The organism is Devosia sp. T2-14, assembly GCF_055397495.1.
The window spans coordinates 2792642-2898367 of sequence record NZ_AP027921.1 but is presented as its reverse complement, the minus strand read 5'-3'; the positions used below and the strand labels follow the sequence as shown (position 1 = coordinate 2898367).

Annotated in this window: 135 protein-coding genes, 4 tRNA genes and 1 pseudogene (2 of these 140 only partly in view); 55 read left to right on the top strand and 85 right to left on the bottom strand. The window is 60.8% G+C overall.

Annotated features, from left to right (window positions below):
- A protein-coding gene (locus ACZ5WT_RS14265; RefSeq protein WP_464284448.1) for a tyrosine-type recombinase/integrase crosses the window boundary here: on the bottom strand, window positions 1-1059 show its 5' portion. 378 nt of this gene lie to the left of the window's left edge; the window shows 1059 of its 1437 coding nt (coding positions 1-1059); it begins with the start codon at window positions 1057-1059; the stop codon falls past the left edge of the window.
- Between the two features lie 260 nt (window positions 1060-1319).
- Between ACZ5WT_RS14265 and ACZ5WT_RS14260 the strand changes: the two genes are divergently transcribed.
- The gene (locus ACZ5WT_RS14260) at window positions 1320-2213 is read left to right on the top strand and encodes an SDR family oxidoreductase (RefSeq protein WP_464284447.1); all 894 of its coding nucleotides are present in this window, start codon (window positions 1320-1322) and stop codon (window positions 2211-2213) included.
- A 42-nt stretch (window positions 2214-2255) separates the two neighbouring features.
- Here ACZ5WT_RS14260 and ACZ5WT_RS14255 read toward each other — a convergent pair whose 3' ends face one another.
- On the bottom strand, window positions 2256-2744 hold the full coding sequence (locus ACZ5WT_RS14255; RefSeq protein WP_464287214.1) for a YciE/YciF ferroxidase family protein: 489 nt from the start codon (window positions 2742-2744) through the stop codon (window positions 2256-2258).
- 197 nt (window positions 2745-2941) lie between these two features.
- Here ACZ5WT_RS14255 and ACZ5WT_RS14250 point away from each other — a divergent pair, with 197 nt between their 5' ends.
- From ACZ5WT_RS14250 to ACZ5WT_RS14235, 4 genes are all read left to right on the top strand, one after another.
- Window positions 2942-3145, top strand: coding sequence for a CsbD family protein (locus ACZ5WT_RS14250; RefSeq protein ID WP_464284446.1), 204 nt, complete (start codon window positions 2942-2944; stop codon window positions 3143-3145).
- Between the two features lie 108 nt (window positions 3146-3253).
- Window positions 3254-4210: a PAS domain S-box protein gene (locus tag ACZ5WT_RS14245; RefSeq protein ID WP_464284445.1), complete on the top strand. Its 957-nt coding sequence runs from the start codon at window positions 3254-3256 to the stop codon at window positions 4208-4210.
- A 293-nt stretch (window positions 4211-4503) separates the two neighbouring features.
- Entirely contained in the window at window positions 4504-5388 is an 885-nt protein-coding gene (locus tag ACZ5WT_RS14240) for a hypothetical protein (RefSeq protein ID WP_464284444.1), read from the top strand.
- A 1298-nt stretch (window positions 5389-6686) separates the two neighbouring features.
- Complete coding sequence (locus tag ACZ5WT_RS14235; RefSeq protein WP_464284443.1) at window positions 6687-7145, top strand: hypothetical protein; 459 nt, start codon at window positions 6687-6689, stop codon at window positions 7143-7145.
- A gap of 377 nt (window positions 7146-7522) precedes the next feature.
- Here ACZ5WT_RS14235 and ACZ5WT_RS14230 read toward each other — a convergent pair.
- A pseudogene (locus ACZ5WT_RS14230) lies at window positions 7523-8154 on the bottom strand (pyridoxamine 5'-phosphate oxidase family protein).
- A 355-nt stretch (window positions 8155-8509) separates the two neighbouring features.
- Between ACZ5WT_RS14230 and ACZ5WT_RS14225 the strand changes: the two are divergent.
- From ACZ5WT_RS14225 to ACZ5WT_RS14210, 4 genes are all read left to right on the top strand, one after another.
- Window positions 8510-9472 (top strand): AraC family transcriptional regulator, encoded by a 963-nt coding sequence (locus ACZ5WT_RS14225; RefSeq protein WP_464284442.1) that lies wholly within the window; start codon window positions 8510-8512, stop codon window positions 9470-9472.
- 151 nt (window positions 9473-9623) lie between these two features.
- A complete protein-coding gene (locus tag ACZ5WT_RS14220) occupies window positions 9624-11798 on the top strand; it encodes an autotransporter domain-containing protein (RefSeq protein WP_464284441.1) in 2175 nt (724 codons plus the stop codon).
- Window positions 11799-11807: 9 nt separating this feature from the next.
- Window positions 11808-12278 carry a hypothetical protein gene (locus ACZ5WT_RS14215; RefSeq protein ID WP_464284440.1) on the top strand — a complete coding sequence of 157 codons (471 nt, stop codon included), beginning with the start codon at window positions 11808-11810 and terminating at the stop codon, window positions 12276-12278.
- A gap of 414 nt (window positions 12279-12692) precedes the next feature.
- Complete coding sequence (locus ACZ5WT_RS14210) at window positions 12693-13004, top strand: hypothetical protein (RefSeq protein WP_464284439.1); 312 nt, start codon at window positions 12693-12695, stop codon at window positions 13002-13004.
- A gap of 125 nt (window positions 13005-13129) precedes the next feature.
- On the opposite strand, the gene ACZ5WT_RS14205 is transcribed toward ACZ5WT_RS14210, so the two are convergent.
- The 3 genes from ACZ5WT_RS14205 to ACZ5WT_RS14195 all read right to left on the bottom strand — a co-directional run bounded on the left by ACZ5WT_RS14205 (window position 13130) and on the right by ACZ5WT_RS14195 (window position 14427).
- Entirely contained in the window at window positions 13130-13315 is a 186-nt protein-coding gene (locus tag ACZ5WT_RS14205; protein WP_464284438.1) for a DUF3008 family protein, read from the bottom strand.
- A gap of 258 nt (window positions 13316-13573) precedes the next feature.
- On the bottom strand, window positions 13574-13822 hold the full coding sequence (locus ACZ5WT_RS14200) for a hypothetical protein (protein ID WP_464284437.1): 249 nt from the start codon (window positions 13820-13822) through the stop codon (window positions 13574-13576).
- Between the two features lie 113 nt (window positions 13823-13935).
- Window positions 13936-14427, bottom strand: a complete 492-nt coding sequence (locus ACZ5WT_RS14195) for a hypothetical protein (RefSeq protein ID WP_464284436.1) — start codon at window positions 14425-14427, stop codon at window positions 13936-13938.
- Between the two features lie 140 nt (window positions 14428-14567).
- Here ACZ5WT_RS14195 and ACZ5WT_RS14190 point away from each other — a divergent pair, with 140 nt between their 5' ends.
- Window positions 14568-14768: a hypothetical protein gene (locus tag ACZ5WT_RS14190; RefSeq protein ID WP_464284435.1), complete on the top strand. Its 201-nt coding sequence runs from the start codon at window positions 14568-14570 to the stop codon at window positions 14766-14768.
- Between the two features lie 360 nt (window positions 14769-15128).
- On the opposite strand, the gene ACZ5WT_RS14185 is transcribed toward ACZ5WT_RS14190, so the two are convergent.
- From ACZ5WT_RS14185 to ACZ5WT_RS14175, 3 genes are all read right to left on the bottom strand, one after another.
- Window positions 15129-15341 carry a hypothetical protein gene (locus tag ACZ5WT_RS14185; RefSeq protein WP_464284434.1) on the bottom strand — a complete coding sequence of 71 codons (213 nt, stop codon included), beginning with the start codon at window positions 15339-15341 and terminating at the stop codon, window positions 15129-15131.
- 62 nt (window positions 15342-15403) lie between these two features.
- A complete protein-coding gene (locus ACZ5WT_RS14180) occupies window positions 15404-15775 on the bottom strand; it encodes a hypothetical protein (RefSeq protein ID WP_464284433.1) in 372 nt (123 codons plus the stop codon).
- 12 nt (window positions 15776-15787) lie between these two features.
- Window positions 15788-16525 (bottom strand): glycoside hydrolase family 19 protein, encoded by a 738-nt coding sequence (locus ACZ5WT_RS14175; RefSeq protein ID WP_464284432.1) that lies wholly within the window; start codon window positions 16523-16525, stop codon window positions 15788-15790.
- 218 nt (window positions 16526-16743) lie between these two features.
- Here ACZ5WT_RS14175 and ACZ5WT_RS14170 point away from each other — a divergent pair, with 218 nt between their 5' ends.
- A complete protein-coding gene (locus ACZ5WT_RS14170; RefSeq protein ID WP_464284431.1) occupies window positions 16744-17013 on the top strand; it encodes a hypothetical protein in 270 nt (89 codons plus the stop codon).
- A gap of 339 nt (window positions 17014-17352) precedes the next feature.
- On the top strand, window positions 17353-17532 hold the full coding sequence (locus ACZ5WT_RS14165; protein WP_464283844.1) for a hypothetical protein: 180 nt from the start codon (window positions 17353-17355) through the stop codon (window positions 17530-17532).
- Here the strand turns inward: ACZ5WT_RS14165 and ACZ5WT_RS14160 are convergent.
- From ACZ5WT_RS14160 to ACZ5WT_RS14125, 8 genes are all read right to left on the bottom strand, one after another.
- Window positions 17529-18068, bottom strand: coding sequence for a hypothetical protein (locus ACZ5WT_RS14160; protein WP_464283843.1), 540 nt, complete (start codon window positions 18066-18068; stop codon window positions 17529-17531). The two genes, ACZ5WT_RS14165 and ACZ5WT_RS14160, sit on opposite strands and share 4 nt — an antisense overlap.
- Window positions 18065-19774: a hypothetical protein gene (locus ACZ5WT_RS14155; RefSeq protein ID WP_464283842.1), complete on the bottom strand. Its 1710-nt coding sequence runs from the start codon at window positions 19772-19774 to the stop codon at window positions 18065-18067. The genes ACZ5WT_RS14160 and ACZ5WT_RS14155 overlap by 4 nt, the downstream gene beginning before the upstream one ends.
- A gap of 10 nt (window positions 19775-19784) precedes the next feature.
- Window positions 19785-20444: a hypothetical protein gene (locus tag ACZ5WT_RS14150; protein WP_464284430.1), complete on the bottom strand. Its 660-nt coding sequence runs from the start codon at window positions 20442-20444 to the stop codon at window positions 19785-19787.
- An 83-nt stretch (window positions 20445-20527) separates the two neighbouring features.
- Window positions 20528-21337: a hypothetical protein gene (locus ACZ5WT_RS14145; RefSeq protein ID WP_464284429.1), complete on the bottom strand. Its 810-nt coding sequence runs from the start codon at window positions 21335-21337 to the stop codon at window positions 20528-20530.
- 13 nt (window positions 21338-21350) lie between these two features.
- Window positions 21351-23756: a hypothetical protein gene (locus ACZ5WT_RS14140; protein WP_464284428.1), complete on the bottom strand. Its 2406-nt coding sequence runs from the start codon at window positions 23754-23756 to the stop codon at window positions 21351-21353.
- A 3-nt stretch (window positions 23757-23759) separates the two neighbouring features.
- On the bottom strand, window positions 23760-24371 hold the full coding sequence (locus ACZ5WT_RS14135; protein ID WP_464284427.1) for a hypothetical protein: 612 nt from the start codon (window positions 24369-24371) through the stop codon (window positions 23760-23762).
- A gap of 18 nt (window positions 24372-24389) precedes the next feature.
- Window positions 24390-25040 (bottom strand): hypothetical protein, encoded by a 651-nt coding sequence (locus ACZ5WT_RS14130; RefSeq protein ID WP_464284426.1) that lies wholly within the window; start codon window positions 25038-25040, stop codon window positions 24390-24392.
- Window positions 25040-27391, bottom strand: a complete 2352-nt coding sequence (locus ACZ5WT_RS14125) for a phage tail length tape measure family protein (RefSeq protein ID WP_464284425.1) — start codon at window positions 27389-27391, stop codon at window positions 25040-25042. Before ACZ5WT_RS14125 ends, ACZ5WT_RS14130 begins: the two co-directional genes overlap by 1 nt.
- 92 nt (window positions 27392-27483) lie before the next feature.
- Between ACZ5WT_RS14125 and ACZ5WT_RS14120 the strand changes: the two genes are divergently transcribed.
- Window positions 27484-27765, top strand: coding sequence for a hypothetical protein (locus tag ACZ5WT_RS14120; protein WP_464284424.1), 282 nt, complete (start codon window positions 27484-27486; stop codon window positions 27763-27765).
- Between the two features lie 98 nt (window positions 27766-27863).
- Window positions 27864-28775, top strand: a complete 912-nt coding sequence (locus ACZ5WT_RS14115; RefSeq protein ID WP_464284423.1) for a DUF4236 domain-containing protein — start codon at window positions 27864-27866, stop codon at window positions 28773-28775.
- Window positions 28776-28804: 29 nt separating this feature from the next.
- On the opposite strand, the gene ACZ5WT_RS14110 is transcribed toward ACZ5WT_RS14115, so the two are convergent.
- From ACZ5WT_RS14110 to ACZ5WT_RS14080, 7 genes are all read right to left on the bottom strand, one after another.
- A complete protein-coding gene (locus ACZ5WT_RS14110; protein ID WP_464284422.1) occupies window positions 28805-29074 on the bottom strand; it encodes a phage tail assembly chaperone in 270 nt (89 codons plus the stop codon).
- 59 nt (window positions 29075-29133) lie between these two features.
- Window positions 29134-29556, bottom strand: coding sequence for a hypothetical protein (locus ACZ5WT_RS14105; RefSeq protein ID WP_464284421.1), 423 nt, complete (start codon window positions 29554-29556; stop codon window positions 29134-29136).
- A gap of 90 nt (window positions 29557-29646) precedes the next feature.
- Window positions 29647-30360 (bottom strand): hypothetical protein, encoded by a 714-nt coding sequence (locus tag ACZ5WT_RS14100; RefSeq protein WP_464284420.1) that lies wholly within the window; start codon window positions 30358-30360, stop codon window positions 29647-29649.
- 83 nt (window positions 30361-30443) lie between these two features.
- Window positions 30444-30632, bottom strand: a complete 189-nt coding sequence (locus ACZ5WT_RS14095; RefSeq protein WP_464284419.1) for a hypothetical protein — start codon at window positions 30630-30632, stop codon at window positions 30444-30446.
- Window positions 30633-30724: 92 nt separating this feature from the next.
- Entirely contained in the window at window positions 30725-31081 is a 357-nt protein-coding gene (locus ACZ5WT_RS14090) for a phage tail terminator-like protein (RefSeq protein ID WP_464284418.1), read from the bottom strand.
- Window positions 31082-31083: 2 nt separating this feature from the next.
- Entirely contained in the window at window positions 31084-31485 is a 402-nt protein-coding gene (locus ACZ5WT_RS14085) for an HK97 gp10 family phage protein (RefSeq protein ID WP_464284417.1), read from the bottom strand.
- A 46-nt stretch (window positions 31486-31531) separates the two neighbouring features.
- On the bottom strand, window positions 31532-32596 hold the full coding sequence (locus ACZ5WT_RS14080; protein WP_464284416.1) for a head morphogenesis protein: 1065 nt from the start codon (window positions 32594-32596) through the stop codon (window positions 31532-31534).
- Between the two features lie 114 nt (window positions 32597-32710).
- Between ACZ5WT_RS14080 and ACZ5WT_RS14075 the strand changes: the two genes are divergently transcribed.
- The gene (locus tag ACZ5WT_RS14075) at window positions 32711-33268 is read left to right on the top strand and encodes an OmpA family protein (RefSeq protein ID WP_464284415.1); all 558 of its coding nucleotides are present in this window, start codon (window positions 32711-32713) and stop codon (window positions 33266-33268) included.
- A 30-nt stretch (window positions 33269-33298) separates the two neighbouring features.
- Here ACZ5WT_RS14075 and ACZ5WT_RS14070 read toward each other — a convergent pair whose 3' ends face one another.
- The 5 genes from ACZ5WT_RS14070 to ACZ5WT_RS14050 form a co-directional block, all read right to left on the bottom strand.
- Entirely contained in the window at window positions 33299-33721 is a 423-nt protein-coding gene (locus ACZ5WT_RS14070) for a hypothetical protein (RefSeq protein WP_464284414.1), read from the bottom strand.
- A complete protein-coding gene (locus ACZ5WT_RS14065; RefSeq protein WP_464284413.1) occupies window positions 33721-34236 on the bottom strand; it encodes a DnaT-like ssDNA-binding protein in 516 nt (171 codons plus the stop codon). The genes ACZ5WT_RS14070 and ACZ5WT_RS14065 overlap by 1 nt, the downstream gene beginning before the upstream one ends.
- Entirely contained in the window at window positions 34229-34735 is a 507-nt protein-coding gene (locus ACZ5WT_RS14060) for a hypothetical protein (protein WP_464284412.1), read from the bottom strand. Before ACZ5WT_RS14060 ends, ACZ5WT_RS14065 begins: the two co-directional genes overlap by 8 nt.
- A gap of 53 nt (window positions 34736-34788) precedes the next feature.
- Window positions 34789-35769, bottom strand: coding sequence for a major capsid protein (locus tag ACZ5WT_RS14055; RefSeq protein WP_464284411.1), 981 nt, complete (start codon window positions 35767-35769; stop codon window positions 34789-34791).
- A gap of 106 nt (window positions 35770-35875) precedes the next feature.
- A complete protein-coding gene (locus ACZ5WT_RS14050; RefSeq protein WP_464284410.1) occupies window positions 35876-36655 on the bottom strand; it encodes a hypothetical protein in 780 nt (259 codons plus the stop codon).
- Window positions 36656-36810: 155 nt separating this feature from the next.
- Between ACZ5WT_RS14050 and ACZ5WT_RS14045 the strand changes: the two genes are divergently transcribed.
- Window positions 36811-36966 (top strand): hypothetical protein, encoded by a 156-nt coding sequence (locus ACZ5WT_RS14045; protein ID WP_464284409.1) that lies wholly within the window; start codon window positions 36811-36813, stop codon window positions 36964-36966.
- A 41-nt stretch (window positions 36967-37007) separates the two neighbouring features.
- On the opposite strand, the gene ACZ5WT_RS14040 is transcribed toward ACZ5WT_RS14045, so the two are convergent.
- Genes ACZ5WT_RS14040 through ACZ5WT_RS14030 form a run of 3 tightly spaced genes read right to left on the bottom strand, consistent with a single transcriptional unit; the run spans window position 37008 to window position 40301 of the window.
- On the bottom strand, window positions 37008-38444 hold the full coding sequence (locus ACZ5WT_RS14040) for a DUF4055 domain-containing protein (protein WP_464284408.1): 1437 nt from the start codon (window positions 38442-38444) through the stop codon (window positions 37008-37010).
- Entirely contained in the window at window positions 38444-39850 is a 1407-nt protein-coding gene (terL, locus tag ACZ5WT_RS14035; protein ID WP_464284407.1) for a phage terminase large subunit, read from the bottom strand. Before terL ends, ACZ5WT_RS14040 begins: the two co-directional genes overlap by 1 nt.
- Window positions 39837-40301 (bottom strand): DUF2280 domain-containing protein, encoded by a 465-nt coding sequence (locus ACZ5WT_RS14030; protein ID WP_464284406.1) that lies wholly within the window; start codon window positions 40299-40301, stop codon window positions 39837-39839. Before ACZ5WT_RS14030 ends, terL begins: the two co-directional genes overlap by 14 nt.
- Before the next feature lie 142 nt (window positions 40302-40443).
- Here ACZ5WT_RS14030 and ACZ5WT_RS14025 point away from each other — a divergent pair, with 142 nt between their 5' ends.
- Entirely contained in the window at window positions 40444-40893 is a 450-nt protein-coding gene (locus tag ACZ5WT_RS14025) for a BA14K family protein (protein ID WP_464284405.1), read from the top strand.
- Between the two features lie 73 nt (window positions 40894-40966).
- Here ACZ5WT_RS14025 and ACZ5WT_RS14020 read toward each other — a convergent pair whose 3' ends face one another.
- Window positions 40967-41173 (bottom strand): hypothetical protein, encoded by a 207-nt coding sequence (locus tag ACZ5WT_RS14020; protein WP_464284404.1) that lies wholly within the window; start codon window positions 41171-41173, stop codon window positions 40967-40969.
- Between the two features lie 45 nt (window positions 41174-41218).
- On the opposite strand from ACZ5WT_RS14020, the gene ACZ5WT_RS14015 reads away from it, so the two are divergent.
- The 3 genes from ACZ5WT_RS14015 (at window position 41219) to ACZ5WT_RS14005 (ending at window position 43394) form a co-directional block, all read left to right on the top strand.
- Window positions 41219-41893, top strand: a complete 675-nt coding sequence (locus ACZ5WT_RS14015; RefSeq protein ID WP_464284403.1) for a hypothetical protein — start codon at window positions 41219-41221, stop codon at window positions 41891-41893.
- Window positions 41894-42087: 194 nt separating this feature from the next.
- Window positions 42088-42825, top strand: a complete 738-nt coding sequence (locus ACZ5WT_RS14010) for a hypothetical protein (protein WP_464284402.1) — start codon at window positions 42088-42090, stop codon at window positions 42823-42825.
- A 239-nt stretch (window positions 42826-43064) separates the two neighbouring features.
- A complete protein-coding gene (locus ACZ5WT_RS14005) occupies window positions 43065-43394 on the top strand; it encodes a hypothetical protein (RefSeq protein ID WP_464284401.1) in 330 nt (109 codons plus the stop codon).
- A 53-nt stretch (window positions 43395-43447) separates the two neighbouring features.
- On the opposite strand, the gene ACZ5WT_RS14000 is transcribed toward ACZ5WT_RS14005, so the two are convergent.
- On the bottom strand, window positions 43448-43894 hold the full coding sequence (locus tag ACZ5WT_RS14000; RefSeq protein WP_464284400.1) for an XF1762 family protein: 447 nt from the start codon (window positions 43892-43894) through the stop codon (window positions 43448-43450).
- Between the two features lie 478 nt (window positions 43895-44372).
- Here ACZ5WT_RS14000 and ACZ5WT_RS13995 point away from each other — a divergent pair, with 478 nt between their 5' ends.
- Window positions 44373-44852 (top strand): hypothetical protein, encoded by a 480-nt coding sequence (locus ACZ5WT_RS13995; protein WP_464284399.1) that lies wholly within the window; start codon window positions 44373-44375, stop codon window positions 44850-44852.
- A gap of 76 nt (window positions 44853-44928) precedes the next feature.
- Here the strand turns inward: ACZ5WT_RS13995 and ACZ5WT_RS13990 are convergent, their stop codons facing one another.
- The 15 genes from ACZ5WT_RS13990 to ACZ5WT_RS13920 all read right to left on the bottom strand — a co-directional run bounded on the left by ACZ5WT_RS13990 (window position 44929) and on the right by ACZ5WT_RS13920 (window position 50766).
- Window positions 44929-45240 carry a hypothetical protein gene (locus ACZ5WT_RS13990; RefSeq protein WP_464284398.1) on the bottom strand — a complete coding sequence of 104 codons (312 nt, stop codon included), beginning with the start codon at window positions 45238-45240 and terminating at the stop codon, window positions 44929-44931.
- Window positions 45241-45431: 191 nt separating this feature from the next.
- Window positions 45432-46037 (bottom strand): transcription termination/antitermination NusG family protein, encoded by a 606-nt coding sequence (locus tag ACZ5WT_RS13985; protein ID WP_464284397.1) that lies wholly within the window; start codon window positions 46035-46037, stop codon window positions 45432-45434.
- A gap of 41 nt (window positions 46038-46078) precedes the next feature.
- A complete protein-coding gene (locus ACZ5WT_RS13980; protein WP_464284396.1) occupies window positions 46079-46438 on the bottom strand; it encodes a hypothetical protein in 360 nt (119 codons plus the stop codon).
- A 9-nt stretch (window positions 46439-46447) separates the two neighbouring features.
- A complete protein-coding gene (locus tag ACZ5WT_RS13975; RefSeq protein ID WP_464284395.1) occupies window positions 46448-46681 on the bottom strand; it encodes a hypothetical protein in 234 nt (77 codons plus the stop codon).
- Entirely contained in the window at window positions 46678-46869 is a 192-nt protein-coding gene (locus tag ACZ5WT_RS13970) for a hypothetical protein (protein WP_464284394.1), read from the bottom strand. The genes ACZ5WT_RS13975 and ACZ5WT_RS13970 overlap by 4 nt, the downstream gene beginning before the upstream one ends.
- Entirely contained in the window at window positions 46866-47060 is a 195-nt protein-coding gene (locus ACZ5WT_RS13965; RefSeq protein ID WP_464284393.1) for a hypothetical protein, read from the bottom strand. Before ACZ5WT_RS13965 ends, ACZ5WT_RS13970 begins: the two co-directional genes overlap by 4 nt.
- The gene (locus tag ACZ5WT_RS13960) at window positions 47057-47887 is read right to left on the bottom strand and encodes a YdaU family protein (RefSeq protein ID WP_464284392.1); all 831 of its coding nucleotides are present in this window, start codon (window positions 47885-47887) and stop codon (window positions 47057-47059) included. The genes ACZ5WT_RS13965 and ACZ5WT_RS13960 overlap by 4 nt, the downstream gene beginning before the upstream one ends.
- Window positions 47884-48183 (bottom strand): hypothetical protein, encoded by a 300-nt coding sequence (locus tag ACZ5WT_RS13955; RefSeq protein WP_464284391.1) that lies wholly within the window; start codon window positions 48181-48183, stop codon window positions 47884-47886. The genes ACZ5WT_RS13960 and ACZ5WT_RS13955 overlap by 4 nt, the downstream gene beginning before the upstream one ends.
- Entirely contained in the window at window positions 48180-48371 is a 192-nt protein-coding gene (locus ACZ5WT_RS13950) for a hypothetical protein (protein WP_464284390.1), read from the bottom strand. Before ACZ5WT_RS13950 ends, ACZ5WT_RS13955 begins: the two co-directional genes overlap by 4 nt.
- Window positions 48368-49048, bottom strand: coding sequence for a hypothetical protein (locus ACZ5WT_RS13945; RefSeq protein WP_464284389.1), 681 nt, complete (start codon window positions 49046-49048; stop codon window positions 48368-48370). The genes ACZ5WT_RS13950 and ACZ5WT_RS13945 overlap by 4 nt, the downstream gene beginning before the upstream one ends.
- Window positions 49045-49194 (bottom strand): hypothetical protein, encoded by a 150-nt coding sequence (locus ACZ5WT_RS13940; RefSeq protein WP_464284388.1) that lies wholly within the window; start codon window positions 49192-49194, stop codon window positions 49045-49047. The genes ACZ5WT_RS13945 and ACZ5WT_RS13940 overlap by 4 nt, the downstream gene beginning before the upstream one ends.
- 30 nt (window positions 49195-49224) lie before the next feature.
- A complete protein-coding gene (locus ACZ5WT_RS13935) occupies window positions 49225-49599 on the bottom strand; it encodes a hypothetical protein (protein WP_464284387.1) in 375 nt (124 codons plus the stop codon).
- Window positions 49592-50092 carry a hypothetical protein gene (locus ACZ5WT_RS13930; RefSeq protein WP_464284386.1) on the bottom strand — a complete coding sequence of 167 codons (501 nt, stop codon included), beginning with the start codon at window positions 50090-50092 and terminating at the stop codon, window positions 49592-49594. The genes ACZ5WT_RS13935 and ACZ5WT_RS13930 overlap by 8 nt, the downstream gene beginning before the upstream one ends.
- A gap of 195 nt (window positions 50093-50287) precedes the next feature.
- Complete coding sequence (locus ACZ5WT_RS13925; protein WP_464284385.1) at window positions 50288-50569, bottom strand: DUF2312 domain-containing protein; 282 nt, start codon at window positions 50567-50569, stop codon at window positions 50288-50290.
- Window positions 50566-50766 (bottom strand): helix-turn-helix domain-containing protein, encoded by a 201-nt coding sequence (locus tag ACZ5WT_RS13920; RefSeq protein WP_464284384.1) that lies wholly within the window; start codon window positions 50764-50766, stop codon window positions 50566-50568. The genes ACZ5WT_RS13925 and ACZ5WT_RS13920 overlap by 4 nt, the downstream gene beginning before the upstream one ends.
- 94 nt (window positions 50767-50860) lie before the next feature.
- Here ACZ5WT_RS13920 and ACZ5WT_RS13915 point away from each other — a divergent pair, with 94 nt between their 5' ends.
- From ACZ5WT_RS13915 to ACZ5WT_RS13895, 5 genes are all read left to right on the top strand, one after another.
- On the top strand, window positions 50861-51586 hold the full coding sequence (locus ACZ5WT_RS13915; protein ID WP_464284383.1) for a LexA family protein: 726 nt from the start codon (window positions 50861-50863) through the stop codon (window positions 51584-51586).
- A gap of 48 nt (window positions 51587-51634) precedes the next feature.
- Complete coding sequence (locus ACZ5WT_RS13910; protein WP_464284382.1) at window positions 51635-51952, top strand: hypothetical protein; 318 nt, start codon at window positions 51635-51637, stop codon at window positions 51950-51952.
- 215 nt (window positions 51953-52167) lie between these two features.
- Entirely contained in the window at window positions 52168-52605 is a 438-nt protein-coding gene (locus ACZ5WT_RS13905) for a hypothetical protein (protein WP_464284381.1), read from the top strand.
- Window positions 52595-53005 (top strand): helix-turn-helix domain-containing protein, encoded by a 411-nt coding sequence (locus ACZ5WT_RS13900; RefSeq protein ID WP_464284380.1) that lies wholly within the window; start codon window positions 52595-52597, stop codon window positions 53003-53005. The genes ACZ5WT_RS13905 and ACZ5WT_RS13900 overlap by 11 nt, the downstream gene beginning before the upstream one ends.
- Window positions 52998-53384: a DUF6941 family protein gene (locus ACZ5WT_RS13895; protein ID WP_464284379.1), complete on the top strand. Its 387-nt coding sequence runs from the start codon at window positions 52998-53000 to the stop codon at window positions 53382-53384. The genes ACZ5WT_RS13900 and ACZ5WT_RS13895 overlap by 8 nt, the downstream gene beginning before the upstream one ends.
- Window positions 53385-53877: 493 nt before the next feature.
- Here the strand turns inward: ACZ5WT_RS13895 and ACZ5WT_RS13890 are convergent, their stop codons facing one another.
- From ACZ5WT_RS13890 to ACZ5WT_RS13880, 3 genes are read right to left on the bottom strand one after another with little or no spacing between them, the layout of a single operon-like run.
- Window positions 53878-54141, bottom strand: a complete 264-nt coding sequence (locus ACZ5WT_RS13890; RefSeq protein ID WP_464284378.1) for a hypothetical protein — start codon at window positions 54139-54141, stop codon at window positions 53878-53880.
- Window positions 54142-54151: 10 nt separating this feature from the next.
- Window positions 54152-54457, bottom strand: coding sequence for a hypothetical protein (locus tag ACZ5WT_RS13885; RefSeq protein WP_464284377.1), 306 nt, complete (start codon window positions 54455-54457; stop codon window positions 54152-54154).
- On the bottom strand, window positions 54447-54617 hold the full coding sequence (locus ACZ5WT_RS13880) for a hypothetical protein (RefSeq protein ID WP_464284376.1): 171 nt from the start codon (window positions 54615-54617) through the stop codon (window positions 54447-54449). Before ACZ5WT_RS13880 ends, ACZ5WT_RS13885 begins: the two co-directional genes overlap by 11 nt.
- 245 nt (window positions 54618-54862) lie before the next feature.
- Here ACZ5WT_RS13880 and ACZ5WT_RS13875 point away from each other — a divergent pair, with 245 nt between their 5' ends.
- From ACZ5WT_RS13875 to ACZ5WT_RS13825, 11 genes are all read left to right on the top strand, one after another.
- Window positions 54863-55150, top strand: coding sequence for a DUF6874 family protein (locus tag ACZ5WT_RS13875; RefSeq protein ID WP_464284375.1), 288 nt, complete (start codon window positions 54863-54865; stop codon window positions 55148-55150).
- Between the two features lie 60 nt (window positions 55151-55210).
- On the top strand, window positions 55211-55534 hold the full coding sequence (locus tag ACZ5WT_RS13870; protein ID WP_464284374.1) for a hypothetical protein: 324 nt from the start codon (window positions 55211-55213) through the stop codon (window positions 55532-55534).
- Between the two features lie 6 nt (window positions 55535-55540).
- Window positions 55541-55723 (top strand): hypothetical protein, encoded by a 183-nt coding sequence (locus ACZ5WT_RS13865; RefSeq protein WP_464284373.1) that lies wholly within the window; start codon window positions 55541-55543, stop codon window positions 55721-55723.
- A 391-nt stretch (window positions 55724-56114) separates the two neighbouring features.
- Window positions 56115-56492, top strand: a complete 378-nt coding sequence (locus ACZ5WT_RS13860) for a hypothetical protein (RefSeq protein ID WP_464284372.1) — start codon at window positions 56115-56117, stop codon at window positions 56490-56492.
- 122 nt (window positions 56493-56614) lie between these two features.
- Entirely contained in the window at window positions 56615-57448 is an 834-nt protein-coding gene (locus ACZ5WT_RS13855) for an ERF family protein (RefSeq protein WP_464284371.1), read from the top strand.
- Window positions 57441-58076, top strand: a complete 636-nt coding sequence (locus tag ACZ5WT_RS13850; RefSeq protein ID WP_464284370.1) for a lambda exonuclease family protein — start codon at window positions 57441-57443, stop codon at window positions 58074-58076. Before ACZ5WT_RS13855 ends, ACZ5WT_RS13850 begins: the two co-directional genes overlap by 8 nt.
- Window positions 58077-58129: 53 nt before the next feature.
- Window positions 58130-58522, top strand: coding sequence for a recombination protein NinB (locus tag ACZ5WT_RS13845; protein ID WP_464284369.1), 393 nt, complete (start codon window positions 58130-58132; stop codon window positions 58520-58522).
- A complete protein-coding gene (locus ACZ5WT_RS13840; RefSeq protein WP_464284368.1) occupies window positions 58519-58899 on the top strand; it encodes an HNH endonuclease in 381 nt (126 codons plus the stop codon). Before ACZ5WT_RS13845 ends, ACZ5WT_RS13840 begins: the two co-directional genes overlap by 4 nt.
- Window positions 58896-59735: a hypothetical protein gene (locus tag ACZ5WT_RS13835; RefSeq protein WP_464284367.1), complete on the top strand. Its 840-nt coding sequence runs from the start codon at window positions 58896-58898 to the stop codon at window positions 59733-59735. The genes ACZ5WT_RS13840 and ACZ5WT_RS13835 overlap by 4 nt, the downstream gene beginning before the upstream one ends.
- Window positions 59732-60028 (top strand): hypothetical protein, encoded by a 297-nt coding sequence (locus ACZ5WT_RS13830; RefSeq protein ID WP_464284366.1) that lies wholly within the window; start codon window positions 59732-59734, stop codon window positions 60026-60028. The genes ACZ5WT_RS13835 and ACZ5WT_RS13830 overlap by 4 nt, the downstream gene beginning before the upstream one ends.
- A gap of 129 nt (window positions 60029-60157) precedes the next feature.
- Entirely contained in the window at window positions 60158-60427 is a 270-nt protein-coding gene (locus ACZ5WT_RS13825) for a hypothetical protein (protein WP_464284365.1), read from the top strand.
- A 28-nt stretch (window positions 60428-60455) separates the two neighbouring features.
- On the opposite strand, the gene ACZ5WT_RS13820 is transcribed toward ACZ5WT_RS13825, so the two are convergent.
- The gene (locus ACZ5WT_RS13820; RefSeq protein ID WP_464284364.1) at window positions 60456-60689 is read right to left on the bottom strand and encodes a hypothetical protein; all 234 of its coding nucleotides are present in this window, start codon (window positions 60687-60689) and stop codon (window positions 60456-60458) included.
- Between the two features lie 50 nt (window positions 60690-60739).
- Between ACZ5WT_RS13820 and ACZ5WT_RS13815 the strand changes: the two genes are divergently transcribed.
- From ACZ5WT_RS13815 to ACZ5WT_RS13805, 3 genes are all read left to right on the top strand, one after another.
- Window positions 60740-60913, top strand: a complete 174-nt coding sequence (locus ACZ5WT_RS13815; RefSeq protein WP_464284363.1) for a hypothetical protein — start codon at window positions 60740-60742, stop codon at window positions 60911-60913.
- Window positions 60913-61947 carry a tyrosine-type recombinase/integrase gene (locus tag ACZ5WT_RS13810; RefSeq protein WP_464284362.1) on the top strand — a complete coding sequence of 345 codons (1035 nt, stop codon included), beginning with the start codon at window positions 60913-60915 and terminating at the stop codon, window positions 61945-61947. The genes ACZ5WT_RS13815 and ACZ5WT_RS13810 overlap by 1 nt, the downstream gene beginning before the upstream one ends.
- Window positions 61948-62127: 180 nt before the next feature.
- Entirely contained in the window at window positions 62128-62493 is a 366-nt protein-coding gene (locus ACZ5WT_RS13805; RefSeq protein ID WP_464284361.1) for a hypothetical protein, read from the top strand.
- 20 nt (window positions 62494-62513) lie between these two features.
- Here the strand turns inward: ACZ5WT_RS13805 and ACZ5WT_RS13800 are convergent, their stop codons facing one another.
- The gene (locus ACZ5WT_RS13800) at window positions 62514-62996 is read right to left on the bottom strand and encodes an ArsR/SmtB family transcription factor (protein WP_464284360.1); all 483 of its coding nucleotides are present in this window, start codon (window positions 62994-62996) and stop codon (window positions 62514-62516) included.
- A 179-nt stretch (window positions 62997-63175) separates the two neighbouring features.
- Between ACZ5WT_RS13800 and trhA the strand changes: the two genes are divergently transcribed.
- The gene (trhA, locus tag ACZ5WT_RS13795) at window positions 63176-63859 is read left to right on the top strand and encodes a PAQR family membrane homeostasis protein TrhA (RefSeq protein ID WP_464284359.1); all 684 of its coding nucleotides are present in this window, start codon (window positions 63176-63178) and stop codon (window positions 63857-63859) included.
- Between the two features lie 3 nt (window positions 63860-63862).
- Here trhA and ACZ5WT_RS13790 read toward each other — a convergent pair whose 3' ends face one another.
- Both ACZ5WT_RS13790 and ACZ5WT_RS13785 read right to left on the bottom strand, forming a co-directional pair.
- A complete protein-coding gene (locus ACZ5WT_RS13790) occupies window positions 63863-64348 on the bottom strand; it encodes a DUF192 domain-containing protein (protein WP_464284358.1) in 486 nt (161 codons plus the stop codon).
- A 9-nt stretch (window positions 64349-64357) separates the two neighbouring features.
- Window positions 64358-64981 (bottom strand): cold-shock protein, encoded by a 624-nt coding sequence (locus tag ACZ5WT_RS13785; RefSeq protein WP_464284357.1) that lies wholly within the window; start codon window positions 64979-64981, stop codon window positions 64358-64360.
- Between the two features lie 175 nt (window positions 64982-65156).
- Here ACZ5WT_RS13785 and ACZ5WT_RS13780 point away from each other — a divergent pair, with 175 nt between their 5' ends.
- From ACZ5WT_RS13780 to ACZ5WT_RS13755, 6 genes are all read left to right on the top strand, one after another.
- Window positions 65157-65570 carry a VOC family protein gene (locus ACZ5WT_RS13780; RefSeq protein WP_464284356.1) on the top strand — a complete coding sequence of 138 codons (414 nt, stop codon included), beginning with the start codon at window positions 65157-65159 and terminating at the stop codon, window positions 65568-65570.
- Between the two features lie 127 nt (window positions 65571-65697).
- Window positions 65698-66174, top strand: coding sequence for a YcbK family protein (locus ACZ5WT_RS13775; RefSeq protein ID WP_464284355.1), 477 nt, complete (start codon window positions 65698-65700; stop codon window positions 66172-66174).
- Window positions 66175-66246: 72 nt separating this feature from the next.
- Window positions 66247-66321, top strand: a tRNA-Glu gene (locus tag ACZ5WT_RS13770).
- Between the two features lie 47 nt (window positions 66322-66368).
- Window positions 66369-66443: transfer RNA gene (locus ACZ5WT_RS13765), tRNA-Glu, on the top strand.
- 48 nt (window positions 66444-66491) lie between these two features.
- A tRNA-Glu gene (locus ACZ5WT_RS13760) sits at window positions 66492-66566 on the top strand.
- 197 nt (window positions 66567-66763) lie between these two features.
- Window positions 66764-67534, top strand: a complete 771-nt coding sequence (locus ACZ5WT_RS13755) for an SDR family NAD(P)-dependent oxidoreductase (protein ID WP_464284354.1) — start codon at window positions 66764-66766, stop codon at window positions 67532-67534.
- A gap of 9 nt (window positions 67535-67543) precedes the next feature.
- On the opposite strand, the gene ACZ5WT_RS13750 is transcribed toward ACZ5WT_RS13755, so the two are convergent.
- The 5 genes from ACZ5WT_RS13750 to ACZ5WT_RS13730 form a co-directional block, all read right to left on the bottom strand.
- The gene (locus tag ACZ5WT_RS13750; RefSeq protein ID WP_464284353.1) at window positions 67544-68791 is read right to left on the bottom strand and encodes a class I SAM-dependent methyltransferase; all 1248 of its coding nucleotides are present in this window, start codon (window positions 68789-68791) and stop codon (window positions 67544-67546) included.
- A gap of 180 nt (window positions 68792-68971) precedes the next feature.
- Window positions 68972-70762, bottom strand: coding sequence for a single-stranded-DNA-specific exonuclease RecJ (gene recJ, locus ACZ5WT_RS13745; protein ID WP_464284352.1), 1791 nt, complete (start codon window positions 70760-70762; stop codon window positions 68972-68974).
- Between the two features lie 68 nt (window positions 70763-70830).
- Complete coding sequence (glpX, locus tag ACZ5WT_RS13740) at window positions 70831-71817, bottom strand: class II fructose-bisphosphatase (RefSeq protein WP_464284351.1); 987 nt, start codon at window positions 71815-71817, stop codon at window positions 70831-70833.
- Between the two features lie 33 nt (window positions 71818-71850).
- Window positions 71851-73191: a homoserine dehydrogenase gene (locus ACZ5WT_RS13735; protein WP_464287213.1), complete on the bottom strand. Its 1341-nt coding sequence runs from the start codon at window positions 73189-73191 to the stop codon at window positions 71851-71853.
- 334 nt (window positions 73192-73525) lie between these two features.
- Entirely contained in the window at window positions 73526-74740 is a 1215-nt protein-coding gene (locus ACZ5WT_RS13730) for an LL-diaminopimelate aminotransferase (RefSeq protein WP_464284350.1), read from the bottom strand.
- Window positions 74741-75154: 414 nt separating this feature from the next.
- Between ACZ5WT_RS13730 and ACZ5WT_RS13725 the strand changes: the two genes are divergently transcribed.
- Window positions 75155-76471, top strand: coding sequence for a glycosyltransferase (locus ACZ5WT_RS13725; protein ID WP_464284349.1), 1317 nt, complete (start codon window positions 75155-75157; stop codon window positions 76469-76471).
- Window positions 76472-76477: 6 nt separating this feature from the next.
- On the opposite strand, the gene ACZ5WT_RS13720 is transcribed toward ACZ5WT_RS13725, so the two are convergent.
- The 8 genes from ACZ5WT_RS13720 to ACZ5WT_RS13685 form a co-directional block, all read right to left on the bottom strand.
- Entirely contained in the window at window positions 76478-77134 is a 657-nt protein-coding gene (locus ACZ5WT_RS13720) for an SdpI family protein (RefSeq protein ID WP_464284348.1), read from the bottom strand.
- The gene (locus ACZ5WT_RS13715; RefSeq protein ID WP_464284347.1) at window positions 77121-77399 is read right to left on the bottom strand and encodes a metalloregulator ArsR/SmtB family transcription factor; all 279 of its coding nucleotides are present in this window, start codon (window positions 77397-77399) and stop codon (window positions 77121-77123) included. Before ACZ5WT_RS13715 ends, ACZ5WT_RS13720 begins: the two co-directional genes overlap by 14 nt.
- A 180-nt stretch (window positions 77400-77579) precedes the next feature.
- Window positions 77580-77936 carry a VOC family protein gene (locus tag ACZ5WT_RS13710; protein WP_464284346.1) on the bottom strand — a complete coding sequence of 119 codons (357 nt, stop codon included), beginning with the start codon at window positions 77934-77936 and terminating at the stop codon, window positions 77580-77582.
- Between the two features lie 144 nt (window positions 77937-78080).
- The gene (locus tag ACZ5WT_RS13705) at window positions 78081-79454 is read right to left on the bottom strand and encodes a dicarboxylate/amino acid:cation symporter (protein ID WP_464284345.1); all 1374 of its coding nucleotides are present in this window, start codon (window positions 79452-79454) and stop codon (window positions 78081-78083) included.
- Window positions 79455-79628: 174 nt separating this feature from the next.
- Window positions 79629-80267 carry an SdpI family protein gene (locus tag ACZ5WT_RS13700; RefSeq protein WP_464284344.1) on the bottom strand — a complete coding sequence of 213 codons (639 nt, stop codon included), beginning with the start codon at window positions 80265-80267 and terminating at the stop codon, window positions 79629-79631.
- A 152-nt stretch (window positions 80268-80419) separates the two neighbouring features.
- The gene (gene rpsI / locus ACZ5WT_RS13695; protein ID WP_464284343.1) at window positions 80420-80899 is read right to left on the bottom strand and encodes a 30S ribosomal protein S9; all 480 of its coding nucleotides are present in this window, start codon (window positions 80897-80899) and stop codon (window positions 80420-80422) included.
- 1 nt (window position 80900) lies between these two features.
- A complete protein-coding gene (rplM, locus tag ACZ5WT_RS13690; RefSeq protein ID WP_464284342.1) occupies window positions 80901-81365 on the bottom strand; it encodes a 50S ribosomal protein L13 in 465 nt (154 codons plus the stop codon).
- Window positions 81366-81515: 150 nt separating this feature from the next.
- Window positions 81516-82592, bottom strand: a complete 1077-nt coding sequence (locus tag ACZ5WT_RS13685; protein ID WP_464284341.1) for a COX15/CtaA family protein — start codon at window positions 82590-82592, stop codon at window positions 81516-81518.
- 80 nt (window positions 82593-82672) lie between these two features.
- Between ACZ5WT_RS13685 and ACZ5WT_RS13680 the strand changes: the two genes are divergently transcribed.
- Window positions 82673-82885, top strand: a complete 213-nt coding sequence (locus tag ACZ5WT_RS13680; protein WP_464284340.1) for a DUF2842 domain-containing protein — start codon at window positions 82673-82675, stop codon at window positions 82883-82885.
- Here the strand turns inward: ACZ5WT_RS13680 and ACZ5WT_RS13675 are convergent.
- Window positions 82882-83922: a polysaccharide deacetylase family protein gene (locus ACZ5WT_RS13675; protein WP_464284339.1), complete on the bottom strand. Its 1041-nt coding sequence runs from the start codon at window positions 83920-83922 to the stop codon at window positions 82882-82884. The two genes, ACZ5WT_RS13680 and ACZ5WT_RS13675, sit on opposite strands and share 4 nt — an antisense overlap.
- 11 nt (window positions 83923-83933) lie before the next feature.
- The gene (locus ACZ5WT_RS13670) at window positions 83934-86225 is read right to left on the bottom strand and encodes a GumC family protein (RefSeq protein ID WP_464284338.1); all 2292 of its coding nucleotides are present in this window, start codon (window positions 86223-86225) and stop codon (window positions 83934-83936) included.
- Window positions 86226-86380: 155 nt separating this feature from the next.
- Here ACZ5WT_RS13670 and ACZ5WT_RS13665 point away from each other — a divergent pair, with 155 nt between their 5' ends.
- From ACZ5WT_RS13665 to ACZ5WT_RS13650, 4 genes are all read left to right on the top strand, one after another.
- The gene (locus ACZ5WT_RS13665) at window positions 86381-86932 is read left to right on the top strand and encodes a polysaccharide biosynthesis/export family protein (RefSeq protein WP_464284337.1); all 552 of its coding nucleotides are present in this window, start codon (window positions 86381-86383) and stop codon (window positions 86930-86932) included.
- Between the two features lie 5 nt (window positions 86933-86937).
- Complete coding sequence (locus tag ACZ5WT_RS13660; protein WP_464284336.1) at window positions 86938-88065, top strand: glycosyltransferase; 1128 nt, start codon at window positions 86938-86940, stop codon at window positions 88063-88065.
- Window positions 88066-88262: 197 nt separating this feature from the next.
- Window positions 88263-89660, top strand: coding sequence for an undecaprenyl-phosphate glucose phosphotransferase (locus ACZ5WT_RS13655; RefSeq protein WP_464284335.1), 1398 nt, complete (start codon window positions 88263-88265; stop codon window positions 89658-89660).
- A complete protein-coding gene (locus ACZ5WT_RS13650; RefSeq protein WP_464284334.1) occupies window positions 89657-90943 on the top strand; it encodes an O-antigen ligase family protein in 1287 nt (428 codons plus the stop codon). The genes ACZ5WT_RS13655 and ACZ5WT_RS13650 overlap by 4 nt, the downstream gene beginning before the upstream one ends.
- 7 nt (window positions 90944-90950) lie before the next feature.
- Here the strand turns inward: ACZ5WT_RS13650 and ACZ5WT_RS13645 are convergent, their stop codons facing one another.
- Window positions 90951-91922: a phosphotransferase enzyme family protein gene (locus tag ACZ5WT_RS13645; protein ID WP_464284333.1), complete on the bottom strand. Its 972-nt coding sequence runs from the start codon at window positions 91920-91922 to the stop codon at window positions 90951-90953.
- Between the two features lie 63 nt (window positions 91923-91985).
- Window positions 91986-92062, bottom strand: a tRNA-Pro gene (locus ACZ5WT_RS13640).
- Window positions 92063-92276: 214 nt separating this feature from the next.
- Here ACZ5WT_RS13640 and hdhA point away from each other — a divergent pair.
- Together hdhA and ACZ5WT_RS13630 are read left to right on the top strand one after the other, a co-directional pair.
- A complete protein-coding gene (gene hdhA, locus ACZ5WT_RS13635; protein WP_464284332.1) occupies window positions 92277-93044 on the top strand; it encodes a 7-alpha-hydroxysteroid dehydrogenase in 768 nt (255 codons plus the stop codon).
- Between the two features lie 300 nt (window positions 93045-93344).
- Window positions 93345-93974: a transglutaminase-like cysteine peptidase gene (locus tag ACZ5WT_RS13630; RefSeq protein ID WP_464284331.1), complete on the top strand. Its 630-nt coding sequence runs from the start codon at window positions 93345-93347 to the stop codon at window positions 93972-93974.
- On the opposite strand, the gene ACZ5WT_RS13625 is transcribed toward ACZ5WT_RS13630, so the two are convergent.
- The 12 genes from ACZ5WT_RS13625 to ACZ5WT_RS13570 all read right to left on the bottom strand — a co-directional run.
- Complete coding sequence (locus tag ACZ5WT_RS13625; protein WP_464284330.1) at window positions 93975-94586, bottom strand: ribbon-helix-helix domain-containing protein; 612 nt, start codon at window positions 94584-94586, stop codon at window positions 93975-93977.
- Entirely contained in the window at window positions 94576-95904 is a 1329-nt protein-coding gene (locus ACZ5WT_RS13620; RefSeq protein ID WP_464284329.1) for an HlyD family type I secretion periplasmic adaptor subunit, read from the bottom strand. Before ACZ5WT_RS13620 ends, ACZ5WT_RS13625 begins: the two co-directional genes overlap by 11 nt.
- Window positions 95901-98051 carry a type I secretion system permease/ATPase gene (locus ACZ5WT_RS13615; RefSeq protein WP_464284328.1) on the bottom strand — a complete coding sequence of 717 codons (2151 nt, stop codon included), beginning with the start codon at window positions 98049-98051 and terminating at the stop codon, window positions 95901-95903. The genes ACZ5WT_RS13620 and ACZ5WT_RS13615 overlap by 4 nt, the downstream gene beginning before the upstream one ends.
- An 85-nt stretch (window positions 98052-98136) precedes the next feature.
- The gene (locus ACZ5WT_RS13610) at window positions 98137-99468 is read right to left on the bottom strand and encodes a TolC family protein (RefSeq protein ID WP_464284327.1); all 1332 of its coding nucleotides are present in this window, start codon (window positions 99466-99468) and stop codon (window positions 98137-98139) included.
- An 84-nt stretch (window positions 99469-99552) separates the two neighbouring features.
- Window positions 99553-99912 carry a hypothetical protein gene (locus ACZ5WT_RS13605; protein WP_464284326.1) on the bottom strand — a complete coding sequence of 120 codons (360 nt, stop codon included), beginning with the start codon at window positions 99910-99912 and terminating at the stop codon, window positions 99553-99555.
- 99 nt (window positions 99913-100011) lie between these two features.
- Complete coding sequence (locus ACZ5WT_RS13600) at window positions 100012-100593, bottom strand: hypothetical protein (protein WP_464284325.1); 582 nt, start codon at window positions 100591-100593, stop codon at window positions 100012-100014.
- 110 nt (window positions 100594-100703) lie between these two features.
- Window positions 100704-101069 (bottom strand): monovalent cation/H(+) antiporter subunit G, encoded by a 366-nt coding sequence (gene mnhG / locus ACZ5WT_RS13595; protein ID WP_464284324.1) that lies wholly within the window; start codon window positions 101067-101069, stop codon window positions 100704-100706.
- The gene (locus ACZ5WT_RS13590) at window positions 101066-101347 is read right to left on the bottom strand and encodes a K+/H+ antiporter subunit F (RefSeq protein WP_464284323.1); all 282 of its coding nucleotides are present in this window, start codon (window positions 101345-101347) and stop codon (window positions 101066-101068) included. Before ACZ5WT_RS13590 ends, mnhG begins: the two co-directional genes overlap by 4 nt.
- Window positions 101344-101832 carry a Na+/H+ antiporter subunit E gene (locus tag ACZ5WT_RS13585; RefSeq protein ID WP_464284322.1) on the bottom strand — a complete coding sequence of 163 codons (489 nt, stop codon included), beginning with the start codon at window positions 101830-101832 and terminating at the stop codon, window positions 101344-101346. Before ACZ5WT_RS13585 ends, ACZ5WT_RS13590 begins: the two co-directional genes overlap by 4 nt.
- A complete protein-coding gene (locus tag ACZ5WT_RS13580) occupies window positions 101829-103463 on the bottom strand; it encodes a monovalent cation/H+ antiporter subunit D (RefSeq protein WP_464284321.1) in 1635 nt (544 codons plus the stop codon). Before ACZ5WT_RS13580 ends, ACZ5WT_RS13585 begins: the two co-directional genes overlap by 4 nt.
- The gene (locus tag ACZ5WT_RS13575; protein WP_464284320.1) at window positions 103463-103798 is read right to left on the bottom strand and encodes a Na+/H+ antiporter subunit C; all 336 of its coding nucleotides are present in this window, start codon (window positions 103796-103798) and stop codon (window positions 103463-103465) included. The genes ACZ5WT_RS13580 and ACZ5WT_RS13575 overlap by 1 nt, the downstream gene beginning before the upstream one ends.
- A protein-coding gene (locus ACZ5WT_RS13570) for a monovalent cation/H+ antiporter subunit A (protein ID WP_464284319.1) crosses the window boundary here: on the bottom strand, window positions 103798-105726 show its 3' portion. The gene runs 1017 nt beyond the window's last position; only the last 1929 of its 2946 coding nucleotides appear in the window; its start codon lies beyond the right edge, outside the window — the gene reads right to left on this strand; the stop codon is at window positions 103798-103800. Before ACZ5WT_RS13570 ends, ACZ5WT_RS13575 begins: the two co-directional genes overlap by 1 nt.

The window sequence follows — 105726 nt, the reverse complement described above, 5'->3', positions numbered from 1 at the left end:
GAAGAGTGACTTCTGATTGCCATTCCAGGGCCTTCCGTCATTGCGGACGAACACGAAGTCTTTCCGCTTACGGCCGCGTACCAGATCCAGGAACCACGCCATGCCCTCGTCTGGCAAAAAAATGAAACGGGCCCGGTAGTTTTTCGCTCTGGGAATGTACACTCCGTAGCCGTCACGCCCGACGTCTTCACATCTCATGTTGAGCAGCTCGTTTGAACGGCAGCCAGTGTAAAGCGCCCCCAGGACAAGGCGCGCAAGATCGGGTCGGCATTGAGCAATAAGGTCCCGGCATTCAGCCCGCGACAAGTGCAGTGACCGGGGACGATCAATCGCAGGCAAACGTCGTAGGCATCGCCACGCGCGCTCGCTCTCGACCTTCCCGCTCTCCCAAGAGATTTGGAAGGCCGTGCGAAGGATTCCGATAAGCGTATTTACGGTCTTCTTGCGCTTGCGCAATTGCTCATCGTCGAGACTCGCAATCGAAAGCTGTGGCCCCAGCGCTCGGCGCCCGCGCTTTACCGGTGTTTCGAGCACGTCCCGTACGAAGCGCCTCAGGTGCTCGCTGTTAAACTCATTGACGGCCAGGTTCGAAAGGCGCGGGATAATGTGGTAGTTGATAAGCGAAATGCATGTCTCAAAGTGGCTCTGGGCTGCCACCAGACGTTTCCACTCAACATAGTCATGCAAAGCGTGGGCTACACTGTATGACCCATCGATCGGGCACACGATGAGGTCTTGCTTTACGCCTAGTGGGCTGGGTTCAGCGGCCCAGGGGCGAACGTCGGAACTGTTGAACCACTGGTGGGCTGCCGCCAATGCGGTTTCATAGGTGAGGCCCATTGGACGGGCTGAAGAGACCGCCCAACCTAACCGACGGCGATAATACCCGCCTGCCCGCGTCCGTATCCTGGCGTACCACTCATCGCCTTTGAGGCTCTTTCGATAGCCCAAGTGGCGGGTCTTGGCGATCGGCTGGTAGTACGGACCATACCTGACGGCCAGCCCCGCCAAAACGTCGTCTGCACTCAGATCGTGCTTACTTAGCCGCATCGGGGTCATGCCGTCTCCTCCTGCGGTAACCGTGCAATATTTCCCGAACAACGTCTTGTACGGCGTTCGACCTCACGAAGCTTTCCACGCTGGTTGGCGCGCGTGGTTACCTACAGTTCAAGATGCTCATCGTGAATTTAATCGCCTTCGTTTCGCGGCCGAGGATGCCGGCTGATACACAGTCTCGACGCACGTTCTGTATCCTGGCCTCGGAACGCATAGCTTACGGGCACCATTGACCTTGCGAGTCACTTGGAAAGGACCGCGCAATGTCAGACCGCCTTAAGATGCAGGACCCGCGTTACCAATATCCGACACCTCCCTTCCCCGAGCAGCAGCAGTCTGGCCCGGGCATCGTCGCTAGAATGATCCCGGAGCCCGACCATGGCGAAACAAGCTACATCGGTAGCGGCAAGCTAGTTGGGCGCAAGGCCTTGATTACTGGTGGCGATTCCGGGATCGGCCGGGCGGCAGCCATCGCTTTTGCTAGAGAGGGTGCCGATGTCGCTATCGGATACCTGCCAGAGGAGGAACCGGACGCCAAGGAGGTCGTGGAACTGATCGAGGCCGCTGGGGTAAGCGCCCTGGCATTGCCTGGCGATGTCACGGACGAAGCTTGGTGCCGCGAAATGGTTGATCGTACGGTGAAGGACTTCGGGGGGCTGGATATCCTGGTGATCAATGCAGCCAGACAAAAGACGCGTCCCACGGTGGCGGAGGTCACATCAGACGACTTTGATCGGACCATGAAAACCAACCTTTATGCCCTGCATTGGACGGCTCAGGCCGCTGTACCGCATCTTCCGCCGGGCGCCTCAGTGATCACCACAGCATCCATTCAGGCCTTCGACCCGTCATCTCACTTGCTCGACTATGCCACCACAAAGGCCGGCATCGTCGCCTATACCAAGGCGCTGGCCGAGCAACTCATCGAGAAAGGGATAAGGGCAAATGTGGTAGCGCCGGGTCCATTTTGGACGGTACTACAGCCTTCCGGCGGCCAAACCAAAGAAAAGGTCCGGGACTTTGGCAAGAACAGCGCGTTCGGCCGACCGGGCCAGCCCATAGAAATCGCTCCGATCTACGTGCTGCTGGCGTCCCAGGAGGGTAGCTATCTTACCGGTGAGGTGTTTGGCGCGACCGGCGGACAAGGTGTCGTCTGAATACGGGCTGGGCCGACCAGCACGGCCGGCCCAGCTCCCTGGCTACGCAGCTTTTGCGTTGATCGAGCCTTCTGCCAAATTGCTCAGCAGCTTGTCGGTTGCAGTTTCTTCCTTAAGCGTCGCGTCCAGCAAAGCGGCAGCGTCTGCCATGTTAAGCCGCAGCGCCCAGGTCTTGAGCGTGCCATAGCGTGCCATCTCGTAGTGTTCCACTGCTTGTGCAGCGGACACAAGGCCGGCGTCCAGCGCAGCGGTACCCTTGAAGTCTTCGATGATAGATTTCCCTTCATCGATGATGCCGATGATGGCTTCGCACGTCTTGCCCCTCGCGGGCTTTCCGAGGAGGTCGAAGATCTGCTCCAGCCGATCGACATGCCCTTCGGTTTCCTGCAGGTGCTTTTCAAAGCCATCACGCAGTTTGTCGGATTGCGCGGCCTTCGCCATCTTTGGGAGAGCCTTAAGGATCTGCTTTTCGGCAAAATAGATGTCCTTAAGGGTATCGACGAAGAGGTCGTGGAGTGTCTTTTCGGTCATTGTGATATTCCTCTCGAGGCGAAGCCGGCTGGCTCCCTCATCGACGAACGGCGCGACGGCCGCTGCGGTTCCTGTACGCGAAACTTGTGATGTGCGGCGGCCACTGCTGGTCTTGGCGTAGACGCGCAAACGAATGTCCAGGGGAACCTCAATCGAACGACAACGTTTCATCTCCAGTGAAAACAAGGAGATGTCTTATGGATTGGAACCGCATCGAAGGCAGCTGGAAGCAGATGTCCGGCAAGATCAAAGAACAGTGGGGCAAACTCACTGATGATGATCTCGCGCAGATCAACGGCAATCGCGAGCAGCTCGAGGGAAAGATCCAGGAGCGCTATGGCCGAGCCAAGGATGAGGTCAAGAAGGACATCGACGACTGGTACAACCGCCAGTCTTGGTAAGACGTACATTTTGCCGACGCCGGCAACAGGGAGGCGCTCGCTGACACGGCGGGCGCCTTCGTAATAGCTGAGGTCGCACTCCCGACCGATTTCATAAGGGTTGCCGAAGTGACCGACTCCTCATTTATCGACGCCGAAATGCACTTGGCCGCGATTGTCCGGCACTCGCACGATGCCATCATCAGTAAAGACTTGAACGGGACAATCGTCACTTGGAACGAGAGCGCGGCCCGCGTGTTTGGGTACTCGTCCGACGAAGCGGTCGGCCGCCCGATCCTGATGCTAATTCCCGACGACCGCCGACACGAAGAGATAGAGATTCTCGCGCGCATTCGCGCTGGTGAGGTCGTAGATCACTTTGAGACCATCCGGCGGCGAAAGAACGGCGATTTGTTCCCCGTCTCCCTGACAATTTCGCCAATCCGAGACCGGCACGGCAAGATTGTTGGCATCTCAAAAATCGCCCGCGATATCACGGATCTGAAAGAAGCCGAAGCACGTGTCCACGGGCTTATGCGCGAGGTGAATCATCGCGTTAAGAACCAGTTCGCAGTCATCCTCGCCATGACGCGCGAAACAGAAAACCGAGGCGGACAGTCCGTCCCAGAATTCGTTGCGCAGCTTCGAGAGCGCATCATGGCGCTCTCCCGGTCTCAGGACCTTCTGGTGAAGGGCGACTGGAAGGGCGCGAACCTGTTCGAACTTGCCCTGGATCAGGTGAGTATTTTCGGCGGCGAGGACCGAGTTAGCCTCTCGGGGCCGGCTATCTCTTTGCAGCCCATGGCGGTTCAGTACATTGGCATGGCTCTTCACGAGCTAACCACCAACGCCATGAAGTACGGAGCCCTGTCTCGCGACGACGGCGCTATCTCTGTTGACTGGAAAGTCGTTGGCCCCAACTTCATGTTGCGATGGACCGAGACTCCCGGCGCGTACGATGACAGGCCGGACGACAGCGCCCCGCGGCGCCGTGGATTTGAACAGTGGTCCTCGAAAAAATTGCGCCATCGGCGGTGTCCGGACATGCGGAGATCATTCGAGAAGAGGGAATCTGTTGGACCTTGACCGCACCCATGAGCGCGATTGAGCGGAAATGCCCACCTGAGAAGACCGCCTTGGAGTTTGCCTCCCATTTCTAACCTTCCGTCGTAGCCTTCCTCTTATGGACCCCACACAATATCCCGCGACTAGGGCAACCAAACCACCCTCCACACGGTTGAGTGTTCATTCACACTCCCTGAGAGGATGCCATGAACTCCATAATCTATCTTGTCGGTCTGGTCGTGATTGTCATGGCGGTGCTGTCGTTCATTGGGCTCCACTGACCCTCTTTGTAATAACAAGTTTGGAGCAAACTCATGACAATCGATAGCCCGCCACAAGTAGCCGTCGTCGACGCGTCAGTTCGATCCAGGGACGATAGTTCTTACGTCGATTGGCCTGCCATTATTGCCGGCGTCGTGCTGGCCTCGGCCATTTCCGTCGTGCTGATCAGCTTCGGCTCCGCCGTCGGCCTCAACTTCCTCGACTTCGGCTATGGCCAGGGGGCCAACCCGATCTTTATAGGCATCGCAGCCGCTACCTGGTTCCTCTGGGTACAGGTTTCAAGCTTCATGGCCGGTGGCTATCTCACGGGCCGCCTGCGTCGTCGGTATTTTGATGCCACTGAGGATGAAAGCGACTTGCGCGATGGTGCCCATGGCCTGCTGGTCTGGGCCGGCGCGACGTTGCTTGGCGCTATGATCGCGGTGGGCGGCATTGGCGCCGCTGCCAATGCCGTCGGGTCTGCTGCGTCCACCGTCGCCAACGCGGCTTCCAACGTTACCGAAGACGCAGTGGATCCAAATGCCTATTTCGTCGACACGCTGTTCCGTTCCACCCAGCCGGTGGACGCCGGAACGGCACGCGATGAAGCTGGCCGCATCTTCACCCAAATGGCACTGAGCGAAGGTGTCATGTCACCGGAAGATAGCAGCTACCTGGCGAGCGTTGTAGCAGCCAATACCGGGCTGACGCCCGAAGAGGCCCAAGCCCGCGTCGATCAGGTAGCGGCAAGCGTCGAAGCGGCCCGCCAGCAGGCCATTGAGGCAGCACGCATCGCACGCAACACCGCAATCATTGCCGCATTTCTACTCGCAGCATCCCTGTTGGTTTCTGCGATCGGAGCATTCTGGGCGGCCCAGAAGGGCGGCAACCATCGCGATAGCAACACGGTGTTCGCGGGCATCTTCCGTCGCTTCTAGGCGACTAACCAAGGAAAGGAATCACCATGTTGCGTGGCATTGGTCTTTGGCTCTTGGGCGTGCCGATCTGGCTCATCATCATCATCATTTTCTTCCTGCGTTAGGAAGCGACAGGCGGGGAACAGTCCCCGCCTTTACGGCTTCGATGGATCCGTTCACCGACAGCTATGGCGCGCCCCTCCAGGGTTGTCGGGAGCGCGAGATGTGGGGAAAGGGAATGACCTGATGAGGCACATCGAGAGGATCATGCCACCGCACCCGACGGGCGCTCTAGTCCAGCCCATCGGTTGAAAACCACGTGCATCGTTCCCATATACACGTTGGAGATTGACGAAGGCCTTGGCCGTGCTTCTTGCACACGACGATCTAACGACCGGAACGGTCGCCCGCTCTCCGAAGTGAAAATGTCGGCAACCGCACTGAGGATACCCTCAATCAGCGGCGGCATTAACGTCGAGAGGGATAGCAATCGTGACAGAACTTCGTTCCGCTCGAAACTTTGCCCCCCTGCCCGCATCGGTCGCGATCCATGAGGACATCGCTTACGACGCCGAGGAAACTATGGTGCAGGAATGGATGCGTAGTCACTTTGATCGGCTGACAGCGCTCCAAATGTCGACCCTGCCACCAATTTCCAACACTCCATTCCCTACCGCACCGGCCCGTCCTGACTGGTGAACTTCTGGCCGAATTGAAGTTCACCCAAAGTGCATGTGCGATGTTGGTCCCAAGGAAGGGCCACTATTTTGCACTTCAAGAAAGGACGCCAAGTGACCTTCCAGAGAACAAACAAGCCCAATTCTAGCGGGTTGGAACCTGAAGATCCCGCACCCACTAAGCCCGCCAGGCGCAACGCCCGCCCTGTTCCGGAAGCCTCCCCCAATGAGGTGGAACTAGGCAGCGATGCGGAGGTGAAACCACATTTCCAGCCAGCGGAGTCGGAACCGCCCCCTGAACCAGGTGGCGTGGAAGGCGACCAACGAGCGCCTCAATGGCAGACGAAGAACCACGTGATCTGGGTTTCCCCAGACTACAGACCAATTCGGCTCGCGCGGTCTGGCTCCTGAGGATGGGGCTGTCTGACAAAGTGCCGCTCGTTGTGTTGGCGCTCCTATGTGTCGTGTTTCTAGCGGTCGGAGCTGCAAACCGTCTTGCGGGCAGCACCCCGCAAAGCATCGAGGCCACGGAGCATTGAGTGCTCGTGGCAGTCGGATTCGACAAGAGAGCAATCTCTGACGGCGATTGGCACCGTTACGACTTCGGCGTTGATTGACAGGGCCGCCAAAAGGAGGACGATCTTGCACGCCAAGAGAATGCTGGAATGCCTAAGGATAATTCGATGGTCGCCTACGACCTTGGCACAATCGCTGCAGGTCGAAGATTCCGAGGTCGACCTTTGGATCAAGGGCAGAAAGGAAATCCCGATCCGCGTCGGTTCTTGGCTGGAGGCTCTGTGCTTCACTCATGAAGCAGCCGACCTAATGCGGCCGTCGTTGGAACTTGGCGCCGATCCGGCAAGGGCAGCGGTAAGCGGTCCTCATCGCGAGCACGTGCCGGCGTATTCGTATGGCCTTTTGCGGCAGCTCAGCCAGGGACCGGTGCCATTGCGCCAACTCTTCGGCACAGATGACGAGGCCGCCGTGTTTTTCTTAGTGTCACGTGGCCTGGCAGAGCGAACCAGGAACCAGTTGGTCATCACCACCGACGGGCGCGAGCTTGGCAAAGTGGCTGCGTTTGCCATGCCTGTGGCGAAGTAAATCGCCAAGCTAAGTGAGGAGCAATCAATGACTTCCGCAGAAATACCGCTAGTGGTTACGTTTAATCATCCCTTCAAGCTGAATGAGATGACTGAGTCATTCCCTCCTGGCACGTATGAAATACTGACCGAGAAGGTTCCGCTTGACGTCTCCTGGGAGGCGTATCGGACGTCTATGACCATCCTACTCCGCGCTGGCGGGGTGGTGAGTGCTTGGCCAGTGACTACAGATGAACTAAGCGAGGCATTATCCCGCGACACGGCGTATGACAGGAAAGACGGGTTCTCGTAAGAGGGCAACGCTCTTGCAAGGGCGAACTGGTATCGACCAAAATAAGTCCGCCGAGCGTCAGCCCTTGGGCCGCTGACCTGCTTTTGCTAGTACATCGTCTGCTTGTAGTCTTCTTCCAACCCGGCATCGATCTTTCGCATTTCTTCCTCACTAGGCGCCCCACTCGTCTCATCCAATATCATCTTGATCAGTGAGGGCATTTGACTGCGATCCTGGTAATGCCCTGGGTCCCAAATGTGCGAGCGCCGCAGGGCCTTTGCGCAGTGCAGGAACACTTCGCGAACCTGTACTACGATTGCCAAAGTGGGAGGCGGTTGTTGACCTCCATGGTTGCGAGAAGACCTGGATCAGTGACGATATTGGCCATTCCGTTGACGCGCAGGGTATCGTCAAAGCCAGGGATCATGAACAATAATCCCACGGCAGGATTCTCTATGATGTTCGACAGGCTATCTAGTCGATTGTTCCCCGGCCGGTCTGGAATTGCCAAAGTGTTACTATCCAAAACACGAACAAACCCCGGCGGGTCGCCACGAGGGCTCACATCTGCTCGACCGCTCAGGTCTTGGGTGCCCAGGCACAGGAACGGTGAGCGTCGGATAAAGGCTTGCGCGTGTAACCCGAGTTCCTGTTGAAACTTCTTCAGAGCGAGGTCATGCGTCGCCGGATACAGTTGGCGTAGCGCTGCCTCATCGCTGATCACGAATTGCGGGTCCATCCTCTCCCCCAAGCGAGCCCACCTCAAAATGAGGTACGCACATCACATTGGTCAAGCCCCGTTTTTGCGCCGGGCGAGTTGGCTCGCTGGTCAATCCTTACCTTACGGCCCCGCCGTCGTTTCAGGCTTAAACCACTTGTTGGCGGCGACCTTCGAATGGCCGAGGCGATGCAGCGCCTTGCCCCAATTGAGTTGATCTGGTTGTCCATCCAAGAAAATCTACATCTCAGAACGGCCGAAGCAGCTTGGCCACTGTAAGAGCGAAATACAGAACATCCAGTATGATCAGGCAGGGGGTAGCATTGATGTTAAAGTGGTGTTTTCACTGTGCCGTCCTAGTTCTTCGGGGGGGCTGATGCAGAACTGGTTGTTTTCCAGTGGTCATTGCGAGTGGGCGCACAATTTTGACCAGCGCCAACGTGCGGACTTTCGTCGTGGGCAGGTACGTGCATATTTAGAGGAAACACCAGTGTTTCCCGGCATTTGGCTTTATCGCGGCGAGGCGACAGGGCGCAGCCGGTTCAACATGGAGGTGGAAGCCGGCACCGGCACTCGGGGACGTATCATCCTTGGCAGCATGCTAGCGGGACGCGGCGTTATGGCGCTGCAAGGTTGCGACGAGCAAACCTGGCGAGAGGACGGCCGGACCTACGTGCTATCGCCCACAAAGCGGCGCGTGCAGTACGACATCTCGGCCGACGATGGGTGGCGAACTGTGGCGCTGCGGATCGAAACTGAAGCAATCGACTTACTGGGCAGCGACGGCATTTTACCGGGCGTCGTTCGAGACGTCCTCGAAGGTCGGGTGGACGATGTGTCCGCCTTGGCCACTGTTTCAGGACCATTACGGGCAGTCAGCAACACGCTTCTCCGCATGCCATATGAAGGATCGATGCGTGTCCTGTACCGGCAGGCCAAAGTGCTCGAGTTGCTGGCGCATCTACTCGGTCAACTCGAGGCGGACGATGATCACAGCTCGCTGACATCAAATGAATTGGCTCGGGTGCGCCGCGCGCGCGACCATCTGCTAGAGAACCTGCGCAATCCCCCTTGCTTAGATACATTGGCCTCTGCCGTTGGAATGACGCCGAAGCGGCTCAATCGCGGCTTCCGCACCATCTACGGCGCGACGGTGTTCAACTATTTGCGTGATGCAAGGCTCGATGCGGCGCGAGCAGCACTGGAGAGAGGCACACCGCTCTCGCTCAAGCAGTTAGCCTGGGAGCTAGGCTATGGCCACGTAACCAATTTTGTCACCGCCTTTCGTCGCCGCTTTGGCGTGTCGCCGGGAGCCTATAGAACGCGTGCCATCGACTAACCTGTCGGGCGCCGTTCCCCATGGCGCTTGGGGCTTATGCGAGATGGCAATGAATATGCGCCAAGGGCGCAAGCGTTGAACCTTTGGCTCCCGCCTCCTAGTTCGCAATTCCTGCCCGTTGGTGGGCCGATTTGCGTTTTAGGAGAGGGACATGGCAACACGATCATTCGGCACAGCTTCACGCCGGCGCGGGGTATGGCGGTTGACGGGCATGGCAATGTTGCTGAGCACGACGGCCATCGTCACACTGCCCAAGGCGGAAGCTGCCGGCGAAATCCTCGATCCCTCGCGGCCGGACCTGGGCTATGAGTATTACGACATTCCGGCGCTTAGCGCCGATGGCAGCATTTTCGTCGGCAATGTCTGGGACTCGATCAACCGCATCAGTACCGGCTACTACCAGGAGCCCGGCGGCGTGACGAGCTTGCCCGGCTTCGGGACCGGTACGTCGCGCATCTACGGCATGAGCGGGGATGCCCGCTGGGTAGTGGGATATTCGCAGAACCTGCCCGGCTATAACCGGGCCTTCCTGTGGGACGCGCCCAATGGCCTGGCGGTCGACCTGGGCCTGCTCTACCCCGACATCCCCAATGCACATATGGCAGCGCGGGATGTTTCTGGCGTCGGAACGCGGGTGGTCGGCTCCTATGCAAGGCCGGGCATGACCCGTGCCTGGGCCTGGATCAAGGATGCCACCACCGGCGAGGTGGGTAATGAGGAAATGTACCGGCTCGACGGGCTCGACGACGCCAGTCACTGGGCTGCTATGACCATTTCGGACAATGGCCGCTATGCCGCCGGCTATAGTGATGGGAACGCGACCGCTTCGCGGGCGGTGCGCTGGGATCTGTCGGGGCTCGAAGCTGGCGATCCGGCCACCACGCTTCCGCTCGATCTCGGCTCGTTCACAGGGAGCGACACCGGCACCTCCGCCGCGCTCGATATTTCCGCGGATGGGCGGATCGTTGTCGGCTCCGCTGCGGATGCGGATGGAATCGATCGGGCGTTTCGCTGGGTAGAAGGAGCCACGGGTGGCGTGGCAGCGAATACACAGATGTACGATTTGGGTACGCTGGTGCCCTCGCGCTCCGATGCGGAAAGCGAGTCCAAGGCAGTATCGCGCGATGGCGCTTATATCGTGGGTTGGAGCAATGCGGGAGCCGAAGCGAGCGAAGAGGTAGATGACAGGCTGGCCTTCCGCTGGACTGAAGAAACCGGGATGGAGGCCATGCATGACTGGCTGGCGCGGCACGGCGTTTCGCTGGCGGACGGCCAGGTGCTGCGTGACGCTACCGCAGTTTCCGACGATGGACGGGTTGTTGCCGGCCTTATGAAAACGGCCTCATCGTCAGGAGCCTTCATCGCGCGCGTGACTAGTGATGCACCGGGCGGCCTGATGGATCTCGAAGAATACCAGCGCTCGCTGTTCTCGGCGGCGCAGATTGCCAGCGCCGGCGAATTCCTGACTTGGCTGCCAATGAACGGGGCGCATCACCGCCCGCTGATGCAGCAGGGACGGCTGGAGGATGGCCATTGCATGTGGGCCACCGGCGATTTCGCCCTGCATGGGGAAAGCGGCACGGGGCTGGGACTGGCCGAAGCCGGCGCCTGCATCGACCTGCTGGGTGGCAGCATCAAGGCGGGGCTGGGCGTGGGCACCAGTCATTCGTGGCAATCGCTGGCACTGGGCGGATCGAGCCGGCTCAACGGGCAATATGTGATCGGCGAGGTGGACTGGCAGCCCGATGGCACGCCGCTGCTGCTGTCGCTTACCGGCATGCTGGGCGGCTGGCAGGCCGACCTGCATCGCGGCTACGGCAATGGTGCGGCCACGGCCTATTCGGATGGCAGGACCAGCGTGGGTTCGGGCGTGATCAGGCTGCGGGCGGATTGGCTGGCAGCGGCGCAGATCGGCAATACGACGATCAATCCCTGGGCGTCAGTGGCGTTCGGGCGGCAAAATATCGCTGCCTTCACCGAGACCGGCGGGCCGTTCCCCGCGCATTTCGATGCGCAGACGCTCGGCATGGCCGAGATGCGGCTGGGCGTGACGGCGGTTACCGAATTTTCGACCCAGACCGCGCTGACCACCAGTTTCGAAGTCGTCCATCGCAGCGGCGACGCGCCGGCTGCCAAAGGCAATGTCGTCGGTCTGTTCGATTTCAGCCTGGGCGGGGGCATGCGCAGCGCGACCTGGCTGCGCGCCGGGATCGAACTGGACCACCAGATTGCCGACAACCTGGCGCTGTCAGGCTCGATGCATGCCGCAACCAATGGCCGCGATCCATCGATCTCCGGATCGATCGGGCTCAAATACACTTTCTAGGATTGAACGATGACTCTTTTCAAACAACTGACCATTGCCGGGGTGCTGGCCGCTATCGCCGGACCAGTCCTGGCGGTCGACCTGCAAACCGCCGATACGGTAGTGAGGCTGATGGAAACCATTATCGATGAAAGCGGCGAGGAGGTTTATCACGGCGGGGGCGACGTGTTTTTCGAGGCCGACTACAATGGCCACATCACCGCGGCAGGGTTCAACCAGGCGACTTGGTCGGTGGTCTTCGACGAGGTGGTGACGGGCTACATGGCAACCATTCCGCAGGACGAGTTCGATGCTGTATTCCGCGATGCGGTTGCTGCGCTCGAAGCATCCGCGCTGACCGACGAGCAGAAGGCGCAAGGGCGCGCGGATATGGTATTGGTTATTGCTGAAGCGCAGCAGGCACGGGAAAGCGGCATGCCGCATGCCCAAGCGGTTCTGCCTCTGGCCAACCGGCTGTATCCGATGTTTTACGGGGAGTGATCCTCGGTCGATCTCCTCCCGGAGTTGGCGGCGCTCACCTGCATTCCCAGCATCGTAGCACTGCCAAGAACGAGCGCCGTCCGTGACAAGACGGCGCTCGACCCGTGTTAAGGCTTCAAAGCAGTTCGCTCACCATCAAATTCAAAGCGACGGCCCCACCCTTTTACCCGCGCCCAACCGTCCGGAGTTTGCCGGAACCGATCCATTCTATCAGCGTTACTCGGATCCGACATCCTTAGAGCCTTCTGATGTTGGCTCTAATCGTGTCCAAACTGCCCCGGCTCGCGGGCCGGGACCTTTTCGGTACCGGTGAGGAGCCCCACGGAGACAGGTCCTCCGCCGCCGAAAAATCGAAACGTACGATCGGTGAAGTACATCATCGTTGGATTTTGAGCGGCATTATTGGAGGAGCCCATGCTGAACAAAAGCAAGGTTGATACCGTCGCCATCGAAAGAGAGGGGCAGGTCTATTCGGCCATCTATTTCGTTGAGCACGGGGTACTATATGCGTGCCTTGCCGGGCAGGCAGTCGCGACCGCGTGTACCACCAATCCATATGATCAAAACGCGCGCTTTATTGGAGGCGCGCATCTTGGAAATGGCGGGAAGACGCAAAAGATAGCCCCATATTCACACGCTGGAACCGCTGACGCGAAATCAACGTTAGGGACGCCGTGGCGCCTGCTGGACAGCGCTACGGGCGGGGCGCTGCGACCAAACCCCTAGCGGTGCCCCGCTCTCTGGCGGCCACCGCTTGGCGCTTTGCCTCCGGCCGACCCTGCGGCCGCCCGGAGCACTCATGAGCATCCCGATGGACCCGTCTCCTGCCAGGTTGGCGTCAAGCTGCGGACTTAGTGCTTAGCAACATGCTCGGGTTTGCCTTTGCGTTTCGTCGACGCCATTTTTTTCAGCTCTTCTTCGCTCATCGACATCATCGATTTGGACGCCCCCTTGAGATCTCGTTTGGGCGTATCGCCGCGCTTTGCTGATAATGCAGCGCCGGCGGCTTTTTGTTGCGCAGCTGATTTGGCGGGCATAGCGAATCTCCCAGTCTTTCCAACTCCAAGAACAACGCGGCGGACAACGGAAGGTTCTCGGCCAACGAAATGGCAGCCGAGCCCTTATCCCACCCGCGCAACGCCTTAAGCGAACGGCCGCGAAGAGGATTGACCCGTTGGGAACCTGTGGATGGGTGCGCCGTTATTGAGTCGTGGCGTCCCCCTAGCGCTACGAGCATCGAACACTAGCTCCGCCCCACGCGGGGCTTTTTTGTTGTCCGGCAGTGCGAAGGTTTCCTACTGGAACTTTTTGCCCTTCGGCTCAGCTTTGCCAGGATTGGCCAAGGAGTGAATTTCCGACGCATAGCCTGGCCCATCGACGTCCCGTGCCTGGCCGCGAACATATTCGCCGCGCGAGGTTCCACCGGGATAGCAGTCGGACTGGTTGCAGGATTTCACCTCCTGTCCCCAGTTGACCTGCTGCGCGCTGGCAGCGGTCGTGCCTAAGGGGAGTAGGACGGCGGCGATTATCACAAAAGCTCTCATGGGCGCGATCTCCCTGCTCACGACCGCACGCTAACCCAGAGGCGGGCGATGTTGACCTAGCTATTGTGAGTTATCAGGGCCCAGACCGGATGGTTCTGAGCCCTGTTTTAGACTTATGCGCGGTCGTCGACATACACGATGATCGAGCCATCAGCATTGCTCTTCACCGCGACGACATCGTCGGGGGTATGACCATCCGCCTCGAGCTTCGCCTTGATGGCTGCATTGGCAGCGATATTGGTATGCAGCTTAGTCACTGCTTCCGCGTTAGCTGTCAGCGCCTCGTCGAGTGCTGCAGCTTCGGTGGCGGCATTGCCCTGCAACGACGAGAGCAGCACGATGGTGATATTGGCGTCCTCGGCCACGGTGGACAGATCCACGTCTGCAGAGCCTGCGACAGACGATACCACCGAGCCATAAGTCTGGTCGGCCACGCCGCCGGCATTGGCATTAGCCTTTACGTCGGCGCCAACCTTGGCACCCACAGCGGGGGTCTCAACAGTGACACCAGCGCCGGCACCCGCACCTGCATCCTGAGCAAAGGCAGGAACCATGACCGAGGTCAGAAAAGCTGCAGCGGCCGTAATCACGAGGGCGTTCTTCATGTTTCTTCTCCGTTTGTAAAAGCGGTTGAGGAACGGGTTCACGTGTTGATGGTTGCGAATTGTGATCCGCATCATCAACAGCAACCATGAGCTTTGCCGCGCATTGAGCTCGACGCACTGTCTTGTTCATGGAGGATACGATGTCGCGAGATGGTTTACCGACAGGCGAAGGCACTTCGACCGAGAATGACGTCTTCGACCCGCATCCTGCCACTGAGGAAGACTATGACAAGATTCCGAGCCCCGGTGGGGTCAAGCCGCGCAAGGGGCCGGACATAGGGCCCAATACTTACCTGAACGACGGAAATAAGGTGGTGCGCTCGCCGAAAAAGCCACGCTGATCGTCCTACTTGGACCGCGCTAGCGGAACGCGTCCCTTCCCGATGAATGCCTGGAGCACCTGCACTGGTTCGCCCTAACCGGCGAGCTTTTTGCTGGGAACCAGAATTCCCGATCAGCGTTTATCGACTATCCAAAGTCAGTGGGCCGTCGGCCCTTCGGCCCATGTTTAACTCTTACCCCGGCTCGTCACCGGGGCTTTTTGTTGCACGCCTATGATGGCGGCGCTCACGACCTCGTATTCGCCCCCTTCCCCCGCAGCCGGTCCTATAGGGCCAGCGGACCCTTGCTGACCAGGCTGACCCAGATCACGAGGCTACGGCCAGAGATGCCGAGGACGCCGGCGATAGCGTGCGGCCGACCTATTCTCGGTTCATGTCCTTGAGCTTCCTGCTGGCCACTTGATTTTCCAGCCATAGCTTTCGGACGGTAAGGATCAGAACCACCATACCGAGCAAGCCGACCACCAGTTGATTGGCCGCTGTGGCCGCATCGAGCAATTGCCCCCACCACGGGAAGGTAAGTCCAGCGGTTCCGGTAGTGGCCCCCGCGATGGTGCTGATATCTCTATGCATGAGCGCCCTGCTCTATTTGATGGTGATGTAATTGAGATGCGAGCGGCCGGAGCCGCCCGCAGTTAGCGCGCGGTAAGGCGTTCCCAAAGGGTCTGGCGCTTGGGCGCCAGCTTGGCGATGGCCTCGGCCTCCTTGGAGCCAACCGTGGTCAGCGGCAGCTTCCTCCCCTCGGTGGTGACCACCTGCGGCCGCACGGTGGCGCGGAAGGACTGCCACTGTGACCACAGAAACATCGCGAGACCGGCATAGGCCGAAATAGAGTAGCCACCGCCCTGCCCCTGCAACACGGCCACGATGAGCGCCTGATGCTCCGGCGGAAGCGAGAGAAACAGCGGCGCAAGCCCGGCGGTCCAGGCCACCAGCTCCTGCAGCCGGCGCCAGAGCCAGCCGAGCAGCACGTTCTGCGCGACGGCAACAAAGATCGAAGTCAGCATGATGTGGTCCTCCTAGAACCGGACAAAGAAAAGGGCCGCCGCAGCGACCCCGAAAGCGATTGTGATGATGATTGGCCACGGCCGGCCGGACTTGCCCTTGGCGGGCGGCGGAGCCTGCGGCGCTGGCCCCACAGGAACTGCTGCGCGATAGCCACCGGCCTTCAGGGCTTTCTCGAACGCCAAGGCGTGCTCGGCGATCGCTGTGGCTTTGTCGGTGCCATTGACGGTGCGCCGGGCCTGCACAAATTCCTTGAGGTCGGCATCGTCGGGGTCATCCACATCATCGATGTAGTCCGACAGCCCCTTACCAGTGAACCAGCCCTGCAGCGTGCCCACCACAAGGATACGCGCGGCCAGCTCGAGGCCGAGGGCCAAGTCTGGATTGCCCAGCAGGTCGATGCCGAACTCCCGCCCAACGCGAGCATAGTTCGCGCGGCCGGTGATCTGCACCAGCCCCCGGCCCCGATATCGATAGCCGTCACCGTGGAGCGTGTTGCCCAGCCGCTTGCCGATCTTGGTGCCGGGCTCGTATTTGTCGAAATACGACTTCGAACCCTGCTCGTAGATGGCCTCGTAACGCCCGCCTGTCTCGACGATGGGCGTGGCCAGAACATAGGCCAGCCGCTGGAGATTGCCGTCGCCATAGCGGGCCCAGGCGTCGAGGATGGCGTTGATGCCTGTCACCTGAGCCTGAGCCAGCTTGCCGCCGAACAGCGACGAGCGCACGGCGTTGAAGAACGCAGCGTTCATGTTGAACCTCTTGTTATGGGTGGTCGTGACCCCCGGCGAAGCGGGAGGGGGCAATGGAAAATCCGCCGAGGCAGGTGCAGCTAGCCGGTCGACTCTCGCCAGGCGTCGCGCTAAAATCGCTCTATTGAACCAGCTGTCCCTGCGGGAACGCCCATCTTGCTGCATTCCGGCGTATTCGTCGGCGTCCCGTAGGAGCGATCGATCGCATGGAGTTATGCATGTTTACCGAGAATGTGGTCCTTGAAGTTGCCGTCACGCATGAGGGCGAAGAGCACAAGGCAACCTACTTCATCGAAAACGGCGTGATCCACGCCAACATCAATGGCAAGAACCTGCGCCTTCCACACGGTCACGTCCCTGTCGAGCAGACCGTCAGGGCCGTCTTGATCGGCATGCTGGAACGGCAGGGCCGCCTGGCCGAACGCGTGCGAGGATATCGGACCAAGATGCAGGAACCAAAAGTCAGCAAACACGTTCGCTTGGTGTAGCGCCTGCTGGGGCGCTATGACCTTCGACGTCCAATACTTGCCCCGCCCCGTGCGGGGCTTTTTCTTCGCTACCGATGTCCGGTGGCGATCCCGCCATTCTACGATGTACAAATTCCCCGGAGACTTTACTCTCCCCATGCGCAGTTTCACGACCTGTTTAGGAATGGTCCGATGACAGGTGAGGGCCGTGGGGCTGCGCAGTTTCTCGATGCTCGGGAACTTAAAGTAAACAGCGACGTTCGGTGTGCGTGGTAACCTTTCCCAGGCACCGCACCTTCGACATCGGTTACTTCGCCCCGCATTCGTGTGGGGCTTTTTTTGTCCACGCAGGAGGGACAAATGCCGGGAAAGAAAATCGAAGCGCGCGACGATGACACCCTGATCATCAGGGCCAAGGTTACGCGCGTATCACCGGATGGGGATCAGGTGACTATCGACGTCTGGGGCCAGAAGATCACCGGGCACACCCAATACGTGCCGTTTGAGAAGCACGATAAGGGCCACAACTGGCCGGGCTAGGCCGCCGCGTAGCGCCAGAGGTCGTCCAGTTCTGTCTCGCTCATGCCGAGGGCCACGCGGGCCGCGTCGACCAGCGGGTGATCGCGCTCGAAGAACTTGGCGAAGTCCAGTTTGGCCGAGGCTGCCGCCCACATCAGGGGATCATAGGTCGGGTTCGGCCCTTCCACTGTGCCCGGATCGTTCATCGCAGCCACCCAGGCGCGCAGCTCCGCTTCATGGCCTGCCGCCCGCACCACGAACCAGAACTGATCGGGCTCAAGATTGGGAAAAGGATTTGGTGGCGGCGGCTCGTAAGGCGGGATGGTTCTGACGCGCACTCGGTCCTCGTCAGGCGTGCCCGGTTCGGCTGGGGCCATTTCCCATTGGTCCCAGACTGCGAACCGGTCAGCGTTCCCCATGTCTTCCGGGACAGTAAACTCAAGGCCATCAATGGCGGCGATGATTGACCCGAACTCGGTACGGCGCACGCCCTCGATCACTCTTTTTCGCGTGTAGGCAGCTGGCGGCAGAGTGGGCCCGTAGGTTTCCGTTGTCATATTAGATCCGAGCTCGCTGTCCATGTGTAGCCATTGGGTGCGTTGACCGTCGTATAAAACCTGAAGCTGACCTTGGTGGGGGAGTCTAGGAAAGTGGTGGCAGCTCCGTTGTGAGCTAGCGTTGGAATGCTACGCTTGGCCGTCCTGAAATGGACGGTGAAACCCCGCACGCCTGTAGCGCTGACACCGCCATCGCTGTACTCGGTGGCGGTCTCATAGAACCGCTCGCAGATCAGTTCCTCTAGGCTAGGATGAATAGGCGACGACGGGTCACCCTCATTGGATGCGTCACCCTCGACCAGCGATACGTTGGCCAGATACATCGTATGCGCATTGGCTGCGCCGCTAATGAAAATCAGCTCTAGCCGGTCATCGCCGTTGGTGCCGAAAATTTTCCCAGCGATGCTCGGCACCGTGAAGACGATTTGCGTCATGCCTCCGAAAGTGGATGACACAGCAAAGGTCTGGATCGGGGTGTAAACGGTTGCCGAAGGGGAGCCGCCAGTACCAAAACTCTGCTGAACGGCCAGGGTAAAGTTCTGTGGCACGGTATCCGAAATAACAAACGATGCGGTGACCAGCTTCCCCGCTAGCGTATCCACGCCCTCGATATTCTGCCTGACATTCGAGCCTGCAATGCCCGTGCCAGTGAATGAAAACCCCGCGTAATGCCGGCCGTATGCCGCACCGGCAGGGGAATTCAGCTTGTTCGCGGTGCAGGAAATTCCGGACTGCAAGTTCACATACCAGCGGTCAGCAGTATGGCCACCCAACCCAGCGCCAACGAGAACAGCCACACCACGCTGCCAGATATTGAACCGGCCATTGTCGATCTTGTTGCGCCGGCCTGCGACCAACCCCACGCCCAAATCCGCGCGCGCCAAAGACTGGCGCACCGCGGACAAACCAGTGGTGTCATGAATAAGTTTGCCAGTGTTGTCATCCATGATGACAAGCCTGCCGGCCGTCGCCGACGCTGGGCCGTTAACATTGCCGGTTCCCGTACCGTTTTGCCCTGGCGGCCCGCGCATTTCCGCTGCCTCGGCAATGTCGGTGGTCCAAGTGCCATCGGCATTTAGGTAGTCGCCGACATTGGCCGTTGGCGCAGAGCCTTCGCCGCCGACATATCCACCAAGGCGAGCGACGCGTCGGGCGCCGTCGGCCACATAGACGATCTGTGGGGACCAGCCCTTCTGTCCCTTTGGTCCGGAATACGGCGCCGGGGCGGTCCAATCGTCATAGGTACCCGACGCCTTGGAATAGATCGCCGCCGTACCATCCCCGATATTGGAAACGAGGACGCGATAGCCGGCGCGAAGCGGGTGGCCCACGGTCTCCAGCGCTAGCCTGGCTGGAGTGTCGTCAACCTGCACATCGAAGAAGGCACTGACCTCACCCATGCGCTCCAGCGCCATGCGGTTGGCCCGGGTCGAGCGCTCGATAATGCCGACATAGCGGATGATGTAGGGCTCGGTCGCAACATTGGTGCCGGGCCACGGCCACAGTAGTTCTAGCTCACCATTGGCTGTGACGGCGGCGATCGGGACGGCAGGAACCAGCGGCTGAGACGGCACGCAAAACAGGTCGCCGACCATGATGTTGTCGTCGGTCCCGCCCGAGCCCCAAAGCGAGCCAGTGCCGGACACAGTCGTGCCGCCGCCCTCCACCGACACGAGGCCGCTGGAGTACCAGGTTGGGAGGTTCATGGATGGTTTCCTAGAGCTTGATGTAGCCGGGGGTGAAGGTCACGCTCCCGCGCCAGGTGGAGGCGTAGTTGGTTGGATCGACTAAGGAACACTGGTTTCCGCTGCCACGGCGCTTGTCGATGCCACCGGAATTGCGGCTATCAATTCGGTACGCGGGCCAGGCCTTGGGATCGCCGCCATAGGTCCAGCCAGCGCGATAGCCGCCCATTGCCCCGTCATTATTGTTGCCGCTGTTCCAGCCGACGCGGCTTCCGGCATCGGTTACAGACTGCTTGCGGCGCAGATAGACGGCATTGCCGCTGCGCTCAAAGGCAAACATGCGGATCAGCGGCCCAATGGCCTCAACAATCGCTGCATTGCCGTCCGGCATATGCCTCTTGCCGCTCCCGAAAACGTCGGGGATCGGCGTATCGAGGTAAGTCGACGGGGTGCCGATGCGCGTCATCGTGAGTTCGGTTTCAAAGTAGTTCGTGCCGGCGGGAAGGTCGCAGACGTGGCTGAGACCGCTATCCCATTCCTGCGGGTCAAGGCTGATCAGCGACACGCAGCTGCTGTAAAGAAAGCCCTGCGGATCATTGTAGTAGGAGAAGCCGTAGCAGTTCGATTTCGCGAAGTCTGGAAACGCGATCTCGAAATTGCTCAGGGTGACCGCCTGCGCGGGCATCAGCATGACCGGCCGCCGGGTGTCAGACCAGACAACTCGGCTCCCATCGGTACAAGTGATGGTCCCGTTGTGGCCAAAAACCTCCCCCATCAGTCAACTCCAACCGAGATAAAGGGGGGCGCCGGCATGGTGCCGTTGTAGCGCGGCTCGGAAACCGCAATGCCGCCGCTCCCCGTGCGGCCGCCGCCGTTCCTGATGTCCATGGTCTTGTCCAGGTTCAGGGCAAACGGTGTGTCTCCAGCGCCTGTTCGCCGCAGATAGCGTTCGGTCGTCTTGATAAGCCCGCGCGCGATACTGACGACGTTGCCACTTCTGCCAAAAAGCGGCTTCGCGGGGTCTTTGCCGCGCGCCGAGAAAACCATCACCCGATAAGTCAGGGTCACTGCAGGCAAGGGATCCCCGGCAGCGCCGCTGACCGCCGACTCGCGCAGCCAGATGTGTGTCTCGTCGGCAAAGACCGAGACGCGCCGATAATTACCACCGGCGAGCTGCACCATGTAGCCGTCGGGCACACGCCTGCCATTCAGTGACACGATGAATTTCGGGATAACGCCGAGCCCGTGGGCGAAGATCGCGATGCTGGTTTCCCGGCTGTCGCCTTGGGTGACGAATGAGATCGAATTCGGTGCGGGGACACCGATCCAGTTGCCGCCGGCCGGAAGCGACCAGGTGGTGGTTTTCCCGGCCAGGGCAGCATGATTAACCGGCACATCGACCGGGCCAGCCGCGACCTCATAGTGGAAGAAGTCAGAATGCCACGACAGCTTGTCGAGATGCGCGAAAGGGAACTTCGCCGGGGCATTGCGCGGCGCATTGATGTCGAAAATGTCGCCGCCGCCCGGAGCCTCTTCATAACAGGCGACGATGTCAGCGGCGATAAAGCCTCGAAAAACTGCCATGATCTACCCGAAACTAAAGTCCGAAGCTGAAGTCGCCGTCGAACATGCCGATGACCACTGCATCGTTGGCTGAACGGAAAAAGCCATTCTCATCGATCACCGCAACAGGAACTCCCGCCTCCGTGAAGTAAGCAAACTGGCCTGCCATAACGCCCCAGCGCGTTGGCTGCGCCGGGTCTAGCGGCACGTCGCCGAACAACGTCGCCGTCCGCATCGTGCCATCGCCTGCTCGAAGCTGGATTACGTAGCGCGCGCTATATCCCGCTGGTGCGGCCACCGATTGCCAACTGACGTTGACCTCGGCAGTCCCTCCGCCCTGCGATGCAAACAGCGACTGGATGGCCTTCGCCATTGCGCCGTCGCCCTCTGGATTGAGAGCTACCTCGATAATCTCGGTGAAGCTGGCTTCCAGCCCTTCCAGCTCGACGCTGATTTCACGGAACAGCGTTTCCCGCTTGGTGTAGTTCTCGCGGTCGACTTCTTCGAGCAGCGTTCCGAGCTGCTTGAACTGCTCGATCAGGGCGCGCGGTTTGAAACCCATCTGGTCGATAACGTCCTTGGCGACGTTGGATAGATCGATCATGCCGCTCGGCAGCTTCACATCGGCAATGGTGACCGGCATCCAGGTACTGGCCACGGTGGGTCGGCCGGATTGCGGGAGATATTCCAACTGCACCTGAATCGCCTGCCCACTCAGCTCGATCGAGACCGGAATGCGCGCGGCTCCGGTGAGCAGGTCTGGCTTGGGTACGAGCACCGTATACGGCAGGCTGCCGTCGGGGCGCTGGTGCGACACCCGAACGAATTGCACGTCGACAGCGACCGAGGGGGCCGACCAGAACACGTCATAGGCCAGCGTTCCGGGCACAGGTGCAACTGAGGGGCCAGACACTTCTTGCGGCGCCGGGCGATTGGTCACCACTGGCGCGAAGCTCAGCGGCCGCTCGTCGGTGCTCGGCGTCCAGGCGTGATCGGCCGGGTCGATTTCCTGTAGGCCGAACACGACCCAGCCCCAGATCGGGCGAGTGCGGACGGTGATTAGAAACAGCTTGCTCTCGTAGCCGAAACGCTCCGAAGTCCACTCCAGCGTCTGCAACGGTCGAAACTGCGCGAACGGAGCTCGCAGCGCGACGACATGGCGTCCAAACCGTCGTGCTTCCTCCACCGTGGCCTTAAGAACGCGCTGCGCCTGTGTGCCGGAGAAAGTCGTGTCGAGAGACAGTCCCTCCGTCTGTCGCCGCCCATCGTCTTCGTCCTCAAGATCGCTTCGATAGTGAGGCGCAGTCTCCTTCGGCTCCCAGGCCTGCGACGGCTCGCGGTAAGTTGCGGTAGCGCCGTTGATGATTTCATCCAGCCGCGGCAGTGGGATGGACCCCAGTGGCTCGGTGCCCAGCACGTCAGCGTCGGTGAAAGCCCCATTTGCGACGGCTGGGACGCCAACCAGCGGGTAAACCGTGCCATCGCTCGCATAGGCTATGCGCCCATTGCAGCCGACTAAAAACTCGTTGATGACGTTGCGCGGTTCTTCGTTGACGTGGATCTTGCGTCCGCCACGGAACTGCTTTTCAGTGCCCCCGCCGACGAGGCTAACTGGCACGTCACACGCGCCCATGGCATCGGCCCAAGGCCCGTATGGCAATTGCGCCGCCGAGCAGCGCCCACCCCAGACACGCTGGCCGTTGTAAAAAACGCCGCGCAACAGGTTGTAGGCGATGACCATGTTGTTGTCGGAGAATTCCCATGTCGCCTGCTCCGCCGACGTCGGGATATCTCCGGTCCAACGATGCGAGCCACTACCCCCGCGCGTGCTGTCCTTGCGAATGTCGTAGAGGGCGATGCCTTGGAACTGGCCGACAATCGGCGGCGTGGCCGACGCCCAGACACCATCACCCCAAAGCATGGTAGTAGCGAGGTATGGAACGCCGCGCCCCACCATATCGGAGGTCCATGGGTAATCCTGGTTGGCGCCAAATTTCGACATCAGGAACGAACTGGCGCTAGTCTGAACGCCGCGCTCAAACGAATGCCACAGGTGGTCTGCGCCGCCGATCTGATATTCGGGCACGGCATGGCCTTGTGCAGCGGCCGTTGCTGTGTTGAGCGTCACGGCGCTGCTTGAAACAAACAGGCCGGTCATAGCTGTTACGGGCAGACTACCAAACGAGAGGGTCGTCGTCAGGTAGGCGTTTGGCACCTCGCCGCTGTTGCCCCACGTTGATCGCGGGTACACGAGCTTGCCCGGATCGCCTACGGTGCCGACCAGAAAGGACTGCGGAACCTTGCCGCCAACCTGGGACGTGCCGCGCGTGCCAGTCTTCTTCTGCTGCTCGACCTTGTTTGCTTGCGACCAAAGCGTGCTGACTGCCGAGAGAACGACGCCGATAACGAGCTTGATGAGGAAACTGATGGGGTCAAACATGGGCTATTCGCTCTTCTCCTGACCCCACCAAAACGGCACGTCTATTGCCGTGTCAGCGTGGCGGTTGAAACGGTCGCCATCGCGGAGCCGCTGTTGTTCGTCGGAATCCATCGCGTAGCTGACAAAGGTCAGATCGATTGCCGAATTGACGGCATTCACTTGAAGTACGCCCTCGCCGCCGGCGGCCGCGTCATCGACTTCTGCGCCGTCCACCCTGCCCGAAAACAAGAGGTGTGGGGCGCTCAGCAAATTCCATGTGTCTGGGTCAAAAACGCCGCGATGGAACTCGACCCTCGCCACTCGAACATTGTGGCCAAAGACCATATCCATGGGGCGTTCGGCGGCCGTGCTGATATGATCAAAGCCAAAACTGACTGATCGGGCCTCCAGCCCTATGGCGTCCACAATCTCGGGCACTTGAAGCAGTGTTCCGCCACCGATGAAATTGCGGCTGACGGGCGTCGTGACGCCGGGCGGCGGGACGTTGACGGCAACGTTGTCCTCGCCAGTCCAATAGGCGAAAGTCCTGGCCACACCAGCCTTTGTCTTGCCATGCGCGGTCCAGAAATCGCGCAGCACCAAGGTTCCGCTCTCAAGAGCGGTTATCGTCTCCATGTCATATGTCATGGCGAGCTACCGGCTGTAGGTCTGTTCGGCGCTGAACGAAATCTCGTTCTTTTGGCCGGAGACTAGAGACGGGTAGGCGCTGCCAGGGACGATGCGGAACTTCGCGCAGGGCTTCCTGATGATCATGTCGGGGGCCCCGCTTACAGAGGCGGGCAAAGGCGGCCAAATCTCTACCGAGGCAATCGCCCCTGCCCCCGATGCCGTGCGATCTTCGACAAACTGGCCAAGGTAGTACCGGCTCGCGTCGAAGATCAGCCCGAAGTAAGAGCCGGTCCGCATCTTGTAGCCCGCCGGGAAGTCGGTGAAGGCCACATGCAGGCGATCTGCGATCGCGCCTAGCTTTGGGGTTGCCGCTCCAATGATAAGCCCCTCCGGGTCATCCGCCGGAAACGGGAGCTGCTTGTTGTAGAGCAGAACCGACTTGATCCCGCCCGCGCGGCTGTTGATCCGGGCCATGATGCCTTCGGCGTCAGCATAGCATACCGCGCGGGTCCTGATCCCTTCCGCCTTCCACATGGATGGCGCGCGGTCGGCATATTGGGTTTCCCCGCCGCCGGTTGCCGACCGCTGCTGCTGGTATGTCTGAACAAGCTGCCAGTCCTGAACACCAAACAGGTCAGCGAACTGGTCCGCCGGAAGCGGGTTGAGCAAGGTCATCAGTTGGCCCTCCCCATCTTCTGCATCGTGTCGCGGACGAACCGCTTGCCCTCGCCGCTGTTCTGCCAGCGCTGCATCTCACGTTGGAAACCACGCGCAGCAGCCGCACCCTCGGCCTCTGAGTTGGCGACAACGCTGCCTATGGTAACCTGAAGGTCACCATAGGTGATGGTGCTCGCCCCGCCGCCGGTTGACACCGCATGGTTTGGAAGGATCGTCCCGGCCAATGAAGGGGCAAACCATTCGCTGTTCGGAGTGTTTTCGTTGACGCGGTAGATCTTGCCTGGCTCAACCGGGCCGCCGGTTGCGCGGTTGCCACCAAACAGGCCACCAAGCCAGTCCATGATACCGCCAAAGATGTTGCCGCCTCCGCCGCCCATCCCCCCGCCGAACGCATTGGCGAAGAGATCGCGCACCGCCATATCGATTAGCATATCCCCGATCTGGCCGAGCTTGTCAGAAAACGCGTCCAGAACATCGCCGCCTCGCGCCCACGTCTTGATGATGCTCGAAACCCCGTCCTGAGCCTGGCCCCACAATGCCGCGTTGTCATTCGCCGCTTGGGTCAGCATTTTGGTTTGCGCTTCCGTCGCCGCCATCTGCGCGGCGAGACTGGACAATTCATCACGCATCGTGGGCGTGAGCTTGATATTGTCATTCGCGGCGCGGTTCAGCAGGTCTTGCTCGAACCGGAGTCGCTGAGCGGCCTCTGCGGTCATGTTCAAGGCCTGCTGCTCAATAGCCTGAGATGCAATGAAGTCTTGGGCGCCTCTGATTAAGTCGGCGTAGGGATCGCGCTGTTTGCTCGCCTTTTCTGCCGCACGTCGGGCGTCCATGATGCCGGTATTCTTCATGAAAAGGTCGTAGGCGGCCTGGGCTTCGTTTCGGAAAAGCTCTGATGGGTTGGTCAGCGCCGTGGCCAGTTCTTCTGCAGCGCGCTGCTGAGCTGTCCGAATGTCTGGGATCATCCCTTTCAGGTTTTCGAGCGCTTCTGTTTGGCCGTCCAAGATATTCTGAAGCCCGCCGTGCTGGCCTGCGCCAGCATTGAGCAGGGCAAATGTGCCATTCAGCGTGGCCATGGCCTGGGCCGCTCGCTGCGCCTCAGTGGTAAGTCCCAGGAGGGTCATGCGCCCAGATTCGATCTTGACCTCAAGTTCTGCCGCCTCGTCCGCAGCGCCACGAAGCCCGCCCGCGAGTGCGCGCGCCTGATCGTCGACCCGATCGTTCATTGAGAGCAACTCCAACTGCTCTGCGAATTGCACCGCCGTGATCAGACCGGCGTCAAACTGCGACTTGATCTCGCGCAGCACCGCCAGATCTTCGTTCAGCGACTGCCAGGGCAGCTGGATCGCTGCGTCCGGCCGGATATTGAAATCGTCGATTATCGACTGAACCACCCGCAGCCGCTCGATGTCTTTGTTGAGCTCTGCGGTTACATCCAGCCGGGCAAGGCTGGCCGGAAGGCGGATGGCCTTGTCGATGTAGTCGCCAACGGCCTTGTCCAAATCGTCGTAGCCCTTGAGCAGCCCGCTCAGCCATTCGCGGTGCTCTTCCATGGAGCGGCGTACGGGTGTCATGCCAGACACCCAAGACATGGCAGCCTGAACGCCAGCCGCACCGAGGCCGATGACGGCAATGGTTGCGATGCTCAACGGGTTGATAAGCCCCATGATCGCCCCGCCGAGCGCCTGGATGGCTTGGCGCCCGTTCCCGAGCTGGTGCATGATGCCAGTGACCTGCGGCCCCTGCTGCATCGCGAGCGCGAAAGGAGCCTGGCCGAGCGCGGTCATCATCGCGACATCTTGGGCCTGGAACATCAGGTTCGTGGTGTGGAAGCTGCCGGCCATCGACTTGTTGGCGGCAGCAAGGCCGTTAGCTGCTCGGGCAGCGGACTCATACTGCGCATCCAGCCGCATGATGGCCGCGCCCTGTTCCTGCGCGGAGATCGCGCCGAGCGTGTGCGCCCGGTTAATCTCGTCCAGCGAGGCTTCGTATTGTTTCGACGCCGCAAAAAGCGGATTGAACTTGGCCCGCAACGCATCCATCTCGCGCCCATAGGCGGCAATGTCATCTCCGCGCAAATCGCGCATCGTGATGCTGGACAGCTCTCTGGTGGCATAGGCGGCTTGCTGGGCGGCTTTCGCGGCGATTGCGTCGAAACCACGTAGCGACGCCGTCGCACGGTCTATCGTCTTGGCATACGCCGTTGCGGCGCTGTCCCGCGCAGTCTTGTTGAGGCTATCGACGGCCTTCTCGGCTTTTGGAGCAACGGCAACCAGCTTTTCCAAGTCACGAACGGCTTCGAGCGTACCGTCCTGCTTAACGGCAACTCCGAGGGTGGCAAAATCCATGGCTTGCTCCTGCTGAATACGTGAAATAGCCTCGCGCCCTCTATTGGGAGGGCGGCATTTTGTGGCTTCGGGGACTTGTGGCGGTTACCTGCGTGGCCGTGTTGGCGGCTATCGGGTTCTATTTTTGGCAGGACTATCAGGACCGAGAAGCTGCATCGGCAAGGGAGGCCGCCGTGCGCAGTGCGGCACTGTCAGTTGAGTGCAAACAAATGCTGGATGACGTTGCCAGTGGCAAGCCGGGCGACCTAACCGTTGCTCATATGGTCGTCTGCATTCGGGCCGATAAGTTTACGACAGATGACATTCGCGCTCGTGGACTGGGCGAGGCGGCGGCGGCGATCGACACCCATATCGCACGATTTGGGCTGGAATAGATGGAGCGCCCCTTAGGGCGCCCTCCCAGTTAAAAGCCAGCCGGACTCGACTCCCTGAACCCTATTTGCTTTGCTGCCTTAGGGTGGGGGCGCTCGCGATGGGGTTTCGTTTCAGACGGTCGATTAAGATCGCACCGGGCATTCGGCTTAACCTGAATGCCAAGAGCACCAGCGTGCGCATTGGCCCGAAGGGGCTGGGCTATACTTTCAGCTCAAATGGCCCGAAGCGCGTTTCGGCTTCAATACCGGGGACCGGCCTCTCCTATTCCGAGGTAATCACCCCGTCCGTGCGAAGAACGCCGGTCGTTCACCCGCCCGATCCTAGCGGCCCCGCTCCAGCGAAAGGGCGCAATGTATGGCCCTGGATACTTGGCGTGGTGGGGATCATCGTTGCCTTCAATCTATTTGGTAACGACGGGTCTTCCACAAACCGTAGCTCTGCAAGCCTCCAGCCACGGTCAGCCAACTCCGCCGCGCCAGCAATACCCGAGAAACCGGCACCGGCGATATCGACCCCCACAGTCAACGTGTCCGCACCGGCAGCGCCCCCTCCAGCGACGGCTCCTGAGACCAGGTTTGTTACCGCCTCAAGTCTGAACGTTAGATCTGCGCCCAACACCTCTGGTGAGATCGTTGGCAAAGCTTCCAGTGGCCAACAACTTACTATCCTCGAACGCGCGAGCGGCTGGCTTTTGGTTCAAACCTCTGCGGGGGGCCGTGGGTGGGTCAGCGAACAGTACACGTCGACAACTCGGCCAACCCCTGTTGCAGCACCAGCACCCCAGGCTCTAGTTTCGGCCACGCCGCCCAGCATCAACCGCGATGCAATTATTCAGAAAATCATAGAGCGCAGCATCCGAAACTACTCGGGGAGCTGCCCCTGCCCTTACAACACGATGCGGAACGGTCGACGGTGCGGCGGGAACAGCGCCTATTCAAAGCCCGGCGGTCGTTCGCCCATCTGCTTCCCAAGCGATGTCACCGAGGCCATGATCGCGGCCTTCCGGTAGAGCTCCCACCATCAGTACCATTCTCTGGGTTATCGCTGTTGCTGGCGGGCCTCGGCCTCGGCGTCCCTGCGCTCAAGGAAGGCGTTGTCCATCTTTCGGATCAGGCGCCAGAACAGGCTGGCGTCAGCCTTGCGCCATCCGGCAACGTGCCGATCGATTGCGCCTTTTGGGATTGGGCCCACGCCCATGCCAACCTGGCGCTCTGTGCCCAGCTCCCAGAAGTCGTTGAACCACTGCTCAAAGCCGGACCAGACAGGCGGGGGAATGAGCCCCGCCGGGATTGCGACACCCGTCCTCACGTAGTGCATCCGAACCATACCCGCGTCGGGGCTGTCCAAATGCCACGTGAGGACGTCGATTAGTTTTTTTCCACGCCCTCAACATCGATGGTAACGCGGGTGCCATCGATGGCCATGATGGCATTGACGAAGGCATTTGCGATCAGACGGGCCTTGCGTTCCGTAAGCAGGCCCTCGGCCGTCTTCTTGGCATAGGGAACCGGTTTGCCGCCCGAGGCGAAGCCGCGCCAGTCCTTGAGGCACTTTTCCAGGATGACCTTACGGATGATCCGGCTGCTGGCCTCGTCGGTCAGAATGCCATTGACATGGCGATCCTCGCGCGGAGCCTCGCGGCTAAGTCGATCGAAGAGCTCTTTCGCGCCTTCAGACGACAGGCCGCAGGCGTGAATTTCAACGCCGGGGAAATCGGCCCCGAGCGGAATCCACCGGCCAGCGTCAATGACATCAACGTCGAGATAGGCGCTATCCAGGTCAAAGGACATTTGGTTCTCCATGGTGGTTCATGAGGAGAAAGCCGATGGCAAGGCGAACCACTTCCTGCCACCGGCCTATCGGACGCCGGAGGACTGGCGTCAGATGGTGATGATGTTGGTGGTCACCGAGAGCGACGAATTCAGCAGGAAGGCCGCAGATGAGCCGCCGCCGGGGTTGTTGGCGTTATGCGCAAGCGCGCAGAACAGACGGGTCTTACCAACGGGAGGCGCATCGGCGGTCTGTGTACCGGTACCGGCGGTCGAGGTGGCAACAGCGGGTCCTCCCTTTGTGGCCGACACTTTGAAGGTGTCTGCCGTAATGCCCGTTGCGATGACGTAATAGACGGTCCCCGCGGTCAGGCCCGTAGGCAATGCGCCAGTGGTCGAGAAGATAACCGGCTGGCCGGGCAGGAAGCCATGCGCATTCCAGGTCACGTCTGCATCGGCGCCATTGCTGATGGTCACCGTGGATTCCGGCGAGCAGGATGCGCCATACTCCACCTTGAACTCATAGGCGTTGCAATCGTCGTCGATGGCGGCCTGAAGCGCGATCTGGCCGGGATCGAGCGGCATCGGCACGAACTGGTTTTCCATTGTTCCGGCATTGCGAATGCCTTTGGCCTTGAGCATGCGGCTCTCGCTGACGACTTCCTGCTCGGTAATGGCCTGGGTGTCGCCAAGTGCACCGGGCGTTGCGAGGCCGGACACCTCGATCCAGGTGGTGCCTGCAAAGTCGGCAGCGGTGATGGTCAGCTTGTCCGGGGCCTTGCGTCCGATGAACAGCTTGGTATCGGCATATGTCTGAAGCGCCATGTGGGTTTCTCCTGCGCGCATGAAAAAGCCCGCCGTGTTAGGGCAGGCGGGAACCGGACAGCGCCGGAATGGTAAGGGGTGGGTTACGCGCTCTTGCGCTTCGCCCCGGTCTTGTCGGCCTTTTCAACCAGCTCTGCCTGGCCGGTCTTTGCCTTGAGGCCAACCGCTTCGGCAGCGCCCGTCACGACATGGCCGAGGGCTTCACCGACTTTGGCATTGAACAGGGCATCGCGGGCCAACCGGCGGCGTGCGGCGCATTCAGGACAAGCCATTTCGGGCTCCTATCCGTATGTGTGAGTTTCGATGGTGACGGGGACCTGGACGTGTGTGTCGATGAATACCGTTCCAACGGCAGGCGGCTCCATCACGCGAACGCTGGCGCCCATGAACGGCATGCAAGAGTCGAGCGGAAGTGCGCCGCGACTTGTCCGGCTACCTCACGCGCAACTCCGCTTCCTTGGGTCTTGAGCCCCATCACATCGATCTGCAAAACACCCATGCGGAGGGTGGGCAGGTTGCTCGCCACCCTACCCTCGCGGCTAGGGCGGTTCGGCGTCCAGGTACAGCGGAGATAGCGCTGCGTCGGACTTGGCGTGTAGCTCTGCTGGCCGGCGGGCAGCGGCCCGTCAGTCCAGACGATCTGATGTTGAGCGGCCATAGGCAGCGCGGCCACGCGCGCCCGGATCGCTTCGAATATGCGGGTTTCGATCGATGGAACCATGCTCACAATCCAAACGCCTGTTTCACCTTGGCGGCTTCCTCGCGGACGATGGCTTCCCATCGCTGGCTTACCAGCGACACCCATGGCTTGGGCGCGTTGCCATTGGCTCCGTAGTGGACCAGCGCGCCGTACTTGGCCGTGTAGCCGAGGTAGAGCGTTTCATCGCCCTCCCAGCCGTTGATGACCAAGACGATCGGGCCGACATGGTCAGCACTCACAGGAGCGCCGGGATTGTCCCGAACCAACTGCGGCATCGCCTGCGTCGAGGCCACGAGCGAAGCCTTCAGAAAGCCCGTGCGCTGGTAGCCGGAGGGCGCCGGGGGCGCGTCATAGACCATCCGCGTCAGCTCGCCGTCCAGTTCCTTCACAAGCCGCTGCGCGCTGTTGCGGAACGTGGCTTCCAAGGCCTCGGGCACCTTCTGAGCCCACGCCCCAATGGTAGCCGCAAAGCTACCCATCGAGCCGAGCCCGGTACTTGCGCAATGCCTGCGCGGTAAAGTCGATCGTCTCCGTAACACCGCACTTGCAGCCCACCCGGTGCTTGGCCGGCAGGTCAGGCGCGTGCGGGAACATGATCGGCGTCCCATCCCGGGCGATGAAGGGCTGGTCGAAGGCAGCGGTCTGCCCCACCAGCTCGAGGTGATCGTGGCGCGGCATCCGGCTCACGGTGCGCGTCCAGGTCTTGGTCAGGTCGGCGGCTTCGAGCTTGCCCGCGTCGACCTGCTGGCGGAAGGCATCGTTCTTGGCCGTGGCCAATGCAGTGTTGGTTTCGGTCAGCGCCAGGTTGTCGGCGCGATACTTGAGCGCCCGGTTGCTGTAGGCGGTGACGATCCGGTCCACGGCATTGGCCGGAACCGAGCCGCCCTCCTCCAACGCCCGACGCACATGGCCGTCAAAGCGCTTGTCCCGCAGGGCATAGGCGCGATAGTCGCGCATCGCCTGCGTATCGCCAGTGCGGAGCCCGGCATAGATCTTGTCGAGGGTCTGCACGCTGGAAGGAGTGAGGCCGATCAGGCCGCCCTCCCTGCGCTTCGTCCTCAGGTTCACCCTACCTACCAGTGCCAGTGCCGTCTGGCGCGGGTTCTGGCCACGAGCTAGGCCGTCGGCTAGTGCGCGGCGAGCAAGGTCCAACTGTTCCCCGACAAGCCCGTCCACAAGCCCCGCTGCGTGCTGGCGCATGGCCTGCTCGGCCGGGAGATTGCGCACACCCCACGAGAAATGGACGCGATTGCCCTCTGGATCGGTCAGCCGAGGCATGGATCCGACCACTGCCTGGCCGCCGGCATTGTAGGCCTGAACGATCGCGCCCTCGAACAGCGCGAAGCGATTGGCATCGATGTTGAGCAGCCGCATGGCCGCATCGAGGTTGCCGCGCTCGAGTTCAGCGACCAACGCGCCCAGCACGACCGAAGAGGTGATGGAACGGATCGCCTCAAGCCATGCTGCCGCAAGGGTGACTTCCCACTCGGCGGCAAGATTGATGAGGATTTCACGTTGGCTGAGCTTCTTGAGCATTCAAGCCTCCATTGATGGTGCGGCTCCGTAGAGTCCGAACGACCCGTTCAGGCTGCCTTCAGGTTCTAGCTGCCAGGAATGCCCATCAAACGAACACGCATAAGGAGATCGCGCATGGACCGCCGTCATTTTTTGCTGGGGCTTGCAGTTGTTGCCGCCTCGCCCGCAGCCGCCTTTGCTCAGAGCACGTCAATCCCGTCTTCGGATGAGATCATGCGTCAGCTAGACGCTGCTCCGTCGCTGGAACTGGCGCCTGCGAACCGCGTCACCATTCAAGATTTCCGCAAACGACCCGACCTCCGCAGGGCCGCACCGTCCGTCGATATCCAGGCCATCAACTTCGAGTTTGGTTCCGCCGCAATCCCGCGGTCTGAGTACCGAAAGGTCCTCGAAATTGCTGACGCGCTCAGCGATGTTCTAGACCGTCGTCGCCGCGCCTTGTTTCTTATTGAAGGCCATACCGATGCCGTGGGCTCACGTTCCTCGAACCAAGTACTTTCGGAGCGCCGTGCGGCATCTCTGAAGCGCGTTTTGGTGAATGATTTCGGCATTCCTTCCCGCGTCCTGGAGACTGTTGGCTACGGGGAAGACTACCTCCTGATCAACACTTCCCGAGAGGAATGGCGTAACCGCCGGGTTACCCTCCGTCGGATTGACGATTTTGTTCGATAGACCAAACACCGGGGCCGGCCGGGATCTGGTTCATGCCTTCGACCAGAGCTTCCACGCTGAGACTGTCCCGGCGCCCGGAATAGGCGTGATATTGTCGATGGCGCGATCCGCGCCGTCGATCACTATGATGTCGCCGTTCTGGGGCTCGAATGCCTGTTCAACTGGCGCGACGGCCACGCCATCCTGCATCGTCAGCGTGGCAACGGTCGCGGCAATGATCTGATCGCCGGTTTCAACAATCAGCACGCCGTTCTCGTGCCGCTGGTGCAGGCGGCGGACGGCGGCGCGCAGCGTCCAGACCGTTTCCGTCTCGGTGCCGGGTGTCCAGTTGTTCGGGGGAGGAGAGACGACGATACGCTTGAGTTGAACAAGCCCCTGCCCTAGCCCGCCTTCACTGGTTGGGGCCAAGAGCTCGGCGGCCACGTCGGCCATCTCTGCGTAGAAGTCGTCCATCACACCCTCACCACGCAGACCGAAGCGCCACCGGAGGCCTTCACCAGCAGGCAGCGCAGCGCGTCCTCGACCATCATGTTGACCGGGCGCATGGCCTCGGCGCTGGTTTGCGCGCCATCACCCGCACCAAAGAACTCGCGTTCTAACCCTTCGACCTTTTGGCGCTTCACTAAGCGGCCGGGCGTGACCTCTGGGGAGGTGGCTCCGGGTGTCCGCAGTTCGGCCAGTGCCAGCGCGTAAGCCGCATGCTCGATTTCAGCGGGCACATCATTCGCAGGGATAGTCTCGCCCGTGCAGTGATCCAAGGCGCCCGTTCTGGGCCAAGCCAGCGACTGCGCCCGCCGGCCCGTCTTAGTTCCCGGGAAACGCGCGCCATAGACACCATCCAGCGACCGGGAGGCCCGTGCTAGCGCACTCGTGCGCGCCTCGTCACTGGAGCCTGCCCACGCTGCGCCGTTGGCAAGGGTCGCGATGTAAGCGCTGGCACCCGCAAGGCTTCCGTAGTGGTCAGCCATTACGGATCGCCCGGTCTTCGACCGTTGCCCGGATGATGGACTTGGCACGTTCGACTGGCGTTGCATCGCCAGAAGCGACTACCGGGCCGCCGGACAGCTCGGCGGCGAGAGCGAGGAGCTCATCATCGGTCATGGCATCCCATGCCTCTGGAACGGGTGTCGGAACACCATCGGCAACGTCGATTACCGGATCATCGCCCTGCCCGATCGCCTCAAGGGCCGCGATGATCTCAGGCTTTGTGCCCGGCAGCGCGTCGCCCAGCACTTTTTTGGCGGCCGACTTGAACGCCATGAAGTTGCCGCCAGCCAGCGCCAGAGCAGTCGCGGCAGCGGGATTGCTCTCGATCGCGGGCAGCGGCGCCGTAGCGGGCAGTACGACAGTGGTGCCGGGAGGCGCAAACACCGCGTCGAGGATTTTGAACCCCTGACCGCGAAGTTCAGCCTTCCTCGCCACGGAAACGGGATGGGGCTCATAAATAATGGGTTGGTCTTTGGGCATTGTGCTCTCCTGATCTTGGTGATGGGGCGAGCGAACTCGCCCCACTGCTAAGATCAGGCTTGGCCAACAGCGAGGACACCAGCGGTGTGCTTCACGCTGGAAGCCACCTTGTCCCAGTTGGCGCCGGTCGCCAGTTCGGCGTCGGTCGGGGACTTGCCGCCGGTGCTTTCGTCCCAGGTGTACCCCTTGAGCCCAAGGCCGAAGGTGTAGTCGATCTGCAGGGTCGTTTCGATGCGGGTCTGACCGTTGCTCGTCTCGATATTCGAGATGATGTCGCGGCTGTCGTGGACCGTGGCAGCATTCGCCACCAGCGACAGCACGCGACGCTTTGCAGGGGTGACCGGATCGACCACGGCAGCGCTGTAAAGCGAAGGGGCGTCTGTCACCACCACTGCGCGGCCCAGGATGTCAACCACGCGGACATTGCCGGCCTGGAACAGCGTCTCGCCATTCGTCAGGTTTTGCCCAATGAAGCCATGATAGCTCACACCGTCCATCACCTGCGCCACCAGCAGAGGCGAGTGATCGCCGAAGAGAGCATGGCTGTCATTTACGGCCACGTAGTCGATCTTTTTCGTGCCGGACACGTCCACGGTCGCGGCGGGGCCCTGGTTGGCGATGGCAGCCACCAGGGCCGCAATGGCTGTGTTGAGCTGATCGCGCATCAGGGCTTCGGCGAAGTTGCGGGAGGCTACTTCGATGCCCTCGGCCGTGGGCTTGTTCAGCCAGGTCATCTGCGACGGCTCGAAACGAACCGGGCCAAAGCCACCAGCGACCTTCACCGTCGAGTGCTTGAGCTGGGTAAGGTCGGTTGCCGAAGCGGACGCCTGGGCGGCGTACCGGTCAACGCGGCGCTGGGCAGAATGGATGGCCGCATAGAAGGATTCCTGGAGGAAATCGCCTTCGAAACCTTCGGTGGTCAAGCGGATTGCACCGCCCGACGCGGCATTGAACTTCTCGACCATCTGGGCGAGCGTTTCGATGGTGGCAGGCATGAAGTATTTGTTGAATACCTGCATCTGAGACAGAGACATAGCTGATCCTCATGATCTGATTGTTGAGCATTTTGGGGTGCCGTAAACCCGGCTGGATGGCGCATCGCGCCTGCTGCACCCCATCGAGGGCAGCTATCGACCGAACTCAGCCTTGAGCGAGTTCGGGGAATTTGGAGGCGATAGCCTTGGCGCGGTCTTCCTTGGTCCCGCCGAAGTCGCCGGCCGGTAGTTTGGACGAACGCCCGGAGCCGCTGTTCCCCTCGGCGCCAGGACCGGAGGGCCTGCCGAGAAAGGCCTTGCCCTTGGACTGAGACCAGTCCTTGACGAAGGCCTTCACATCGATCTCGCCCAAGTCCGTTTCGACAATGGCTCGCCGACTGCCGTCATCGGCGCGTTGCACCTTCACCGACGGCTTGAGGTACGCCAGAGCGCCGTCGAGCAGTTCTGGGTCGACGCCAACGTCCAGAAGCGAGTCCTTGAGGCCCGCTTCAACCAGCGATTTGTCGATGTAGCCGTCGCGCTCGGCGATAGCAGCGTCCCGATCGGCAAGGTCGGTTTCATGCTTCTTGGTCAGATTGGCGATGCGCTGCTCATATAGTGCCTTCTGAGACTGGATGTGCTCGTCAGCGATTTTCTTCTTGTTTGGATCGTCCGGGTCGCCGGCATTGGCCTTGAGGGCTAGGTATTCCTCAGGGTCGAAGCCTTCAGGGATCTCGGCCAGCTTGTTTTCGAGCTCGGCGGCCTTGGCCTTGTACTCGTCTCGCTTCTTGACGTTCTCCCGGTTTGCGGTGATGACGCCGCGCACCTTGGGGTGATCATCGATCCCCTCGATATCGAGGACGAACTTGCCACCCTCATCCTTGTAAAATTCGTGGACGTTCTCAGGGAGCCCCTCGAGCGTTTCGAGAAGTGCTTTCAAAGCCATCGGCTTTCCTTTCAGTGGGAGCCCGGCTCGCGGGCACAAAAAAGCCGCCCGGGGGCGGCAAAAGGCAGTTCGCTGTAAGGCGGCAGATAAGGTCAGCAATCAGAAGGCGGAGAGAACAAATCCCAACCGATACCTACACACTCATCGGGATAAGCGTGGCCGCCGCCGTGGTGCTGTGGCTGATGTTCTCAGTTCTCAAGAAGGTCTTTGGACTACTGATCCTTGCGGCGCTCGTCGGCGGCGGCTTCGTACTTTGGCAAAACCCAGAACTGGCGCAGTGGGCACGCTATTTATGGAGCTCGCGGGCATAAAGAGCCCGCCTCGGAACGCCGGGGCGCACCGCCCGATATTGCTAGGGCTGCCTCACGTGGCGGCTCGGCAAGACCTCGGGCGGATCATCCTCTCGGAACTGATCCTCATCCATCAGCTTCAGCTCTTCCTCGGCGGTCCGATCTTGAGGCACCACGCCACCGGCCTTGAGCCGGTCGAAAGCAGAGCGCCACGAAATGGCCGTGTCCTGCCACGCTTTGACGATAGCAGTGATTTCCTGCCCGCTGAGCGTGTGGTCGAAGAAGTCCAGGTTCGGGGTCACCTTCACCTGATCGGGGTTCGCGCCCATCCAGATCGCGACGTTCTTCAGCACCTTTTCGAGCCCTGACGCCGAAGTCATGGCTATGCCCTTGAGCGTTGAATGCTGGCTGTCCATCCGCACGCGCTTGGCTTCGCCGCTTTCGTCCCCATTGCCCTTCTCGGCGAGCATCTGGGCGCCGAACATTACGGCTCGGTCATAGGCAGTTTCGATTTCCTTGTGCTGGGCCTCAGCGCCGGCACCGGTGAACTCAAGGAACTTGCCGTCGCCATCCTTGGGCAACACCCAGATATTCGTGCCGCCGATGCCTTGGGGGACGTGGCCTTCCTTGATAGCCTTCTGCGGGTCGTCATAGCCGGACACCATGGGCGTGGGCTCGGCCGTGTAGTGCAAGGTCTGCCGTAGATCGGCATCAAGTTGGTAGATGCGCACTGACAGCTTGGCGAGGCCGTAGAGCGGCACATCGTCGGGGCCCGGGGTTAGGTCATTGGTGTTGATGAACACGAACGGCAGGAAGCCCAAAGGCCGGCGCTTGCGGTCCTGCGCCTCGATCTCTTCGCCCGCCTCCAGAGCGCCGCCAGCCGCACGCCAGACGCGAGCCTTATAGCGCCCGTCTTCGACATAGCACTCGCGATACTGCTCGACAGTCTCCCACGCATTGGTAGCGCGGTCGCGCTCTTGCCCGGTTTCGTCCAGCACCAGGAAATCAGCGGTTTGGCTCTGGTCAACGTCCCAGTTGACGATGGATTCGGCCACGTATCCGGCGAGGTACGGATTGCCGTTTCCATCAATGCCCGGCAGCACGCCATAACGGCCGGTTGTCATCAGTTCCGTGGCAATGCGGCGATGAAGAGCCTCCAACGTAAGCCCATCCCGCGTGGCCTTTTCCCGAAGAGGTTCCAGCTCGGTTGGCAGTTCGATCTCGGCCGCCTGGTCGAGGATCGTCCCGACAGCGCCGCGCACGGTGAGCGCCACAAGGTCAGGGAACTCCGCCCGCGCCTTGTAGGCGTCGTATGCGGCCTTGGCCAAGGCCTGATGCGAAACGTCCGCCATGAGCTTCGCAAGGCCATTCTTGATCGGCAGATACTTTGCGCCGGCGGCCTTTATGTCGTCCTCGCCGGAGAACGCAGCGCGCATCAGTTCCCACGAAGGCGAAAACTGATCATAGGCCGGGTGCCTGACTTTGATGTCAAATGCCATTACAGGAACCCTGTGAATACGGTTGAGGTGGCCGGGCCGGTTTTGTTGTCCAGCAACGCATTGAACGCCCGGCTCGTACTGTCTGCATCGTCGTCGTGTGAGGCCTCGGGAAAGCCCTCGAGCGCCGTGAACCAGTCCTCGTTCCATGCGCCGCGAAGCACCAGGACATTGCCCGCCTCGGCCTGGGCCGAGAACGGAGAGAACCGCGTGACCTTGTCGCCGGATTCCGGGGTTGCACGGGCGGTGAAGCCAGTCAGCAGCTTGATCAGATTGGTAACCTGCGACTTACCGGCCTGACCGGGGTCCTGAGGCAGCGAAATCTCCGTCTCGCGCCCGTCTTGCTCGGCAGTGTTCTTGATCAGTGTCTCAACGCCATTCGGCGATGCCCAAGCTTTGACGTGGTGCCCGACGATGTACCGGCCATCCGGCAGCTTGCCGATTTTGGTTCCGGCCGTCCCGTCGGGGTCTGTGCCCTCTTTCTTTGGCGTTGCCGCCAGGTCCCAGCCTCGCATCCAGCGGACACCTGCCGGCGCCGCGTCGACGATCTGGCACCAGCCACGCTGGAATAGAAGCCCCGCGGCGGGCCGGATCTTCCAGTTGCCGCCCAGCAGGCGTTCGCGCTCCACTGTGGGCAGCGCCATCAGGTTGGCCATGTAGCCCGGGTCGGCCGCCATCAGAGCGGCGTTGTCGGTCAGCTTGGCCGGAATGAAAGTTACCGACTTGGGCGGGATTGGGTTGCCGCTGATGGGGTCCGTGTAGTGTGCCAGCTCCTCAGGGCTATCCGCCCAGATGATGGTGTCGCCCAAGCGAATGAACCAGCGAAGAACGCCGGCCCGCTCGGGAATGGCGAGGCCTGTTGTCTGATCAATCCACCACGCGATGAACTGCGCGACCCAGCTATCCGCGTCAGGGTTGCACGTCGCCCGCACATAGGGCCGAACGCCCGACATCGATCGGTTGCGGCTTAACAGGTACCAGAACTGCTTGGCCGTGAAATGGGTCAGCTCATCGAAGCAGATAAGAGGGATCTGAGAGCCCTGCCAGTTGGCCGCGGACTTCTCGTGCTCGAGGTGCGCAAAGCTGACCGACGCGCCGGACGGAAAAGTCCAGGACAGGTCGGGCGCACTGCGCGGCTTGGCCTGCAGGTTTGGATAGAGCTTCTCGCTCTCGTCCCACAACCCGCCTTCGTTTCGGACCTGGACCAGCGTGCGCCGGAAGAACACCGCGCCGAACTGTGGGTTTGCCACATGGCGCAGTGGCTCCATCAAGAGGGCCCAGGTCTTCCCGCCCCCAGCCGAACCTCCGTAGATCGCGATATCCGCCGGTGAGGCAAGGAACGTCGTCTGCGGGCCCGGTTGGGGGCGAATGATTGTTTGGGCGCTCTGCCCGGCGTCAGCTCCTACCATTGTCCGGTAATTGGAAGATCGTCACCGCTGGCGATGCCAGGGGCAGGTCCTTTCCATCCTTCCCGGTCAGTTCGCGCCGGTTTGTGTAGCTGTCGCCAACTTCCTTGGCGGCCTGTTCCATCAGCGAGGCGGCCAAGACCATGTTGCCCTGCCCTTCGGCTTTCTCGGCCATGCGCTGAAGTGCCCGGAGTCGCACAGCACGATGGCTGATGGCGATCTTGCTGGTGTCCTCAAGGAAGGCCTTGCGGGTCTCTTCGAATAGGGCGCGCCACTTGGCCGACAGGTTGGCGCCTGCCCGTTTGTTCGGGTCGTACCCCTCAACGGCTTGGCGTGTGATCGTCTCGCGGTATTCCAGCTTGACCGCGGCAACTACGACCGAAGGGCTGTCGAAGCAGGCGAGGCTTTGAACCACGAAGGTTTGCACCTCAATGCTGAGCTTTCCTTTTGCCATTGGAATGTCAGGCTCCGGTCAGGCACGCATCGCGCCAAAGAGACGTATTTCTGGTTTCGGGCTGTCGAGCAGGCGCACAGGCAACCTATCAGTGGCCCCAGACATTTTACTGATACGGGTGGCCTAGCTGTGGAGACGAAACATGATGAAAAAGATCGGTTCGATTTCTGCTATAGTACTTAGCGGCGCCATGATGCTTACATCATCGGTACCGGCGAGCGCTCAGAGGATGGGCGGCGATTACTGGCAGCAGCGCGACCAGGTGATCGGCAGATACTGCGATTCCTACAGGAATGATCGGGACTGCATCCGCTTCAATCGCGGCGGCTGGAATGATCGCGACTACACCAACTTCTACCGCCCACGCCAGAATGACCTCGACAGCATAGCTGCTGGGCTATTCGGCTTTGGGTTTGGCGCCATCCTTGGTGGAATCTTGGCTAACGGCAACAACGGTCGCGGCGTACCAATCTATTCCGGTGGGTCCTACTCCTCGCATGTCGACGCATGCTACGCGCGCTATCGGTCTTACGATGAACGCAGCGATAGCTTCATGGGATACGACGGTGTCCGTCACCGCTGCCGACTGTAGGCGCGCCCACGTCCAGTCGCACCTAACAAATGACTACGCGCCCGCGCTCTCTGCGCGGGCACTTTCTTTCGCGCTAACCGGCGCGTGAGAGGCCCTGACAGGTGTAGAGATCGCGGGTCAGCACCTCGAGGCGCAAGCACTGCCACCGCGCCGACTTGTACCACTGGCCCCAATGCACGGCGTTGCGGCTGGCGGCCGCCGTGTCGCGGGTCTCGTGCATGGTGGCCACCAGGGGGCTCATCATGCCGACCAATGGCTTCAGCGTGGTGAGCTTGGCCATTCAGCGAATCCCCCTTATCAATCCGGTGGGTTGGGGAGGCAGGTCATGGGGCAAGCATTGACGTGGGGGAACGTCTGTAAACGCGTGGCGTCGTACCTTTTTCAGAATTGGAGCAGCATCCGTCCTTTCGCCAACTCATACGCCGCCAAAGCTACGCTTTTGGTTTCTGCTGTCGGCTACCTGTTGCTGCTGAACCGCAACGCGCTGGAGTGGGCTGAACTAGCCCCTACCTTCAGGGTTTTCTGGCCAGAAACGCCCTGGCGTCTCGTTACTACCTACTATGGGCTGGTCTTGCTGGCGGCCGGCTCATTGATCTTCCAATTGCGCTGCCCCTCAGCTGTGCGAACGTCTGTGGACATCCAAGAATTTCTAGATGCGGTAGTTCCGCTTACCCTCGCGTCCCCAGAACGGACACAGACGGCGTTCGCCCGTGTATCCGAAAAACTGCCCTGTCGACCCCATCTAGCGGTAATGCCCGACTTTGAGACCTTCATCCGTCTTACGCGCTCTGGGCATCCTGCCTCTGAACGAGAAAAAGTGATGGCCGTAAAAGCCGCCATGGCCCTCGAGTGGTACATGCAAAACTCTGATGATCCGATATCTCGCTGCGCCTGCACTGTCCTGCTTACGATCGGTACAGCGATTTTCCTCATTCCCGCAGCAGCCACCTTCATAGAGATCAGCATCTGGTCGATCTATCTGTTGTCGGGAAGCCCTTAGTTTTCCTTTGGGCCGTTTTGCAAACGGCCAGGCGGATGATCGGGTGGTGATGAGCACATCCAGAAACCGAACATTGTCAGCCGCGCCAACGGAATGTCGGCTTGCTGGGCACTGCCCCACCGCCTAGAAACCTCGAGAACAAATTAGGGGCAGAACAAATGCTGAGAGGCGCGTTACTCACGGCGGCGCTAACTGTGACCACCGCCGCCTCTATAGCCGCGGGATATTTCCTCTGGAACTCGCCACAGGCAAGCGTCCGTGTTGATGGCTCGTGGAGCGAATTCTTCGTCCAGGTTGCCGCCACTGTACTAGGCGCCGCAATAGCTGCCTTTGTTGCCTTCAAAGTAGCAGACAACGAGCGGAAGGCCGCGCGTCGCGACGCAGCCTTTCGATGCGTCATGAAGGTGTCGTTGATCATCAACGAGTTCAACAATGTGCTCTCCATGATCGACGAGAGCCTAAACACCATGAATGATCAAAGACAGACGCATCGGCGAATGTTTGAACGCGTCAAGCCAATCGTGGGGCTGAGTGCGCCAATCACCTTTGACGCATCTGAGCTCGCACCATTTCACGAAGGCGGTGAGCAAGAACTGGCCAATGAAATAATCCAGCTATCAATGCGCCACCACAGTGTGGTGGAGACCTTGCTTGCATATTCTGAACTTCGCCGAGCGATGCAACGCGACCTCCCCGTTACCAGCGTCGCCGGGGAGATCGTTACATCTGCGGTGCCACCGGCCGAGGCACCACGCTTTGAGGTCCGCGCTATGGAGCTAGAGACCCTGATACGCCCTGCGCTCGCCGCCTTGAGATCTCACTATTTGGCGTCACTTGAAATTGGGGACCGCATTGGGCCGGCCGCGAAACGCGCGCTCGGTGTGAACAAGTTCCCAGGCATCCAGCTAAAGTCCGATCACGAAATCCTGTAGACTCCGAAACAACCGCACCCGGTAGGCGGGGCGCGGTATTCAACAGGCCATCACGCAAATCCATTCCTACCAGCCGGCGGAGGCTTGGCACTCGGCGACATGTTTGTTCTATTGGCCTGATGTATTACCATTTGAACTCGACCCCACTTGCCCCCGGCTCAATAATCCTCCCCGGAAACTGGGGCAGGATCATCCGACACTATGGCGCGAGCCATGGCCGTTTCCACTGGGAGGCTGTAATGGAAGATGTTCGGTCACTACACTATGGCTCGCTGCCGTCCCGTTTGGACTGTGCCTACTTCTTTGATGATGTCGGGGAAGCCCGATTTTATGGCAATGCCGATGCCAGTAGAGCAATGATGCTGCTTTACGAAGTCGAGTTGGTAGATGCGGCAGCCGTGATCCATGCCACTGACTGGCGAGGCACGACCCCGGATGGCGAAATGTCGCTCAACTGGGTTCGCCGCTATTGGTCTGGCATTATGCAGCCGCCCCATGAAAGCGGTCACGCATGCCGCGAACTACTCGCCATCTCACCCCTTAGAATAGTCCAACAGATCCGCAGGTAGCGCTAGCGCTTGACCTGCGCCCTGGCTGTTATGCCAAGGGCTGGGGAATGGGGTTAGGCTGCGCGCTCGAACAAAAGGCGGGACTGAATTTCAGTCTTGTCGGTGCGTGGGCGGCTCGGCGTGTCCCACGAGCGGCCTTTGGTCTGGCTGATCTGTCGCCAGCCAGCAGCTGCGAGCGACACGCCCGACTCGTCGGCCCTGATGTACGTGCCGATACGACTGAACCCTAGCGCGAACGCCGCTTTGCTGGCTGCGCCGTACAGAAACGAGCAGGCGTTTTTCTCGCCTACCGTGCACAGGCGCGTGACCTCTAGGGTTGCCCCGTCGTCCCGATGACGTGACACAGGGCGCCCCACGATTACCACTCCAACGACCTCGCCACCTTTGATAGCCGCGAGGCTGAACTTGTGCCCAACGACCGGCTTGTGGTGCCTATGGTGCTCCGAAACGAACACATTGGCGTCTTTAAGAGAGATGGGGGCAATGACCAATCGGCTCATCCTGTCTCTCCAATGCAAAAGCCCCACCGGTTAGGGAGGGGACGGTTGACAGCGCGGTCAAAATTTGACAGCCCTGTCAAGGGTTTACGTCAATTCAGCCGTCGAGTATGATGAGGAATGATTGAAAACACACCACAGCAAATCCGCACCCTAATATCCATGCTTGGCGACCAGAGCATCGACGCGCCTTCGACCTGCTCAGAGCAGGAGATGCACGATGAGATATCCGCCACGCTAAAGGCCGTTTCCCCAGAAGCGCAGTTGAAGTCCGCCCTAGTACAGGGCCAGGCCGTAGAAGTGGCCTTTAGCCACCCAACCACTGGTGACCGTGTCTGGCTCGCCACTGTTCAGCGCTTGGTCTCGTTATAGGAATCGAGCGGGCGACCATTGGCTAAGGGGTTGCGGGATGTGTATCGCCGCGCTCGATGGGGATTGAGACGGGGGAAGAGGCTGCTAAGCTTAGGCAGTGGGGGAGTGAATGGAAACCGGATCAAACGAGATAGAGCAGTTGCCTGATGGGTGGGAGCGAATGGCGCACTCCGGCATCGCTCTCATGTATTCTTCGGTTATCGAGCGAATGCTTGGAGCCCTTATTGAAGAAGCGCTCCCCGGAATGACGAAGTCCATCCGGAAAGGCCTATTCACAGCAGCGAACGCCCCGCTTTCTTCATTCTCGGCCCGAATCCATATGGCGGGCGCCTTAAAAATTGTGACACCGGAAGAGTCAGTGAAACTGCACGCCATCCGTGCTGTGCGAAACGCCTTTGCTCACTGTGAAATTGGTGTGCACTTTGACCATCCTGCAATCGCTGCGAAGGTTTCGCTTCTGAAACCAGAGCCTGACCAAAACCACTTCTCCGCTTACACCGACAATGCAATGTCGCTCATCGATACGCTTACCAAGAAGAAGCGCCATTACGCTGTCGCTCACGCGCTCATGAACCCACCTAAAACGTAGCCTGCTCATCGAACCCGTAGGCGCATTGTACAGGTTCGGTGAACAGGCCGAGCGCCGTAGCGCCCGACCGTCAGTGTCAGCCCAGACAGCGGCCAGGGTCGAAGTGCAGGCGCGAGTTGGCAAAGTCGGACGCTTTCAGCGCGGGGATCGAGCAAGGGCCAGCGGCTTCGCCCTCGTCGCCGCCGGGACTGAGCGCGGCAATCGACTGGGCAGCCAGGACGTCGATCGAACAGGCCGGAGCGGCCGGGACGATGTCGTAGGCGGCGGAAGCACTCTGGGCAGGGGCGAGCATACAGATGTCGGGCGCGGGGTCAGCCATGGCAACAGGCGCGAACGCCAGCGTGGCCAGACAGAGCAGCGCCGCGCCAATGATGGAGCGGATACGCATATGGACCTCATGAGGGGTTGAAGGTTGCCGGCTTTCCCGTGGATGCGTACCGGCGCGCATAAAAAAAGCCGCTCCAGTCTCCCGGGCGGCTTCTGAATTCTGGGCGCAAAAAAGAAAGCGCCGAACTGGTGGGTTGGCTGGGTCCGACCGGCGAAAACCGCTACAGAACATCGGATCATCCAGCGCTGAATCTACGCTGCTTTGCGCGGAGCGTCAACCAATTCCAAGTTATCGATGTCGGTGAACTCCACAGGCATTTCGCGGCCTTCGATCTGCACCACGGCCTTGATGGTCCCCTTCTTCGTCACCGAGAGAATGCGGGCGAGGATACGCTCGGCGCCGCTGATCGGCGCGGTGATGTAGCGGCCCGGCTGCATACCGCCGATCTTGGCCCTGTGCTGCGCCTGCCGGACGTCCAGCCTGCCCTTGCGCATCTCGCGGCGCACAGCCTTGGTGTCCTGATCCTCGTGCCGCATGGAGCGCTGCGCCCGCATGATCGCGGCCACATTCTCCCGCGGCATCTGGTAGGCGTGGCCGTCGATGTAGAGCACGCCCTTCACGCCCTGGCACTTGCGGAGCGCGTACCAGTTCACCGGCCCCGGGAAGCGCATGAACACATATCCTACCAGTAGCGGCCGGCGTTTCACCAGCGGTTCGCCTGTACGGTGGTGGCGGCGCACCCGGGCGAGGCGCGGCATGTGGGCCCGGAAGCCGGCACGACGGATCTCAGCAACCGCCTTGCGCTCACAGTTGGGGTTCGTCTGCACGATGAACCAAGTTTCGTTCTGCCCCGTCATGTCTAAGCCCCTTCTGGTCTATCTGAATTAGTCGGTGGTGGTCAGTTTGGCTGGCCGGCATTCGCGAAAATGCCGATCTGCTCCTCGGTCTGGCGGAAGTAAATTTCCTTAAGCGCCTTGTTCGGCACCCAGTTCTCCATGAGATCGGCGCGCTTGAAGGCGTCCCATTCCTTCCATGGAAACGGCACGTATGAGACCGGCTCCTTGCCCTCGAGCCAGTCGGGGTAGCCGAAGCAAAATGACCTGTGGCAGCCAACACATTCGTTGGCCCCGAACGTCACCGTCTTGTGCAGCGAACCGCACCAAGGGCACACGGCGCCGTTGGCGAAACAGATTACCGGGCGCGGTATCCTGGCCATCGCCTTGGCGAATTCCTGAGCTTCTGCGTCTTGGTCGCTCATTGTCCTGCCCTATACTTCTTGGGTGGGGAGTGGGGTAAGGACAGCTTCAAGATCGGCAGCGGGGAACCCTGCCATCTCCAGACGCTCACAGGCATCACGCAATGCCGCTTCCAGCCGGTCGTGACGCTCAAAGACGTTGCCACGCCCGATTGTCTGCGCCAGCCCGAATGGCGTGGGCGTCCGATGCGGATTGCCCTGCATGGTGCGGAAGTCGATGTTGAAATAGACGGTCGTCGCGGTCATTTCGTGCTCCTTTCCTGCGCCGTCTGGCGGATATCGGCTTCAAATGCTGCGTAGGCGGTGACTGTTAGAAGCAGGGCTTCCGATCGGTGCAGCCTCTCCAAGAGGTGCGGCTTGTCGGCTACCGCCTTTCCCAAGGCGTCTCGGTGAAGCCGGGCTTCCTCGATCTGATCGGAGAGCGGGACTTTCATCGCAGCGCCTCCTGGATGTCGCGAATGCGGCGCTCCAGGTCGTCCATCGTCGCGCCAGGCTCCCTGCCCTCTGCGCGCTCAGCAATGGCCGCGACGGCAGCCTCGGCAATCTCCGCAAGGGCTTTGCGCTGCTTGCCCACCTTCGTCTTGTGGCGTTCGGCTGCGAGGTACTGGGAGCGGTCCTTGCTCATGCCGCTGCCCTCGCCTGCTCGATGACGGAGTTTGGGAAGGACCAAGCCAGATCGGACGTGGGCGCCGGCCGACCCATGATGCGCTCGCAGGCCCGCCACAGGTCGGCATCCCGCTCTCGATCCAGCTTCGTCATGGGCACGATGGGAACCGGAGCCGCTACCGTTTTCCAAGCGCCGTCACGCAACCATCCGTCGAGGCCCTGGACGAACTCAGCATGGGTGGCAGCATCCCTGCCCCGCTTCTGGCGGTCTGCCTCGCTTTGGGTTCGAGCAGATTTGGCTTGGGAGACGGCGAGCCGCTGCAAGTCCAGCGACAGGCGGAAGAACTGGCGTTCGGCGCGGTCTGGCTTGGTGTGCACCGACGCCGGGTAAATCGAGAGCAATTCGCCATACAAATCCGCCGCCTCGCCCCCTTGGGGGTTAGGGGGGGTATCTTGGTTATTGGTTCTAGGTGGCACGCCCGTATCAGTGCTTTTGCTATGCACATGCACTGCACTTGCATCGGCTTTGCTCTTGGCGTGCCGTCCTTGTGCAGCGGCGCGGCGCTTTTCGATGATCTCGTCGGCTTTCGATAACTCGGCATCGATGCGCTTGTGCGTCCACCCAGGGCCGAACAGCATAGCGAGAACGTCACGGCTCTCAGCCCAGTCGTTGGGTGACAGCTTCGCAATGCGGGCAATCAGCCGTTCGTCGGCCGGCAACGCGCCGTGCTGCCAGTAGTGCATGATCATGAGCATGTAGGCGCCGTGCTCAGCGGCATTCAGGTGTCCGGTGTCCTTGAGGTAGTCCCCGATGTGCAGTGGCATCCAGGCGCGATTGCTGCTCATAGCCCGGCCTCCGCGAGCGCCTTGCGAGCCCCGATATTCTCCCTGCGCCAGGCGATGAACTTTGCGGCCTGAACAGAGCTGGCGTAGGAGCGCACCGGGACGGGGAGAACGTGGGCAGCGACCATCGGCAGCGGCTTGGGTGAGCGATATTCGACGTACCAAACGGCAAGGTCGTTGATGCTGTACACGCCCACGTCGAGCGCTATCGCCTCCCAGCTCCAGCGGAGATTGAGCAAGTGCGTCATGCGCCGAAACAGGTCGTGGTTGTCCGACGTCAGTTTCTCGGCGCCACTCATGACCGCACCGCTTCCCAATAGAGAAGGTGCACGATGCTCGCGCGACTGCAGTCCATGGCTTCCGCGATCTCGGAGAGGGTCTGGCCACGGCGCTGCAGCTTCTCCGCTGTCAGCTTCGCTGCAGCTCGATTGACGAACACGGTCCGGCGGACCTGCTCGCCCTTCCCTGCTTCTGTGTGGGGGATCATGCTGGATCTCCTGCGAAAAGCTCGGACTGCCGGGCGTCCTTGCGGTCGAGCATGCGCAGGATGGTTTCGCCCTTATGCTCCTTGTCCCAAACGAACCAGGCGTTGAGCATCGGCGGTGCGCCTTGCCCCGTGAAGTCGATCCTCCAGCGCATCAGGTAGACGCGCGCAGGAGTGTATTGCGACCACAGGCCCGCCCGCTCGGTGCCGGAGCCCATCCAGTTCACGGGAAGCAGCAGCGCCATATACTCGATGTCTAGTTTTTCCAGCGCATGCCGGACCCAACCCGGGTCTTCGTTGCAAAGGGCGAACGGGGGGTTGGTGACGATGGCCGCGCGCGGGGCGGTGCGATAATCATAGAAGCTCTGAATGTCGGCGCCGCAACCGCGGTCAACGAGGTCCGAGGCGAACACCTCCAGCCCAACGGCACGCATTTCGCGCACCATGGCACCGTCACCAGCTGCTGGCTCCCAAACGCCGTTGAAATCGAGCAAGCGACGCAATTCTGCGTGCAGAAGAGCGCGGGTCGGCTCAGGCGGCGTCGGATAGAAGTCATCCTTCTCGCGCACCAGGCCTTCGCCAGACTTTGCCAGTGTCCCGTCGAGCAGCTCGACGACGACGGGCTTGGGCTTGTTGCCGGTGGCACGGAAAAGCCCGCGAGCGGACGCAACGGGTGTCATGCCCGCATCCCCTTCACTTCCTCGGCGCGCTTCAGCTCGGCAATGAGCTTGGCGTTCTTGCGCGCAGCGAGGTTCGGCAACCGGCTCACGAGAGAGCCAGCCTTTGGCGTCACCAGCTTTTCGAGCAGTTCATTGGTCAGGGTCACAATCAGTCCTCCACGCGTGGGGTTGATTTGTCAGTCGGTTCGTTCGGAAGCCGGGCTTCCCGCCGCGCCCGCCATCGATCCAAGAACAGCTTCCGTCTCTGCGATAAGAGCGAGGCGAGCCGCCGTAGGAGGGAGGGCCTTGGCAATTTCGAGTTCGTGGGCAAGGCGTGCCTCCTGGCTTTGGATTTCGGCCGCAACAGCCAGTTCGAGACGCTTGTAAAGGTCGGCCCAGATGCGCTTGGGTTTGCGGTAGCGCAGTGCCCAGAGGACTTGCTCGGGCAGCTTGTGCTTGCGGGCGGCGCGCTGCCGGGCGGCATCGAGGGTGTCGCCGGGGCCGCGATGTTCGCGCTTCACCAGCAGATCAGCCCAGCTTGCAGCCTCTTCAACAACGGTCATGTCAGTCATTGGCTTTTGCTCCGGGAGCAAAGAACTTTTGCGCATGCGTCAATCCGATCTCGATAGGGTCAATCCCATCGAGGTCGGTCGAAGAAAGGCGTTTTGGGTGGTTGAGGACTTCGGACAGAGCGAGTTGTTGAAGCGGCTCATCCGAGACGGATTGCGCGGCAAAGGGGCTGGAACCCCGGAGCCGCACGGAAAGAAAGGCCCTGCCGGCGGCCGTGAGGCGCATGGCAGGGAAGTTGTGGCCGGTACGGCGGGAGGAGGAGAACCGCACCGGCCTTTGCCAGGGAGCGTCAGCCCCAGCAAACTGGAATTGGTATGGGACATGCCCATGAGGCAGACGACGCATTGCCCCACGCGCAAGGCCCCGCGCGGCGTCGTCTCCCTGATGGTCATTGATGGCGGCAGGGCATGAGCCCGCCGCCGATAGAGCCGAAGATGCCTTGGCGGCCGCTGCCGAACTCAAGGCCGGAATGGTGGAAAGACGCGCGCCGAACATCACAGCGCCCCCGTCGAGAACCAGACGGCCAGAACGCCCACCACGAGGATGGCAATGATCATGTCCGAACTGGTGAAGATGCGGCGCCCCATCACCAAGCTCCCACGATACGCAGGACGTGAGCGGCAGCAGCAGACAGGCCGATGCCAGCAGCCAGAGCCCAGATTGCGGGTGCATAGTCAGCGCGAGGGCGGTTCATTCGTCACCGCCTCGTGCACCTGCACGTGTAGCAACGTTCATGCCAAGTGCGTCGGCGTACAGCTCATAGAGGCTGTCGAAATCCGCCTTCTTGCTCGGATCCTGGGCGCGATCGGAAATGATCGCTTTGAGCACCTTCACGTCGAAGCCATTGCCGCGCGCTTCCGCGAAGATCTCTTTCAGATCCTCGTTGATTGCGGCCTTTTCCTCGTTCATGCGCTCGGCGCGCTCCACGAAAGCGCGAAGTTGGTCTTGAGCTACACTGTCCTCGACGCTCATGGGGATACCCCCTTTGCAGGAGCGAAGAAGTCGGCGGGCGCGACTTGACCACCAGTTTCCCGGCAGATGTCCTCGATGATGGCCTTGGTCAGGTTCTCGCCTTTGATGTAGCGGTGAACCTGCGCGCGACTGCGCTTGATGCGCTGCGCGAACTCGGTGACGGTGGTATTGTCGCGGATGTAGGTTTCAAGCTGCATGTAACATTATTTGCTACATTGCATCACTCGCGTCAAGCACTGTGTAACATTTTATGGCATAGATGCGGCATGCGCCATGCTGGATAGATGTCACATGGCAAATTGGCTCGACCCATTCATCAAGAATTCGAAGGTGCCTTCGCAGGAAGCGCTCGCTGACCTGATCGGCGTCTCGAGAGCCACCGTGAACCGCCTAGCTAACGATCACTCGAAGCTCAAGCGCGACCGCGCCGAGGTAATGGCACCGCACCTCGGGGTCACTGCGGATGACTTGATGCTCAATCGGCTCCCATGGGAGGCGAAGACAAGCACGTCGCCCACGACGGACGAGGTCCAGCGCGCAACGAGGCCGCCCGGCACGGCGCCATTGGTGGCAATCGTAGAGGCCGGCGCTTGGCGCGAAGTTGACGAGCTCGATCAGGAAGACCCAGAGTGGGTTACGGTGCCCGCCGACGACAAATTCCCGGATGCAACCCAGCGGGTCTATGACGTGTCCGGCGACAGCATGAATAGGCTGGAGCCACATCCCATCACGCCGGGGTCGCGAATTGTCGCCGTCGACTATGACGAGATCGCCAGCCGCTCGCCCTTACGGGACAAACTGGTTGTCGTCATTCAGCGCTCGCGCAATGGCGGCCAGGAGCGCGAGCTGTCGGTGAAACAGGTTGCATGGTTTGATGACCGGATTGAATTCCAGCCTCGATCATCGAACCCGAAGCACAAGGCCATCGTCGTGGAGCACGACAACTGGGAAGACAATGGCGTGGAGGTCGCGATTGTCGGACTGGTCCGCGACATCATCCATAGGCTGCCGGGATAGGCTGATCCGGGGTATCGCGCTGAGGGGCGCAATTGGGGGGGGGGAAGCATGAAGGTACTTTGGGGAGCTGCAGCAGCAGCACTGATGCTGGTCACGCCGGCGGCCGCCGACGAGGTGGAAAATGCGTTCATGCTCTGTCGGGCAGCAGACAGGACTGGGCTCATGAGCAAGCCCTGTGAGGTTTCAGGCTGGGGCTCCGCTGTGATCATGCACATAGACATGACTTCAGGCGAAGCGCGCGAACTCTGCGCTATGATGCAGGGGTATGCCATCGACAAGAATTTCCGCTTCAACGGAAAGTGGAAGCTGGAAATCAAAAGCCCCTACAGCGGCGGCGAGCCCATCGCATATTGCGTTCTTCCATAGGCGGGGCCGTACAGATGACCCCTTCCGCTTCAAGGAATGCCTGGAACAGCGGCAACCGGCGAAAGGGCTCAAGGGGAAGCGGCATACAGGGGAGATGCAGTGATTGGGCGGCGAAGGGACATGATTAAAAATAATTTACCAACCATTAACTACCATCTGGGAGTTTGTTAGCTTATATGGCAACACTAGCGGAGCTTACAGGAAGGGGTGAGCTAGTGCGTCTCGGCGGCGGGCTTTCGCCCGGCGAACAAATTCAAGGTAGGCTTTTCGCCTTTCCCCACGTGATTGATTGGCTTGAAACCGTCCTGCCTGGGCTGGATCCAGAGCTCGGTGATGGACGACAAAATCCTTTGGAGCAGGTTGACGATTTGATGCACGATTTCGTGGCGGGGACGAACCTTGACTACTGGGAGCGCAGTCACTCAATGACGCCGGAAGAACGCGGGATTTGGGAACTAAAGACCTCCGACATCCGCTTCATTGGATGGTTTCATCTGCGGCTGACGTTCGTCATTGCTGAAGTCGACACTGCATTCAGAATTAAGAAGCACGGCTTGTATCCAGGCTATCGAGAGAGCGCTGTCCGCAGACGTGACGCCCTTGGCCTAAACGAGCCGAAGTTTATTACCGGGAGTTATGATGATGTCCTATGAGCTGAAGATCGATCCCAAAAGGCGTGCCGCCGGTCGATTTATTGGCGCCGTCAGGAAATCCTTGATCAACGCCGCGCTTGAAGAAAAGCAGCGGCATGGCCTTACTCAACAGAAGGTTGCCGACTGCTTGGGCGTCAACCGTTCTGTTATCAATCGAATGCTGCGCGGCGAAGTGAATTTGACGCTGCGATCTGTGGCGGAGCTCGCGTGGGCTATGGGCTGGCAGCCGCATTTTTCACTTAGACGGATTGATCGAGCGGACCGCAACAATTCTGAGGTTGAAACGGCACCTCCGTACCACGTGACGCAGCCCACCACCCCGAGAACATTGACCCAGTCTAAGGTCTATGGCGTTTCCAATGCGCCCAAGAACTACTATCACGTTGAAACAAATGACTAAATTCTCGGCTTTTTTCTGCGACGAAGTCAGGCAGGAAATCACGGGCAAGCACTTCTTAATCGGCGTCTATAGTGGGGACCTCATCCCTGCAACTACCCCCAGCAGCTTCCCATTGTCGGCTTTGGTTAGAGTGCAAGGACTAAAGGGAAAGCACCACTTCAAAGTCAGAATGCTGTCACCTGATGGGTCCGTTTCGATGGAAATCGAAGACGACGTTGATGTCCCTGAGCAAGCAGACTGCTTTCCGATAGCGTTCAGCGGCGCAATTATCCAGGTCGCAGCGCCCGGTTATGTTTCCATAGAAGTGACCCTGGATCAGGGCGAGCCGGAAGTGATTGCCACGCTCAGGGTCCACTCGCCCGACATGGAATTCAAATAGTTTTGGCCCGCCCTAACCGGCGGGCTTTTTGCTGGCCAGTAGCAAGTATGGCTCTCGCGCCGCGCGCAAAAGCCATACTACAAGACCTGTAGCTCGCCCTAGTCGGCGGGCTTTTTGTTGAGACCTACTCTGCTGCGACAACTTCCCATCGCCCATCTTCCAAGCACCTTGTCTTGATCGAACTTGCGTTGGGACCATTATTCACGGCCCCTGGCGTGTAAAATTTGCCATCGGCCGCGCAGCCGGATGACCACTGATCTGTGGCTTCCCACTGGAATTCCTTCGTGCAGACCATGACCGCATTCCCAGCCCTGAATGTGGCTCCGGGCGAGAAGCTCATGCTCCCGGCCCAGCATTTGCTCTGCTCGGTGAACGTCTCTTGCTGAGCCGCCGCCGGCAGTGTCATCAGCATCCCAATAGTCAGCACAACTTTTAGCATTCCCGCCCCCTTGTTTACACTGAAGGTAACGCGGCGGGATGCGGACCGAAAGCCCTACCCCAGATGCTCTGGCACATCGCCGTGCTTTGCCAGGATCACAGGATCATCGAAATCCCCGGTGTGGGGATCTCCAGTGCGCGAGAACGCAATAACTGCGTGACGCGATAGCGCCATCCGCTCGGCCATACTGCGGCAATTGTTTTCGTCACGCGCGATCTTCGGCTCCTCGGCCTCGACCTTGCCGCGCTTGCCCTTGCGGTAGGCTTGGACGACGTAGTGCGTGATGGTGCCAGCGGCGACCTGTTCAGCGGCTTCCATATTCAATTCCTCAGTGTGTCGTAGCGCCGTTCAGATCAAAGGATCTGAGCGTGTCGCAGATTTCAGGGATCACAGTCGGATCCAGGCTCAGCAGCTTGATGCGATCTGTTTGGCCCGGCCCGGTTGGTGGGGCGCTCATCACCGGGATGACGGTGAAGCGGTCATCGTCCGAAAGCGGCCCGAACGGCTCGATGCGGAAGCTGTAGAGCGGGAAATGCGTCTCAAGGAACGCAGCAAGTCGCCGCTCCGCCCACTCGACGGCCTTAGCCTGGTTCGCAGGCGCCACGACAATGAACTCTGTGACCTCACGCGGCACGGCTGGTCTCCTTCACCTTGAACGCGACGATCTCAGCGCTAGGCGTTTCGCACTTGGGGCACTCGAACTTCATCTCCCGAATTTCGGGGTGCTCCATGAGCTCGTCACCGTCGACCGGCGGAGGCCTGCCGGCGGGCAAGGCGACTTCCTGCTGATACATCTTTGCGCATCCGCCACACCGCACATGCAGCAAAACCGAGCTTCCCTCACACATCTCCGCCTCCAGTGCGTTCTTGTTCTGTTCTCATTAACACGCTGAACGCGGCGCGAGTCGAGTCGCAAAATCAATAAAATGCCCAGCAATCTTTTGTAGCACCTTTTGTTACACACTGATTGACAGTGTAACAATACATGCTACATTCACTCTCGTCGACAACGGGCAGTAGCCCTGATGGGGAACGGGAAATGGAAGTCAGCTTCGAGGCAACCGCAGAGGAACGCGAACTGGTCCGTAAGATCGTCGCTCGCGCCCGTAAGCTTGGGTGGAAGCGCCCCGCCGGTGATTGCGAGATGGACCTGATCGCGGCGCATGCCAACGGCAACCCGATGGACTTTGAGCGCCTACTGGCCGCCGACGACTTCAACCTGATGCACGACGTTTCCGGCATCGCCCGCCACATGAACTTCCATACTGGGAAGCTGCAGAACCATTTCAGACCCCGCTTTTCGCGCCGGGAACCCCTCCCCGCCTGACCTCACCCCTGCCGATCCACGCGGTCGGCAGCAGCGAGATCATGCCTAGGAGCATTGACCATGGCTTACCCCTTCGTCTGCGACATCACCGACCACCACCTCGGCATCATCGTGATCCACGACTTCGAGTGCGAAGTTGAGGTCGAGGTGAGCCTGACCGGCGGCGAGTTGGAAGCGACCTGCACCGACGTGATGATCGAAGGCAAGTCGATGCGCAACGGCGATCCCATCACCAAGGCTCTGTTCGGGAAGATCGCCAACCTTGCCGACGACGAACTCGCTGCTGCTGGTCCCCTCTGGGACCGCGTTCAGGCCGCCGAGGGCGTGTCCTTCCATGGCGCTGCTGGTGACCCCGATGGGCACTGGCAGCAGGCTGCGGAGTGAGCCGTCATGACCTTCTCTGTATCCGTGGGGCCTGCTCTGACCGAGCGCCAAGAGCGCCAACGTGAGGCCACCGAGAAAGCCGCCAAGGTTCTGCGCGATGCAGGCATTGAATGTGACGTCACATACCTAGTGGCGGGGGCCATGTCTCCCAACGCTGACAGCGCAATGATCACCATTCGGGAGCGCTGACATGACCATCACCCACCCCCTCGGCGGCCCCTCGCCTTTCCCACCCTGTGACTTTCGCACTGATCCCCGGTTCTGGGGAGCGAAGGAAACTCAACCCATCCGGCCTGTGGCCCTGAAGGAGGCACCGCGATGACCGACTGCCGCTCTTGCAAGCATAACACCTACTCAGGGAATGCTTCGATCGAAGATTGGGTAGATTGCTCGCACCCAGTCACAATCGCGAAGTCTCCAAGGCCAGAGGCCGGTGATCCAGCATGGGTCAACTTCATGACAGCAGACCGCCCCATTCCGGAAATGGTCTCTCTTATGAATGGGGAGACCTGCGCAGCATGGGAAAAGGCAACTCAACCCATCACCGTAGCCCCTCGCGGCTCGGAAGCAGGAGGCCGCATTGGCTAATCCAACTCACACGCCGGGGCCTTTTCTCATCTGCGACCTCCGCCCCGAATGGGCGTCGCGGCCATACGTAACCTTCTGGCGCCCCAAAAACGCGAACTACGCCTATCCGCTGTCGTGGGCGGGTGACTACAGCGAAGCGGAAGTCATGGAGGGTGGCACGTATTATGCGGCCTACGAGGCTGGGCACCTGATCCGGTTTCCGGTCGAGCGGTCTGATGTCGAGGCTTTGGCGGTCGATCCTGCGCCCGGAATTATCGATGGCGATGCTGGTCCGGTCATTCGCAACACCGCTGCCATGCACCGGACACTGCGGAAACTGGCCTATGCGCCCGCCCTCGCCGCCCTCGCCAAAGCAGAGAGCCGGTCATGAACCCCACTCCCCTCACCTACTCCCAGCAGTTCCTAGAGGGCGGCAAGATCCTTCTGGCCCTGGTGGTGTCCCTCGCCCTTTCATTTGAACTCGCGCACTTCCTGCGCGGATAGGAGCCCGACTTGTCTCAAGCTATGGAACTTCGACCTGTTGACCAGCTGCCGGTGGCGCCTGCCGCGTCCGAAAGCGCCGCAATCCTGTCCGTCATCGAGCGGATGGCGCTGAGCCCCGAAATCGACCCTGATCGGGTAGAGCGCTTCATGGGCATGTACGAGCGCATGGAAGCGCAGAAGGCGCAGAAGGCCTTTTTCGCTGCCTTCTCCGCGGCTCAGGCCGAAATGCCCCAGATCGTCAGGAACGCGGTCAACGACCAAACCCGGTCCAGGTACGCGAAGTACGAAACCATTAGCGAGGCAATTCAGCCGGTCATCACCCGGCATGGGTTTTCGATGACCTATGGCGAGGCAGACAGCCCGAAGGAAAACTGCCTTCGCATCACCTGCACGCTGATGCACGAGGCGGGCCACGCGAAGGACTATCACGCTGATATCCCCGTCGACATGTACGGTATGAAGGGGAACCCCAACAAAACCGGGCCGCACGCCTACGGCTCCACCAAGAGCTACGGCCGCCGCTATCTCAAGCTCGATATCTGGGACATCGCCGTTAAGAACGAGGACGACGACGGCAATGCTGCCGGCGCCGCTCCCGTGCAGCAGGACACCATCAGCGATGAGCAGGTAGCCGAGATTTTGGGGCTGATCCAACGGTCCAAGGGCACGGTGGAGAGGTTCTGCCAGCTTGGGAAAATCGAGGCCGTCCCCGATCTGCTGGCCGTTCACTTCGGCGCCGCCAAGTCCATGCTGATGGAGCGCATCAACCGCATGGAGGCGAAGGCCACTCCGAACGTCGCGCCGACCGCTCAGTTCGACCAGATGGAGCGCGACAATGCTTGAGATCATCGACTGCCTCCAGGGCTCCCCTGAATGGTTTGCCGCCCGTGCCGGGCTTCCTACCGCCAGTGAGTTTTCGACGGTTCAGGCCAAGGGCAAGGACGGCGGCGCGTCAATCACGCGTGCCAAATACCTGCGCCAACTTGCTGGCGAAATACTGACCGGCGAGCCCGCCCCGGAAGGCTACAGCAACGGCCACATGGAGCGTGGCAAGGTCATGGAAGACGACGCTCGCGAGGTTTACGCCTTCATGACCGACGCCGAGCCCCTTCGCGTAGGCTTCCTCAAGAACGGACGGGCGGGCGCTAGCCCTGACAGCCTGATCGGAGATCGCGGCGGACTGGAGATCAAGACCGCCATCCCGGCCGTCCAAATCGAGCGTCTGCAGCGTGGGACTTTGCCCTCCGAGCACAAAGCCCAGGTTCAAGGCTGCCTATGGATCACCGGCCGCGAGTGGTGGGACTTCGTGAGCTTCTGGCCGCGCCTTCCCCCGCTGATCATCCGCGTCGAGCGCGACGAGGCCTACATCGCCCAGCTCGCCAAGGCGGTCGACGCCTTCAACGAGGAATTGGACAGCATCGTCCAGTCCATCCGCACCTATCAGGATTTCAAGGGTCAGGCCGCCGCCTGATCCACAAGGGACCGGCTGGCCAATGCCCAGCAGTAACCAGCCGGAGCAATTCGATGAGCCGCTACCCCATCGTCATCAATGGCCCAGAGGACAAGCAGAAGGCCCACCGGTGGGTGGAAGCTGCTCCGATGGGCATGTCCATCACCTTCAAGGTCAACAAGCGCTCTGTGGATCAGAACTCCAAGCTCTGGGTGCTGCTGGGCGAGGTTGCTGCGCAAGTCGAGTGGTACGGCCAGAAGCTGAGCCCAGAGGACTGGAAGGACATGTTCACGGCATCGCTGCGCAAGGCCCGCGTGTCCCCAGGCATCGACCCCGGCAGCTTTGTGGTTCTCGGCCTCCACACCAGCGATCTGACCAAAGAGGAATTCAGCAACCTCATCGAGCTGATCCACGCGTTCGGCGCGGAGCACGGCGTTCAGTTCCAAGACGATCGGGTGGCAGCATGAGCTACAACACCGCCCGCCGCCGGTCCTTTACCACCCTGCAGCGCGCCGCCTTCTTCGAGCAGCACAAGGGCATCTGCTACCTGTGCGGCCTCAAGATCGATGGTACCCGCGAGAAATGGGAAATCGAGCACGTCATCGCCCGCGAAATCATGGGCAAGGACGCCGACGAGGACAGCAATCTCGCGCTCGCCCACGCCTCTTGCCACAAGGCCAAGACGGCGCAGGACAAGGCCGCAATCGCCAAGTCGAACCGCGTGGCCGCCAAGCACATCGGCGCCCATCGTCCCAGGCAGAAGATCCCCGTCAAGCCCTTCGGCGGCTTCGGCTCGAATTCCCGCGACATCAACGCTGACCTTATGGAGAGCGAACAGCCATGACCGACGTTTTGGACACCAGCACGGCCCGCCTGGAGAAGATGATCGCAGATGCGCCGGCGCAGGAGGCGGCAAGTAAAGGCGTGATGATCCACCCGTTGTTGCTCGCCGCAATGGCCTCCGAGCTCCAGCATCTCCGCTCCCCTGTTACGGTAAGCGATGAGATGTTGGAGAGGGCGCATGCGGTTGTGTGGCCCGCAACCGAATGGAACGAAGGCGAACATGCCTGCCGTGAAGTAGTGCGCGCCGCCCTCACCGCCGCCCTCGCTCCTGCTGAACAGGAGGGGGAGGACGATCATGTCACGGATTGGCAAGGTCTCGGGCTCGACGTGATCGAGTATCGGCACAAGAAGAAGCCAGCCGCCCCCACCCATCCAGGCGGGGAAAGCCGGGTCGTGGCTTGGCTAGATCTCGGCCCAGATGGATTGCCCGCGGCTAAGCGCGGCACCACAGCAGACCCGGAAACAGCCGCCTATTGGAGATCGCAAGGGCCTGTCGAACCCCTCGTTCCCCTATCCTCTCTTGAGGCTGTGGAACGGGAAAGGGATGAAGCGCGGCAGATGTGCGCCAAGTTGCTCTATGCCGGACAGGAGGATTTGATCCTGCTCCAAGAAGTAGCAGGCACGGTCACCAGCCTTAGCTCCCGCGCCGAAGCCGCCGAAGCCAGTCTTGCCGCCGCCCGAGAGCTGGAAGCCGCTTGCGATGCTTTGGCCGCCACGAGGTCGCAGGCGACATATCTCAGCATGATTGACAACGACTATGCGACGGACGCTCTGGCGCGCCTCGACACGGCCCGCACCAATCTCCGCGCCGCCCTTGCTGGGAGTAACGGGGAATGAACCGATCCGAATACCTACTCACCTGCCTGAGTGAAGAATGCGACGAGGTTGGGCAGCGCGTGTCTAAAGCCCTTCGCTTCAGCTTGGGCGAAGTCCAGCCCGGCCAGCCGCTCAGCAACGCCGAGCGGATCGTTGAAGAGCTGCAAGACCTGATTTCTGTCGCAGCGCTCCTGCGCGCCAGAGGGCTAATCGGAGAGTTCTATCCGACAGCAACCCAGATTTTGGCGAAGGACGCCAAGATCGAAAAGTTCATGGCAATTTCTCGCGAGCAAGGGGTTTTGACCCATGACTGAAACAGCCAAGCTAGAGGCGCTGAAGCCATGTCCGGTGCGCCATGGTCCAGACGAAAACAGCAACCATTGCTATGAGAAACGGGCGTCTAATGTATTGTGGGATTCACGTCGTGAGTTTGGGACCACAAAATGGCTGAAAACACGTCTGAAAAATATGAAGAGAACTGGCGCTACATTCGAAGCAAGATCGATGAGCGCATCGATATGGACACGCTTCTCCGAGGACTTGGCAAGCTCAGTATCGCATCGTGCATTTCGGCAGGCATGGACAACGGCGAGGCTGAATCTGTCGCGACCCTGTTCGACATACTTGTTGCGGCAGCGGAGCAATTGGAAACAGCGGAGATCAAAGAGGCCGCAAGTAAGGGCTTGTGGGTTCGGTTGCCTGCAGGAGACTGAGGCCGCCCCAAGGGGCCAAACAGCAACCTCAGTTCAGCTTCGCCCGGATGCGCGCCATCAGGCTCAGCCACTCCTCGCCCAGCGCCTGGATCTTCTCCAGTTTGCTCGGGTGGCGATCCGCAATGCGCTCCAAATGATCGAGCTCATCGTTCATCAACCCCATGTCGAGAACTGGCAGCACGCCACCGGCAACCATCTGCGCGTATTTGCGCAGGGTTTGGCGGGATTTCATGATGCGTTCATCGGCTTCTTCGGCGTTCATGGGCGGATACTGCCGGGCGCCGGCAGGTCTGGCAATGAGGAGGTCTGGGGATGACGAGGCAGCTTTCCATCACAAAGCGTCAGGCCAAAACCCTACTCCAAGCCGCGGAAGAGCAAGGCGGTATTGTCGAGGTCGAGACTGCCATCGGCACGGTGAGGCTCATTCCTCAATCGCTTGCCTCCCGCACCGAGAAGCTTGACGAGGCGCCAAAAGGCTATTTCTGATGCTGCCCATGCCGCGCCGTCGCAAGCCCTTCGTCCAACGCGAAAGCACGCGCCATGGAAAGACCGTTTGGTATTTCCGGCGCGGGACTGGAGCACGCGCGCGCCTTCCAGGGGAATACGAGAGCCCCGAGTGGCTGGCGGCCTACGAGGCCGCGCTCGGAGGTGCGCCCGCGCCCGCCCCCACGACCAGCGGCACATTTCGGTGGTTGGTCGAGCGCTACAAGGCGAGCGCGAAGTTCGCCGGGTTGGCAAAGGAAACTCAGACGTTTCGAGCGGGCATTCTGGATCGAGTGGTGAAGACGGCCGGTGACCTGCGGCTGAGCCAAATCACACGGTCGATGCTGGCGGAGGGGCGCGACAGGCGCGCAGAAACACCGTTTGCGGCGATCAATTATCTTAAGGTGATGAATCAGGTTTTCGCCTTTGCCGTTGATGCTGGCTACCTTTCCAGCAATCCGGCCAAGGGCATCGAGCGCCCTTCCCCGGCGACGGACGGCCACCACACTTGGACAGTTGCCGAGGTCCGTAGGTATCAGGCGAAGTGGCCGGTAGGCACGCGCGAGCGCTTGGCGATGGACTTGCTGCTCTACACCGGCCTGCGGCGCGGCGATCTGGTCCAACTCGGCCGCCAACACGTCAGAAACGGCATCATCCGATATCGAGCGACGAAGAACGGCGTGGAGATTGTCTTGCCGATGCTGCCAGTGCTGCAGTTGACCATAGACGCCGGGCCGACTGGCGACCTGACCTATCTGGCCACGATGCGAAACACGCCATGGAAGAAGGAATCATTCGGGACTTGGTTCGCCGGGGCCTGCAAGGCGGCGAAAGTGCCTGGCCGAGCGCATGGGCTGCGCAAGGCTGGTGCGACCATCGCTGCGGAGAACGGCGCGAGTGATCAGCAGCTGATGGCTATATTTGGGTGGACCAATCCCGAGCAGGCGGCGGTCTACACGCGGACGGCAAGCCGCGCCAAGATGGCGGCAATGGGGATCGGCATGCTTGTTCCGCACCCCGAAAATGAGGGCGAATAGGGAACGTCTATTCCCGCACCTATCGATCCGGTGCGGGATTTTGGTCGAAAAGCCCAATGATTTCAAGGGCAATTTGGTAGTATTGCGATCCTGCCGGGATCGCCAAACCTTCGCAATTTTCTGATCAAAAGAGTAGCGCCATGCCTCTGCGCCATCGCCGAGTTCGGACAGCAAGTTCTATTGAATATTTCGCTTCTTAATACTAACGCCGAATTACGGCAAAACGTTCTCGCATCGCGCTATCTCGGCCAATTTCTTTATGGTTCATCTGCATCAGTGAACTCGCGGGGCGCGAACATGCAAAAGAACATTCTGGATTCTATTGCCGATGATTTCAGGTCGGGCAATGCGGGCCACACACTCGACCTGCTTGAAATCATCGGTAATCAGGAACGAACAATCGAGCGTCTGATCGGCCTTCTACAAACCACTCCAGGCGTGGACGTGGCAGCCATCGAGACAATTATCGGCGCGCATACCAATTTTCTCCCGAGCTCGCGGCGACCGATCGGAGAGGCGCCGGACTCGCCAGGCAGTGCCGGTTGAGGCGGGCCAGGAAATAACCCTCAGAAGTCGAAGCCCATCTGAGAGACTTCTGACTTTGGCGCGGCTTCCGGCTTGATGGGCGCTTCTTGCTTTGCGGGCTTGGCTTTCGCTGTGGCCGCCTTTGGCGCGGCTTTGGGCTTCGGTGCCAATACTGCTTCTGGAGCCGGTTCCGGCGCGGCGACGGTGAGGGTAGCGGGTTTGGGAGCAGACTTGGCCACCCTGCCCTTCGCTTTGCCCTCCGTTGCCGATGACACGCCCGCCAGCCAGTCCTGAACCGGCTTTAGCCGGCTGGGATGGAGAGCGTAGCGGTTTTCACGGCCGGCCTTTTTCTCGCTGATCAAGCGCGCTTCCTTTAGCACACGCAGGTGACGCGAGATGGCGGGGCGGCTGATATCGAACGAAGACGCCAGCACGTGGACCGGTTGCGGCCCGTCGCGCAGGATTTCGACGATCCGGCAGCGGGTTGGATCGGCAAGGGCAACGAGGACTGCTACTGGTGACATACGATTTCCGGGGCCGTTTTGACGATGCAGTAGTAACGCTACCGTTACGCGTCAAGCATGGGCTACCAGTTGTTCACCAGATGCGTCGGTCCGGGCATCGTGATGCAGCGATTGCCATGGTTTGGCAATAATCTGGTCACTTCCTCAAGCCAAGGTCGGGGTCATCGGAGAGCGACGCTTTGCACAAGCCACGGGCTGCATATTCATGGTGGAGCCGGGAACACCGGCCGTTCAGCCCGGCCGAACTTGTGGCAGACGGCATCGTCCATGTGTTGGGCCTCACGGTTGCCATCGCAGCCGGATCGGTGCTGCTTGCCTTCGCTATCCTGCAGACCGCGCCTGAGGCAGTGCCCGCATTGGTGGTCTATGTCGGCTCGCTGGTGACGGTGCTGGGCGTCTCGCTGGCCTACAATATGTGGCCGGTTTCCCCCATCAAGAAGGTATTGGCCCGTTTGGACCAGGCGGCGATTTTTCTATTTATCGCTGGCTCTTACACGCCATTCCTCGCAGTGATCGGAGGCACCACGACCGGTGTGCTGATGACCACCTTCGTGTGGGGAGCATCGCTGATCGGCGTGGCGCTAAAACTGATCGTACCGGAGCGGTTTGGACGCCTCGCGATCGTACTCTATCTGGCAATCGGCTGGAGCGGCGTATTGGTGTTTCAGTCGCTGGCCCAGAGCCTGCCGCACACGACGCTCTATCTGGTCCTGGCGGGCGGCGTGACCTACTCCCTGGGGATTGTCTTCCACCTCTGGGAGAGGCTCAAGTTCCAGAACGCCCTTTGGCACGTCTTCGTTGTTGTCGGCGCCAGCCTTCACCTTTGGGCGGTGATCGACTTCATGGTCATCCATCGGCTCTGAGAATTAGTTGGTGGGCGCCGCCCCCACCAGGGGATGCTCCATCGTGTCGCCCGGCTCGAGCCCGATCTCGACCGAGCGCCCACCCGGGATTTCGAGAACAAACTGAACCGGCACTTCCGATGGGATCGACGTGACGTCATGCGGAATGGCATTGACGTGCACGGTTTTCACCACGCCATCAGCACCGACAAAGATCATGTCGAGCGGAATGAACGTGTTACGCATCCAGAACGATACCGGGCGCTCCTCCTTGAAGTCGAACAGCATGCCGGCGTCCGGCGCCAGATCCTGCACGAACATCAGGCCCTTGGCCCGCGACTCCGGAGTATCGACAACTTCGACATTGAATGTGTGAGCACCGGTTGCCGTGTTGAGCACCAGCTTGCCTTCGTCACTGCACGCTGCCAGTGGCAGCGCGATCAGGGAAACGGCGAGCACTGCGCCCGCACGGCGCAGGGCCGGGCCAAAGCCTTGGGCAAGCAGCATCATCTGGAATTCCTAGTGCGAGGACGGAGCGTCGCCCCAACCATCGGGCCTGATTTCGGCGACCATAAGGCCCTTGGGGCCGTTGCCGTAGCGAACCAGCACATACTGGCCGGGACGCAGTTCGGTGATGCCAAAGCGGCGCAACGTTTCCATATGCACGAAAACGTCTTCGGCGCCCTCGCCTGCGGACAGGAAGCCGAAGCCGCGAATGCGGTTGAACCACTTGACCTCAAGACGAACCATGCCCGAGGTCGGCTCGACCACGACATGCGTGCGCGGCGCCGGCATCTGGGCGGGATGAATCGCGGTCGACTCATCCATGGAAACAATGCGGAAGGCCTGCAGCCCACCGGGGCGATTGAGCGCCTCCACGACGATGCGGGCGCCTTCATAAGCCGTTTGATAGCCGTCGCGGCGCAGGCAAGTCACATGCAGCAGCACGTCAGACATGCCGTTGTCCGGCACGATGAAACCGAAGCCCTTTCCGGCATCGAACCATTTGATGGCGCCGGAAATTTCTATGGTGTCGAGGCCGGAATCGTTAGGTGGGGGGGACGTATCCGAACGGCTCGTGGCCCCCGTCTCTGCAGACAGATTCCCGGATAGATTGTCGTCGCCAGTGAACTTGGCCCCCATAGACCCAAAGCCCTTTTTACTCGCCTCGCAACGGCGAGGTACTCCCACAAGACACCGGTCACTGTGTCCGATTCAGCGACCTTTGTTAAGAGTCTGTTTGGAATTGGCTCGATTGCGGCTTCACCCGGCAATTGCTAGGCCTCAGGCCGAGTGTTTTCCCCAAGGAGGCTTTGCCGTGAAATACCTGCACACCATGGTCCGCGTGACCAATATCGAGGAGAGCCTGCGCTTCTACTGCGAAGGTCTGGGGCTGGAAGAGGTTCGCCGGAGCGAGAACGAGAAAGGCCGATTCACGCTGATTTTTCTGCGGGCACCAGGCGATGAGGGTCAGGTTGAGCTGACCTATAATTGGGATCCCGAGGAATATACCGGCGGCCGCAATTTTGGGCACCTCGCCTATCGCGTGGCCGATATTTATGCGCTGTGCCAGCACCTTATGGACATGGGCGTTACTATCAACCGTCCCCCTCGTGACGGCCACATGGCCTTCGTGCGCTCGCCAGACGGCATCTCGGTCGAACTGATTCAGGACGGCACCCTGCCCCCGCAGGAGCCATGGCTGTCGATGCCGAACACCGGCAAGTGGTAGCCAGCTAACGTTTCGCTAACCGTGGTGCTTAGCCTGCGGTTAGCGAAACCGATCGTATTTTAGAGACTTCAGGAACGGACTCTTTGGCTGTTGCCCTTTTGCAACCCTAGGTCTTTCGGAAGTCGTCATGCTCAGCACCATCCGCTCTACCCTCGCCATTCTCATGTGCACATCAATGCTGGCCGCATGCGTGCCCATGGCCATGTTCGCCAGCTCGAGCGGCGCAGGCTACGCCGGCAAGCGGAACGATTGGGGCACGCTGGTCGCGAGCAAGGAAGTCAACGCCCTCTGCATCTCGCCAAAGCTCCGATTCCTGATCTGGGAATTTGAAGGGCACTTCGGCCGCAAGGTCATCATGAGTTCGGGCTATCGCGATGGGCAGCACAATTCGGCCGCCGGCGGCGCCGACAATTCCTATCACACCAAATGCATGGCGGCAGACTTCTACATCCCAGGTGTCGACAAGCAGGAGCTGATTGCCTTTGCGATGCGTACGGATAGCGTTGGCGGGCTTGGCTGCTATCCTGGAAAGCAGTTCATTCACGTCGACGTACGGGACCGCCCGCGGAGCTACAATCGGCCAGTCACTTTCTCAGGCTGTTAAAAATTCTGCGTTTCTATGCACTTGAGGGTTGCACAACTCGAAACCCCAAACTATACGACACCCAGCGCTTAGGCGCCCTTCGTCTATCGGTTAGGACGGCACCCTTTCACGGTGCAGAGAGGGGTTCGACTCCCCTAGGGCGTACCATTTTCCTGCTGGCGGAAAGCTAAAAGCCAGCACTGAGTTCTTGCGCCGCGCCCATCGTCTAGCGGTCAGGACACCGCCCTCTCACGGCGGGAACAGGGGTTCGATTCCCCTTGGGCGTACCAGGAACTGGTACAAAAACGTGCCGTGACTAGGCTGACAAGCCCAATCATGCGCCCTTCGTCTATCGGTTAGGACGGCACCCTTTCACGGTGCAGAGAGGGGTTCGATTCCCCTAGGGCGTACCATTTCCCAGTCTTTTGCAATCAGGCAAGGCTCCACCACTCTGGTGGCGAGCTGCGCACATCTGGGTCCGAAGAGCGGGATTCGGGACGCAAGCGCCAATTCGATTCGGCCCCTGCCCAAGTTCAGCGAATCGATGCCTGGACGCTTTTCTTTCGTCGGCTGCTTACCTTGGCGTCGCAGCCGCGATAGACGTTACCCTATGAGCAACGAGGAACTTCAGCCAGGTGTCGCCTGGATTGTCGGCGGGGGATCGGGCATAGGCGCGAGCGTCGCCACGCTTCTGGCCGAACGCGGCTGGACCGTCGCCATCTCAGGCAGGCGCGCGGACAAGCTGACCGCCGTTGCATCGGCCAACACCTCCAAAATCCTGCCCTATGCGCTCGATGTCACCGACAGTGCGGCGGTTGATGAAGCCGTTGCCGCCATCGCCAGGGACTTGGGCCGAATCGACCTCTTCATCTTCGGCGCCGCTGCCTGGCAACCGATGGCCGTAGGTGACTACGCCTTCGACAAGTTTGCGCGCGTGGTCGACACCAACTATCTTGGCGTCATCCGCATCGCCAATCCTCTGCTGGCACAGATGGACAAGCAGGGTGGCGGGCATTTTGCGGTGATCGCATCGGTAGCCGGGTATTTCGGCCTCCCCCGCTCCGCTGCCTATTCATCGACCAAGGCTGCATTGATCAATCTGCTCGAAACGATGCGGACAGAGCTGGCGCCGCGGAACATCAAGGTGCGCATGATCGCGCCGGGATTCGTCAAATCCGAGCTGACGGACAAAAACGACTTTCCGATGCCGTTCCTGATGGAAACCGACGCAGCGGCGCGTCGCATTGTCGATGGCCTGACCAAGTCTGACCGGTTCGAGATCGCTTTCCCCAGGCGCATGGTCTGGCTGATGAAGTCGGTGCGCTGGCTGCCCTACCCGGTGTTCTTCTGGGTCACCAGCAAGATGCTGCCGAAGCAGTAGGGGCCCGCGTCAAGCGGTGTCACATACCGGCTTGCGGTACTGGTAGATCCCGACATCGATCGAGCCTTCGGTGAACCCCGCCTCGCAATAGCTGAGGTAGTAGACCCACTTGCGCCGGAAATACTCGTCATAGCCAAGCGGAGCGATCATCGGCCAGCGCTCAAGGAACCGCTCGCGCCACAGCCTTAGCGTGCGCGCATAGGACAGCCCGAAGGTTTCGACGTTTTCGAGCACCAGGCCAAACTTGTCGCCGAACTCCTGCATCACCGTCTTGGTCAGCAGCATGCCGCCGGGAAAAATGTAGCGCTGAATGAAGTCGGGCCCACTGCGGTAACCATCGAAATCAGCTTCGTTTATGGTGATTGCCTGGATGGCCGCGGTACCGCCGGGCTTCAGGCGATCGTGGACGGTCTCGAAATAGCTGGGCCAATTGTCTTCGCCGACAGCCTCGATCATTTCGATCGAGCCGATATGGTCGAACTGCCCCTCGGTGTGGCGGTAGTCCTCAAACACCAGAGTGGCGAGCGTATCTAGCCCCTGCCGCGCCAGGCGTTCCTGCCCATATCGCAGCTGCTCAGCCGATAGGGTGATGCCGCGCAGATGGGCCTTGTAGTCCCTTGCAACGGTTTCCGCGAAGCCACCCCAGCCACAGCCAATTTCAAGCACGGACGAGCCCTCCGTGATCCCCGCCATGTCGGCGACTCGACGGTATTTTGCCAGTTGCGCCTCTTCGAGACTTTGATCGCCCGACGTGAACACCGCGGACGAATAGGTCATCGAAGGGTCGAGCCACTGGCCATAGAAGTCGTTGCCGAGGTCGTAGTGCTCGGCGATGTTCTTTTTGGAGCCCTCAAGCGTGTTCCGACGCGACAAGTGGTAGTGCAGGTCCGTTGCGGCCTTGCGGAAGAAGCCAGGGTTGGCTTGCTCAAACATCTCGCGGTTCTGCAGGAAGAAACGGAACAGCGCTGTAAGGTCATCGACCTCGATATCGCCATTCATGTAGGCAGCCGAGAACCCAACGGTGCCGCGCTGCATAGTCTCGCTGATGACCCTGAAGTTGTTTAGGCGCAGCACGGAGTGTTCGCCCGTTGCCGGATTGCCAAGCGTGCGCGTTCTGCCATTGGGAAGAATGACGGTGACCCCGCCATGCTTTGGCTTGCCGATAAGTTTGACGCCGATCTGTTCAACCGCCCAGGAGGCAAAACGAATCCACGGCGTAACGCCGGTATTTGAGTTTTCAGCTACGGTCTTCGTCATGGGCCGCTTGATCCAAATAGCTTTAGACTTGGCGGCGGCGCTTCTTGCTGCCGCCTCAATTTGAGTATCGGCGGCACACCCTTTGAGCCACAAAGCAGTGCTTCCCAGTGTATGCCCGCGACTACTTTAGCCGTGATAAATGGATATGCAAGACGCTGATTGCAGGGATTTTGGGCTGGCTCAGCTCTTGGGTCGAGCGAGGTCCGTCAGGCGGAACTGCACCTGTTCGCGGCCCTGATAGTGGTCAATCGACAGCGCTCCGGCAAAGTGGAACGCGGTGTCGCTATCGCGGAGCAACGCATTGCCGATAGCCGTATTGGCCGCACGAAAGGCGATGGCCTTGAGTCGAGCACCGTCATCAGAGCTGAGGGAGAAGCTCACGTGGCCCCCCTTCCCGACCACCTGCGCAAACTTGGCGCGATGGGCGGGGAAAGCAAAGACGGGTCCAGGATTGCCGGCACCGAACGGCCCTGCCCGCTCGATATCCTTCACCAGATCAAGCGTGGCGCCACGCGCGGTCAGCGCAGCATCGACCGAAAGGGCCGTGGCGGCGCGAGCAGCTGCCACGTCAACCGACAGTGCCTGGGTCAGGAACGTCCGGAATGGTCCGAGCTCGCCCGGCTTTATGGTGACGCCCGCAGCCATGGCATGGCCGCCGCCTTTGGAGATCAGCCCCATATCGACCGCCTGTATGACCGCGCGGCCCAAATCGACGCCGGGCATAGAGCGGCCGGAGCCGGTTCCGGTGCCATCAGGTTGCAGGGCAATGGCAAAGGTCGGGCGTTCGAAACGCTCGCGCAAACGCGACGCAATGAGACCGGCAACCCCGGGGTGCCAGTTGGCCGAGGCCAGTACGAGAACCGGAGGACCCTCGCCGTCACCGATTTCCATCTCGGCCACTGCGGCCGCTTCTTCAACGGCCTCGACCTCGATGCGCTGGCGCTCGGAGTTGAGTTCATCAAGCCGCGCGGCGATGGCCAGCGCGTGATGCTCATCTGTCACCGTCAGCAATTCGGTCCCAAGGGCCGCATTGCCGATGCGACCGCCGGCATTGATGCGGGGCCCGATCAGAAAGCCCAGATGGTAGGGGTTAAGCGGGCCAGAGACCCGCGCTGCCAGCCCAAGCGCTGCAATGCCCAGATTGTCGCCGCGGCGCGCCACCTCAAGGCCGCGCACCACAAAGGCCCGGTTTAGGCCTGTGAGCGGTACCACGTCGCAAATGGTGCCCAGCGCCACCAGGTCGAGAAGCTTCAATAGGTCCGGCAGCCCGGTATCGCCGCGCTGACGAAGCGCGCGATTGACGGCAACCAGAACCATAAAGGTGACGCCGGCGGCGCAGAGGTAGCCGAGCCCCGAAATGTCGTCCGGCCGGTTCGGATTGACCAGCGCAGTCGCGTCCGGCAGTTCGTGGTCCGACAGGTGATGGTCGATGACCAGCACGTCCGCACCCCGGCTGCGGGCATGGGCGATGGGCGCGAGGCTCGTCGTGCCGCAATCGAGCGTGATGATCAGGCTGGCGCCGCTGTCGATCAGCTTGTCCATTGCCGCGATATTGGGACCATAGCCCTCGAAAATGCGGTCTGGAATATGCACCTGCGGCTCGATACCAAAGTGGCGCAGGTAGCGCGCCATGAGCGCGCAGGAGCAGGCACCGTCGACGTCGTAGTCGCCAAAGAGCGCCACGGCCTCATTGTCGGCAATGGCCTTGGCCAGGCGGTCCGCCAATGCATCCATAGCGGTCATGGTTGAAGGGTCAGGCATCAGACCGCGAATTGTGGGCTCAAGGTAGGCCTCGGCCTCGTCGAGCCCGACACCCCGCGCCGCGATGATGCGCGCCAGGATTTCAGAGATGTTGCTGCGCTGGGCGATGGCTGTCGCCGTCCGGGTCGTTCCGGCATTGAGGCGGTCTACCCACGCCCGGTCCGTAACCGATCGGGTGACATCAAGAAAGGGGCGCGGCGCATCCAGCATGCGGGCAGAGGTAGGCGATTTAAGGAGTCGTGGGAAGACCTCTCGTGCCCAGCAGTGGGGCGCGTCGACTACCGTGCGTGCTGCGCCCTGATCCAGCGCACGGTCTGGCTCCAGCTACGCATCACGATCGTGCTGGTCTCCACCGAGTTTCGACGAAGGCGAATACCATCCAGCAGCGTGCCATCGGTGACGCCGGTCGCAGCCACCAGCACGTCCCCAGCCGCAAGCTCGGAAACGTCGTAGATCCTATTGGGATCGGTGATGCCCATGGCGATGGCCCGCTCACGCTTGGCCGGGGTATCGAGGATCAACTTGCCCTGCATCTGTCCACCGATGCAGCGTAGTGCTGCCGCAGCCAGCACGCCTTCGGGCGCACCGCCGGAGCCAAGATAGATGTCGATGCCGGTATCCTGCGTGTTCACGGCGTGCATGACCCCGGCGATATCGCCGTCGCTGATCAGCTTGACCGCGACGCCGGTGGTGCGCAGTTCCTCGATCAACCCGGCATGGCGAGGGCGATCGAGTACGATGGCGGTGATTTCGCTGAGCGGCACGCCCTTGGCCTTGGACAGCGCCCGCACGTTCTCCGTCGCCGTCCAGTCGATGTGAACGGTTCCCGGCGCATATTCGGCGCCCACGGCGATCTTGTGCATGTAGACGTTGCGGGCAACGTTCAGCAGCCCGCCACGCTCGGCCATGGCCAGCACCACGATGGAATCGGGTTGGTTCTTGGCACAGAGGGTGACACCTTCCAGCGGATCGACGGCAATATCGACCTCAGGTCCCTGCCCTGCGCCGACCGCCTGCCCGATATAGAGCTGGTCGCATTCGTGCTCTTCGCCCTCGCCGATCACGATGCGGCCCGAGATTGCGACACGGTCGAGCTCGGCCTTCATGCCCGTGACCGCAGCCTCATCGGCAGCCTGCTCGTTACCCTTGCCGCGCCACTCTGCGGCGGCAATCGCCGCGCGCTCTGTGACACGAACCAGTTCGAGAGTCAGGCTCCGATGCAGATGTGCCGGGCTCTTTTCGCCCTCGACCTTGCTCAGTCTCATGTGTCCTCCCGGAGCCCTTTTGCCCCGCAGGGACTAGAGCCTTTCGATCCGGATCAATTGCGGTTCGCCGACGATAAACCCGTCGGCCGCGATCTGCGCAAGCGATTCACGTACCGATGATTCCAAAGTCTGCTGGGTGATCATAACAACAGTGCGGGTCGGCGAACCGTCCGGCGCCACTGCCTTAGCGCTCAAATCCGACCGCTGGATGACACTGTCGATCGAGATACCGCGCTCGCCCATACGCGTTGCTATCGCCGCAAGCGCGCCGGGTACATCCTTCGCGTTGAGACGGATGTAGTAGCCGCCGTCATGCGGGCGCATTGGCGCCTGCTTGTAGGGCAGCAGTTCTTCGCTCGGCATGCCCAGCGGCGGAACGCGGGTGCCGCGCGCGATATCGAGAATATCCGACAGCACCGAAGCAGCCGTCGGCGGACCGCCGGCGCCCGGGCCGGCCAGCAGCAGTTCATGCACGTGGTCAGTTTCGAGCGCGACGGCGTTCATCACGCCATCGACGCCGGCAATGGCGCTGCCCTTGGGCACAAAAGTGGGGTGAACCCGCTGCTCGATGCCCTCTTCGGTGCACTGCGCAATGCCGAGCAGTTTGATCTTGTAGCCCAGCTCAGCCGCAACTTTGATGTCGTGCTGCGTGATCCGCGAAATGCCCTCGACGCGGATCTGGTCGGGTGCAATCTCGTAGCCAAAGCAAAGCGTCGCGAGGATCGAGAGTTTGTGGGCGGTATCATAGCCCTCAACGTCGAAGGTCGGATCGGCTTCGGCGTAGCCGAGCGCCTGTGCGTCCTTCAGGCAATCGCCGAAGCTGATGTCCTCGTTGCCCATGCGGGTGAGGATATAGTTGCAGGTGCCGTTCATGATGCCGAACACCTTGGCAATGCTGGCAGAACCCAGCCCCTCGCGCAGGGTCTTAATCACTGGGATGCCGCCAGCCACGGCCGCTTCAAAGCCGAGCTGCGCACCAGACGCTTCCGCCATCTTGGCGAGAAGAACGCCGTGCTTTGCCAGCAGGGCCTTGTTCGCCGTTACGACGGGGCGACCAATTTCGAGCGCAGCCTTCACTGCGGCGAAGGCCGGACCGTCTTCGCCGCCGATCAACTCGACGAACAGATCAATCCCGTCGGATTTGGCGAGGGCAACAGGATCGTCGAACCACTCAAGTCCAGAAATATCAATGCCGCGGTCGCGGGAACGCGAGCGCGCGGCAACAGCCGTCACAACGACCTGGCGGCCAAGTTTTCGCGTCAGTTCGGGCGCATCTTTCTGCAGGATGCGAACAAGCGTCGCGCCGACATTGCCCAAACCAGCCACGCCGATGCGCAGCGGCTGCAGCGCTTCGCCGTCGCCAAATTCCTGCATGGCCTTCAGAATGCGTGTGCGCGTATCCGAACGCGGCTCTCGGCCTTCGCGCAGGTCAAAAACGAACAGGGGATCCCCGGCCACGGTGCGTCCGAACCTCGTTGGGGTCCAGCCACGGGCTGCGATGAAGGATTCTACGGCTTGGCGGAAAGATGCGATGTCACTCATGGTGGCGCCATCTGCATAGGATTTCGCCTAGCCGTCAATAGGAGTTTGTAAGAACTCACATTTCGGCAACAAAAAGCGCCACTTGCCAAAGAAAGGGGGCGGCAAGCTAATACATGCTCCCGCCCCATCGCCCTCCCCAAGGAGGGCCTTAGCTTTTCGGCTGGCCTTAGCCCACCAGCGGCACGACGTTACCCGAACCGGTCTTGGAGCCGAGCAGCTTCTTGATGTTGCGTGCGGCCTGGCGGATGCGCTGTTCGTTCTCCACGAAGGCGAGGCGGATATACTGATCGCCGTACTCACCGAACCCAACGCCCGGCGCCACGCCAACACCAGTCTCCTGGATAAGGAGCTTGGCGAATTCGAGCGAACCAAGATGAGCGAACTGAGCCGGAATGGGTGCCCAGGCGAACATGGTGGCCTTCGGCACCGGAATGTCCCAGCCCGAGCGGGCGAAGCTCTCAACCATCACATCGCGGCGATGCTTGTAGACCTTGCGTACTTCCTCGATCACGTCGTCAGAACCATTCAGCGCCGCCGTTGCCGCCACCTGGATCGGGGTGAACGCACCGTAATCGAGATACGACTTAACACGCGCCAGAGCGGCAATAAGTCGTTCGTTGCCGACGGCGAAGCCAACGCGCCAGCCGGGCATGGAGTAGGTCTTGGACATCGAGGTGAATTCGACGGTGATGTCGATTGCGCCCGGCACCTGCAGCACGGATGGCGGGGGAGCGTCCTCATCAAAATAGATCTCGGAATAGGCGAGATCGGACAGGATGAAGATGTCATGCGCCTTACAATACTTCACGACCTCGGCATAAAAATCGAGATCGGCGGTATAGGCGGTCGGGTTGGCCGGGTAGTTCAGCACCAAGGCGATTGGCTTGGGAATCGAGTGCCGCACAGCGCGGTCGAGCGAGCGCATGAAGTCTTCGTTCGGGTCGGCCGGCATGGAGCGCACGACGCCGCCGCTCATGATGAAACCGAACGAGTGAATTGGATAGGTCGGGTTTGGCACCAGCACCACGTCGCCGGGAGCGGTGATGGCCGATGCCATATTGGCGAAGCCTTCCTTGGAGCCCAGCGTTGCGACAATCTGTGTGTCGGGGTTCAGCTTCACACCGAAGCGACGACCATAGTAGCTCGCCTGAGCCTTGCGCAGACCCGGAATGCCGCGCGAGGTGGAATAGCGGTGCGTGCGCGAATCCTTGACCGTTTCCTGCAGCTTTTCAACGATATGCTGGGGCGTCGGCATGTCCGGATTGCCCATGCCGAGGTCGATGATATCAACGCCTTCCGCACGGGCCTTGGCCTTCAGCGGATCAATATGGGCAAACACGTAAGGGGGAAGACGGCGGATTTTGTGGAAGTCTGCGCTCATGATTTCCTCGACAGCCCCCTCAGGGACCTGGACTGGCCGCGACGCGCTAATACGCGCTACGCCTCTCTTTGAGGCCGTGATTATCGCGGAATTGTGGTTGTGAACGGGTTAAGTGACCCTCATTTCGGGGTCATTATCGTGTTCGGCTCTTCCCGGCCCGGCTGGGCCATGCGGGAAGAGCTAGCGGGCGTTTGCCGCGGCCACGATGGCAGACGCAGCCACTGCACTACCGGCGAGCGAGGCTCCAACCTTGGTAACAGTGTACAGAGACTGCATGTCCCTTGCCCTTCAGACATGATTTTTGTAAGGAAATCGCTATCGACAGGCCGTTCATAAATCCTCCTCAGGGTATTGTAAATGGTCCGAAGGAAGCCAACCTTCGGCTCAGGAACGGCGTATGGTGAGGTTAAGACTTTGAAGCGTATTGCCCTTGTCACGATCGGCACGCAAGGCGACGTTCAACCCTATCTGGCCTTGGCGATCGCGCTCAAGGAACGCGGCTACTCCGTTGTGCTCGGGGCTTCCGAGGAATTCCAGGGAATGGTGGAAGGCTACGGGATCGAGTTCCACACGCTGGGACCGTCGATTCAATCCTTCCTGAATCAGCAGCGTTTTGAGAATGCGATGAGCCAGTCGATGCTCATCAACGGCCCTTCCCTGCTCCGGCAGGGTCAGCAGATCGTCGACACTGCAGCGCGCCATGCCTGGAACATGTGCCAGGGCGCGGACATGCTGATCCTCAACATGAATACGAGTTTCGGCATCGACATTGCCGAGGCGCTGCATATTCCCGCCATCATGGTGGCGCTGCAGCCCCTGAACTCGACCAGCGAATTCCCGCTCTGCATCTATTACGGCGCCGATTTCGGTCCAGCCTTCAACAAGCTGACCTATACGGCGATGACGGTGCAGCAGATCTATTACAACCTGCCGCGCAACAAACTGCGCCGAGAATTGATGGGCCTTGATGCCCGCAAGAAGGGTGGTTTCTTCCGCAACACGGACGGCACCCCCCTCACGACTCTTTATGCCTATTCGCCTGTCGTCTCCCCGCGCCCGCGGGATTGGCCAAAAAGCGCCATCGTCACTGGCTATTGGCAGCTCAAGGATCGGACCGACTGGCAGCCTTCGCCGGAGTTCCAGAAATTCCTCGCCGAGGGTGAGGCGCCGGTCTACATCGGATTCGGCTCGATGCCCTTCGGCGCAGAGCGCAACACCAAGATTCTCAAGGAAGCCGTCGAGATGTGGGGCGGTCGAGCCGTCGTCGCGCGCGGCTGGGGCGGCATCAATCCGCATGACTTACCGGAGTCGATCTTCGCGATCGAGAAAGCGCCGCACGACAAGCTGTTCAAGTATGTCTCGGCCGTGGTGCACCACGGCGGCGCGGGCACGACTTCTGCCGGCCTGCATCTGGGCCGGCCGACCTTTGTCGTGCCGCAGATTGTCGATCAGCCCTATTGGGGCCGCCGGGTCTTTGAGCTTGGTTGCGGCCCCAAGCCTGTCCGCCTGCGCAAACTGACGTCGGAAATCCTGGCTGGTGCATTGGCCGACCTGTCGACCAATGAATCGTATCGCCGCAATGCCGGCGAAATCGCCGAAAAGCTGCACGGCGAAGACGGCGCAGAAAAGGCCATCAAGATCATCGAGCGTGTGATGAACAACTATGTTCCGCGCACGCCCAAGGCCAAGAAGCCCAAGAAGGACAAGCCTGCACTCAAGCTGGTCGGCTGAGAGGGCCTAGGCCCCCTCGCCTCGCGACAGTCGATAGCTGTAGATTGCACCCACCAGCGTGGGCACGATGGCCCCCGCCAGCACAGTTGCGAGCAACACCATTGGATGGCCCGTGAGCAAAGCGGCGACAACCATCAGCACGCCACCAAGCAGCATCAGCATTCCCACCAGGCGGTTGGTTGCCTGCCAATTGGCGGCACTTTTGAGCGTCCACGGCAAGCGGACACCGGAAAGCATGTTGGGTTGAGACTTGGGCAGGACATTGCCCAGCACCACAAACATCACCCCGACGCCCAGAACGATCATCCGCACCATGTCGACCTGGTGCCCAAGCCCGATCAGAACGGTGCTGGCCTGGATGACGTTCGCCAGCCCCAGAATGACAGGGACGACCACCAGCAGCCCGCTGCGCGCGCCGGCAACGCGGTCGCTCGGCGATTTCTTGGCCGCTACGACGATGAGACAGACAACCAGCGCAGCAATGCCGGGCAGCATCACCAAGGCGCCGTCGCGTGGCATGAACCTGTCCGCCTGTCCCGTCGGCCCCCAATGAACCGGCAGGATGGTATCGGCGGGGATCAGCACGAAGCCGGTAATGGTCGCTAGTACAAGGACAAGAGCCAGGGCAATCGTAAGAGGGGTAAGGAATTCACGCATTGTCATCGGACTGCTCCCTGAGCGACAAGACATCCGCCAGTGCCTGCTCGAGCACGGACGTATTGAGGTGATAGATCAGGCTCGTACCCTGCCGCTCGACGGCCACCAGTTCGGCCTCCTTAAGCTTGGCAAAATGCACGGATAGCGTCGGTCGGCTGATGTCGAAGTGATCAGCCAGCTCCCCTGCCTTCATTGGCCCACCCTTGAGCAAGGCCAGAACCTTGCGCCTCACCGGATGGGACAGCGCTTCAAAAACGGCATTAATACTCAAGAAGACTGACCTTATTTCGTTGTTTCACTAATTATCCAATGCGCTAATTAGCGTCAAGGCGAAATATGAAACCTCGTTGCACGAGCGTCTCGCCCGTACCCCAACGACACCACCAGGATAGTCCCACGCCCGCACGAGACGTCCTGGCGGTGATGGCTGGCCGGCTGGCCGGATGCCCACTCAGGCCGGCGCGTGGCAGACCACTTCGATATTGTTCCCATCGGGATCGAGCACGAAGGCAGCGTAGTAATTTGGCGCGTAGTCGCGCTCACCGGGTGCGCCATTGTCAGTGCCACCCTGCAGCAGCGCCGCCGCGTGAACGGCATCAACGGCTGCACGGTCGGCAGCGGCGAATGCCACATGCATGCTTGAGGTCGTTGCCGCCTCGCTGATGCAAAAATCCGGGTTGTCCCGGCCGAGACCGATGGCGCCTGGAAACTCCATGACGACCCCGTAGCCGAGTGGCGCCAGGACTGCCTTGTAGAAGGCGGTCATCTTCTCCATCTGCGTGGTGCGCAAACCAATATGATCGAACATGAATCTCTCCGGATCGTTTGGGCGTGAATGCCAGAGCAACCTTGGGCATGGGCCTGCTGACAGGCGGCGTCAGGAAACCTTCTGCCCCAAACAAAAAGGGGAGGCTTTCGCCTCCCCTCTCAAATCCGAACTATGGTCCCGCTATCAGGCTGGGACAGCCTCGGCCCGCTCATCGAGCGCTTCGATGCTCTCGCCGCGATCGTAGGTGGCCTGATCAAGGATACCTTCGCGCTTGGCGACGATGGTCGGCACCAATGCCTGGCCAGCCACGTTGACTGCGGTACGGCCCATGTCGAGGATTGGATCGACAGCAAGCAGCAGACCAACGCCTTCCAGCGGCAGACCCAGGGTCGACAGGGTCAGCGTCAGCATCACGGTCGCGCCGGTGAGACCGGCGGTTGCCGCCGAACCAATGACTGACACGAAGACGATCAGCAGGTATTCCTGGATGCCGAGCTGGATGCCGAAGAACTGGGCAACGAAAATCGCCGAGATCGCCGGGTAGATAGCCGCGCAACCGTCCATCTTGGTGGTGGCGCCGAGCGGCACAGCGAAGGCAGCATATTCACGCGGCACGCCAAGATTTTGTTCCGTGACGCGTTCGGTCAGCGGCAGCGTGCCGATGGACGAGCGGGAGACGAAAGCCAGCTGGATGGCGGGCCAGGCACTCTGGAAGTAGCGGATCGGGTTGAGGCCATGGGCCTGCAGAAGCACCGGGTACACAACGAAGAGCACCAATGCGAGGCCGATGTAGATGGCGGCCGAGTACCAGCCGAGCTGAGCCAGAGCATCCCAGCCATAGACGGCCACGGCGTTGCCGAGCAGACCGATCGTACCGATCGGGGTCAGGCGGATCACCCACCACAGGATCTTATGGATGATCTTGAGGAAGGAGCGATTGAACGCCAGGAACGGATCGGCGGCGGCGCCAACCTTGAGCGCTGCAATACCGACCACGATCGAGACGACTAGGATCTGCAGCACATTGAAGTTGAGGCTGGTGGTCGCACCGCTATCGGATACGCGGGTGGAAGCCTGCAGACCGAGAATGTTGGACGGGATCAGACCCTTGAGGAAGTCGAGCCAAGACCCGCTCGACGACGGAGCGCGCGCGGCTTCCGCGGCGACAGCGGTGTTGAGGCCAGGCTGGATGATCAGCCCAAGCGCGATGCCGATTGCCACGGCAATCAGAGCAGTGATCGCAAACCAGAGCAGCGTCTGCCAAACCAGTTTCGCGGCGTTGTTGAGCTCACGAAGGTTGGCAATCGAGGCCACGATGGCGGTGAAGACCAGCACGGGCACCAGCGCGCGGAGCAGCGAAACGAAGCTGGAGCCGATGGTGGCGAGGGTCTGCGTCAGCCAATTGGCTGCGCCGGAGGCATCTGGCCCCATGGTGCGGGCGATAAAGCCCAGGATGAGGCCGACGACCATGGCGGCGAGCACCTGGAAGCCAAAGGACCTATAGAACGGCTTGGGCGCGCTGGGCGTCCGGGCTGCGGATACAGTAGTTGGTGACATTTTCTGACCTGTCTTGCATCGAGGCTGCACAAAAGACCGGCGAAACGCCTCGAAATTAGTCAGACGATACTATCGATGGAAAATTTTTGCGGCGTACGGAATTGCGTATCCAGCTTCGCCCGGAAAAATTCCTGTCGGACTGTCTCCCTTTTGGCAAAATCATGCCCGGACTGATCAGCGACCAATGAAGGGGATGGTCGCCAGTACCGCCACCAGCACCGGCATGACGAGCGCCGCAACGAGAGACACCACGGTGATTCCGATGCCAGCGTCGAACCATGTCAGCGCAAGCAGGCAAATCCCCGCCAGCCCACACGACATGCCTGTTGAACGGTGCACCACGCGCCAGCCCAGGTCGGACTTGATCGGCCAGGGCATGCGCAATCCCGCATAGGTATGGCGCTCGGCCTCAAACAGCACGATGCCGATGAGGATCAATACGCATCCCAGCCCCAACCCGGTAAAGCGGACCAAGTCGAGGTCTGACCCGATACCGGCAAACAGCAGGCCTAACTGAACCGCCGCCACAACACTCATTACCAACGTCAGCGCAGGATCGAGAATGTGCTGGGATTTGGAGAACTGGTTTTTGGTGAGCAGGCGTCCGAGCACATAAAAGGCCGCCAGCAGCAGTACTTGAACCACGGGGGCGACGACCAGCGCCACATCGCGCGGCCACAGCCAATCGGGCGTGCTCCCTGCCCAATGAGCGGGAAATGTGTAGTCAGCCGGAATGCGAAAGAAACCGACACCGGTGATGGCGAGCGTCACGGTGAGCAACAGCAGGTGAAAACGGGTGACGAGGCTTTTCATGGCATTGGCTTCACTGCGTCATTCCCGCCTATGCGGAAATCTCCCTTGGGATCACCGCAAAGGAAGAGCCCGCTGACGCGAATGTAGGAAGAGCGGGGCAAAAAGAAAGGGCCGGTTTCCCGGCCCTCTCCCTAAATCTGTCGTTCTGAAACTTAGCGCTTCGAGAACTGGAACGAACGACGGGCCTTTGCCTTGCCGTACTTCTTGCGTTCGACGACGCGGCTGTCGCGGGTCAGGAAGCCACCCTTCTTGAGGATCGGACGCAGGCCCGGCTCGAAGTAGTTCAGCGCCTTGGAGATACCGTGACGAACGGCACCAGCCTGGCCCGAGAGACCGCCGCCGGCAACGGTAACGTTGACGTCGTACTGGTCGAGACGGTCAGTGGCAACGATCGGCTGCTTGACAATCAGCTGCAGCACGGGACGTGCGAAATAGGTAGCGAACTCGCGGCCATTGATGACCAGCTTGCCCTTGCCCGGCTTGATCCAGACGCGAGCAACGGCGTTCTTGCGCTTGCCAGTTGCATAGGCACGGCCCTGCGCGTCCAGCTTCTGCTCGTGGAGCGGTGCTGCGTTGGCAGGAGCGACGGCCGAGGTGCCGAGTTCTTCGAGGGAGTTGATGGTTTCGGCCATATTACTTCACCCGCGCATTCTTGGTGTTCATCGCAGCAACGTCCAGCGTGGCCGGGTTCTGCGCTTCATGGGGATGCTCAGCGCCGGCATAGACGCGGAGGTTCTTCAGCTGCGCACGGGTCAGCGGACCGCCCGGCATCATGCGACGAACGGCGTTTTCAAGAACGCGCTCGGGGAAACGACCCTCGAGGATCTGACGGGCAGAACGGTCCTTGATGCCGCCGGGGTGACCGGTGTGCCAGTAGAACTTGTGCTGGTCCAGCTTGCGACCGGTCAGCTTCACCTTGTCTGCATTGATGACGATGATGTTGTCACCCATGTCCATGTGAGGCGTGAAGGTCGGCTTGTGCTTGCCGCGCAGACGCGAAGCGATGATCGAAGCAACACGACCCACAACGAGGCCGTCGGCATCGATGAGGATCCACTTCTTTTCGATCTCGCTCGGTTTTGCCGAGTAAGTGCTCATGTTTGAATTCCCTAGATAATTGGGGCTTTGCAGCCTTCATCCAAGGAAGAAAGCGGCTTGTTCGACGGCTCCACTAAGGCAGGAATCGGGAGCCGTCAAGCACCAAGAATAAACGCTGTTATTTCAATGACTTGCGGATGCGGTATTATACTACCGCGCGCCAAGTGCCTTGGTTTTGGTCATGTCTGCCAGGTAGGCGCAGATGGAAGCAGCCAGGATGAAGGCCAGGCCCTGATGCCCGACTGCCAGATCGATGTTGATCATAGACAGCAGCGTCGCGATGCCAAGGCACACCTGTGCCACCACGAGGACGGCAATGACGCCCAGCCAGCGGTGAACGCCGCCCAGCCCTGCCCTGCGCATCTGCAGCACCAGCATCACGAAGGTCACAATGGTAATAAGATAGGCCAGCATGCGGTGATTGAACTGCACGGTCATGCCGTGCTCGAAAATGCTCAGCCAGGCCGGATCATGAGCACCCAGACCATCGGGGATGAACTTGCCTTCCATCAGCGGCCAGGTGTTGTAGCCCATGCCCGCATCGATGCCAGCGACGAACGCCCCAGCGGCCACCTGCACCACCAGCATGATCAGCAAAACGGCAGTCGACCAGATGTGGCCACCGGTGACCTCGCCAACGGTCTCCTGCGGTCGCATGCGGCGTGCCACCCAGACCAGTGCCAGCAGCAGCATCAAAGCAGCGCTGAGATGGGCCGCCAGGCGATACTGGGACACCGACGTCAGTTCGGTCAGGCCGGACGATACCATCCACCAGCCCAGGAAGCCCTGGAACCCGCCGAGCAGGAACAGCCCAGCCAAGGGCAAGACCATGTCGCGGGTCAAACGACGCTGGGCCAGGAAAATAACAAACGGAATCGCAAAAACGAAACCAAGGATGCGACCAAGGAAGCGATGGCCCCACTCCCACCAGAAAATGCCCTTGAAGTCCTCGATGGTCATCCAGTGGTTGAACACTTCATACTGCGGGATCAGCTTATAGCCGGCGAACTCGGCCAGCCAATCCGCTTCCGTCAGCGGTGGGATGATACCGGAAATCGGGCGCCAGGTCGTGATCGACAGGCCCGACCCCGTCAGTCGCGTCATACCGCCGACCATCACCATGGCAAGCACCATGGCGGCCATGGCATAAAGCCAGATCCTCACCGGGCGAAGTCGGTCAACGACATAGCTGGTGGAACTCATTGCGGTATCTTGGACTGTGGTCACGGCTGTTTTCCCGGTGTCGGTGGGCGTCGGGGATGTGGTATGCCCCCAGGACTTACCTCGCAATAGGCGCGATGCCGCACATGACCCAGCGTAACCGCAAGTTTTTCGGCGTATTGTTGATCCTGGGCTCGATCGTGGCCTGGCTCAGCATCTTTACGTCAATCTATCTGGCATTCCCGCCCGATCTGCCGATCTGGATCCTGATGCCCTACTTCATCGTTGCGGGCATGGGGTGGCTCTTCCCGGCCATGGCGATCATCCGCTGGATGGCTCGTCCCGACACCAACAGCTAACCGGTCAGCCTGCCCATGGCGCTGAACACAGCGCCGGTAGCAAAAACATCGACATAACGACGTTCTTGAAAGTAGCCATTCAGCGAAATGCGCGGCAGGGCATGCGGCCTGTCGGCATGATGGGCATAAAGCCCGCCCGGGCGGGTCGTCACCGCCGAGCGGAAGCCGAGCTCCCGGGCCAGTTCAAACTCCCGTTCGCCGGCCGATAGCGGACCGCCCAGAGGGTAGGAGAAGTGCGCAGGCCGCTCCCCGAACTGCGCCAGAATAATGTCTGCCGATTGAGATATCTCGCGGCGCGCCTGCTCCAATGGGAGCTTGGCCAACTCATAGTGATGCACGGTATGCGCACCGATGGTGCAGAGCGGGTTGTCTGCGAATAGCCGCAGCTCCTGCCAGTCCATAATCAGGTCACGGCATTGCTTGGAAAGGTCATAGCCATAGGCGGTCGCAAAGCTGGCAACCAACTCAACGCGCTCCGATTCAGGCATCTTGCGCATCTGCCAATAGAGCGCGTTGAACGCCTGCTGCTTCTGCGCTGTTGACCGGGTGTCGACATAGTCGGATTCCCCGCCCGCGGTGAGTGCGATGGCGTCTTGCCGGGCGATGATGTCCTCGATTGCCTGCCACCACAACTCCCCTACCCCGTCAACCAGCGCCGTAGGCACATAGATCGTAAAGGGGGCCTCCTGCCGTTGCAGGATGGGCAGCGCATGGTGCAAATTGTCCTTGTAGGCGTCATCGAAGGTCAGAACGACAAATTGCCGGCCAGCAACCGGCGCCGCCAGCCGCTCCAGCGCTTCATCAAGGCTGACGATGTCGAGCCCGAGGTCGCGTACCCGCTCGATGACATATTCCAGGAAATCGGGACGCACCTGGAGGATTGCATTGGGCGAGAACGCGGCCGGCGCGGCCGGGAGCACCCGATGCAGCGTGAAGATCACGCCGCGTGAGCCCGAGAGGGAGCGGATCAATCCGGGCAGCCTCGACAGCCACAAGGCTTCGAACACGGCCCGGATTGCTGCGTACTTTGCTGACATGACCGGGCGGATCAGGCGGCAACGCGCGGAGCAGCGGCGATTTCGCAGCGTTCGAACCCGGCATCAAGCAGGCGCTCACGAGTCTCTGCGACGTCTTCGATTTCGTCTTCGTCGCCAGCAACCAGCACCAGGCGGCCTTCGAGTTCATCGAACAATGCTAGGTTGGACGAAATGCCAACGACGCCCGTCGTCACCACGACCACCTCATAGATATCGCCAAGCGCCTCGACCAGCGTCATAGGCTTGGTGGAGTTGCGGGCAATTGCACGCGTCTGCCCCCATGGCACTTCGGCAAATCGGTTGTCGGTCGACTTGTGCACCACGTCGCCAAATCGGGCGACATCGGCGGTGAGATCGGTCAGGCCCAGCTCATCACTGACCTTGCCGCTACCGGCATCAACCAGCGCCACGCTGAGGCCACGGCGGAGGGCTTCAGCGACCAGGTCTTCCGCCAGCACGGCGCAATCTTCATGCAAGCGATGAGCTGCAAGAATCAGGCGGTTGGTTCGCCCCAGCACGAGATCGGAGAGAAGATCAGCCAGTTCGAGAACCTGGGGCGTTTCAGACTCATGGCCTGCAGCACGGGGCACCTCGAGCGCGTTTTCCTCGACCTCAACTTCCTCGTCCACAGCCTCTTCGTCCACCTCATCCCGGCTGACGGGCTCAGGTTGTGCGGACATGATTTCGGCAATTGCTTCACGCGCGCTTGCGGCGTCAATCATATGGATGATCGGCTCGGAGGTCGGCGCGAAGATGGATTCATCCTGCGCTTCCGGCGCCTCCGCTACCACCGGCTCTTCACCTTCGTAGGTCTCCGTCTCGGCCGTTTCCACCTGCTGATCCAGTTCGGCTTCCTCTTCGACATAAGGCAGTTCTTCGAGTTCATCCTGCGGCCGCTCGGGGATGCGACCAGGAATGATGGCCCGTCCGGAAATCAATTCGCCAAAGATAACGAGACCAACCTGCCCGGCCAACGCCACGATCGCGACAGCCATCAGGATTAATTGGGTCTTGGGCGATGCGGGTGACACAGCCGGCGCGGCGAGGCTGACCACGCGAACATCCGGGAAGGCAGAGCTTGAATCCGTGCGCGACATGGCTTCGCTGTAGCGTTGCAGATAGCTTTCCAGCAGATCGCGCTGCGCCTTGGCCTCGCGCTGCAACCCATCAAGCGTCACGGTGTCCTGCGTGGCGGTGGAAGCAGAACCCTTGGCACGTACGAGATCCGCCTGAAGCGAGGCCTCGACGCCAGCTTCAATCTGCGCCTCAGCTTCCAGAGCATCAGCAACGCGGCGACCTTCGAGCGCGATCTGGTTATCAAGCTCGGCAATTTGGGCGGTCAGCGCCCGGATGGCTGGATGATTATTGAGAAGCGTCGCGGAGCGCTGCGCCTTCTCCCCCTGAAGGCGCCCCTTTTCCTGGCTCAACTGCTGGATGACTGCAGAGTTACGCACATCGGCCACGCCATCAATCGGCTGCCCGCGCGAAATCATGCTGCGAATGAGCTCGGCGCGCGACAGCGCAGTGTTCTTGCGCTCCTGGGCTGCAGTAATCTGCGTGGCGATGGTGGACAGCTGCTGATCGAACAGGCTGGTGTTGTTGCTGCCGATGAACAGGTCGTTGTCGACTTTGAAATTAGCCACAGCCGTTTCGGCCTTGGCCACGGAGACGCGCAATTTGGCAATCTCGTCGCCCAGCCAACCCGACGCCTCGGCCGTATCAGACAGCGATAGGCCAGCACGTCGCGCCACGTGCGCATTGGCAACGGCATTCGCAATGTCGGCCGCCAGCTGCGGATCCGTTGAGCGAACCAGCACCGAGATGATGCGCGAGTCGCGCTCCTGCACCACGGTCATCCGATCGTAGAGAGTATTGAGGGCTGCGCTATCGACGCTCACAGGAACCGAGCTGCGACCTAGCAGTCGCGAGACCACGGCAAACGGCGAAATCCCGCCATCACCAGTTCCGTTGAATTCAGGAACCGAGCGCAGGTTGAGCTTGTCGATTACGGTGAGCAGGGTGTCACGGGACTTCAGCAGTTCGATCTGACTGGAAACCACGCTCGCATCGTTAGACGACGGCGGCGAAGTCTCGACCGTACCGCGAAGCACGCTGCTGCGGGGCTCGATAAGGATGGAGGCTGAGGACTCGTAAAGTCGCGGCATGAACATGAGCAGCACGAATGCAGCTGCCAACAGCAATACCGTGACAATTACAATGCGCGGCAGACGACGCACGACAGCGCCAAGCACCGCCCCAACATCGATCCGAGCGTCACGCACGTCTTGCGACTCAAACGCCATGATTTTTCCCATGCAACACGCAGCGATTTATGGCCGCGTCGTGGTAATCAATCCGTTAACCCACTTGCAACTCGCAAGATCACGCACCCCGAAGAAGCAATTTATTAACCATGCCCGCGCGAGATTGACGCGTGTTTTAAGTGCGCGGGATTCTCATGCGCTGGCTCTCTCTATTTATGATCGCGATGATGCTGCCGCTGGCCGGCTGCACCACTACGCGCCCCGCCACCTACGTTGTTGATACCAAAGGGCCTTATCAGCTCGATACTGGCGATACCGTGCGGGTGACGGTCTATGGCGAGGCCGACCTGAGCAACACCTACCGCATCGATGATGGCGGCGCGATTGCCTTCCCGCTGGTCGGGCCTGTTCAGGTTCGCGGCGTCACCACGAAGGTCGCCGCCAGCCGGCTCGCCGCCGCCCTCGCCAATGGCTACATGCGCAATCCTGATGTTGCCGTCGAAGTTGCTGAGTACCGTCCGTTCTTCATCCAGGGTGAAATCACCAATGCAGGCCAGTTCCAGTACGTCTACGGAATGACTGTTCGCGCTGCCGTCAGCACCTCGGGCGGCTTTACCGATACGGCAGACCGCGGCCGCGCACTGGTCTATCGCCGGCAGGGCAACGAGATGATCAAGTCCAACGTCGATCTCGATTTCCCGATCTATCCGGGCGATACCATCGTCATCCTCGAGCGCTGGTTCTAGTTGCGATGACCCAGAGGCTGCGCATCCTGCAGGTCATGCGGGCACCTGTCGGCGGTCTTTTTCGCCACGTCGCCGACCTGACGCGAGAACTGGCAGCCAAAGGACACGCTGTCGGCCTGGTGGTCGACAGTCTCGCGAATGACGCCCAGACCGAGGGCAAACTAACCGAACTGCAGCCTCACGCAGAACTGGGGATCCATCGCTTTGCGATGCCGCGTGTCCTAGGCTCGGGCGATCTCAGCACGCCGTTTGCCGTTCGGCGCCTCGCACGCTCTCTCAACATCGACATCCTGCACGGGCACGGCGCCAAGGGCGGCTTTTATGCCCGGCTTGCGCGCCTGGGCGGCGGCAAGGCCGTCGCCCTCTACACGCCGCATGGTGGGGTGCTGCACTTTTCGCAATCATCGACATCAGGCCGAGTCTTTCACAAGCTGGAAAGGGCCCTGATGTCCCAGACCGCGGCGCTCATCTTCGAGAGCGCTTACGCAAAGACAACATATTCCACGTTGATCGGTGCCCCTACCTGCCCCACCGAGATCATCCACAATGGCCTCGCCCCGGACGAATTCGTCCCGGTCACCCAGAATGCCGACGCCGCTGACTTTGTCTTCGTCGGCGAGTTGCGTGACCTCAAGGGCATCCACGTGCTGGCGGAGGCCTTAACCGGCCTGAAGCGCCCCGACGGCACGCCTGCCACCCTGGTCATGGCTGGCGACGGCCCTGCCCGCGACGAGCTGCAGACCCAGATCGCGACGCTCGGCCTTGGGGACCGCATTTCGCTGATCGGCGCTCAACCTGCGCGTCCCACCTTCGCTCGTGGCCGCATCGCCGTCGTGCCCTCGCTCGCCGAATCCCTGCCCTACGTCGTTCTCGAAGCTGCAGCCGCCCAGCTGCCAGTGATCTCGACGCGCGTGGGCGGTATTCCTGAAATATTCGGCCCGACCGCCGACAGCCTCGTGCCCGCCAACAATGCCGCGCAGCTTGCTGCTGCCATGCAGGCCGCACTCGATAGCCCCGCCGATGCCCATGCGGAAATGACGACGCGCCTGCGCCACATCGAGGAACGCTTTTCACTCGCCACCATGGCCGGCAGCATTGAGAATCTCTACTTCTCGACGATGGCTCGAGCTTAGCTGGGCAATTTCACCGAGTATAAACGCCTTGCCGCGACAATGGCGCGTCTAGTTTAGTCCGGTAGCATCCCATGTATAAAGTTGACCCCCAACAGGCCGTACGCGAGCACGTGTCTAAGCAAACAGCCGCAGGCGAGTCGGGGCGCCAACTCTCGGACGAGGCCGAGGCTATCATTCTGGCGCCCGTGGAGCGCAGCATGTCCGGTGCAGTCGTTGCCGGAGTAGCGCAGGCGGTAGAGGCCGTTCTGCTGGCCGTGCTGGGTTACGCCATCTACGAATACTACGTCGAACTGGGCCACCCCACCTTCTACATCCCGGTTATCCTTGCGGCGTGCCTGCTGGCCAACGTGCTGTTCAACGTAGCGCGCACCCATCGCATCGCCGCCTATCGCACGTCCTTCGGCCAGCTCGGCCGCGTGCTGGTCAGCTGGACGCTGGTGATGACAGTTGTCACCGTCGGCATCTTCTTCTTCAAGGCAGGCGATCTGTTCTCTCGCGTGTGGGTCGGCAGCTGGTATGTCGGTGGCGCGGTGTTGCTCGTTGCCTATCGTATGGCGCTCCGCGCCCTTGTACTGCGCTGGACCGAACAAGGCCGGCTGCGTCGCCGTACGGTGATCGTGGGTGGCGGCACGGATGCCGAAGACCTGATCGAACAGATCAAGGCCAGCGCCAGCAATGACATCATGCTGCTCGGCCTGTTCGATGATCGATTTGACGTCCGCTCCCCCGCAACGGTCGCCGACTATCCAAAGCTCGGCAAGGTTGCCGATCTCATCGAGTTTGCTCGCCGGACGCCTGTCGATCTCGTCATCGTTTCGATGCCGCTCTCGGCAGAGAAGCGCGTGCTGGATATGCTGACCCAGCTCTGGGTGCTCCCCGTCGACATCCGCCTGTCAGCGCACATGAGCAAGCTTAAGTTCACCAACAAGGCCTATTCCTACGTCGGCGATATCGCCGTGTTCGACATGGCCGACCGCCCGATCTCGGACTGGAACCTGGTGTTCAAGTGGCTGTTCGACAAGCTGGTGGCACTGACGGCTCTGATCCTGCTTTCGCCAGTCATGCTGGTTACGGCCATCGCGATTAAACTCGAAAGCAAGGGGCCGGTGTTCTTCACGCAGAACCGCCACGGCTTCAACAATGAGCTGATCAAGATCTACAAGTTCCGCTCGATGCGAACGGACATGCTGGATGCCTCTGCCGCCAAGCTCGTGACCAAGGGCGATCCGCGCGTCACCAAGGTCGGCAAGTTCATCCGCAAGACCTCGATCGACGAACTGCCGCAGCTGCTCAACGTCCTCAAGGGCGAGCTGTCGATCGTTGGCCCGCGCCCCCATGCGCTGCAGGCCAAGGCTGACAACCAGCTCTATTACGATGCAGTCGAGGGCTATTTCGCGCGTCACCGCGTGAAGCCCGGCATGACCGGCTGGGCTCAGATCAACGGCTGGCGCGGGGAAACGGACACGATCGACAAGATCATGCAGCGCGTCAATCACGACCTCTACTACATCGAGCACTGGTCGATCCTGTTCGACCTCTACATCGTGGCAATGACCCCGGTATCGCTCGTTTCCAAGAACGAGAATGCCTATTGAGCACCACCGGCGCGATTGATGACCGAGGCACTGCCGGCGACGCCCGGCAGTTCGCGCTCGCCTTCATTCGCTCGCGGGCCAACCGGCTCCTCGACGTCATGGTCGGGTTCTGGGTTTTTACCGGCGGGATCGTCCTGGTGGAGCCCTCCCCTTATGAACTGAGCTTCCTGCTCGTGCTGCCGCTGGCCTTCATCGCCGGCATGGGGCTCTATCGCTCTACTTTTGGGTTGCTGCTGATCATGATCGGCTTCACCCCTTTCGCGCTCATTGCCTGCTTTCAAGTTCGCTACAATGACCTGTCCGACGCGCTGATCTTCTCGATTGTTACCATCTTCCTGATGTTCACGGCCTATTTCGCGGCCAACTACGTCGCCGAAGACACTGACCGGCGGATGCGCATCATCATGAAGGCCTTTACGGCAGCAGCAGTGATGTGCGCTCTGCTGGGCACGCTGGGCTATCTCGGCCTCATCCCGGGCGCCGAACTTTTCACTCGCTACGGCCGCGCGAAGGCCACCTTCAACGACCCCAACGTCTACGGCCCGTTCCTCGTATTGCCGGCGATGTTTGCTTTGCAGCGCGTGCTGCTCGGAACTCGGCGCACCGCTATCATCGCCGGCATCATCTACATGATCCTGTTCATCGGCGTTTTCGTCAGCTTCTCGCGCGCCGCCTGGGGGAACTTTGCCGCCTCCTCCGCCGTCGTGCTTGGGCTCTGCTTCCTGCTCGAGGCCACGGCACGCGACAAAGTGCGGATGATGATCATGTCCCTGGTCGGCCTGGGCATGCTGATCGTTGCTTTGGGGGGCCTGCTGAGCATCCCTCAGGTTTCAGAATTGTTTGCCCAGCGAGCAGCAGGCCAAAGCTACGACTCCGGCGAAACCGGCCGCTTCGGTCGCCAAGGCTACGCGTTTGAAATGGCCATCGCAAATCCGCTGGGCATTGGCCCTGGCGAATTTCCGCACCTGCGCATCGTGGAACTGCCGCATAATGTCTATGTCACAGTGCTGCACTACTACGGCTGGGGCGGTGGCTTCTTCTACTATCTGCTGGTCATCCTGACGCTTTGGCGCGGGATATCCGCCCTCACCCGCCCATCCCCATACCGGCTGGTGATGATCCCGCTGGTCGCCACATTCGCCTTGCTGGTCGCCGAGTCGGCGATCATCGATAGCGATCACTGGCGCCACTACTATCTCGTGGCGGGACTGATCTGGGGCATTTCAACGGCCATTCGCAACGATCCGCGTTCGACCGCCTCGCGAGACCAGATGCTGATCTAGCTTTCAGTTATGGCCAGATAGGCCCACGCAGATAGCGCTCGGCAAGGGCGGCCGTGCCCTGGGCGAATCCGGGCATATGCTCCTGCGCCAGCCCTGTCTCGGAGTGCGAGCCGATCCAGGCCAAAAGAGCCATGCGGCGCAGCATCACCATGGAATCGATGGCTGCGATATCCGCATCCGCCAGAGACCGCACGCTTTGGTACCCATTGATCCAGGCCGCCTTCAGTACGGGAATGGACGCGTTTGTTTCATGAAATGAGATGGCGGCCGCGAAGTCATAGGCGAACCAGCAGAAGCCGCTATCGTCGAAATCGATCAGCGTCACCGCCGCGCCATCCACCAGCAGGTTGCCGAGCCGCATATCGGCATGAATCAGGCCATAGCGATCGGCATCGGTGCCGTAGGCATCAAGGCGCGCCCAGAGTTCTCGGACGAGCCTGTCCAGCACTTCCCGAACAGATGAATCGACGCCCGGCGCCACACGCCAGTCTCCCCACAGCCCGTCCTCGTCAAGGATGCTCGCGGCCTGCCACACTTGGCGCTCGAACCCCAACGGGCGCTGCCAGGCGACTGCATGATCGTGCATGGTGGCGGCATAAACGCCCAGCGTCTCAAACAGCCCCTCCAAGTCCTCGTCGGGCTGAGGCTCCCTGCCCTCGACGAAGTGAAACAGCACCGCCAGCCGATCGCCATCAATGGTAGAAAAATGCTGCAGCAAGGCGCCGTCACGTCCCGGCACCGGCTCGGCGATGGCCAGAGCCGTATCGCGCCGCAGCGCAGCCAGCCATGCCAATTCGCTCTCGATGGAGGGACGCGATTGATAGCCCGGGCGGTGCACGCGGAGCGTGTAACGGCCGTTAACAAGCGTATCGATGAGAAAGGTGTGGTTTTCGGAATAATTGATCAGCCGGACCGTAGCCCCTGCCGTCTCACTCCAGCGCTCCAGCGCAGGCTCAACTTCTCGCGTCGTCAAAACCATTGACTACGTCTCCAGTTCACGCCGCAACGCTCATGGCGTTCCAGTCATTGACAGGTGAGAAGATGGTCGGAGCGGCCGGATTTGAACCGACGACCCTTTGTCCCCCAGACAAATGCGCTACCAGGCTGCGCTACGCCCCGACTGCGCGGAGACATACGGAACCGGGCGTTTTGAGGCAAGCCCTAAAAGCGATCAGATTGGAACAAAACAATAATACCCCGTGGAAAAGCACGTGGCCGGGGACAGGATCGTCGGCATCGGTCGGCGGATCACGTCACTGTGTCGCCGCGATCGGAGGTCATGGGTCATAGCTGCCGCCACAATCGAGGCCGCCTGCAGCAGAGGTCTAATCAGATGTACGATCAGAATGCATTCAGACTCGACGATCAGGTTGCTGTCGTCACCGGTGCCGGGGCGGGTATTGGGCGAGCCATCGCCGAAACCTTCGCCGCAGCCGGAGCATCCGTCATGGTCAGCGACCGGGATGCCGCAGGATGTGATGCCGTCGCCAAAGCGATCATCGAGCGCGGCGGCTCAGCCGCAGCCATGGCCTGCGACGTCACAGTTGAGAGCGACCTGATTGCCTTGGTCGAGCAGGTGACTAAGCAATTTGGCAAGCTGACCATCCTCGTCAGCAATGCGGGCGGAGGCGGTCCCAAGCCGTTCGACATGCCTATGGAGGATTTCCGCCGCGCCTTCGAACTGAACGTGTTTTCGTTCTTCCGGCTGGCCCAGCTGTCGGCACCCGCCATGGAGAAGGCCGGGGGCGGATCTATTCTGGCCATTACCTCGATGGCCGCTGAGAACAAGAACAAGCGCATGGCGTCCTATGGCTCGTCCAAGGCGGCGGCCAGCCATCTGGTTCGCAATATCGCCTTCGATCTCGGCCCCAAGAACATCCGCGTCAACGGTGTCGCCCCGGGCGCGACGCGCACTGATGCTCTGCAGTCGGTCCTGACCGACGAGATCGCGCGCCGGATGCTGGCGCATACCCCGATCCACCGGCTTGGTGAGCCGCAGGACATGGCCAACGCGGCCCTGTTCTTGTGCTCGCCAGCGGCAAGCTGGATTAGCGGCCAGATTCTCACCGTGTCCGGCGGCGGCGTGCAAGAACTCGACTGAGCATCTGCATCCGGCCGCCCCGATAGTTACAATTTTACGGATAATCTTTCACCAGAACAAACCAAGTAAATTTGGCAAAGATCAACACGGCAGTGAGAAACTCTGCTCCATAACCGGGGCAGAACAATGTCAAAGCGCCACACCTCTGTATATCGATCGACACTTATTGCAGCACTCGCCGCACTCACATCTATCGCATCGACAGGAACATCTGGCGCAATCGACAATCCTACAGCAACGCGCTCGGCCATTTCGGAGCGCAACGCAAGTATTGAATACAATATCCCCAAGCCTGCTTCGTTGGGCGTCTTTCAATCTGTAGCGATCTCGGCGGCAAAGCTACCGGCAGCAAGCAAGTGGCAGAACGCCACCCGCAAGGATTATCGTGCTTTCTTCACCAGCGACTGCAAGAGCGCCGGCCTCAGCCAGTGCGACACAGCCTTCGCCCGCAAGGCACAGGCAACGCTACGCAATGCGACTGGTCTGACGGGCCTCGCCATGCTGCGCGCCGTGAACCGCGGAATCAATGCTGCCCTGCCCTACCAGTCAGACGAAGAAACCTGGAACCAGGCCGACCGCTGGGTGACCATGTCCGAGCTCTCGGCCAAGGGCGTTGGCGACTGCGAAGACTACGCGATCGCCAAATACTGGCTCCTGCGCACAATGGGCTTTCCAGCCGAGAACCTGCAGGTCGTCGTCCTGGCCGATACGCGCCGCCAGGCGTTCCATGCGGTCCTCGTCGCCCATCACAATGGTGGCGCCTATGTGCTGGACAACCTCTCGAACATCCTGCGCGCCGATACCAGCATCCGCAACTACATGCCCATCATGTCCTTCGCCGATGGCAGGAGCTACATCCACGGCTTCACGACCCCGACCAACAGCGTCGCGGTCAATCTAAGCACCGTGGCTCCCGGTGAAGGGTTCTGATCAGGGAAGAATGAATCCGACCAACACGTTGGCGGGTGCGGGCGGCGGAATCACGATCCGCGCATGAGTGCGCCGCTCATGGCTGTCGACCCGAATGGACATGGCGCATTCCATCGCCCCCCCTGATTGGATCTCAGCAAACAGCTGCTCGATTGGGCGATCCAGCGTCAGTTGCGCGCCCTCCGGAGACGGAGCTCGCGCCACGATAGTCCTGACGACCGTCCTCAAATAGCGCACGAACTCCTCGTTGACCCGAACCAGACGCTTCTGCCTGTCGAGTGCGAAGGAGGGCGTGGGCGCCATTTGCATCAGCTGGACAACAGCAAGCGGCTCAGCAAGTGGAGCCATCCGACGCTGCTCGTCTAGCAATTGCTTCGCCACGGCGCTGCGCACTGCCCGAGACACGTTGATATTTTCGGGCAGCGAAACGTCGATGATCTCACGCACCAGGTCGTTAGTCCGCCGACCAGACCGTTGCGCCATTACCTGCAGGGCATCCCAAAAGGCTGCTTCAAGTCGCAAGGCGTGGCGGCCAGTGGCTGTCGTCACGGTCCGGAAGATCGGCGTGGCCCATTCCATCGCCCCGCCGGCGCCATCGAGACTATCGTTCAATGAGCGCCTCCTGCCTCACCTTGTTGATCGGCTTGAGCAGGTAATTGAGAATTGAGTGGCGTCCCGTGAGAATATCGACCGTGGTCACCATGCCCGGCAACACAGCCAGCTCCCGTCCGCGATAGGTTAGCGCCGTGTGGTCGGAGCGGATGGTGACCAGATAGTAGGTTTCACGCGTATTCTGGTCCACGATACTATCGGCGGACACGTTCTCGACGATCCCTTGCAGGCCGCCATAGACCGAGAAGTCGTAGGCAGTAAACGCGATGCGAGCGGCCTGCCCTGGAATGACAAAGGCCACGTCGGCTGGGCGCAACTTGGCCTCGACAAGCAGGAAATCCGACTTCGGCACGATGTCGAGCAACCGGCCACCCGCCGTCACGACAGCGCCGATCGTGGTGACATCAATGCTGTTGACGATGCCATCGACCGGAGAACGGACGTCAGTGCGCGCCACGCGATCCGCCGCGCCGCGCAGCTGCTGCTGGGCAGAGGCCAGTTCAGCGCTCCGCAGCGTCAGGTCGGACAGCGCCTCCTGCCTGAACTGCAAGTCGGCCTGCTCCATCTGCAGCCGCGCCTCCTTGAGGGCGGAGTCAAGACGTGCCTTGCCCTCGTCCGCGGCCTCGATCTGGCCTTCCAGGTCTCCCACTTCGGCCTGCAGGGCTAGCAAGTCAGTCCGGGCGGCAAGACCGCGCTCAGCCATGGGCTGGATCAGCGCAAGCCGTTCCTTAGTAATGTTCAGATTGCCCTGGATGCGGGTCTTGTTGACCGTAATCTCGTTGAGCTCGCGCTGCCGCTGCTCTACGCGCTGCGCCAGCACCAGCGTGCTGCTGGAGAGGCCGGCGAGGCGCGACTTGAGAAGGTCCGTCTCCGCCGCGCAGACCGCAGGCGCCTCGGCCAGAACGTTGGCCGGACAAACATAATCCGCCACCGTTCCGGCAATGCTCTCGACCCGGAGCCGCTCGACCTGGCTCAGCAGCGCCAGCACGCGTGCCTCAACCTCGCCCGCGGTCGATGCCGTCGTGGTGTCATCAAGGCGAATGAGCAGTTGGCCGGCGGACACTTGTTCGCCCGAACGCACCAGAATTTCACTGACCACGCCTTGTTCAGAGCTCTGGATGATCTGCGTCTTGCCCGAGGGGATCACGCGGCCTTCTGCACGGCTGACTTCATCCACCTCGGCCCAGCTGGCCCACAGCAGGAAGGCAATCATCGTCGCGCTGACGATAGCGATCACATAGGCCCAGGCACGAGGTGGACGGTCGGGCTCCAGCTGATAGGTTGGCAAATTCTGGCGCGGGGGGCGGAAGAAGTTCATCCGCCCTCTCCCCGCGCGCGCAGTTGCGCCAGCACGACGTCCTTGGGGCCATCGGCCACGAGACGCCCGTTGTCGATCACCATCAGCCGGGTGACCAGCGAAAGCAGGCTGTAGCGATGGGTCGCGATCAGCACCGTCTGGTCAGGCGTCAAACTGGCTTCAAGGTGCCGGATGAGCTGTCGCTCCGTGGCCAGATCCATGGAGCTCGATGGCTCGTCAAGGAACAGCACCTTGGGCTCCACCAGCATAGCCCTTGCCAGAGCCAATGCCTGGCGCTGGCCGCCGGAAAGCAGGGCGCCGCGCTCGCCGACAGGCATGTCATAGCCCAGCGGATGGCGGGCGACGAACTCTTCCACGCCGGCTTTCCGCGCCGCGTTCAGCAGACGGTCCTCGCTGGCCGTTGGGTCGCTCATCAGAATGTTGTCGCGAATGGTCCCGTTGAAAATCTCCGGGTCCTGCACCACAAGCCCGACGGAGCGCCGCAGGTCATCCGGATGGTATTGGGCGATATCGATGCCATCGATCAGGATTTCGCCTTCGCTGGCATTGTGAAAATTCACCAACAGCCGGCCGATCGTGGTCTTGCCCGATCCGATACGCCCGATGATCCCGACCTTTTCACCGGCCTGGATATTGAACGAAACTCCGTCAAGCACGGCGACCTTGGTGCCGGGATAATTAAAGCGCACCTTCTCGAATGACAGCCGCCCGGTCCGCACCACGCGTTGCACTGGGCTCTGCTGGCTGGGCCGTTCGTCGGGCAGTTTCATGATGACGTCGATAGTCTTGTAAGCCTCGACGGCTGTGCGGGCGCGCATGAGCGTGGAGGCGATCATGCCGATCGGGGCGATGAGCCGGTTGGACAGCATCATTGCGGCGATGATCGCGCCGGTGGTCACCTCGCCCGACGAGAAGAGATACGATCCGCCTACGATGATCCCCACCAGAGACAGTTGGGAAAGCGCGGCTGTCGTGTTGCTCGCGACAGCCTGCAGCTTGCGGATGCGATCCTGTGTGCGAGACGAAGCGAGCACGGCAGCGTCCCAGCGGCGCAGAAACTGCCCCTCGGCGCGGGACGCCTTCACCGACTGAACCGATGTAAGTGCCTCCACCAGGACGGAGTTGCGCGCGGACGACTCGCTGAGGGCGGCCTTGACCGCGTCGCCAGACAGGCCACCCACCACCAAGGTCACGACAATGGCGATCACACCGGCCATGAGGGGAAACAGCACCAGCCAGCCGATCAGCAAGGCGATGATGTAGGCGAACACCCCGAGGAACAGCACGTCGACAAACATGACCAAGGTGTTGGCCGCGACGAATTCCCGCAATACCTCGTATTGGCCAATGCGGCTCACGAATGCGCCCGTAGATTCCGGACGTGTCGCCATCGGCGTATTCAGCACGCGATCGAATAATGCCGACGACAGGCGAAAATCGATGCTGCGCCCCACATGTTCGATCACCGCAGCGCGGGCCAGCTTCAGCAGCGTGTCAAAAATCACGACCGCAGTAACACCGACCGCCAGCACCCAAAGGGTGGTTTGAGCGGCATTGGGCAGCACCCGGTCGTAGACGTTCATCGTGAACAGCGGGAAGGCCAGCGCAAAGAGGTTGATGAACGCGGCCGAAAGCAGCACGTACCAAATGCTCTGGCTATGCCCCCGGACAGCGGACCAGAACCAATGTGTGCGGCGTGACAGTCGATTGCCCGACGCCTCGTTGACGCCTTCATAGTTAGGCGAAACCATAAGCAGAGGCTGAGGATGCTTGGCGTCTATTTCGCGCCCATCGAGGACGATCTCGACATGGAGCACCGGGTCATAGGCCCGAAATGCGCGTCGCCCGGCCCGTCCCAGTAGAACAAGGGGTGGACGGGCTTTGGGGAAGATCAGGACCGGAAAATCGAACTCGCGAAGTCGGTTCAGGGCGACAGTGGAGCGCCGAACGGTAACGCCGATTCTCTCGAAAGCGGCATCAATCTGTTCGGGAGCGAGCTGGCCGTCCTTGAGAGGCAATCCAGCAGTCAGCAGGGCTGGAGAGTCGGACTTCCGCCAGGCTCGCGCCAGAAACCGCACACACTCCAGCAGAATATCTGCGGGTCGTTCAGACTGCGAGATGATATCGGGCGTGACGGCCGCGTCCATCTACCACTCGGACCTTTCCCGTGAAAATTGGCAATGCCCCCACCTGCCAGCTACTGCAACATTGGCGGACAAACGCCTCTTCCGGTCAATTCCCGTAGGTAGGAATGGTTAGCGGCTGACGTTTGCGTGGCTGTGCATTTTCCCAAGATGGCGTGTTGGTAGCCGCGCGCGTTCCCGCCTTCGCGGTCGGATGGGGCGACACCCCGATGAACGACAGCAGGTCTCCGCTCACCGCCAGGACGCGATATTCAGCGAACATGACGCTGTACTGCGCGGTCTTCTGCAACACCTGCACGTTGAAGCGGGTGTTCTGGGCATCGAGAACGTCCAGCAAGGAGCGATCACCGATGTTGAACTGCTCGCGATAGGACGAGATCAACTCGGACGACGAGTTCAGCTGCTGTTGGTAGACGCTTGCCAGTTCGGCCTGGCTCTTCAGCCGAAGCCAGGATTCGCGCACAGCCTGCTCAATTTCTCGGGCCGTCTGGTCGAAAACCAGCTTGGTTTCGCTTTCGCGGCGGATTTCTTCCTGGACCTGGGCTTCCTTGATGCCGCCGTCGTAGATGTTCCAGCGCAGGGACAGCCGCATGCTGGCATCGTTCGTGGCGCCGTTCGCGCCGCTGATGTCATACCCCGTGGCCACCCTGCCCTCGAGGGACAGTTTTGGCCCGAAAGCGGATTCAGCCTGATCGACCAGCGCGGAGGCCGCATCGATATCGGCACCGGCGGTCAGCATGCGCGGATTGTTGATGATTGCCTTGGCAATCACGACCTCAAGCGAATTCCCGATTGCCCCGTTGGCCCGTGGCGGCGAGTTCACCGCACCCGGCATCATGCCGACCAGCGTCTTGAATTCGATCTGTGCCGCAGCGAGTTCCACACCCGCTTCCGTGAGGCGAGCCCGCGCCGCTGCTACGCGCTCGATGGACTGGAAACGGTCCGCTTCCGTCAACTGGCCACTGCTGATGGCCGTCGCCACATCGCTGGCCATGGCTTCATGGAAAGACGCGTTCTCGCGGGCGAGATTGACGATCTGCTGCTGCAGGATGACCTGATAGTAAACGCGGACGATCTGGAGCGCGATGTACTCGCTCCGCTCAAGGACGCGATAGGAAGCACTGTCAACGCGCGCAGATTGCCGTGCAACCTCGGCGTCGCGGAAGCCGCTATCAAACAGATCGAAAGTCGCGACAAGGCCGACCTGGGCCGGATAGAGCGTATCACCGGCAATGCCGAGCGAGCGCCGCGAAGGGTTATCCAGGCGCTGGATGCCGGCGGATGCCTCAAGGTCGACGCGGGGCGCATAAAGCCCAAGCGCCTGCCGAAGCTCGAAACCGGTCGCATCGTGGTTCTGGATGGCCTGCCCAATCTCGGGATTGGATTCCATGGCGATCTGCACCGCCTCGCGTAGCGGCATGGCAGATGCGCTCTGCGCGAGAAGGAAGAGAGCAACACCGGAAAGAAGTACGTGCCGAACGCGCGCTATCGTCATGTTGCTACACTACCTGAAGGATAGGTGACGCTGGTAAAAGCAGTCACATTCTTGGATCGACTCGGTATCGAAGTGCCCAGTGGCCAGATAGCCGGCCGCTGCCTCGCAAGCCCAGCGCGCTTCCATTGCCCAAGTGTAGGCGGGGCGGGTGGAAGCCAGAACAGCCGGCTCGTTCATGGCAGCTTTGGCGTTATCCAGGTTGGACCACACCGTCTGGCGGATGACATCAGAGCTTTGATTGATGAGATTCGATTGGGCAGCCGAGACACAGGACCCGCCATAGGTGCCTGCCAGATCGGCAGCGAAGGTAGCTGCACCGGAGCACAGAAACACAACCGCAGTCACGCCACGTACAAAACAAGCCCGCATGAGCCCCTCCGAGAGGCTACAGTATTACTGTATCCGGGAGGTTCTTACAAGCTTCAACTTGGAAACGTGCTGTTTGGCCGTATTGGTATCTATAACTACTTACGCAGCCATAGACATGAGAATGCCTACGCCGTTCATACTCTTGAGCTTCTTCAGATTCGCGCCAGCAATGATCTGGCCATCCTCATCGCTACCGGAGAACGAGGTCACGCCGCCCACACCAACATTGATCGCTTTAATTGCGCCGGAATCGTCGAATACAATTAGATCCTTCAATTGATCGCAAATGCGCTGACCAATTTTCTCCGCCATGTCAGGTGTGACATCCCGCAGCACGACTGAATACAGACCAGAACTTGGACTCGTCACGCGATCGCCCCCGCGAATGCACTGCATGATGGCGCCCCGGAACAATTGCCATTCGCGCTCGTCAAACGGACGGCCAAGTGGCGCGGTGACCGACACCATCAGAACCGCGGACAACGGCGCTGTCCGGTTTGGAGACTTGCCAGGCGCCACAACGGCGACGGCGGGCTCGCTGCGATAGTAGCGCAATGCTGCGTAGAGAGCGATTGCCACGATGGCGGCCCAGCGGACAAGGTCCAGCATCGCGACCGGCACCAGGGCCAGCCCAACCAACGCCACTCCGATTGCTACTGCCTGCATCACTTTGTTGTTCAAGGCTCGCCCCCAGCTCCGCATCAGGATGCGCGGCAGCGGTGCATTTTGCACTCTTGAGTCGTCAAAAATTAGTTTCAAATTGCATCAATGTTCGGCGCCGGTCGACGCCCCTACTCCGCCGGGTCCGCCGCGACGCCCTCGCCCATCGTCATCGGCACGTTGCCGTTCTTCTCCGCGCGATCGCGATAGAGGGCAGCGCGCGCCAGCAGCATCAGCGTCACCGGCGTGGTCAGTGACACGAAGACCAGGATCAGCACTTCATGTACAGCCGGGCGTCCGCCCGAGACCGAGAAATAGATGATCGAGGCGAGCAAGGCGCAGATCGTGCCGAAGCTGGTGCCTAGCGTCGGCGCGTGGACGCGCTCGTAAAAGCTCTGGAACCGCGCAAGTCCGATGCAGCCCATCAGCGTCAGCAGGCTGCCGACGATGGCAAGGAGGCCCACGATGATGGCAACCCACAGGGGAGGCTCGCTCATTCGATCACCTCGCCGCGCATGAGGAACTTGGCCAGCGCTACCGTGCTGACAAAACCGAGGATGGCGATAATGAGCGCCACTTCGAAATAAACGCTGGTGCCATAGCGGACGCCGAACAGGATCAGCATCAGCATGGCGGCCACATAAAGCGCGTCGAGGGCCAGGATACGATCCTGCGCCCGGGGACCCTTGATGATGCGGTAGGTAGCCGCCCCCATGGCCAGCGCCAGCAGCACCTGGGAGAGCAGCAGTGACCAGTACAGAATGTCAGCGCTCATTGGAAAATCTCCAGCAGCAACCGCTCGTAGCGGTTCTTGATGGTTTCGATCCACCCATCTTCGTCCACCAGGTCGAGAACGTGGATCAGCACCTTGCTCCGCGCCACGTCATATTCGAGCCAGGCAGAGCCCGGCGTTGCCGTGATGATGCAGGACAGGATGGTGAGCCCCAGCCGGTCGCGCAGCTCCAGCGGCACCACGATGAAACCGGAGGTCTGCTTGTGGTGCCGGCCTTGCAGGACAATCTGGGTAACGGCGATGTTCGAGCGGATGATGTCGATGGTGACCACGACAAACAGCTCGATGATCTTGTCGATCCGCCGGATTTTTGGTCGCTCGGGCTGCAGGGCGGCCATTGCCAACCCTGCGATCAGCGCGACGGCGCTACCAAGCAGGATTTGCCCCAGGCTCATGGATTGCTGCAGCAGAAGCCACATGCCGAGCAGACCCAGCGACAGCAGCGGGAATGGCAGGACGCGCCTCATGACGTGGCTCCTCCCAATCCATCAACCAACGGCGTTGCCAGCACCGCATTGATGCCTGCAGCCGGGTTGTGCAGTGCCGACGCCATGGCCTGCATATAGTCCATCGCCGGACCTGCCATGATGGTCATGGTCACGGCCAGCCCGAGCAGCAGCAGAACAGGAGCCATTTCGACCACGCGTACGGGGGCCGGCGTGTCGGACATGGTGGCCCAGAACGTGTTGATGCCGGTTCGGGTCAGTGCGACGAGCGCGGCAAAGCCCGAGAACACCATCAAGCCCGACAGCCACCACGCCGATGCACTGATCGGCGCGTCGGCGGCGAGGCCTTCCGTATTGAACATGGCGGAGATCATCGAGAACTTCGCAACAAACCCGGCCAGCGGCGGAAAACCGGCGAGCAACAGCACGCAGAAGACAAAGCTGATGCCTAGGATTGCGAAGGCGCTCGGAATGGAGAGGCCTACTTCGTCGTCTTCGGTCTCTTCCTCGTCGTCGCCATAGGCCTCCAGCGTCACGGCCAGAATGTTGGCGCCTTCCACCCGCACCCGCTCCAGCAGCTCGACGAGCATGTAGAAGGCGCTGATGGCGAGCGTCGATACGACCAGATAGTAGAGCGCGCCGCTGGTGACACCGGCATTGCCCATGCCCACGGCGCCAAGCAGCGTGCCCGAGGACACCAAGACGCTGTAGCCCGCCAGTCGCCCGGTGGTTTGCGATGCCAGCACGCCGATGGCGCCAAAGGCGATGGTGGCGATGCCGCCAATCAGCAGCACATTCTGGCCAAATCCAGCCGATGCACCGGCCTCGATGCCAAAAGCCAGGGTCGAGACGCGCAGCACGGCATAGACGCCGACCTTGGTCATGATGGCGAACACCGCCGCAACCGGCGCGCTGGCCGCGGCGTAGGTGGTCGGCAGCCAGAAGCCGAGCGGCCACATGCCCGCCTTGAGCAGGAACGCGACGCCCAGAATGCCGGCGCCCGCTTCCAGCAGGCCACGATCGGCCTCTGGGATGAGCGCAACCTTGGCCGCCAGGTCGGCCATGTTGAGCGTACCGGTGGTGCCGTAGATCAGCGCTGCGCCAATCAGGAACAGGAACGATGCGCCCAGGTTCACCGCTATATAGTGCAGCCCCGCCTTGACGCGCGCCACGCCAACCCCGTGCAGCGCCAGCCCGTAGGACGCGGCCAGCATCACCTCGAAGAACACGAAGAGGTTGAACAGGTCACCCGTGAGGAATGCGCCGTTCAGGCCCATCATCAGGAACTGCAGCAGGCTGTGGAAGCTCGGCCCCGCGCTGTGCCAGCGGGCCAGCGAGTAGATCAGGGCCGACAGGCCAAGGATCGACGTCAGCAGAACCATCATCGCGGAGAGGCGGTCGGCGACGAGCACGATTCCAAATGGCACGGGCCAGTTCCCCACCGGGTAGCTGGCGATCACGTTGCCGCCCGCCCCCTGACCCGATGCATCAACCACCAGCGCGACGCTGATGAGCACCAACACGAGCATGGAGAGCACGTTGATGAATGCCTTGCCTGCGCGCTGACGATCATCGAACAGCAGCAGCAAAGCGCCGGTCAGCATGGGCAGCAGGATCGGCAGAACGATCATGTGGTCACGCAGGATGTCCATCAGCGGTGCTCCCTGCCGTCGACATGGTCAGTGCCGGTCAGGCCGCGGGCAGCCAGCAGCACGACAAGCAGCAGAGCCGTCATGGCAAAACCGATGACGATGGCAGTCAGCACCAGCGCCTGCGGCACCGGATCGGCAAACTGGCTGATATCGGCGCCACTCTTGGCGATGGGCGCGCCATCAATGGTTACTCGCCCCATCGCGAAGATGAAGAGATTGACCGCGTAGGAGAGCAGCGACAACCCAATGATGACCTGGAAGGTACGCGGGCGCAGCATCAGATAGACGCCGCAACCGGTCAGCAGGCCGATGCCGATAGCAAGAACGAGTTCCATCAGCTGGCCTCCAGGTTAGACTTGGCAGGCGCATCGGGGTCCCGGATGGGTGGCGCGGGTTGCCGCGCGGCCTTGGGAGAGCGCACCGATTGGTGGGCCAGAGCGATAAGGATCAGGACGGTTGCCCCAACCACGAGGACGAACACCCCGAGGTCGAACAGCAGTGCGGTCGCCATGGGAACGCGGCCAATATAGGGGATGTCGGCATACTGGAATGCCGTCGTCATGAACGGATAGTCCAGCAGCAGCGAGCCAGAGCCCACGGCCAGTGCCAGCAGCAGGCCGGCAGCGATCCACTTCACGGGTAGGATACGCAGACGCTCCTCAACCCAGCGCGTGCCGCCCGCCATGTACTGCAGGATAAAGCCGATCGACATCACGATGCCGGCCGCAAAACCGCCGCCCGGCTGATCGTGGCCGCGCAGGAACACATGCGCCGCCAGCACGATGATCACGGGGAACATCCACTGCATGATGACGGATGGGATCAGCAGGTACTCATTCACGGTATCGCCTGGCTGACGCTCGGGGGCGTCGCGGTCGAACTCGTTCTGAATCCGCTGCTGCTCGGGTTTGGCGATAGAGTCGGCGGCCGGACGGAAACGGCGCAGCACGGCATAGACGGTCAGCGCCACGATACCGAGCACGGTGATTTCGCCGAGCGTGTCAAATGCGCGGAAATCGACCAGCATCACGTTGACGACGTTGGTACCGCCACCCAGTGAATAGGCGTTCTCAAGGAAGAAGGTCGAGATGCTCTGCGGCATCTGCCGCGTCATCACCGCGTAGGAAATCACTGCGAGGCCAATGCCGGCAGCGGTTGCCAGTGCGACGTCGCGATAGCGGCGGATGCGTGAACGATAGACCTGCTCCTCGTCGGCAATGCCCTCGTCGCGCCGCGGCAGCCAGCGCAGGCCGAGCAGGATCAGCACCGTGGTGACGATTTCAACCAGCAACTGGGTAATGGCGAGGTCCGGCGCGGAGAGCCAGACGAAGGTAATGCACGTGACGATTCCCGTGCCGCTCATCAGCACCAGTGCCACCAGCCGGTGGAACTTGGCCTGATAGGTTGCGGTGACCGCGCAGGCGATACCCACCGCCCACATCAGGGCAAAGGCGGGGTCGAAACCTTGCAGCGACAGCTCAAATTGGCCCAGCCGGCCGAACAGCGTCACTGCCCCCGCCCCAACTGCCAGGGTGAACATCAAGAAAATCTGCGGCTGCAGGCGACGCGTTCCGAACAGCGTCTCAAGCCGGCGAGCCCACCGCGAGGTGATGGTCAGCATGATGCGTTCGAAAATACGCTGGCCCTTGAGCTTGCGAATGATCGGCGGGCCGTCCTCGCCCTTGGCGAGATAGCCGTAAAGCGCCCAGTAGAGCAGCACGCCCCCCACCAGCGCCACGGCGCTCATGGCGATGGCAAGGTTGAAACCGTGCCACACCGAAAGGCTGTAGTAAGGCGTGTCGGGGCCCGTGACCGAAACCACCGCCGCCGCAAGGAACGGGCCGATGGTCAGGCCGGGAATGATGCCGACGATCAGGCACAACAGCACCAGGATTTCGATCGGGCGGCGCATCAGATAGGGCGGCTCGTGCGGAACCTTGCTCAGCCCTTCGGGCGGCGGTCCGAAGAACACGCCGTGCACGAAGCGCAGCGAATAGACCACCGCGAACATGCTGGCCAACGTCGCGCCGACTGGAAGGGCAATGTTCACGAACGGGTTCGCATCGCGCAGCGCCGTTTCGGCGAAGAACATTTCCTTGGAGAGGAAGCCGTTCAGCAGCGGCACGCCGGCCATCGCCGCGCTCGCCACCATGGCCAGCGTCGCGGTGAACGGCATGAAGCGGAATAACCCGCTTAGTTTTCGAATATCACGCGTGCCTGTTTCGTGGTCGATGATACCGGCCGCCATGAACAGCGAGGCCTT

Bases quoted from the DNA above. Each gene is read 5' to 3' on its own strand.
- ACZ5WT_RS14260 (WP_464284447.1), top strand. From the start codon at position 1,320: ATGTCAGACCGCCTTAAGATGCAGGACCCGCGTTACCAATATCCGACA.
- ACZ5WT_RS14255 (WP_464287214.1), bottom strand. From the start codon at position 2,744: ATGACCGAAAAGACACTCCACGACCTCTTCGTCGATACCCTTAAGGAC.
- ACZ5WT_RS14250 (WP_464284446.1), top strand. From the start codon at position 2,942: ATGGATTGGAACCGCATCGAAGGCAGCTGGAAGCAGATGTCCGGCAAG.
- ACZ5WT_RS14240 (WP_464284444.1), top strand. From the start codon at position 4,504: ATGACAATCGATAGCCCGCCACAAGTAGCCGTCGTCGACGCGTCAGTT.
- ACZ5WT_RS14225 (WP_464284442.1), top strand. From the start codon at position 8,510: ATGCAGAACTGGTTGTTTTCCAGTGGTCATTGCGAGTGGGCGCACAAT.
- ACZ5WT_RS14220 (WP_464284441.1), top strand. From the start codon at position 9,624: ATGGCAACACGATCATTCGGCACAGCTTCACGCCGGCGCGGGGTATGG.
- ACZ5WT_RS14215 (WP_464284440.1), top strand. From the start codon at position 11,808: ATGACTCTTTTCAAACAACTGACCATTGCCGGGGTGCTGGCCGCTATC.
- ACZ5WT_RS14210 (WP_464284439.1), top strand. From the start codon at position 12,693: ATGCTGAACAAAAGCAAGGTTGATACCGTCGCCATCGAAAGAGAGGGG.
- ACZ5WT_RS14205 (WP_464284438.1), bottom strand. From the start codon at position 13,315: ATGCCCGCCAAATCAGCTGCGCAACAAAAAGCCGCCGGCGCTGCATTA.
- ACZ5WT_RS14200 (WP_464284437.1), bottom strand. From the start codon at position 13,822: ATGAGAGCTTTTGTGATAATCGCCGCCGTCCTACTCCCCTTAGGCACG.
- ACZ5WT_RS14195 (WP_464284436.1), bottom strand. From the start codon at position 14,427: ATGAAGAACGCCCTCGTGATTACGGCCGCTGCAGCTTTTCTGACCTCG.
- ACZ5WT_RS14190 (WP_464284435.1), top strand. From the start codon at position 14,568: ATGTCGCGAGATGGTTTACCGACAGGCGAAGGCACTTCGACCGAGAAT.
- ACZ5WT_RS14185 (WP_464284434.1), bottom strand. From the start codon at position 15,341: ATGCATAGAGATATCAGCACCATCGCGGGGGCCACTACCGGAACCGCT.
- ACZ5WT_RS14180 (WP_464284433.1), bottom strand. From the start codon at position 15,775: ATGCTGACTTCGATCTTTGTTGCCGTCGCGCAGAACGTGCTGCTCGGC.
- ACZ5WT_RS14175 (WP_464284432.1), bottom strand. From the start codon at position 16,525: ATGAACGCTGCGTTCTTCAACGCCGTGCGCTCGTCGCTGTTCGGCGGC.
- ACZ5WT_RS14170 (WP_464284431.1), top strand. From the start codon at position 16,744: ATGTTTACCGAGAATGTGGTCCTTGAAGTTGCCGTCACGCATGAGGGC.
- ACZ5WT_RS14165 (WP_464283844.1), top strand. From the start codon at position 17,353: ATGCCGGGAAAGAAAATCGAAGCGCGCGACGATGACACCCTGATCATC.
- ACZ5WT_RS14160 (WP_464283843.1), bottom strand. From the start codon at position 18,068: ATGACAACGGAAACCTACGGGCCCACTCTGCCGCCAGCTGCCTACACG.
- ACZ5WT_RS14155 (WP_464283842.1), bottom strand. From the start codon at position 19,774: ATGAACCTCCCAACCTGGTACTCCAGCGGCCTCGTGTCGGTGGAGGGC.
- ACZ5WT_RS14150 (WP_464284430.1), bottom strand. From the start codon at position 20,444: ATGCTGATGCCCGCGCAGGCGGTCACCCTGAGCAATTTCGAGATCGCG.
- ACZ5WT_RS14145 (WP_464284429.1), bottom strand. From the start codon at position 21,337: ATGGCAGTTTTTCGAGGCTTTATCGCCGCTGACATCGTCGCCTGTTAT.
- ACZ5WT_RS14140 (WP_464284428.1), bottom strand. From the start codon at position 23,756: ATGTTTGACCCCATCAGTTTCCTCATCAAGCTCGTTATCGGCGTCGTT.
- ACZ5WT_RS14135 (WP_464284427.1), bottom strand. From the start codon at position 24,371: ATGGAGACGATAACCGCTCTTGAGAGCGGAACCTTGGTGCTGCGCGAT.
- ACZ5WT_RS14130 (WP_464284426.1), bottom strand. From the start codon at position 25,040: ATGACCTTGCTCAACCCGCTTCCGGCGGACCAGTTCGCTGACCTGTTT.
- ACZ5WT_RS14125 (WP_464284425.1), bottom strand. From the start codon at position 27,391: ATGGATTTTGCCACCCTCGGAGTTGCCGTTAAGCAGGACGGTACGCTC.
- ACZ5WT_RS14115 (WP_464284423.1), top strand. From the start codon at position 27,864: ATGGGGTTTCGTTTCAGACGGTCGATTAAGATCGCACCGGGCATTCGG.
- ACZ5WT_RS14105 (WP_464284421.1), bottom strand. From the start codon at position 29,556: ATGTCCTTTGACCTGGATAGCGCCTATCTCGACGTTGATGTCATTGAC.
- ACZ5WT_RS14100 (WP_464284420.1), bottom strand. From the start codon at position 30,360: ATGGCGCTTCAGACATATGCCGATACCAAGCTGTTCATCGGACGCAAG.
- ACZ5WT_RS14095 (WP_464284419.1), bottom strand. From the start codon at position 30,632: ATGGCTTGTCCTGAATGCGCCGCACGCCGCCGGTTGGCCCGCGATGCC.
- ACZ5WT_RS14090 (WP_464284418.1), bottom strand. From the start codon at position 31,081: ATGGTTCCATCGATCGAAACCCGCATATTCGAAGCGATCCGGGCGCGC.
- ACZ5WT_RS14080 (WP_464284416.1), bottom strand. From the start codon at position 32,596: ATGCTCAAGAAGCTCAGCCAACGTGAAATCCTCATCAATCTTGCCGCC.
- ACZ5WT_RS14075 (WP_464284415.1), top strand. From the start codon at position 32,711: ATGGACCGCCGTCATTTTTTGCTGGGGCTTGCAGTTGTTGCCGCCTCG.
- ACZ5WT_RS14070 (WP_464284414.1), bottom strand. From the start codon at position 33,721: ATGGACGACTTCTACGCAGAGATGGCCGACGTGGCCGCCGAGCTCTTG.
- ACZ5WT_RS14065 (WP_464284413.1), bottom strand. From the start codon at position 34,236: ATGGCTGACCACTACGGAAGCCTTGCGGGTGCCAGCGCTTACATCGCG.
- ACZ5WT_RS14060 (WP_464284412.1), bottom strand. From the start codon at position 34,735: ATGCCCAAAGACCAACCCATTATTTATGAGCCCCATCCCGTTTCCGTG.
- ACZ5WT_RS14055 (WP_464284411.1), bottom strand. From the start codon at position 35,769: ATGTCTCTGTCTCAGATGCAGGTATTCAACAAATACTTCATGCCTGCC.
- ACZ5WT_RS14050 (WP_464284410.1), bottom strand. From the start codon at position 36,655: ATGGCTTTGAAAGCACTTCTCGAAACGCTCGAGGGGCTCCCTGAGAAC.
- ACZ5WT_RS14040 (WP_464284408.1), bottom strand. From the start codon at position 38,444: ATGGCATTTGACATCAAAGTCAGGCACCCGGCCTATGATCAGTTTTCG.
- terL (WP_464284407.1), bottom strand. From the start codon at position 39,850: ATGGTAGGAGCTGACGCCGGGCAGAGCGCCCAAACAATCATTCGCCCC.
- ACZ5WT_RS14030 (WP_464284406.1), bottom strand. From the start codon at position 40,301: ATGGCAAAAGGAAAGCTCAGCATTGAGGTGCAAACCTTCGTGGTTCAA.
- ACZ5WT_RS14025 (WP_464284405.1), top strand. From the start codon at position 40,444: ATGATGAAAAAGATCGGTTCGATTTCTGCTATAGTACTTAGCGGCGCC.
- ACZ5WT_RS14020 (WP_464284404.1), bottom strand. From the start codon at position 41,173: ATGGCCAAGCTCACCACGCTGAAGCCATTGGTCGGCATGATGAGCCCC.
- ACZ5WT_RS14015 (WP_464284403.1), top strand. From the start codon at position 41,219: ATGGGGCAAGCATTGACGTGGGGGAACGTCTGTAAACGCGTGGCGTCG.
- ACZ5WT_RS14005 (WP_464284401.1), top strand. From the start codon at position 43,065: ATGGAAGATGTTCGGTCACTACACTATGGCTCGCTGCCGTCCCGTTTG.
- ACZ5WT_RS14000 (WP_464284400.1), bottom strand. From the start codon at position 43,894: ATGAGCCGATTGGTCATTGCCCCCATCTCTCTTAAAGACGCCAATGTG.
- ACZ5WT_RS13995 (WP_464284399.1), top strand. From the start codon at position 44,373: ATGGAAACCGGATCAAACGAGATAGAGCAGTTGCCTGATGGGTGGGAG.
- ACZ5WT_RS13990 (WP_464284398.1), bottom strand. From the start codon at position 45,240: ATGCGTATCCGCTCCATCATTGGCGCGGCGCTGCTCTGTCTGGCCACG.
- ACZ5WT_RS13985 (WP_464284397.1), bottom strand. From the start codon at position 46,037: ATGACGGGGCAGAACGAAACTTGGTTCATCGTGCAGACGAACCCCAAC.
- ACZ5WT_RS13980 (WP_464284396.1), bottom strand. From the start codon at position 46,438: ATGAGCGACCAAGACGCAGAAGCTCAGGAATTCGCCAAGGCGATGGCC.
- ACZ5WT_RS13975 (WP_464284395.1), bottom strand. From the start codon at position 46,681: ATGACCGCGACGACCGTCTATTTCAACATCGACTTCCGCACCATGCAG.
- ACZ5WT_RS13970 (WP_464284394.1), bottom strand. From the start codon at position 46,869: ATGAAAGTCCCGCTCTCCGATCAGATCGAGGAAGCCCGGCTTCACCGA.
- ACZ5WT_RS13965 (WP_464284393.1), bottom strand. From the start codon at position 47,060: ATGAGCAAGGACCGCTCCCAGTACCTCGCAGCCGAACGCCACAAGACG.
- ACZ5WT_RS13960 (WP_464284392.1), bottom strand. From the start codon at position 47,887: ATGAGCAGCAATCGCGCCTGGATGCCACTGCACATCGGGGACTACCTC.
- ACZ5WT_RS13955 (WP_464284391.1), bottom strand. From the start codon at position 48,183: ATGAGTGGCGCCGAGAAACTGACGTCGGACAACCACGACCTGTTTCGG.
- ACZ5WT_RS13950 (WP_464284390.1), bottom strand. From the start codon at position 48,371: ATGATCCCCCACACAGAAGCAGGGAAGGGCGAGCAGGTCCGCCGGACC.
- ACZ5WT_RS13945 (WP_464284389.1), bottom strand. From the start codon at position 49,048: ATGACACCCGTTGCGTCCGCTCGCGGGCTTTTCCGTGCCACCGGCAAC.
- ACZ5WT_RS13935 (WP_464284387.1), bottom strand. From the start codon at position 49,599: ATGACTGACATGACCGTTGTTGAAGAGGCTGCAAGCTGGGCTGATCTG.
- ACZ5WT_RS13930 (WP_464284386.1), bottom strand. From the start codon at position 50,092: ATGTTCGGCGCGCGTCTTTCCACCATTCCGGCCTTGAGTTCGGCAGCG.
- ACZ5WT_RS13925 (WP_464284385.1), bottom strand. From the start codon at position 50,569: ATGAGCGTCGAGGACAGTGTAGCTCAAGACCAACTTCGCGCTTTCGTG.
- ACZ5WT_RS13920 (WP_464284384.1), bottom strand. From the start codon at position 50,766: ATGCAGCTTGAAACCTACATCCGCGACAATACCACCGTCACCGAGTTC.
- ACZ5WT_RS13915 (WP_464284383.1), top strand. From the start codon at position 50,861: ATGGCAAATTGGCTCGACCCATTCATCAAGAATTCGAAGGTGCCTTCG.
- ACZ5WT_RS13910 (WP_464284382.1), top strand. From the start codon at position 51,635: ATGAAGGTACTTTGGGGAGCTGCAGCAGCAGCACTGATGCTGGTCACG.
- ACZ5WT_RS13900 (WP_464284380.1), top strand. From the start codon at position 52,595: ATGTCCTATGAGCTGAAGATCGATCCCAAAAGGCGTGCCGCCGGTCGA.
- ACZ5WT_RS13895 (WP_464284379.1), top strand. From the start codon at position 52,998: ATGACTAAATTCTCGGCTTTTTTCTGCGACGAAGTCAGGCAGGAAATC.
- ACZ5WT_RS13890 (WP_464284378.1), bottom strand. From the start codon at position 54,141: ATGGAAGCCGCTGAACAGGTCGCCGCTGGCACCATCACGCACTACGTC.
- ACZ5WT_RS13880 (WP_464284376.1), bottom strand. From the start codon at position 54,617: ATGTATCAGCAGGAAGTCGCCTTGCCCGCCGGCAGGCCTCCGCCGGTC.
- ACZ5WT_RS13875 (WP_464284375.1), top strand. From the start codon at position 54,863: ATGGAAGTCAGCTTCGAGGCAACCGCAGAGGAACGCGAACTGGTCCGT.
- ACZ5WT_RS13870 (WP_464284374.1), top strand. From the start codon at position 55,211: ATGGCTTACCCCTTCGTCTGCGACATCACCGACCACCACCTCGGCATC.
- ACZ5WT_RS13865 (WP_464284373.1), top strand. From the start codon at position 55,541: ATGACCTTCTCTGTATCCGTGGGGCCTGCTCTGACCGAGCGCCAAGAG.
- ACZ5WT_RS13850 (WP_464284370.1), top strand. From the start codon at position 57,441: ATGCTTGAGATCATCGACTGCCTCCAGGGCTCCCCTGAATGGTTTGCC.
- ACZ5WT_RS13845 (WP_464284369.1), top strand. From the start codon at position 58,130: ATGAGCCGCTACCCCATCGTCATCAATGGCCCAGAGGACAAGCAGAAG.
- ACZ5WT_RS13840 (WP_464284368.1), top strand. From the start codon at position 58,519: ATGAGCTACAACACCGCCCGCCGCCGGTCCTTTACCACCCTGCAGCGC.
- ACZ5WT_RS13835 (WP_464284367.1), top strand. From the start codon at position 58,896: ATGACCGACGTTTTGGACACCAGCACGGCCCGCCTGGAGAAGATGATC.
- ACZ5WT_RS13830 (WP_464284366.1), top strand. From the start codon at position 59,732: ATGAACCGATCCGAATACCTACTCACCTGCCTGAGTGAAGAATGCGAC.
- ACZ5WT_RS13825 (WP_464284365.1), top strand. From the start codon at position 60,158: ATGGCTGAAAACACGTCTGAAAAATATGAAGAGAACTGGCGCTACATT.
- ACZ5WT_RS13820 (WP_464284364.1), bottom strand. From the start codon at position 60,689: ATGAACGCCGAAGAAGCCGATGAACGCATCATGAAATCCCGCCAAACC.
- ACZ5WT_RS13815 (WP_464284363.1), top strand. From the start codon at position 60,740: ATGACGAGGCAGCTTTCCATCACAAAGCGTCAGGCCAAAACCCTACTC.
- ACZ5WT_RS13810 (WP_464284362.1), top strand. From the start codon at position 60,913: ATGCTGCCCATGCCGCGCCGTCGCAAGCCCTTCGTCCAACGCGAAAGC.
- ACZ5WT_RS13800 (WP_464284360.1), bottom strand. From the start codon at position 62,996: ATGTCACCAGTAGCAGTCCTCGTTGCCCTTGCCGATCCAACCCGCTGC.
- ACZ5WT_RS13790 (WP_464284358.1), bottom strand. From the start codon at position 64,348: ATGATGCTGCTTGCCCAAGGCTTTGGCCCGGCCCTGCGCCGTGCGGGC.
- ACZ5WT_RS13785 (WP_464284357.1), bottom strand. From the start codon at position 64,981: ATGGGGGCCAAGTTCACTGGCGACGACAATCTATCCGGGAATCTGTCT.
- ACZ5WT_RS13775 (WP_464284355.1), top strand. From the start codon at position 65,698: ATGCTCAGCACCATCCGCTCTACCCTCGCCATTCTCATGTGCACATCA.
- ACZ5WT_RS13755 (WP_464284354.1), top strand. From the start codon at position 66,764: ATGAGCAACGAGGAACTTCAGCCAGGTGTCGCCTGGATTGTCGGCGGG.
- ACZ5WT_RS13750 (WP_464284353.1), bottom strand. From the start codon at position 68,791: ATGACGAAGACCGTAGCTGAAAACTCAAATACCGGCGTTACGCCGTGG.
- recJ (WP_464284352.1), bottom strand. From the start codon at position 70,762: ATGCTGGATGCGCCGCGCCCCTTTCTTGATGTCACCCGATCGGTTACG.
- glpX (WP_464284351.1), bottom strand. From the start codon at position 71,817: ATGAGACTGAGCAAGGTCGAGGGCGAAAAGAGCCCGGCACATCTGCAT.
- ACZ5WT_RS13735 (WP_464287213.1), bottom strand. From the start codon at position 73,191: ATGCAGGAATTTGGCGACGGCGAAGCGCTGCAGCCGCTGCGCATCGGC.
- ACZ5WT_RS13730 (WP_464284350.1), bottom strand. From the start codon at position 74,740: ATGAGCGCAGACTTCCACAAAATCCGCCGTCTTCCCCCTTACGTGTTT.
- ACZ5WT_RS13720 (WP_464284348.1), bottom strand. From the start codon at position 77,134: ATGACAATGCGTGAATTCCTTACCCCTCTTACGATTGCCCTGGCTCTT.
- ACZ5WT_RS13710 (WP_464284346.1), bottom strand. From the start codon at position 77,936: ATGTTCGATCATATTGGTTTGCGCACCACGCAGATGGAGAAGATGACC.
- ACZ5WT_RS13705 (WP_464284345.1), bottom strand. From the start codon at position 79,454: ATGTCACCAACTACTGTATCCGCAGCCCGGACGCCCAGCGCGCCCAAG.
- ACZ5WT_RS13700 (WP_464284344.1), bottom strand. From the start codon at position 80,267: ATGAAAAGCCTCGTCACCCGTTTTCACCTGCTGTTGCTCACCGTGACG.
- rpsI (WP_464284343.1), bottom strand. From the start codon at position 80,899: ATGGCCGAAACCATCAACTCCCTCGAAGAACTCGGCACCTCGGCCGTC.
- rplM (WP_464284342.1), bottom strand. From the start codon at position 81,365: ATGAGCACTTACTCGGCAAAACCGAGCGAGATCGAAAAGAAGTGGATC.
- ACZ5WT_RS13680 (WP_464284340.1), top strand. From the start codon at position 82,673: ATGACCCAGCGTAACCGCAAGTTTTTCGGCGTATTGTTGATCCTGGGC.
- ACZ5WT_RS13675 (WP_464284339.1), bottom strand. From the start codon at position 83,922: ATGTCAGCAAAGTACGCAGCAATCCGGGCCGTGTTCGAAGCCTTGTGG.
- ACZ5WT_RS13670 (WP_464284338.1), bottom strand. From the start codon at position 86,225: ATGGCGTTTGAGTCGCAAGACGTGCGTGACGCTCGGATCGATGTTGGG.
- ACZ5WT_RS13665 (WP_464284337.1), top strand. From the start codon at position 86,381: ATGCGCTGGCTCTCTCTATTTATGATCGCGATGATGCTGCCGCTGGCC.
- ACZ5WT_RS13660 (WP_464284336.1), top strand. From the start codon at position 86,938: ATGACCCAGAGGCTGCGCATCCTGCAGGTCATGCGGGCACCTGTCGGC.
- ACZ5WT_RS13655 (WP_464284335.1), top strand. From the start codon at position 88,263: ATGTCCGGTGCAGTCGTTGCCGGAGTAGCGCAGGCGGTAGAGGCCGTT.
- ACZ5WT_RS13645 (WP_464284333.1), bottom strand. From the start codon at position 91,922: ATGGTTTTGACGACGCGAGAAGTTGAGCCTGCGCTGGAGCGCTGGAGT.
- hdhA (WP_464284332.1), top strand. From the start codon at position 92,277: ATGTACGATCAGAATGCATTCAGACTCGACGATCAGGTTGCTGTCGTC.
- ACZ5WT_RS13620 (WP_464284329.1), bottom strand. From the start codon at position 95,904: ATGAACTTCTTCCGCCCCCCGCGCCAGAATTTGCCAACCTATCAGCTG.
- ACZ5WT_RS13615 (WP_464284328.1), bottom strand. From the start codon at position 98,051: ATGGACGCGGCCGTCACGCCCGATATCATCTCGCAGTCTGAACGACCC.
- ACZ5WT_RS13610 (WP_464284327.1), bottom strand. From the start codon at position 99,468: ATGCCGCTACGCGAGGCGGTGCAGATCGCCATGGAATCCAATCCCGAG.
- ACZ5WT_RS13605 (WP_464284326.1), bottom strand. From the start codon at position 99,912: ATGCGGGCTTGTTTTGTACGTGGCGTGACTGCGGTTGTGTTTCTGTGC.
- mnhG (WP_464284324.1), bottom strand. From the start codon at position 101,069: ATGAGCGAGCCTCCCCTGTGGGTTGCCATCATCGTGGGCCTCCTTGCC.
- ACZ5WT_RS13590 (WP_464284323.1), bottom strand. From the start codon at position 101,347: ATGAGCGCTGACATTCTGTACTGGTCACTGCTGCTCTCCCAGGTGCTG.
- ACZ5WT_RS13585 (WP_464284322.1), bottom strand. From the start codon at position 101,832: ATGAGGCGCGTCCTGCCATTCCCGCTGCTGTCGCTGGGTCTGCTCGGC.
- ACZ5WT_RS13580 (WP_464284321.1), bottom strand. From the start codon at position 103,463: ATGGACATCCTGCGTGACCACATGATCGTTCTGCCGATCCTGCTGCCC.
- ACZ5WT_RS13575 (WP_464284320.1), bottom strand. From the start codon at position 103,798: ATGGAACTCGTTCTTGCTATCGGCATCGGCCTGCTGACCGGTTGCGGC.